We start from the raw sequence: 115,343 nt of genomic DNA, 5'->3' as shown, positions 1-115,343 counted from the left end.
AACAAAAGTTTTTGCTCCACTCATTTATTGAATGGAGCTTTTTTTTCTTTTGGGCTTTCAAAGCTCATCAAAATATTCATTTCCCCACGTTTCTTCTGCTAATTTCAGTAAATTTGCAAAATCTTGGAAAGAAGGTGCTGTTTGTTCATCTTCAATTTTTACTTGGGCTGTAATCAATTTTTGTCTAAGTGTTTCATACCATTGAAGCAGTGATAATGAGAGCGGCGTTCTTGCCCGTTTGCCTAGCCAATACAGCCCTTGAAACGGAATGGAGATCGCAAAAATAGCGGTTAAAACCGAATTGGCTAAAATTGATTGTGTAGGGTCGGCGAAAAAATATTGCCATACTAATGCAAAACAGGCAAAAGCAGGCATCACTTTCGATGAAAATTTTACTAAACGAATGATGTGATAATCAGGCATAAAATTCGCTAATTTTTTCTGATTAGGCAGGGTGTTTAAATAGCGTTGCCCTGCTTCAAATAGGCTTAACATAGTTTTTCTCTTTCAATCTTTTCTTTTATTGTAGCTAACTTGCTAAAATCTACAATAGCTTAATGCAGTTTGGGCTAACACTTGCTATACTTTACAACAAAATGTTTACAACTTATTTGAAGGATATTTTATGCCAATTAAATTTGTGGATTTATTCCAACAAAGTTGGAATTTTATGCGTAATCAGCAATCTTTTACGCTGTTTGCGATAATGATTATTGTGGTAGTGCAGCTAGCATTTATTTTATTATTGCCAGCTTCGCCGGAAATGGCAGCAGATCAGCGGCTACAACAAATTCAAATTGATAGCTCAAAATTATTATCTATTTTAATGCCAACAGTTTTATTAGGAATCGCTAATTTATTTTTAACTGTATTGATGATTTTAAACATTCAATCTATTAATAATGGCAATTACCAGCACTTTTTCCAAAATGCAAGTGGAGCACTAAAACACTTTTTACCTGTTTTAATGTTGCAGTTTATTATGGTAATGCCACTTTCACTCGGGGCTTCTTTTGCGATGGCATCACCTGAAACCGTGATTATTGCTCTGCCTGTGTTAGCGATTGGTTTTTATTTTTTCATTAAGTTATCGCTTGTGATTTATGCTTATTTATTGGAGAAACCACAGAAAACTTTATCAGAAAGTATTAAATTTACCTTCCAATTATCACGTGGAAAAATGCTACCGTTAATTTTATTCTGTGTGATTTCTTATTTATTACCGGGTATGCTATCTCGATTACTTACGGTTTTTGGCAATGATATTGTAGGTGCAGTAATTACTGTTATTTTTAGTGCGGTAATTAATATATTTATGGCAATTTTTAGCTTCCGCTTTTACCAAGTTTATCGCCAAATGTCAGCGAGTTAATGGAGATGAAATGAAACAGTTACTTGAATTTATTCCGCTGATTCTGTTTTTTGTTGTCTATAAAATGGACGGCATTCAAATGGCGTCTATCGTACTAGTGATTGCGACCATTGCACAAATGATCGCCTTAAAAGTGTTTTACGGCAAAGTTGAAAAACAGCAAGTGATTATGGGCGGAGCGGTGGTCTTTTTTGGTTTGCTCAGTGCTTATTTTAATGAAGTGAAATATTTACAGTGGAAAGTTACCATCGTTTATTCGCTTTTTGCTATCGTGTTATTAGTGAGCCAGTTTGTATTTAAAGCTCCGCTAATTAAAAAATTACTCGGTAAGGAAATTAATTTGCCTGATCAAGTGTGGAATAAAATCAACTTCGGTTGGGCTATTTTCTTTATTATTTGTATGTTGCTTAATATTTATATTAGCCAATATTTATCCGAAGATGCTTGGGTTGATTTTAAGTCCTTCGGTATTATCGGTTTAACATTGGTTGCAACGGTTATAACGGGTTTTGTACTTTATCCTTACCTAAAAGAGGCTGAAAAACAGGAAAAACAAGATGAAAAATAAACCTTACGAAAAAGATCCTGAAGGGAAACTGATTTTAAGAACGCTTGCAATGCCATCAGACACCAATGCTAATGGCGATATTTTTGGTGGTTGGATTATGTCCCAGATGGACTTAGGCGGTGCAATTTTAGCGAAAGAACTCGCAAAAGGTAGAGTTGTTACCGTAACGGTAGATAAAATGATCTTCCATAGACCAATTTCTGTCGGTGATGTGGTGTGTTGTTATGGCAAACTGATGCACATTGGTCGTTCTTCGATGCAAGTGAAAGTTGAAGTGTTTATCAAGCAGGTTTATGAAGGCACGCGTGAACGTTTTCTGGTAACAGAAGCGTTATTTACCTATGTTGCTACTGATAAAGAAGGTAGACCTCGTGCTGTACCAAGAGAGAATAATCCGGAATTAGATGAAGCCTTATCATTAATTACCCAAAATACCGAACAAGGAGAATAGTATGTATTACGTAATTTTTGCTCAAGATAATCCGAACACGCTGGAAAAACGTTTAGAAGTTCGCCCTGCACATTTAGCTCGCTTAGAAAAATTGCAGGCTGAAGAGCGTTTATTAATTGCCGGTCCTAATCCAACGGAAGACGGCACTGGCATAACAGGTTCAACAGTCATTGCTGAATTTAACTCGCTTGAAGAAGCTCAACAATGGGCAAACCAAGATCCTTATGTTGATGCTGGCGTATATGGCGATGTGATTGTTAAGCCGTTTAAGAGAGTGTTTTAATTTTTTCTCCCCTCTTTAGAAAAGAGGGGCAGGGGGAGATTTGATTACGATGTTAAAATTTCCTATGAGCGTAAAATTACCTCTGCCAAATCTCCCCTAACCCCTCTTTGCTAAAGAGGGGAATGGTTCGAGTGTAAAATACCTATCTATTCCCAATTTGAGCCTAAATTTATGCTTACCACCCTAATCTCCCAATCTCAATTCACTTTGCCTGCTGATTTGCAAAATTCTGAGCAAATTCAACCGCTTGTTGTAGCAATGGCGATGTCGAATTTGGTTACACAAACTTTGCAAAAACAGCCTGATTTGTTTGCTGAATGGAAAAACAATCTTCCTACAACTAATGAATGCGGCAATTACCTTTCTCGTTTAAATGAGCTTCTGGTAACAGCAGAAAATGAAGAACAACTTAGCCGAGAACTACGACTATTCCGCCATCGGGAATTATCTCGTTTGAGTTTTCTGCAATCAAACAAACTCGCTACGGTTGAATTTGTGTTTCAACGTTTATCAGACTTAGCAGAAAGCCTAATTTTAGCTGCAAGAGATTGGCTATTCAAAAGATGCTGTGAAGAATACGGAACACCAATGAATAGCTTAGGTGAGCAGCAAGAACTACTGATTTTGGGAATGGGAAAACTCGGTGGAGGAGAACTAAATTTTTCTTCTGATATCGACCTTATCTTTACTTACCCTGATGCCGGCGAAACAGTGGGTGGACGTAAGCCGATTGAAAACAGCAAATTTTTTACCCGACTCGGTCAGCGTTTAATTAAAGCTCTTGATGATATTACCGCTGATGGTTTTGTGTATCGTACTGATATGCGGCTTCGCCCTTTTGGCGACAGTGGTGCGTTAGTATTCAGTTTTGCCGCAATGGAGGATTACTACCAAGAGCAAGGGCGTGATTGGGAACGTTATGCGATGATTAAAGCCAAAATTTTGGGTGAAGAGAGCCAAAACATCAATCATCGCTACTTAAAACAGATGCTACGTCCTTTTGTTTACCGCCGTTATTTAGATTTTTCGGCGATCCAATCTCTGCGTGAAATGAAGCAGAAAATCAGCCGTGAAGTAGTTCGCCGTAACTTAGCGGATAACATCAAACTTGGTGCAGGCGGCATTCGGGAAGTAGAATTTATTGTACAAACCTTCCAAATGATTCGTGGTGGGCGAGATAAAATTTTACAGGAACGTAGTCTATTAAAAGTCCTTCCTCGCTTGAGTGATTTGAATTTATTAACGCAAGCACAGGTAGAAAAACTGCATAATGCCTACACTTTTTACCGCCAAGTAGAGAATGTGCTACAAGCGATTGATGACAAACAAACACAAACTTTACCAACAGATCCTGAGGATCGAGCTCGCCTTATCTTTGCTTGCCAATGCTATTGGCAGCAAGAATTAAATAGCGAAACGGTTATTTTTATAGAACATCAATTTAATGATTGGGCGGGATTTTTAGCGGTGTTAAATGGTTATCAAAATGAGGTTCGCCATATTTTTAATGAATTGATTGGCGAGGAAGAAAGTGAAGATGAAGCCAGTCCATTAAATGAAAAATTAGCCGAATGGAAAGATATTCTAAATTACACTATCTCATTAGAAGATTTATCCGCCGTATTAAAAAATTACCCCCAAGTTGCAGAAAGCGATTATGAGACAATTTTCCACCATTTCTCCACAACTTTCCAAGATTGGGTAAAACGCCCGATTGGAGTAAGAGGGCGAGAGGTTCTTCGCAATTTAATGCCTAAAATCGCAGATAGTATTTTTGAGCGTGAAGATTATTTATTGCTTCTACCTCGTTTGCTCAATATTGTAGATAAAATCACTACACGAACAACCTATCTTGAATTGATGGTTGAACGAGAGCAGATCTTGCCACAGCTTTTAACGCTTTGTAGCAAATCAGTGATGATTGCCGAGCAAATTGCTCGTTACCCAATGTTGCTTGATGAGCTGATGAGATACAATGGTTTAACCGAAGTGCTAGAGCTTGAGCAATATCAATCAGCCTTGCAGGATTATTTAATCCGTATTCCTGAAGAAGATGAAGAGACTCTGATTGATGGTTTGCGCCAGTTCAAACAAACGCAAATTTTACGTATAGCTGCCTCCGATATTTTAGGCGTGCTGCCAGTAATGAAGATCAGCGATCATCTTACTTACTTAGCGGAAGCTATTATCAATGCAGTAGTACATATGGCGTGGAAGCAAGTCAGCCAGCGTTTCGGCACACCTGAGCATTTAGAGTCAGATGAAAAAGGCTTTGCGGTTATTGGTTACGGAAAATTAGGTGGGATTGAACTAGGCTACAATTCCGATCTCGACTTGGTTTTCTTGCATAACGCCCCAGAGAACAGCCAAACGATTGGTGGTAAAAAAGAGATTTCAAGCCATCAATTTTACTTAAAATTGGCTCAAAAAATTAACTCAATTTTTAATCTTAATACCAGTGCAGGTGTGTTATATGAGGTGGATATGCGACTTCGCCCATCAGGCGAGGCTGGGCTTTTGGTCAGCACCTTTAATGCCTATGAACATTACCAAAAAAATGAAGCCTGGACTTGGGAAACCCAAGCCCTTGTGCGAGCAAGATGTGTGTTTGGCGCAGAGCATTTAAGGCAAGAGTTTGAACGCATTCGCCAATCTACTTTGGCGTTACCTCGTACAAGCGGTCAATTACGTCAAGAAATTTGCGAAATGCGAGAAAAAATGTACCAACATCTTAGCTCGCACTCACAAGATCAATTTAATATCAAAACCGATCAAGGCGGCATTACCGATATTGAATTTATTGCTCAATATTTGGTGCTGGCTCATAGCAATGAAAATCCACAGATGGCGGTATGGTCTGATAATGTGCGGATTTTCGATAGTGCAGTTGAATGTGGGATTTTAAGTTTACCAGAGAGTGAACAACTCAAACATTGCTATACTTCGCTCCGTAATAAAATCCATCATTTAAACCTACTTCGCAAAGAAAGCATGGTTGAAGCAACGGAATTTGTAAAAGAGAGAGAGTTTGTGAGAAGAATGTGGCAATCATTATTAAACTAAATGGTAAAATTTTTCCAAAAAACAACCGCTTGTTAAGCTATAATAGCCGTCAAAGAGGAGAATATGTATGGAATATCAATTTACGCATAGTATTCACGGTGTTGTGGCCAAATGTTCAATGGATCACGAGGCATTTGCCCGTTGGTTGAATACTGAAATTACAGGTAATCCAAAAGAGTTGGAAGCCATTTTTGCTGAAATTGAAAAGTGCAGAGCGGCTTTTCCAAATCATTACGAATGCGTATTTGAAGGGCGTGAATACAGTATTTATTTTGATTATGATGAAGTAATGGCAAAAGCAAATAACCTAGATGCTGCCTTCGATGAAGAAGAAATGGAAGAAGGTTTTCAATTTTATAATGAAGAGAGCATCGCATTTTGTGGTTTAGATGATTTTGAAAAATTCCTCAAAGCCTATCAGCATTTTATGCAAACTTACCATTAATTGAAATCAACGCTATTAAGGCAAGGCAATTCCTTGTAGAATAGCGGTTTATTAAAAATTTTAGATTAAAGAATTATGAGTCGTACGAAAAAAACACGCCGCATTACTGATATTATGCCGGCAAGAAAAACAGATAAGTCAAAGCAACCAACCCCTAAATTAGGTGGTGGTAAAAATCGTAAATTAACTCGTTATGAGTTAGATGCTCAAGCTCGTGAGGAAAAGCGTAAACGCAAACATAAAGGTTTACCGACCGGTTCTCGTAATGCTGATCCGGCAGAGCAGAAAAAAGCGGTTGAGAAAGAAGTAAAAGATCCACGCATCGGTAGCCGTAAAAAAGTGCCGTTGATGGTGGAGTTTGTGAATCAACCGGAGAAAGGCCGCACAATTAAGCCTGTTCCGGTTGAGCTGGTTAAACCAACGCTTTCACCAGAGCAAGAGTTAGAGCAGTTGGAAAATAACGAATGTTTGAACCAGTTGCTTGATGATTTGGAAGCCGGCAAAACGCTTTCAGCGGAAGATCAGAAATTTATGAATGAATGCCTAGACCGCATTGATGAGTTAATGACGGAGCTTGGTATTGAATTTGAAGACGACGATGCAGACGCCGGCGATGCGTTATTGCGTCAGTTTGAAACTATGGACATTAACAAATTCCGTTAATAGGCTGCTGAGAATGATGCTAAAAATATTCCTTATCGTGCTAGCGGTCTTAATTTTGGTCTCTTTAGCCGGTTACGCCGGCTATTTGATGTTGAAATTACGTCAGCAAAAAAAGCGTGAACAAGCGTTAATTGAGGAAGCAAAAGAGGCTCAAAAAGCACGTTATTTACGCATTTTAGACAGTCTTGATGTGATTGCTCGGGCGATGATTTCAGAGCAGTGCGATTTATCGGAAGGCGTGTTGCGTTTAAAACCGTTGTTAGATGTTCTCGGCAAAAAATTAAGCCACTACACGGCAATGTGGGAGCTGTATCAGGTGGTGGAAAATATGCCGATTTTAGAGGAACGCAAACAGCTAAAACGCAATGAGCGGATGAAACTTGATTTAGAGCGTGAAGCGAAAGAAGTCGAATTGAGCGAGCAAATTAAGTTGGAGTGTCAGCAACTATTACAAGATATTGAAGAGATCAAAAAGGCTATCTAATGTCAGAAATTATTTGGGATCTTGCCCTGATTCAAAAATATAACCATTCGGGCCCTCGTTACACCTCTTACCCAACGGCGTTGGAGTTTAACGAAAACTACACCAATGACGATTTTATTGCGGCGGCTGCTCGTTATCCTGAGCGTCCGCTTTCGCTTTATGTGCATATTCCGTTTTGCCATAAACTTTGCTATTTCTGCGGCTGCAACAAGGTGATTACTCGCCATCGCCATAAAGTTGAAATCTATTTAGATTATTTAGAACGTGAAATTAAAAGTCGAGCACCGTTGTTTAAAAATCGTTTGGTGACGCAAATTCACTGGGGCGGCGGTACACCAACGTATTTAGACGAAGATCAATCTGCTCGTTTAATGCAAATGCTACGCAGCCATTTTGATGTGAGCGAAGAGGCTGAAATCAGTATTGAGATGGATCCTCGTGAAATTGAGCTGGATATGCTTGATCACCTGCGTGCGATTGGCTTTAACCGCATCAGTATGGGTATTCAAGACTTCGACAAAGAGGTGCAAAAGCTAGTAAACCGTGAGCAAGACGAAGAATTTATTTTTGCCTTGATGAAGCGAGCGAAAGAGCTAGGTTTTGTCTCTACTAACGTGGATTTAATTTATGGCTTGCCGAAGCAAAATGTGGAGAGTTTTATGTACACCCTTGAGCGTGTGGTGGAACTCAACCCGGATCGTATGAGCGTATTTAACTACGCCCATTTGCCAAGCCGATTTGCCGCTCAGGTGAAGATCAAAGAAGATATGTTACCGGCTCCGGAAACCAAACTCACTATCTTACAAAAATCTATCGAATTTTTAGGTGAAAACGGCTATAAATTTATCGGAATGGATCACTTCGCCAAACCGGATGATGAACTAGCCGTCGCCCAAGAAAAAGGCATTTTGCACCGCAATTTCCAAGGTTACACTACCCAAGAAGAGTGTGATTTATTGGGAATGGGGGTGTCGGCAATCAGCCTGTTGGGCGACACTTACGCTCAAAACCAAAAAGATCTGCAAAAATATTATGCAGACGTGGAAGAACGTGGCATTGCCTTGCACAAAGGTATTGCACTGACGCAAGATGACTGCATTCGCCGTGATGTAATCAAAGCCTTAATTTGTAACTTCAAATTGGATTTTGCTACCATCGAGCAGCAATATGGCATTGATTTCAACAGCTACTTTGCGGAAGATTTAACTTTCCTCAAACCGTTGGCAGAAGACGGTTTATTAACGATTAACGAAAACGGCATTGTGGTTTCGCCACGAGGACGTTTGTTAATTCGTAACATTTGCTTATGTTTTGATGTGTATTCAAGACAGTTAGCGAGAAGACAGCAGTTTTCCCGTATTATTTAACGCACAAGCGGTGGTTTTTGAGGGATTTTTTGCAAAATATCGAAACGCAAATATCGAAGTGAAGACGTTGAAACGTAGGGGCGAATAGCAATTCGCCCCTACAATACAAAAATGTAAAAAATCACACAAATTTAACCGCTTGCCCCATTTAGAAAGGAAAAATGATGAAACAGCGTTATAGCTTACTCTCTCTTGCAGTGATGGCTGCCTGCTATAGCAATTATGCAGCGGCTGATTTAAAACAGCAGTGCTTGCTCGGCGTGCCTCAATTCCAAGGTGAAGTGGTAGAAGGCGATCAGCTGAGAATGCCGGTGACTATTGAGTCGGACAGTGCGGTAATCAATCAGCCTCGAGATGCAACTTACACCGGTGATGTGAGCATTAAGCAAGGCAATCGTTCGATTGTGGCGGATCAGGTTAGAGTAGAGCAAGATGGCGAAAATGCCCGAATGGCGTATTTGCAGGGCAATTTTAACTACCAAGACAACTTAATTCAGGCGACCGGTTCTGATGCGACCATTAATCTGCTTTCAAAAGATGCCAGCCTCAGCAATGCCAATTATCAATTAGTCGGCAGACAAGGGCGGGGCACGGCAGAGCAGGGCGAGTTTGGAAATAGCAAACGCACGCTGAAAAATGCCAGTTTTACTTCGTGCTTGCCAGACGATAATTCTTGGTCGATTGAAGCCAACGAGATGATCCAGCACGTGGACGAAGAGTATGCGGAAATGTGGCACGCTCGCTTTAAAGTGTTGGGAATGCCGGTATTTTATTCGCCGTATTTACAATTCCCGATTGGCGATCGCCGCCGTACCGGTTTGCTCATTCCAAGTTTTGAGCGTTCCAGCAAAAACGGTTGGACGTATTCGCAGCCGTTTTATTGGAATATCGCCCCGAATATGGATGCAACCATTACGCCAACCTACTATTCACGTCGTGGTTGGCAGATTAGTCCTGAGTTTCGTTATTTGACTAAAATCGGGCAAGGTTTGGTGGCAACTGAGTATATGGCGAAAGACCGTTTAACCGACTATCAGCCAGAAAATGATGATCGTAAACGTTATTTGCTTCACTGGCGTCATGCCGTGAGTTTCTTAACCGACTGGCGTTTTTATGTGGATTACACCAAAGTGAGCGACAGACGTTACTTCTCCGATTTTGATTCGGCATATGGTTCGAGCACGGACGGTTACGCTACACAAAACTTTAAATTAGGTTACTATCAACCAAATTACAATATTTCGATTTCAGGTAAAAAATTCCAAACCTTCGATGAATTGGATATCGGACCTTATCGTGTACTCCCACAAATTGACTTTAATTACTACAAAAACGATTTAATTAAAGGTGGCGATTTCAAATTCTTCGCTCAAGCCGCTCGTTTTGAAAATGACAGTAAACTAATGCCAAAAGCGTGGCGTTTCCACGCTGAGCCAACGTTAAACTTCCCACTGGCAAATCGCTACGGTAGTTTAAATTTGGAAACGAAGTTGTATGCAACTCATTATCAACAAACTAAGGGTAGTGAAAGCACAGAAGAGATCAAGAAAAGTGTAAGTCGAGTATTACCTCAAATTAAGTTAGATTTCAAAACGGTTTTAGAATCGGATAAACAACTATTCTCTGGTTTTAATCAAACGATTGAGCCAAGATTGCAATATATTTATCGTCCATACAAAAACCAAAGTGATATTGGTTCTAAACGCCAGAAAAGTGTAAGTTTGGGCTATGATTCGGCCTTATTACAAAATGACTATTTCTCACTATTTAATGACCGTCGTTATAGTGGTTTAGACCGAATTTCTTCGGCAAATTTAATCACAGCCGGTGGAACAACCCGCTTCTTTAATAATGAAACGGGTGAAGAGGTATTCAACTTTAGTTTAGGTCAAACCTATTATTTAAGCCCATCAAAAATTGATGATACATCGGATAATAGCACTGCTAAACGTTCTTCTTCGTGGGCGGCAGAATCTAACTGGAAATTCCACAAAAAATGGAATTGGCACGGTAGCTATCAATATGACACTCGCTTAAATCAAACTTCTTTAGCGAATATGTCATTGCAGTATAAACCACAATTAGATAAATTGGTTCAGTTAAACTACCGTTACGCAAGTAAAGACTATATTAATCAGAACTTGAACACAAACAAGTATGGACAGTCAATTAAGCAGATTGGTGCAGTATTAGGCTGGGAATTAACAGATAAAGTATCGATAATGACGAGTTATTATCATGATATTGCTTTGAAGAAACCGGTTGAAGGGCAGCTTTCTCTGAATTACAACACTTGTTGTTGGGCTGCAAATGTCTATGTGGCACGCCGTTTAGTTTCTACGCCAGTTGGTTCGCCTGATACGATTAATGATTTCTACTACGATAATAAATTCGGGATTAACTTTGAGCTACGCTTTGGTACAAGTTATAGCAACGGCGTATCGAGAATGTTAAAACGAGGAATACTTCCTTATACCGAACCCTATGGTATCAATTAGAAATTAAAAGTAGCTTAAGCCCCCTATATACAAATGCTTAAGCTACTTTTTATTTTAGATTTGAATATTTTTACTTTATCCGCTCAAAGCCTTGTTCTAAATCAGCAATTAAATCCTCAACTGCTTCTAAACCAACATGAATACGAATTAATGTGCCAGTTAGTTTACGCTCAATGGCTGGGCGAATTCGAGCGATTTCCTCGGGTTGGTTAGCAAGAATAAGGGATTCAAATCCTCCCCAAGAGTATGCCATTGAAAATAGCTCAAAATGTTCTAAGAAATTAGCTAATTTTTCTTGCGAGAGTTTTTCGCAAAGCTCAAACGAAAATAGACCGCTTGATCCAGTAAAATCGCGTTTGAAAAATTCATTACCTGGGCAACTTTCAAGAGCAGGGTGATAAACTGCTTTTACTTCAGGGCGTTGAGCTAACCAATTTGCGATTGCAATACTGCTTGCTTCGTGTTGGCTCAAGCGAATACCTAAAGTGCGTAAGCCACGAGCGGTGGTATAGGCAGAATCGGCATCAATCATTTGTCCCATTAAGTAAGAACCTTCACGCAATCTATCCCAACAACGGGTGTTAGACACAGCTGTACCAATCATTACGTCAGAGTGTCCGACTAAGTATTTTGTGCCAGCTTGAATCGAAATATCAATGCCATATTCTAAGGCAGGAAATAGTACGCCTGCAGACCAAGTATTGTCGATCATAATTACTATTTCAGGGTTCACTTCTCGAGCCGCTTTGACTAAAGCAGGAATATCAGGTACTTCCATTGTAAGCGAACTTGGCGATTCTAAAAAAAGTATTTTAGTATTAGATTGAACAACGTCTTTTAAGCCTTCTCCGACCATTGGATCATAATAAGTTGTTGAAACGCCCATACGTTTGAGTACCACGTTACAGAAATCTTGTGTCGGCTCATAAGCCGCCCCTGTCATTAAAACATGATCTCCTTGTTCCACAAAAGCTAAGATGGAATTTGTCACTGCTGCTGCTCCGCAAGGGTAGAGGTAGCAACCTGTTCCACCTTCTAATTCACACATTGCTTCTTGTAGTGAAAAATGAGTGAGCGTGCCACGTCGTCCATAAAATAAAGCTCCTTTATAGCGGTTTTGGGTAGCGTATTTTTTTTCTTCTAATGTCTCAAAAACTAAGGATGAAGCACGCTGAATAACAGGATTTACCGCTCCTTGTGTATAGAGTTTTTTACGCCCTGTATGAACAAGTTTGGTAGCAAGATTTTTATGGTTAGACATTTTTTCTCCTAAATAAATAAGCGGTAAGATTTTATAAGTTTTTTGCAAAATCTTACCGCTTGTAATCCGTATTAACGGAAAATAAAACTGTTTTTTTGTCGGCTACGTTTAAATTGGCTGATTAAAACAATCACAGCAAAAATTAGATAAACTGCAAAGGTGAAAATTAACCATTGTGCCATTGAAAAACCAAACATTTCCCATTGGCTTTGGCTACAATTTACTGCACCAGGTGAAAACACTTCCGGTAGCCATTTATCAAGCGGTAATGTTTGCGGGAAATCAACTTTAAACTCGCATTGATTCCAAGGCGAAGGATTAACTTGATAATCGTGATGTTTAAGTGCCAATGTTAAGCCTTTAAAGGCACTCCCCAGCCAAATTAAAATTGCCAACCAGCGAAGAACACTGTAGCGGTTGCCAATAAAACCTAAAATACTTGCAAATAAAATACCAAATAAAGCAACACGTTCATAAATACACATTACGCAGGGTACTAAGCCCATTCCGTGTTGAAAGTATAGAGCGACACCTTCTAGCACAATACAGCTTAATACCAGAAAAAACCACGCACTACGAGAGAGTGATAGATTTTTAAAATAATGGAGCATAATGATTCCTTATATTTATGAAATTCTTTCATTCTACCTTATTTGGTATAGCTTATCTATATTAGATTAGCGTGTAACAATCCAGCCCCAATTTAGCATCAATTCAGTCATTGGTGGCAGTAAAAATTCTAATGCGAAGAAACCAACAATAGAGAGTACAATAGTGTAAGGTAATGCCATATAAACCATTCTACCGTAAGAGAGCTTGATTAACGGAGCGAATGAAGATGTTAATAGGAACAAGAAAGCAGCTTGCCCGTTCGGTGTTGCAACAGAAGGCAAGTTTGTTCCTGTGTTGATAGCAACTGCGAGTAGATCAAATTGAGATCGTTCTACAATTCCTGACGTCAATGCTGTTTTGGCTTCATTAATATAAACTGTACCTACAAATACATTATCGGAAATCATTGATAATAAACCGTTGAAGATATAGAACAATGAAAGTTGAGAATGTGGTTCAGCAGATAATACAAATGAAATAATCGGTTCGAATAATTTCAAATCAATAATGACGGCCACGATAGAGAAAAATACAATGAGTAATGCAGTAAATGGCATAGATTCTTGGAATGCTTTACCTAAGGCATGTTCATCGGTAATACCACAGAATGCAGTACAGATGATAATGATGGTTAAACCGATAATACCTACATCAGCCAGATGTAATGCCAAACCAATAACTAACCAAATACCTGCAATGGCTTGTACGATCATTTTTAACTTATCTTGTTTAGTCATTTTTTGCTCTTTTAGTTGATTATAACGAGCAAGCACAACCCATACACGGCGAGGCAGTCTATCGCCATAACCGAATAATTTGTACTTTTCAACAATAAAACAAGTTGCAATACCGCAAATTAACACAGGCAAGCTAACAGGTAAAACGCGTAATAAGAATTCAATAAATCCCCATTCAGCTTGTGAGGCAATAATTAAGTTTTGCGGCTCACCTACCATTGTCATTACACCACCAAGAGCAGAACCAATCCCAGCGTGCATTAATAAACTTCTTAAAAAACCACGAAATTGTTCTAAAATTTCTTTACGAGTGAGAATTTTATCATCATTGGTGATATCAGTTGAATCTTCAAAACTATTCCCTGATGCAACTTTGTGGTATACCCCGTAAAATCCTGTTCCTACACTAATAATAACTGCAATAACTGTTAATGCATCAAGGAAAGCAGATAAGAATGCAGCACTTAGGCAGAAAGCAAGGGAAAGAATTTTTTTAGAATGGATAGCAACGAGAAGTTTGGTAAAAATATAAAGCAGGAGTTGCTTCATAAAATAGATCCCAGCCACCATAAACATCAGAAGTAAAATAACATCAAAATTTGCAATAATTTCGTGTTTAATATGATGGGGGCTAGTCATTCCGATAACCACAGCCTCGATGGCAAGCAAGCCCCCCGGCTGCAAAGGATAACATTTCAACGCCATTGCCAAGGTAAAAATAAATTCGGCAACTAGAAACCAACCTGCTACGAAAGGACTAATAAAGAAGTAAACAAGAGGATTAATAATTAAAAATGCCAAAATACAGAGTTTGTACCATTCAGGGCTTTTCCCTAAGAAACTTTTAAAAAGAGCATCAATATTACTCATAAAAAACCTCAAAATTGAAAATGATATTGCAATTGTAATATAGTTTAGATTAAAGGATAATAGGATAACTCATTTTTTATTTACAATAATTGATCATAAATAAAAACAGTGTATTTAAACATAATATTTTAATTTTATTAGGGGGAGCTAATGGAAAACAACGGCATTTTAAAAGCACAAAGCCCAGCAGCATTAGCGGAAGAATATATAGTAAAAAGCATTTGGAATAATTACTTCCCTGCGGGATCTGATCTTCCCGCTGAACGCGAACTGGCTGAGCGTATTGGTGTTACTAGAACAACATTAAGGGAAGTGCTACAACGTTTAGCTCGTGAAGGCTGGTTAAGCATTCAGCACGGCAAGCCTACTAGGGTAAATGATATTTGGGAAACAGCAGGACCGAATATCATCAGCACCATTATTAAACTGGATAAAAACTATTTGTCCGTTGTGATTTCAAACGTAGTTTCACTCAGAACTCGTATGGCAGAGGCTTATATTCCTGAGGCCGTCAGACTTGCTCCTGAAGAAAGTGCTAAACTTTTTGACGAATTAGATAATTTAGAAAATACTGCAACAGCTTATGCAGAATTTGATTATAAATTGTTCAGAAAGTTTACCTTTTTAGCAAATAAACCTGTTTATGCCTTGATTTTGAACAGCTTCAAATCTATGTATCATCAAGTGGCAAAAATATTTTTTAATGATCTGAATAACCGTCAATTAACCTTAAATTTTTACCACACGCTATTGGCAGCCTGTATTGCAAAAGATAGCGAAAAAGCGACCGCTTGTATGGAGAAGCACCGCCAATCGAGTGGTGAAATTTGGAAGAAATTATCCGCAAATATTCCCGAAAGTTTCGGCGAACTTTAAGAAGGTAACGCTTTGAACGAAATTATTTTTAGTTTAGAACCTCAGGACAACGCACGTCTGCAATCGCTTTGCGGTGCGTTTGACGAGCATTTAGCTCTTATCGAAAAAAGTTTCAACTTAGTTATTTCCCGTCAAGGGTTTAACTTTACCATTCAATCCGCAGACGAAAACCATTACTCTGCCAGTCTTATTCAAAATAGTGTAAAGCTAATCAAGCAGCTCTATAACGAAACTGCACCGATTAAAGGCAAAATCAAAGAGTTAGATTTAGAAGATGTACATCTAGCTATTCAAGAAAGCCGAATGTTATTGCAAAATCAGTGGCAAGCTGGCACACAAGGCGATATTGCAATCAAAACTAAACGAGGTGTAATTAAGCCTCGAGGAGAGCATCAACAAGCTTACCTTCGCAATATTTTAAGCCACGATATCAGTTTTGGTGTTGGACCGGCAGGTACAGGAAAAACCTTTTTAGCGGTAGCAGCTGCGGTGGAATCACTTGAGCGACAAGAGATCCGCAGAATTTTGCTAACCCGCCCGGCGGTTGAGGCAGGGGAGAAGCTTGGCTTTTTACCTGGTGATTTAGGACAGAAAATTGAACCTTATTTACGTCCATTATATGACGCTCTTTTTGAAATGCTTGGTTTTGAAAAGGCCCAAAAATTGATGGAGCGTGGTGTAATTGAAATTGCTCCACTTGCCTACATGCGTGGGCGAACATTAAATGATGCGTTTATCATTTTAGATGAAAGCCAAAACACCACAACAGAACAGATGAAAATGTTCTTAACCCGCATTGGTTTTAACTCTAAAGCCGTGATTACGGGTGATGTTACCCAAGTGGATTTGCCACGCCACCAAAAATCGGGCTTAAAGCACGCAATGGAAGTGCTAAAAGATGTACCTGAACTTAGCTTCAACTTTTTCGACAGTAAAGATATTGTCCGCCACCCCGTGGTAGCCAAAATTGTTCAAGCCTATGATGCTTGGGAGGCGATTGATGAAGAAAGACGAGAGCAGAAAAAACTGGAAAAACTCGCCTTAGAGCAAGAAAAAATTCTAGCTCAGGCTGAATTGTTATGATGACAAGCGGTCAAATTTTCCTAAAATTTTGCAAATTGCAAAAAATCGAGAAAATCTGACCGCTTGTTTAGCCTTAAACGTCACAAAAAAGCGGGAATTGAACTCCCGCTTTTTGTTTTTATCACTGAATTATAAAATCTCTTTCGCTGTTGCAACTACGTTTTCAACAGTAAAGCCGAATAGTTTGAATAATTGGTCCGCTGGAGCTGATTCACCGAAACTATTCATACCAACCACTTTGCCTTCAAAGCCAACGTATTTATACCAGAAGTCTGCAATTTGTGCTTCGATTGCAACACGTTTTGTTACTGAACGTGGTAATACAGACTCGCGGTATGCTTCATCTTGTTTATCAAACACATTGGTGCTTGGCATTGAAACAACACGAACTTTAACACCTTCGCCGTCTAATACATCTGCGGCCTTCATTGCTAAATCGACTTCAGAACCTGTCGCAATTAAGATTAAGTCTGGGCAAGTACCTTTTTCACAGCAATCACGCAAGATATAACCACCACGAGCCACATTTGCTAATTGTTCTGCAGTACGAGCTTGTTGAGCTAAGTTTTGGCGAGTGAAGATCAACGCTGTTGGGCCTTCTTTACGTTCAACTGCTGCTTTCCACGCTATCGCAGATTCTACTTGGTCTGCCGGTCTCCATGTTTCTAGGTTTGGAATTAAGCGTAATGAAGCAGTTTGTTCTACAGGTTGGTGTGTAGGACCATCTTCGCCTAAACCGATTGAGTCGTGAGTGTAAACGAATAATACACGTTGTTTCATTAATGCCGCCATGCGCACCGCATTGTGAGCATATTCATAGAACATTAAGAACGTTGCACCGTAAGGAATGAAACCGCCGTGTAAGGCAATACCGTTCATAATTGCAGACATACCAAACTCACGCACACCGTAGTTGATGTAGTTACCATCTACATTATGATCTGCACGAATTGGTTTTGAGCCAGACCATAAAGTTAAATTAGAACCTGCAAGGTCTGCTGAACCACCTAAAAATTCAGGTAATGATGGGGCATAAGCTTCAATCGCATTTTGAGATGCTTTACGGCTTGCAATATTTGCTGGGTTTGCTTGCAGCTTCTCAATAAATGCTTTGCTTTCTGCTTCCCAGTTTGCCGGTAAATCACCTGCCATACGGCGTTTAAATTCTGCTGCTAATTCAGGGTAAGCAGCTTCATAAGCGGCAAATTTTGCATTCCAATCTTTTTCTGCGAGTGTGCCTTTCGCTTTTGCATCCCACTCTGAATAGATTTCCGCTGGAATTTCAAATGGTGCATATTCCCAGTTAAGAGCTTGGCGAGTTAAGGTGATTTCATCATTACCTAATGGTGCGCCATGGCAATCGTGAGAAGCTGATTTATTTGGTGAGCCGTAACCAATAATTGTTTTACAGATGATTAGGGTAGGGCGTTCAGTTTCAGCTTGTGCATTTTCAATCGCAAATTTAATTTGTTCTGCATTGTGCCCATCAACATTACGGATTACTTGCCAACCGTAAGCTTCAAAGCGTTGTGCTGTATCATCAGTAAACCAACCATCAACGTGACCATCAATAGAAATATTGTTGTCATCATAGAACGCAATTAATTTACCTAAACCTAATGTCCCGGCTAACGAGCAAGCTTCGTGAGAAATACCTTCCATTAAGCAACCATCACCTAAAAATGCATAGGTGTAGTGATCAACAATGTTATGACCTTCACGGTTAAATTGTGCGGCAAGTGTTTTTTCTGCAATTGCCATACCTACAGCGTTAGTAATGCCTTGACCTAAAGGACCTGTTGTGGTCTCAACGCCCGGTGCATAGCCATATTCTGGGTGTCCAGGCGTTTTAGAATGTAATTGACGGAATTGCTTTAAATCTTCGATAGAAAGATCGTAGCCAGTTAAATGTAACAAGCTATAAATTAACATTGAGCCGTGCCCATTTGACAGAACAAAACGGTCACGATCTGCCCATTTCGGATTGGTTGGGTTGTGTTTTAGAAAATCACGCCATAAAACTTCAGCGATGTCCGCCATACCCATAGGGGCACCCGGGTGACCTGAATTCGCTTTTTGTACCGCATCCATACTTAAAAAACGGATTGCATTCGCAAGGACTTTACGTTCTGCCATTGTTTTACTCCTAGTGAAAAATGTTGTATATAGAAGAAAGTGTAAGGCTTTCGATTCTACACTATTTTCTAAAAAAAACTCAAAAAATCTCAATTAAAAATGTGATCTATTTCACAAAAATTTGATTATTATTTGATTTTTTGTGATTCATTTTGATTTTAAATGAGTTTTTACTTAATAAATTCTGTGAAATGCCTAAGAAAGTATTTTGTAGTTGATCTTGATACTAAATTTCTTTAGAATACGCACTCTTTTTAGGCGTTGGGCAGCTGCTCAACATTTTATTAATCACATATGGTACTTGTTCGGAATAGCCCCAAAATGGAAGGCTCGGCAAGTGGCGATATGGTCTCGTTAGAGGTTCTCTATAATGAAACAAGGTATTCACCCAGAATATAAAGAAATTACGGCAACTTGTTCTTGCGGTAATGTCGTAAAAACTCGCTCAACAGTGGGTAAAGATTTAAACTTAGACGTGTGTGGTAACTGCCACCCATTCTATACTGGTAAACAACGTGTTGTTGATACCGGTGGCCGTGTAGAACGTTTCAACAAACGTTTCAGCATTCCAAGCTCAAAATAATTTAATTATTGCAAACTCCGCAAATGCGGGGTTTTGTTTTTTTAGATTACAAGCGGTTTATTTTTCTGAAAGTTTTGCAAATTGGCTATTTAACCATTTTGCAGCTTCTACTAGAGGAAAATCTGATGTGTTATTATTATTTTCCGTCCATTTATTTGACACGACCATAAAAGTTTCAGTCCCTTTTTTAGGTTTAGGGTACCAGCGTGCGATATTAGCTGTATGGTTAGCATAGAAGGAGAGTAGTCTTTTGCCTAAGGCGCAAGAAATATGTACTCCCCCACCATCAACTGCAATGACAAGATCAGCCGAATTAACTAATGCACAATAACCTAAAATATCGTTTTGGGGAGCTAAACTGACTTGAAAAGGAACTTCAAGTTTAGCTAAATATTCTTCACTGTTTGTTGTATTAGTCAATACACAACTAATATTTTCCCAATATTCACTATCAATCATGGATAATAAAGTAGACAGTTCTTCGGTTGGAATTTCTCGCATGCTGCCTTGCGGATTGAGTAGTAACTTGATTTTTGATTGATGCCATACTGCTTCAACGCTATCGTACTTTTCGTATGGTATGTCTAAATTATAATTAATTTGATTTTTTTCTAAAAAAGAAGAAAAAACAGAGTAATTTAAATAATCAGCAAAATGAATTTGATTTGGGAATTCGGTAGTGAAATCATAATTTTTTACAGAGTCTAAATTGTAAACCTGCTTTTGCTTTTTTCCAAAGTTAATAATAAATTTAGGGTTTAAGATTTTATCTAAAACAATACTTTTGGTTGTGAAGGTAGGCTGGAAATCTAAATAAAGATCCCATTTATTACGTTGTGATAAATAAGTAGAAGCTTTATCTTCAAAAATAAAATCCACTACACTAGCCTGAGAAAAAAGTTGCTGATTACGCTTTGTAACTAAAACAGCAATTTGGACATTAGGAAGAGCCCGCTTAATCTGTTCTAAGTGTGAAATATGGACTACCGCATCGCCAATAGCATCTCCAATAGGTTTAAGTAAAACGGATTCAATTTTAGTAAAATCGAAGGCTTTTTTATCTTTTTTTGTACCAAAAAGTTTTATAACTAAAGATTTCATCTCTATAATAAGGCTAATTGTAAGTAATGATGATTATAGTATGTAAAAATGAGTATTAAAGCAACGTTAAGAAAAGTAAGATTAGCACTTGGGAAAGTCATTTTAGATAGAAAAAATACTAGCCGAGTATTACAGCAACTCCCTCAAAAAATTCTATTCCTTCGTCACGATGGAAAAATTGGTGATTATATTGTCAGTTCCTTTGTTTTTCGTGAAATTAAAAAGCACTCCCCACATACAAAAATAGGAGTTGTTTGTTCGCGGAAAAATCACTATTTATTTGAGAATAATCCTTACATCGATAGTCTTTATTTTGTTAAGACTAAAAGTATTCCTGATTATATTCGTTGTGGTCGAGAATTAGCCAAAGAGCAATATGATGTTGTGATTGATCCAACAGTAACTTTACGCAATCGTGATTTATTATTCCTGCGAATGATTTCTGCTAAACACTATGTAGGTTATCAGAAGCAAGACTATCATTTATTTGATTTAAATGTGGCTGATAGAAAGCAGCATTTCTCTGAAATTTACCGAGATGCTTTATCTTTGGTTGGATTTGGTAACATTAATACCAATTACGATGTTCCATTAAATCAAGTTAGTCAGCAATCTGTAACAGATTATTTATCTGAGCATCAGATAAATAATTACATTGCTTTAAACCTTTTTGGTGCTGGTTCGGCAAGGAAATTTAGTGATGAGCAGATAAGTAACTTATTAAATTACTTAACACAAAATAGCCATAAGCCTATCATACTACTCACTTTTCCTGAAGTTACAGAAAAATTAGCTAATTTAGCAAAACGGTATAAGCATGTCTTTGTATATGAAAAAACAAAAACAGTTTTTGACTCAATTGAGCTAATTCGTTTTGCTGATTTATTAATCTCCCCTGATACTTCAACAGTGCATATTGCAGCAGGGCTTCATAAAAAAATCATTGCGTTTTATAGTAGTGATGAACAAAATTTTATACATTGGCATCCTAATAATCAGGAAAAAACGCATATTCTTCACTTTAAAAAGAGTGTAAATGAACTAAATTTTGCTGATATTAACCCCGAATGGCTAAAATAATATGGAATTCCAAAGCCTAAAACTGTTTCTGGATATTGTCCAAACTCGAAGTTTTATTCGTAGTGCGGAAAAAAATTATATGACGGCTTCAACCCTTACTCGCCATATTCAGCGTATGGAAGAAGAAGTGGGGCGGCCGCTATTTTTGCGGGATAATAGACAGGTTCATCTTACTGAAGTAGGGGAAAAGTTCTTAGAATTTGCTCAGCAAGGTTGGGCACAATGGCTGCAACTTCAACGCCAAATTGCGCCTACTCAAGGCGAACTAGAAGGCGAATTGAAAGTGTTTTGTTCTGTGACGGCTTCTTATAGCCATTTACCGCTGATACTATCACGCTTTAGGCAAAAATATCCGAAAGTGGATATTAAACTCACTACAGGCGATCCCGCACAAGCCCTACAGGAAATACAATCATTTTCGGCAGATATTTCTATTGCAGGAAAACCAGAACTTTTGCCTAATAATGTGCTGTTTCACTACATTGATGATATAAATTTATCTATCATAGCTCCTCGTGTAGCTTGTCAAGCTACTCAATTTTTACAGCAATCTCCTATTGATTGGAAAAATGTGCCTTTTATTTTGCCGGTAAATGGTCCTGTTAGAAAACGTATAGATCGCTGGTTTAAAGAGCAAAAGATTAAAGAACCTAGAATTTATGCAACAGTGAGCGGGCACGAGGCGATATTGCCGATGGTAGCGATGGGATTTGGAGTTGCTTTATTGCCTGATGTTGTCATCAAACATAGCCCAATGAATAACCAAGTTTCATATTTAAATTTGCTGTCACCAATTACCCCTTTTGAGCTGGGTGTTTGTGTTCAGCAAAAACGTTTACAAGAACCAGTTATTAAGGCATTTTGGGAGTTATTATCTATTTCAGAATAAAACAAGCGGTTATTTTTTTACTAGAATTTGCAAAATTCTCTTCCAAAATAACCGCTTGTATTTAGTTAAGTTAAGCGTTTGCCAAAATAACAGCACGTTTTGGAGCAGGGTAGCCTTCAATGGTTTTGCTGTGATCGTTTGGATCTAAGAAATCCACCAAACTTTCATTTTCCAACCAGTCAGTTTTGCGTTGCTCTTCCTGCGTTGTGATGGCTTCATCCACACAACGCACGTTTTTAAAGCCGACTTTCTCCAGCCAGTTAATCAGAGCAGGAACAGACGGAATAAAATAGACATTCTTCATTTTAGCGTAGCGATCTGCAGGGACTAACACATCATTGACATCACCATCAATCACTAAGGTTTCTAGTACCAGCTCGCCCCCTTTGACTAATTGAGCCTTGAGTTGAGAAAGGTGATCGAGTGGTGATTTACGGTGATACAGCACGCCCATTGAAAAGACGGTATTAAAAGCTGCAAGAGGTTGCATTTGCTCAATACCCAAAGGGATTAGATTTGCACGGCGGTCATTGCCGAGCAGTTTTCTTACTGCTTCAAACTGGCAGAGAAACAGCTCGGTAGGGTCGATCCCCACTACTATTTTTGCCCCTTCGCCTACCATTCGCCACATATGATAGCCGCTGCCACAGCCAACATCTAAAATGGTTTTTCCTTCAAGCGGAGATAAGTGAGGTAACACACGATCCCATTTAAAATCAGAACGCCATTCGGTATCAATATGGATACCGTGCAAGTGGTATGGACCTTTACGCCACGGCATTAGTTGTTTTAAGTGATGGGTAATTTGTTTGATTTCGCCCTCAGAAAGCGGAGCTGTTGGAATGGATTCCACCTTATCTTTTAGGTTAATACAAGCGGTCGAATTTGGTAAAAAATCTGCAACTTTTGCCCATTTGACATAATCAGCGTGTGTGGTTTTTTCCCATTGTTTTAATTGCAGCGGTAAGGTTTCAAGCCAAGCAGAAAGGGAAGTTGTAGCAATTTGTTGATAAAAGGGACGGAAGTCGATCATATATTCAGGGATTTTAATAATAAAATATTGAATTTTGTAAGGGCGAATCTAAGTATCCGCCCCACAAATTAAATTGGATTATCTCGCAATCGGATTAACTTTTGCTTTCTGTACTTTGCGGTAAGCGTTGAGTAATTTCTGATGAGCGATCATATTTTCAAGCGTTTCGTCAGAAGCGGTTAAACCGTGGAACGGATTACCGCCTTGCACCGCATTCCATGCAAATTCTACCGCTTCTTCGCCGTACATTTTCTCGAATACAGAACGGTATTGAGTCGGCTCACGGTTTTCATCAAGGAATAACTCAATGGTACTGATTAAACAGCGGTAGTAGTTGTTGCGTTCTGCGGTGAACACGCTTGCGTTCATATTTGCCGTCCAGTTCGCCCAATCTAATGCTTGCTCTAAGTTGCCGAGAGCTAAGTGAAGCATCGATTTCAACTCACCGATACGCAAGGTTTGCATTGCTGAGCCTTTTTCTGCTACTACGCCGATAAATTCACGTACACGAGTTAAATCATCAATGCTTTGCTCGTCTAATTCATCAAGCAATTCTTGATAAGTTTCCGCATCGTGGTGGAAGTGTGGCAGATCCAACAAGATTTCACGCCAATCTAAGCCCATATTGTTGTTAGCGTAGATGAGATCATCGCTTGGGTAAATGTTCGACATTCCCGGGGCTAAAATACGACACGCATACACACCTAAATGCTCATAATCCATAATATAAACCGGCTGATTGTGCTTGTTGAAAATCGCCATCATATTGCTAAATTCTTGCTCGGTTGTACCGGAGAAATCCCAATGCACGAACGGATAATCCGCATCACGTTTGAAAAGATCCCAAGAAATCAGACCGCTTGAGTCGATAAAGTGGGTTTCCATATTGGCGTGATCTGCCACATCTTCATTGTTGAAAGATGGCGGAGCAAACACATCTAAATCTTTGAGGCTACGACCTTGCAGAAGCTCGGTAACGGTACGCTCGAACGCCACTTGGAAGTTCGGATGAGCACCGAAAGAGGCAAAGCAAGTGCCGTTTTGCGGGTTGAGCAAAATCACACAAATCACTGGGAATTCGCCGCCTAATGAGGCATCGTAGCAAAGAATCGGGAAGCCCTCTTGCTCTAATTTTTCGATAGACGCCTTAATGGTTGGATAGCGATCAATCACTTCTTGCGGAATTTCAGGCAAGCTGATTGCTTCAGTGATAATGCGATGTTTCACGAAACGCTCGAACACTTCGGATAATCCTTGCACACGAGCTTCATTTTTGGTGTTACCTGCCGACATACCGTTTGACACGAACAAGTTGGCGATAATGCTTTGTGGAATATAAACGGTTTCGTTGTCTGATTGACGAACGTAAGGTAAAGTGACGATTCCACGATCATAGTTTCCTGATTGCAAATCAACCAATAATTCAGGGGTAAGTTCGCCATTCGGATCGAAATATTCCCAAAGGAAATCGTCCATCATTTCCGGTGGAGGCACATCTTCATCTTCAATCGGGAACCATTTTTCGGTTGGGTAATGCACAAAATCGCCGTTCGCAATTTCTTGACCTAAATAAAAATCTGCCCAGAAATAGTTGGTTGATAAACGCTCGAAATACTCACCTAATGCAGAAGCAAGCGCTGCTTTTTTGCTTGCGCCTTTACCATTTGAGAAACACTGCGGACAATCCGCATCACGAATATGCACCGACCACACATTCGGTACAGGATTTAACCAAGACGCTTCTTCAATGTTAAAACCTAAGGTTTTTAATTTATGCTGAAAGGTCGCAATGCTGTCTTCAAGTGCAGCATCTTTACCGGTAATAAAAGTTTGTTCTGACATTATAATACCTTTAATTTGTCGTAAAAATGGCAACATTCTAGCAAAAATCCCCATAGATAAGTAAATTTTTTGTGAAATTTCTGCTGAAAGAACAGAGTTCACAACTTAGAAAAAATGATTACAAGCGGTCAAATTTTACTTGAATTTTGCAAGTGAAATTTGTGTTTGATTTAGATTAAGAAAATATTATCTAGGATATATACAGAATAAAAGGTTAGAGGTAGTATTGCTGTGTTAGGAAGGAAATATTGAAGGTATAAAATGGAAGAACATACTATTCAGTCTTTTTATGCCCATTCGGGGAAGCTTTCAGATCATTCAGATTGGCAAACTTTACTCAGCCACGCCAATAATGTTGGCTTGCTTGCCGCCGAATTTGCTGCGCCGTTTGCTTCACAAGAAATTGCTCGCTGCACGGGGCTATTGCACGATTTGGGCAAATATAGTGAACGTTATCAAAAGCGTTTACATGGCGGAGAACGGGTAAATCACTCTACTGCCGGTGCAAAAATTGCAGTGGAACGTTGGGGGCCTCTGGGCAAAATGATGGCGTTTTGCATTGCAGGACACCACGCTGGGTTAGCAAATGGTTCTGGAGAAGGGAAAAATCGTTCTACACTCACACAACGTTTGCAAGAGCAATTTGGCTATGGTCATAAAGATCTACCGGTACTTGACGCTATTTGGCAGCAAGAACTTAATTTGCCTGAAAAATTGCCCTTACCTCCGTTAAAGCCTTCTAAAAACGAACTTTTCTTTTCTTACGCCTTTTTTATCCGAATGCTCTATTCTTGCCTTGTCGATGCGGATTTTCTTGATACGGAAGCTTTTTATGCCAATCTCGAAAAAAGACCGCTTGAACGAGGAAATTACCCCAATTTAACCGCACTCCATCAGCAATTTAATCAATTTATTGCACAGTTTAGGGAGCGAATTGCCATTCAAACACCTAATACGCAGGAAGCACAACGTAAAGCGGAAGTAAACCGCTTGCGGAGTGAAATTTTGGATTATGCCGTATCTCAAGCCAAACAGGAAACAGGCTTGTTTTCTCTGACTGTGCCAACGGGCGGTGGAAAAACCTTTACTTCAATGGCGTTTGCCCTTGAGCACGCCAAACAGCACGATCTTCGCCGAATTATTTATGTGATTCCGTTTACCAGCATTATTGAACAAAATGCTGCGGAATTTCGTAAAGCTTTTGGCGAGCTGGGAGAAGAGGCTGTATTGGAGCATCACAGCACTTTTGATCACGATAGCCTACTTGATAAATCAAGCCGAGATAAGCTGAAACTAGCATCGGAAAATTGGGATGCGCCGATTGTCGTCACCACAGCCGTACAATTCTTTGAAAGTTTGTTTGCCGACCGTTCTTCACGTTGCCGCAAATTGCACAACATCGCCGGCAGCGTGATTATTTTGGACGAAGCCCAAATGCTACCGTTGAATTTATTACGCCCAATTATGGCTGCGATTGATGAATTAGCTCGCAATTTCCAATGTTCTGTTGTGTTATGTACTGCTACACAACCGGCAATTCACCAAGCAAATGGTTTCTATAAAGGGTTTGAAAATGTGCGAGAAATTGCCCCTAATCCAACCGCACTTTTTGAAAAATTGAAACGTACTACGGTAAAACATATCGGTATTCAAACGGACGCAGAGCTGCAAAGCAAACTCACAGATAACTCACAAATGCTGATAATCGTGAATAACCGCCGTCACGCCCGAGCCTTGTATGATTCAGCGAAACATTTAGATGGGACTTATCACCTCACCACACTAATGTGTGCCAAACACCGCTCGCAAACATTAGAGGAAATCCGCCTTCGTTTAAAACAAAACTTGCCATGTCGAGTGATTGCAACTTCTTTAATTGAAGCTGGTGTTGATGTCGATTTCCCACTGGTTATGCGAGCTGAAGCGGGGCTAGATTCTGTTGCTCAAGCGGCTGGGCGTTGCAACCGAGAGGGAAAACGTTTATCTGTAGAAAGCAATGTTTGGGTTTTCCAACCTGAAGAACAGTGGAAAGCACCACCAGAGTTAGGCTTACTTTCTGGCTGTATGCGGTCAACGGTGCACATTCATGCAGAAGATCTGCTAACACCAGAGGCAATCAATCACTATTTCCAAGCAGTATATGAAGCGAAAGGAAAAGAGCTGGATAAACCCAATATTTTAAAGGCGTGTCACGATGCAGGGCAAAGCCTCAATTTCCCATTCCAAAAAATAGCTGAAGATTTCCGAATGATCACAAGCCACTTAATTCCAATGATTATCCCTTTCGACCAAGAAGCCGAAAACCTTATTGACCGCTTACGCTATGCGGATCAAGTAGGCAGTATTTTAAGAAAACTCCAGCCTTACACTGTGCAAGTACCGGAAAAAGCATTAGCCGAACTTTATCACGCAGGTAGAGTTGAAGCTATTAATGAAACCAACTTCGGTAAACAATTTTACTGCTTAATTGGAATGGATTTGTATGATGAAGTGGCGGGGTTGAGTTGGGGGAATGTGGAGTTTTTGAGAATAGAAGCACTAGTTTTATAGTCAAATATCATTTTATCTATTATTAGAGGTCTAGTTATGGAACGTTCGCGTCTTGTGCGTATGCACATTCAAAATATTGGTTGTATTGGTAATGAAGGTTTAACAGTCGAGTTAGATAATATTGTCTGCCTTGTCGGTGCTAACAATGCAGGTAAAACAACAGTATTACGAGCATATGAATTAGCTGTTCAACAAGAGAAATTGAAGCCTGAAGATTTAAATCACCATGCAAATGGAGAAAAAGCGATGGTTGAGCTATGGATTCATATTCCCCAAAATGCAGGAAATATTGATGAAAAATGGAAAGAAGAAAAAGATGGCTTGTTGTTAGTAAGATCGAAATGGGAATGGCCTGCTGAAGGTGGAAAGCCAATTAGAAGAACATGGGATCCAGAAACACATTGTTATGCTGATGATGGTAAAGCAGCTGGATTAGATACTGTTTTTAATAGTAGATTACCAAAACCTTTTCGTATAGGTTCTTTAGATAATCCTCAAGAAGAACATCAAAAACTATTAGAATTGGTGCTAGAACCAATTCTTAGTAAATATAAAGGAATCATGGAAGACTCAGAGTCTGAGTTAAGTAAAAAACTCCAAGAACTTAAGGGGTTAGCTAATCAACCAATATTAGAACTAAATAAAGATATTGAAGAAGTTCAAAATAAAATTAACTTATCATATAACAAGATTTTTAGTAATTCTAATATTCGCCTTGATATTGCTATAGGAGATATAGGATTCGACCCTAAAAAATCTTTACTATCAGGTTCAAGAATTAATGTTGCTGAAGCCAATAGTTTAGCTAGATGGGATCAACAAGGTACAGGATCACAAAGAGCACTATTTTGGTCAATCCTACAAGTAAGATCTGAGCTAGCAAAAAATTTAGATATACAAAAAAATATTATAGCTGATAAAGAAAAGTTACAAAAATTAGAAGATAAACAGACTCTAACGGCAAAAGATAAAAAAGAGATTGACAAACTAAAAGAAAAACTTTCTCAAGCTAGTACAAGTGACCTCTTTTTGCCAGGTTATATGCTTTTAATTGATGAACCGGAAACAGCTTTGCATCCTTCGGCGGTACGAGCAGCGAAAGAGCATTTATATAATCTAGCAGAAGAAGCAGGGTGGCAAGTTATGCTTAGTACACACCATCCAGCATTTGTAGATCCACTAAAAGATCATACAACAATTGTTCGTCTTCATCGTAAGAGACAACATAATACACCTAATATTTATAAATCAGATTCAGCTGGATTTAGCGATATAGAATTAGAAAATCTAAAAGCATTACTTGCTTTTGATTCAAATGTTTCTGAGATTTTTTTTGGAGATAAAGTTATTCTTGTTGAAGGGGATACCGAATTTGCAGCTTTTACTGAAGTAATGAATATACAAAAAGATGCATATCCGATAGAACAGCAACCTTTAATTTTACGTGCTAGGGGAAAGGCAACAATTGCTATTCTAGCTAAAATCTTAACTCAATTTAAGATAAATTTTTCTGTGTTGCATGATATTGATTCTCCGAGAACAGAAAAAGGGGATAGGGTAAATCCAGCATATTCAATAAATAAAAATATTAAACAAGCTGTTGAAACAGCTCGTGAAAAAGGTCTATCTATTAGCTATCGTTGCTCGTGTCCGAACTTTGAAGAACATCACAAAATGGTATTACCAAGTAAGGATAAGCCTTTTGCGAGTTGGAAGGCTATCCGAGAAAATAAATCTATCCAAAATAGTGTAGAAGCGATTTTAAGAGATTTAATATCTGACCATACCACTGATCTCGGTATATTAGAACAAGATGGAACAAACTATGAAGCCATATTAAAAAACTGGATTCAAGAAAATAATAAATCAGAAGAACTTAGATATAAATTTGAACCATAAAAGGAGCATACTATGCCAAACAAAATCAAACTCTATATTTGGGGCGATTATGCTTGTTTTACCCGTCCTGAAATGAAGGTAGAACGGGTGTCTTATGATGTGATTACTCCGTCTGCAGCTCGGGGGATTTTGGCTGCGGTGCATTGGAAGCCGGCGATGCGATGGGTGATTGATAAAATTTATGTCTTAAAACCGATTCAGTTTGAGTCTGTTCGCCGTAATGAGTTAGGCAGCAAAATTTCTGCCACTAAAATCAGTGGGGCAATGAAACGTAAAACAGTGGCGGATTTATATACTGTGATTGAAGACGACCGCCAACAACGTGCTGCTACTGTGCTGAAAAATGTCGGTTATGTGATCGAAGCTCACGCAGTGCTGACCAAAATGGCAGGTGAAGCGGAAACCGTTACCAAGCATATTGAAATGTTTAAACGCCGTGCGAAAAAGGGGCAATGTTTCCAACAGCCTTGTATGGGTGTACGTGAATTTGCTGCAAATTTTGCCTTAATTGACGATGACGAGCCGTTACCTGAGTGTTTTTTGGCAGAAAATGAGCAAGAGCGGGATTTAGGCTGGATGTTGCACGACATTGATTTTGAGCACGGTAATCAACCTCGTTTCTTCCGTGCGGAAATGAAAAATGGCGTGATTGATGTGCCACCATTTTATGCAGAGGAGGTGAAATCATGATTCTCTCCGCTTTAACCCGCTATTATTACCGTCTTGCAGCACAAGAAGATCGTTCAACAGGCGAAGCCAAAGTACCGTCCTATGGTTTTAGTGAAGAAAAAATCGGTTGGGTACTAGAATTGGATTCAAAGGGAAATTTGGTAAATGTCATTCCAAATTTAACCGCTGACAAGAAACCAAAACCTAAATTGATGAGCGTGCCTCGCCCTGAAAAACGTACGTCTGGCATTAAGCCTAATTTTCTGTGGGATAAAACCGCTTATGTGCTAGGTGTGGAAAGCAATCAAGATAAAGCCACCGCCAAAGATCAACCTATCAATTTCGCCGAGAAAACCTTTGAGGCATTTAAACAGTACCATTTGGATTTGCTTGCAGATTCCAATGATGAAGGTTTAATGGCGATAAGAAATTTCCTGCAACAATGGCAACCCACACATTTTGCCGAATCAATCTGCCCAAGCGAAATGCTTGATGCGAATGTCGTGTTTAAATTAGTCGGCACAAGCGGTTATATTCATCAGCGAGAAGCCGCTCAAACCCTTTGGGGGCGTTTGCTGGTTAGCGAAGAGAGCGAACAAGGACTATGTTTAATCAGTGGCGAAATTGCCCCGATTGCACGTCTCCACCCTGCAATTAAAGGTGTTTATGGCGGGCAAAGTGCGGGCGGTTCAATCATCTCTTTTAATAAAGAATCTTTCACCTCATTTGGCAAGGAACAAGGTAGTAATGCCCCTGTTTCTGAACAAGCCGCCTTTGCCTATACCACAGCGTTAAATTATTTGTTACGCACCGAGAAACATCGTTTAACTATTGGCGATGCGAGTACCGTCTTTTGGGCGGAAGCAGATAATACCACCCAAGCAGAAGCTGCCGAAGGGTTCTTTGCTGCCCTAATGACCCCACCTGATGACGATCAAGAAAACCAAAAAATCTTTGATGAATTGCAAAAAATCAGCAAAGGACGACCGCTTGCAGAAATTTCCCCAGAATTATCTGAAAACACCCGTTTTTATGTGTTGGGGCTTGCTCCGAATGCGGCTCGCATTTCTGTTCGTTTTTGGCTGGATACTACCTTTGGGCAACTGGCAAAAAATCTTAGTGAACATTGGCAAGATCTAGCTCTTGAACCTTGTGCATGGAAAACGCCTCCCTCTATTTGGCAACTGTTATTACAAACCGCTTCATTGGGTAAAAGTGAGAATATTTCCCCTGTTTTGGCGGGCGAAATGGTTCGGGCGGTGATTAGCGGTCATTTATATCCAATGAGCTTGCTTTCTCAGCTGGTGACTCGAATCCGAGCAGACGGCGATATTAACGGCTTACGAGTGGCGTTGATGAAAGCGGTCTTACAACGAAAGTTTAGAAAAGGTTTTATTAAAGAAGGAGTTCCTATGAGCTTAAATAAAGAAAGCGATAACCAAGCTTACTTGCTCGGCAGGTTATTTGCCGTATTAGAAAGAATCCAAACCCAAGCGTTAGGTGAATTAAATGCTGGCATTGCCGACCGCTACTATGGTTCAGCATCTGCCGTGCCGTTTTCAGTATTCCCTCGCTTATTAAGCGGTGCAAAACACCATTTATCTCGCTTGAGAAAAGATAAGGGCGGAATAGCGGTTAATCTGGATAAGGATTTAGGTGAGATTATTGCTAACTTGCCGGAAAATTTCCCTCGCCATTTAAGTATCGATGAACAAGGGCGTTTTGCGATTGGTTATTACCACCAAAAACAAAGCTATTTTGCACCAAAAGAAACAACCGAATCTATTGAAAACTAAGGAAACACTATGTCTATTAAAAACCGCTATGAATTTGTTTTTTTCTTTGATGTCACCAACGGCAATCCGAATGGTGACCCGGACGCAGGCAATATGCCACGCCTTGATCCTGAAACCAGTAAAGGCTTAGTCACCGATGTTTGCCTAAAACGCAAAATCCGCAATTTTATTGAAATGAGCTATGAAAACGAGGCAGGTTACGAAATCTATGTTAAAGAAAAAAGTGTTCTGAACTTACAAAACAAACGTGCTTATGAAGCATTAGGGATTGAATCGGAAGCGAAAAAATTACCAAAAGATGAAGCTAAAGCCCGAGAAATTACCGCGTGGATGTGTAAAAACTTTTTCGATATTCGCACCTTTGGGGCGGTAATGACTACCGAAGTAAACAGCGGACAGGTGCGAGGCCCTGTACAACTAGCATTCGCCCAGTCTATCGATCCGATTATTCCGCTGGAAGTGTCGATTACTCGAATGGCAGTAACCAACGAAAAAGATCTTGAAAAAGAACGCACTATGGGGCGTAAATACATTGTACCTTATGCACTTTATCGTGTTCACGGCTTTATCTCTGCCAAACTTGCTGAAAAAACAGGATTCTCTGATGAAGACGTGCAAAAACTTTGGCAAGCATTACAACTCATGTTTGAACACGACCGTTCTGCCGCTCGAGGCGAAATGGCAGCTCGCAAATTAGTTGTGTTTAAACACGACAGCGAATTAGGCAACCAACCTGCTCACAAACTGTTTGATTCGGTAAAAGTTGAGCGAATCAACGGCGAAAAAGACACACCAGCGAAAGGCTATGATGACTACCGTATCAGCGTACAAGCTGAAGGTTTAAATGGCGTAACCGTTGAAGAATTACTGTAATGGGCGATTTGCAAAATTCTGTGGAAATTTCACCGCTTGTTCAGCCCCAATTTGGCAATGACAAGCGGTTGATTTCACTTTCCGCTTTGCAACACTACGCCTTCTGCCCACGACAATGTGCGTTGATCCACAACGAACAGGAGTGGGCAGAAAATTATCTCACCGCACAAGGTCAAGCGTTGCACGAGCGGGTGGATAGTGGTGAGCCAGAAACCCGAAAAGGTATTCGCTTTGAGCGAACGGTTCACGTTGCAGCGGAAAAATTAGGCATAAGTGGCATTTTAGATTTGGTCGAGCGAGATCTAAAAACAGGCGAGCTAAAACCAGTTGAATACAAACGTGGCAAGCCCAAACTTGAACCAATTGATGAAATCCAACTCTGTGCCCAAGCCTTATGTTTGGAAGAAATGACCAGGCAAACCATTAACGAGGGTGCGTTATGGTATATGCAAACTCGCCACCGTTTGCCGATCATTTTCTCCAGCGAGTTACGCACCAAAACGCTTGCCGCCATTGCCGACGTGCGATCACTTTTAAACAGCGGAACAACCCCTCCTCCCGAATACAGCAAACGCTGCAAAGCCTGTTCACTGATTGAACTCTGCCAACCGAAGTTGTTGGAAAGAGATAGATCGATGAAGTATATGATAGGGATGTTTGGAGAATAATCTTAGTATTTTATTAAAATTACGAGGGAATTATATGCCTATTACTGATTGTCGTGGTGAAGATAACCGTGTACAACTTGTTCATGATTTTGAAATTTTACCTTTAGCTCATGTCAGATTATTGAATGGGCAGACAAGAGAAAGTTGTGCTGGGCCAACTTTAGACAGGGAGTACTATGTTTTTAGTTACCAAAACTATGTAAATAGCGCAGATGCAGGCACCTTTGTTTGCGGGATAACTGTTGCTCATGATTTTATCAATTTGATACAACAACGAAATCCGGAGGTACATCGGTTACCTTTATTTGACCCATTAGCAGGTTTTGCTCAAGTTGAAAAGATTAATAATGCAGATAGATCTGGGGTTGGAAGAAGGGAGCGACTAGTACCAAATTGGAATCCAGTGGCTAGAGAACTTTATGAGGCAATAAGTATAATTTGTCTTATTTGGAATTTAAACAATATTGGAGGTGCTTTGGAACATGTTTTGTTAAACTTAGTTACAAATCCTATGCAAGTACCGAGAGACTCAGATATACGTAGTATAAATACTATTATTTCTAATCATTTTTTTATTATTGAAAATAATAAACAAAGAACTAGTTTAGCATTATGCTTTCAGTCTTTTATGAGAAATAACGGAATAGCCAATCCTCCTCTGGTACAGTTTCCAAACTTAACAGCTCATTTTAATAATCAAGTTGTTAATCCCTGGAATTCAATACCTTATTTTGATTAGTAATATTTATTTAGAATAAGGCATTAATAATGCGCAAACTCCAAAACACCCTCTATATCACAACCCAAGGCAGTTACTTACACAAAGAACGTGAAACCTTGGTCATAGAACAGGATCGTAAAAAAGTGGCTCAGTTGCCGGTGCATTCGATTGGGCATATTTTCTGCTTTGGCAATGTACTGGTGTCGCCGTTTTTGCTGGGGTTTTGCGGTGAAAATAATGTGAATGTCGCCTTTTTTAGTGAAAATGGGCGATTTTTAGCCCGCTTGCAAGGGCGGCAAAGTGGGAATGTTCTGCTCCGCAGGGCGCAATATAAACGCTCGGAAGAAAATCCGGTGCCGATTGCCAAAAATATTATCGCGGCAAAAATTCAAGCCTCCAAACGGGTATTACAGCGGCGGCTGCGAAATCACGGTGATTGTGAGCCGGTTTCGCAAGCGGTAACCGCGTTGAATATCAGCCTAAAACAGTTGCAAAAAGCGGAGAATTTGGAGCTAATTCGTGGCATTGAAGGCGAAGCTGCCTCCCGCTATTTCGGCGTTTTTCAACATTTGTTAAGCGAAAATATCGAATTTCGCTTTGATGGCCGCAACCGCCGACCGCCACGAGATGGCGTGAATGCCTTGCTCTCTTTCCTTTACAGTGTTTTGGGTAAAGATATTAGCGGAGCGTTGCAAGGCGTGGGGCTCGATCCGCAAGTCGGCTTTTTGCATGCCGACCGCCCTGGGCGAGATAGTCTTGCACAAGATATTTTGGAGGAGTTTCGTGCGTGGTGGGTGGATCAAATGGTGCTGTCGCTTATCAACCGAGGGCAGATTAAACCGAGCGATTTCATTCATGAAAGTAGTGGTGCGGTAACGCTCAAGCCCGAGGCGCGCAAGCTGATTTTTCAAACCTTACAAGCGAAAAAGCAAGAAAAAATTATCCACCCGTTTTTGGAAGAAGAGGTTGAAATCGGCTTGTTGCCTTATATTCAATCAATGTTGCTCGCCCGTCATTTGCGTGGCGATCTTGCAGAATATCCACCGTTTTTAATGCGATAATGTTGCAAAAAACGCTAGAAAATGAACCGCTTGTATAAGGAGCAAGGCTATGATGATGTTGATTACCTACGATATTTCTTTCGATGATCCCGAAGGGCAGAAACGCCTTCGCCACATTGCCAAACATTGCCTTGACTACGGCGTGCGAGCCCAATATTCCGTGTTCGAATGCGATGTCACCCCCGACCAGTGGATCAAGCTCAAACAAAAACTGCTGGCGACTTATAACCCTGAGCTTGACAGCCTCCGCTTTTATCATCTCGGTAGTAAATGGCGTAACAAAGTGGAACACCACGGAGCGAAAAAAGCGGTGGATTTGTTCAAAGATACGCTGATTTTGTAATATTTGGTGCATCGCTAACCTGTTGTTATCACCAAAACAGGGGGAGGTTAGCGATCATAAAAGTTCTTTAACAATCAATAAGTTATAAAAAGTATTGGCTCAATTCGAATTGTGCTATACTAAAAACACTCCCTATACAGGCGTTTAGCGAAAAGGCGCTAACAAAGCCTTGCAGCACAATGCTTTTCATATAGGGAGCGGCCACCTCCGCGTGGCTGTGAGTTGAAACCCTGAAATGGGGTGGTTTGTGTTGCCATATGGTGCGGCCACCTCCGCGTGGCTGTGAGTTGAAACGACTAATCATTGCGTTATTTTCGAAAATGCGGAAAGCGGCCACCTCCGCGTGGCTGTGAGTTGAAACAACCCCCTTTTTCTCTATCTGTTAAAGACATAAAAAGCGGTTACCTTCACGTAGCCATAAGTTGAAATCTTGGCATTCAGATATAATTTCTTAGACATTTTGTAGCTATTTTCATGTCACGATAATTGGAAATATAAATAAAGGTGCATTGCTGCACCTTTATTACTATTATTGAACCGTTGCTTTAGTACGCGACTTTTTCACTTTGATTTCCGCTTTCGGCAATACTTCAATTCCCATCGGTGGGTTTTCAAGAGCAATTGCAAGCACTTCATCAATCGTCTCTACGGCGTGAATACGTAATGCTGCTTTGGCATTTTCCGGAATTTCCTCCAAGTCTTTTTCATTCTCTTTTGGAATAATAACCGTTGTAATACCACCTCGGTGGGCTGCAAGTAATTTCTCTTTTAAGCCGCCGATTGGCAATACTTTTCCACGTAGGCTGATTTCGCCTGTCATCGCTACTTCTTTACGAACAGGGTTACCTGTTAGGCTCGAAATTAAAGCCGTACACATTGCGATACCCGCACTAGGGCCATCTTTTGGTGTTGCTCCATCGGGTACGTGAACGTGGATATCACGTTTTTCATGGAAGTCTGCCGCAATACCCAATTTATCTGCACGAGAACGAACCACAACCATTGCCGCTTGGATAGATTCTTTCATCACATCGCCTAATGAACCTGTGTAAGAGAATTTACCTTTACCCGCCACAGAGGCAGTTTCAATGGTGAGTAAATCACCACCTACTTCTGTCCATGCTAAACCTGTTACTTCCCCAATGCGGTTTTGGCTATCCATTTTGCCGTAGTCAAAACGTTTTACGCCCAAGTAGTCTTCGATATTACTTTCAGTAACCTTAATCGATTTCAATTTTTTGTCTAGCACTAAGGCTTTTACTGCTTTACGACAGATTTTAGCAATTTCACGCTCAAGCCCACGCACGCCTGCTTCACGGGTGTAGTAGCGGATAATGCTTAAAATCGCACTATCTTCAACGGTGAGTTCGCCTTCTTTTAGTCCGTTATTTTCTTGCTGTTTAGCTAGTAAATGATCACGAGCGATGTGCATTTTTTCATCTTCGGTATAACCCGAAAGACGAATCACCTCCATACGATCTAACAACGCTGGCGGAATGTTCATCGAGTTTGAAGTTGCCACAAACATCACATCAGATAAATCGTAATCGACTTCTAAATAGTGGTCGTTAAAGGCTTTATTTTGCTCTGGGTCTAACACTTCAAGCAATGCTGAGGCAGGGTCACCACGCATATCTTGAGCCATTTTGTCGATTTCATCTAACAAGAACAGCGGATTACGCACGCCAACTTTAGCCATTTTCATCATTAGAGAACCTGGCATTGCACCGATATAAGTACGGCGATGACCACGAATTTCTGCTTCATCACGCACACCACCTAATGCCATACGTACATATTTACGCCCTGTTGCATTGGCAATAGATTGTCCTAGTGAAGTTTTACCCACACCCGGAGGGCCAACCAAGCAGAGGATTGGACCTTTCAATTTATTTAAACGACTTTGTACCGCAAGGTATTCCACAATACGATCTTTCACTCGCTCTAAACCGTAGTGGTCTTTATCTAGAACTTCCTGTGCTTTAGCTAAATCTTTCTTTACGGCTGATTTTTTATGCCAAGGCATTTGTAAAATCCAGTCGATATAAGTACGCACAACCGTTGCTTCAGAAGAACTTTGCGGCATTGCTTTAAGTTTTCTAAATTCGCCATCGAGTTTGTCTTTGACGTCTGTTGGCAGTTTAGCCGCATCAATTTTCTCTTTGAGCTTATCTAATTCACTTTGTTCAACATCATCGTTATTGCCTAACTCTTTCTGAATCGCTTTAATCTGCTCATTGAGGTAGTAATCACGTTGGTTTTTCTCCATCTGCTGTTTTACACGGTTACGGATACGAGTTTCTGTTTCAAGGGTATCCATTTCCGTTGCCATTGCAATTAATAAGGCTTCAAAACGAGCGATGAGATTTGGTTGCTCTAACAATTCCTGTTTTTTCTTGACAGGGGCAATTAAGTTAGACGCAATCGTATCTGCTAAGCGATCTTCAAGCGTAATTTTTTGCAGTTTAGGAATAATTTCCGCTGGAATTTTTTTATTATTTTTAACGTAATTTTCAAATTCGGTTAAGGTTGTTTTTGCAATGGTTTTTAATTCTTCATTTTCTTCATCATATTCAGAATAAATAGGCTGAATTGCCGCCCAGAAGCCGTTTTCATCATCGTGAATTTGCTCAATTTTGGCACGAGTTTGCCCCTCAACTAGCACTTTTACTGTACCATCTGGCAAGTTTAACATTTGAATGATGTTAGCGGTTACGCCAACAGAATACATATCGTCTTTACTTGGATCTTCTTTATTCGGGTCTTGTTGAGTAACTAAAAACAGTTGTTTATTCGAATCCATCGCCGAACGTAGGGCTTGAATTGATTTTTCACGACCTACAAATAACGGCATAACCATATAAGGGAACACCACCACATCACGCAATGGAAGTAGTGGTAATTCAATTGCTTTCTTTTTTCTTGGTGCCATAAATTTGCTCTCTCTATCTAAAATATCGTTATCCCATTATGAGGACGAATTTGGGAAAAACAAGGGAAAATTTGATTTATATTAAAAAAACTCAACAGCCTTAAACAGTAGATGATGACGATTTAATCAATCGTTAAAACCCGATCAATTTGCTCAATTTCTTGCTTGACATAAACTTAGAATGCGAGCAGAATTCCTACCAATTTTAATCTTCAGGGCAGGGTGAAATTCCCGATCGGCGGTAAAGTCCGCGAGCGAAACGAAAAAGGTTTGGCAGGAACCGGTGAAACTCCGGTACCGACAGTATAGTCTGGATGGAAGAAGAGGTTATAATATGAAAGCACCGTGCAAGCGGTAGTTTTTCGTTCCTTTTTTGCAAGCCTTGAGATCGTAAGATTTCAAGGCTTCGTTATTTTCAATTACAACTGGAATTGCAAAGTTTTACTAAAATTCCACCGCTTGTATTGAAAATAACCCTTTCATCACGCCCCCCATTTATCAAAATTTGTATGACAGACGCTAAATATATGGCTTATGCCATTGAACTTGCCAAGAAAGCAAAAGGTTGGACAAATCCGAACCCTTTAGTAGGTTGTGTAATTGTAAAAGATGGCGAAATTGTCGCTGAAGGTTACCACGAAAAATACGGAGAATGGCACGCTGAACGTAATGCGATTTTACGCTCCGAGCAGGATTTGGTAGGAGCTACTGCTTACGTTACGCTTGAGCCTTGCTGCCATTATGGACGAACGCCGCCTTGTTCTAATTTATTGATTGAGCGAGGAATTAAGAAAGTGTTCATCGGCTCTCGTGATCCAAATCCACTTGTTTCAGGTAAAGGAGCAGAGCAGCTTAGAGCTTCAGGGGTAGAGGTCGTTACAGATTTTATGCGTGCCGAATGTGATGAACTCAACCCGATTTTTTTCCATTACATTCAAACCAAACGTCCTTATGTATTGCTTAAATATGCAATGACAGCAGACGGGAAAATAGCCACAAGTACAGGTGAATCAAAATGGATTACGGGCGAACAAGCTCGTGCAAAAGTACAGGAAACCCGCCATCAATACAGCTCAATTATGGTCGGTGTTGAAACAGTATTGGCTGATGATCCAATGCTCAATAGCCGAATGCCGAATGCCAAGCAGCCCGTGAGAATTGTTTGTGATAGTCAGTTAAGAACGCCACTAGATTGCAAATTAGTGCAAACGGCAAAAGAGTATCGCACCGTTATTGCAACATTAAATGATGACACGAAAGCCCACGAAGCCTATCAACAATTTGGTGTGGAAATTGTTGTAACAAAAGCGGATAACAAGCGGGTAGATTTGCTCGATCTTTTGCAAAAACTGGGCGAAATGCAAATTGACAGTTTGTTGATTGAAGGTGGTTCCAGCTTGAATTTCAGTGCGTTAAAAGCCGGATTAGTAAACCGAGTGCATTGCTACATCGCCCCGAAATTAATCGGCGGCATAGATGCCAAAACCCCGATTGGCGGCGAGGGGATTGGCAAATTGGCACAAGCGGTCAAATTACACCTGAAATCAACCGAGTTAATCGGTGAAGATATTTTGTTGGATTATGAAGTGAAGTAAGGAATAGCAATGTTCACAGGTATTATCGAAGAAGTCGGGCAAATTGCTCATATTCAAAAACAGGGCGAATTTGCCGTGGTGACGGTGAAAGCAAAAAAAGTGCTAACAGACGTACATTTGGGTGATAGTATTGCGGTAAACGGTGTTTGTTTAACGGTAACTTCTTTTACGAAAGAGCAATTTACCGCAGATGTGATGTCGGAAACCCTAAAACGCACCTCACTTGGCGAGTTGGGCATTAACAGCCCGGTCAATTTAGAACGAGCAATGGCGGCGAATGGACGTTTCGGCGGACATATCGTGTCAGGTCATATTGATGGTACGGGTACGGTGGCGGAAATTACCCCAGCGGATAATTCCACTTGGTATCGTATTAAAACGTCGCCGAAATTAATGCGTTACATTATTGAAAAAGGCTCGATCACCATTGACGGCATTAGCCTGACGGTGGTGGATTGCGATGCAGAGTCATTTCGTGTGTCGATTATCCCGCATACCATCAAAGAAACCAATTTAGGGTCGAAAAAAATCGGCAGTCTAGTGAATTTGGAAAACGACATTGTCGGCAAATATATCGAACAGTTTTTATTGAAAAAAGAACCGGAAAATTCGCCAAGCAAATTGACGGTAGATTTTCTCAAAAATGCAGGATTTTAAGGAAAGTAAATGTTTAAATTTTCAACGGTGGAAGAGGCAATCCAAGCGATTGCAGCAGGTAAAATTATTTTGGTGAGCGATGATGCCGACCGTGAAAACGAGGGCGATTTCATTTGTGCGGCTGAATTTGCAACCCCTGAAAATATTAATTTTATGGCGAAATATGGGAAAGGGTTAATTTGTACACCGATTTCTACTGAAATTGCAGAGCGATTAGATTTTCATCCGATGGTTGTTGTGAATAAAGATAATCATCAAACGGCATTTACCGTGTCTATTGATCATATTGAAACCGGCACAGGCATTTCGGCTTTTGAGCGTTCTCTCACTTGTATGAAAATATTAGATGAGAACGCAAAAGCAGAAGATTTCCGTCGTCCGGGGCACGTTTTCCCTTTAGTCGCTAAAGACGGTGGTGTGCTGGTGCGTAACGGGCATACCGAAGCGACAGTTGATTTAGCTCGTTTGGCTGGTTTAAAAGCAGCTGGTTTATGCTGTGAAATTATGGCGGAAGATGGCACAATGATGCAGATGCCGGAGCTACAGGCCTTCGCTCAAAAGCACAATATGCCGTTCATCACGATTCAGCAATTACAAGAATATCGCAGAAAGCACGACAGCTTAGTTGATGAAGTTTCTGTTGTGAAAATGCCGACCAAGTTCGGGGAGTTTAAAGCCCATAGCTTTGTGGAAACTATTTCAGGCAAAGAGCACGTTGCGTTAGTGAAAGGTGAAATCGGCGATGGCGAACAGGTGCTATGCCGCATTCATTCCGAATGTTTAACCGGCGATGCGTTCGGCTCACAACGTTGCGACTGCGGACAGCAATTTGCTGCGGCGATGAACCAAGTGGAAGCAGAGGGCAGAGGCGTTGTGCTTTATTTACGCCAAGAGGGGCGTGGCATCGGCTTAATCAACAAGCTGCGTGCTTATGAATTGCAAGACAGAGGAATGGATACCGTTGAAGCTAATTTGGCACTAGGCTTTAAAGATGATGAGCGTGAATATTACATTGCGGCTCAAATGTTTGAAAAGCTAGGGGTGAAATCTATTCGCTTGCTCACTAATAACCCTGCAAAAATTGAAGGACTTATTGAGCAAGGTTTAAATGTGGTCGCTCGTGAGCCAATTATGGTTGAACCAAATGAACACGATTTAGAATACCTCAAAGTTAAACAGCACAAAATGCGGCATATGTTTAATTTTTAATGAGATTCTCTGATACAAGGGTAATTTGCAAACATTTAGTGAAAAATGACCGCTTGTAGTGCTTAATTCAAATATCAAATTTATTTTTAAAGAAGGAAAATAAAAATGGCAACATTTCAAGGTAACTATGTAGCAACAGGCTTAAAATTCGGCATCGTGGCAACAAATTGGCACAAAATCTTTATTGATCAACTACTCAATGGTGCAACTGACAAATTACTTCGCCACGGCGTAGAAGCAGAAAACATCGACACCGTTTGGGTGCCGGGAGCATTAGAAATCTCAATTGCAGCAAAAAAAATGGCACAAAGTGGGAAATATGATGCGATTATCTGTTTAGGTGCGGTGGTGCGTGGAGCAACCAGCCATTATGATGTGGTGGTAAATGAATCAGCAAAAGGCATTAGTAGTTCTGCATTAGAAACCGGTGTGCCGATTATCAATGGTATTTTAACCGTAGAAAACCTAGAGCAGGCGATTGAGCGTTCAGGCACTAAAGCCGGTAATAAAGGCGAAGAGTGTGCAATGGTTGCTATCGAAATGGCTAACCTATTAAAAATGTTAGGCTAACAAAGTAAAAAGTCCCCTTAGAACGAAAATGCTAAGGGGATTTTTTTATCTTCTTCTAATCGAGAAGCTAATTATTAAACAGATTAAACTCAATCCATAAATCAGCCAAGAGCCCAATTGTTTGAAAGGCGTATCGCCTTTGGTTGGCTTGATGGTAGCGGTCAGCACCTCTGTGGTAAATTGAGGCAGTTGCTGAATAACTTTTCCATTTGCATCCACAATAGCGGTGATCCCGGTATTTGCTGCTCGTACAAGTGGTTTGCCAAGTTCTAACGCTCGCATTCTTGCCATTTGGAAATGTTGCCACGGACCAATACTTGAGCCAAACCACGCATCATTAGTAATGGTTAAGAGATAATCCGCATTTTGACTTTTTTGGTTTTGTTGCACCTGATCGCCAAAAATAATTTCATAGCAAATTGCCAGATTAAAACGGTTGTTTTTTGCCATCATTGGGCTTTGAATAAAGCTACCTTGCGAAAGATTAATAGGTAAAATAAAGACCTCTCGCATCCAATCTAATACTGAGCCAAAGGGCACATATTCGCCAAATGGCACTAGATGATGTTTGTTATAACGCTCGCTAGCGTGTAAATCATAAGGCTCATTTTTCCCTAACAGCACGGCACTATTAAACAATTCCTCTTTCTCATTTTCATAGAGCGTGCCGATAATAATCTCACTACCAGTTTGGCGAGAGAGATTATCTAAAGCATTTAAAATGCCGCCAATTTGATTCTCCAGAGCGGGGATTGCCGATTCAGGCAAAATAATCACATCCGTTTTACCTAAATGTGGAAGAATAAGTTGCTCGTAGGTTTTTACACTAAAATTGAAATGCTGAGGATCCCATTTCATTTTCTGCTCAATATTTCCTTGTACAAGGCTTACTACAAGCGGTTGTTTTTCTTCATCAATTTGCACAAAGTTAAGTAAGCGGGTTGCAAAACTTAACGAAAAAATGACCGCTAGTAAGGCGAGTGATTTAAGAGGTTTGCTTTCTTGCTTCAGCAGTTTGACTAAATAGCCACTCGCTACTACTACAAAGAAAGTTAATCCTTCCGCCCCTAAAATTGGGGCGATGCCAGCAAAAGGACTATCAATTAAGCTATAACCAAATTGTAGCCAAGGGAAACCTGTAAATACCACACCGCGCAAGTATTCGGTAAAGGTGAAGATTGCGGCTAAAGCAAACGGATTATTCAGCTTGAATTGGTGTGAGAGAACGCTAAACAGCAAATTATAAATGGCTAAATAACAAGCTAATAGAAAAACAGCAACATAGCTGACAACCACAGGCACGCCACCGAATTGAGTCATACTGACTGATACCCAGTTCACGCCTGTACAGAAATAACCGATAGACCAAGCGAATGTTGCCCACAATGCGGTTTTTCTCTGTTCAAGTATTGCAGCCCAAATTAAGCCAGCACAGGAGATAAAGGCAAGAAGCCAAATATCAAACGGGGAGTAAGAGAAAGTACCGATTGCTCCAAGCAAAAGAGCAACGATACAAGCGGTTATAATTGGCGGATTTTTTGCAAAATTCATAGTTATCACTAAAAAAGAGAGGCACGCCTAAACGTGCCTTTGGGATAATAAAAAATTTATTCTTCTTCGCTTTGCGAATATTGTTCCATTTTTTCTAATTGTTCATCAGAAAGGGTTACTCGCAATTGAATTAATCGGCGGCTATTGGCAGAAGTTACTTTAAATCCAAGGCCTTCTAACTCAATTTGCTCATCTCGTTTAGGGAAATAGCCGAAGGCTTTCATTACAAGTCCACCGATAGTATCTACCTCTTCATCATTGAAATTGGTCGCAAAAAATTCGTTAAATTTTTTAATATCAGTAAGCGGTAATACCGCATAAGTGTGTCTTGAAAGCTGGCGGATTGGTTTGACTTCTTCCTCATCGAATTCATCATCAATCTCGCCCACGATTTGTTCAAGAATATCTTCAATTGTAACTAAACCGGATACAGCACCAAATTCATCAACTACGACTGCCATATGAAAACGCTCAGAGCGGAATTCTTTTAACATACGGTCTAGTCGCTTACTTTCTGGCACGATAACCGCAGGGCGGATAATTTCTTGCAAATTAAAGGGCTCAGAATCGGAACGCAGATATTTGAGCAAATCTTTTGAATGTAGAATGCCCTCAATGGTATCTTTCTCACCGCGAATAACAGGAAAACGTGAGTGAGCGGATTCCACAATCACATCAATGAAGGTTTCTAAAGGCTCATTCGCATCAATAAAGACAATTTGGGCGCGGGGAATCATAATATCTCGCACGCGTAATTCGGAGATTTCCATTACTCCTTCAATCATCTCTTTGGTGTCGCTATCAATTAATTCATTTTCGACCGAATCTCGAATTACTTCGACTAAATCTTCACGATTTTTAGGCTCATTTTGAAAAAGGTTACCAAATAACGTGTGTAAAATGGATTTTTTTTCTGATTTTTCTGCTGTATTTACACTTATATTGGCACTTTGCTGTTCATCACTCATAGTTTGTTCCAGTTAAATAAATTACGCTTATAATAAGCAAATTCAGTAACAAATCAAATAAAACATTGCTATTTTTACTCAAATTAGCATAGGATAGGCGAAATCTTTTTGTTTCTTAAATAATTTTAGGAGTTTGAAATGAAATTAACCAAAATGGCATTAACAGCTGCGGCGTTAGTTGTAAGTTCTATGAGTGTAGCTGGAACATTAAGTTCCTCGAATATGGTTGAAATCTTAGCCTTTGACGGACAGCGTGTAAAAAAAGGAACAACTTCGGTGCAAATCAGCGATAATAAAACTCACCAAGTTGTTATTGAAATTGGTGGTACAGTTGAAGGTAGTTTCTTCACTTCAGATCAAATCATTTTGACTTTCCAAGGTACTACAGAAAATGCAACAATTGAACCTCCAAGACTGAAGTCAAAATTAGATGTTCGCTCATTTCAAGATAACCAAAGAGTTACTATTAAGAGCGAATCTGGTAATGTAATTGCGCATAAGCAAGACTTCTTAAAAGGTGAGGGCTTTTTAGCGAAAACGCGTGTAGAAGAAAACTTATCTAAGTACAATCTAGGTAAGAATCCTGCTTCAGTTGAGCAATTTGCAAATGCAGCGTTTGAAGCAAAAGGTCAAATTATTGTGGATACCAATAAAGTATCTGAGTCTGAACTTCAGCTTTTATTCCAAAAAGCAGATCCAAAAACGCAGAAACGTTTCTTAGATTGGGCGAAGAAAAATACCAAATAATATTTGAATAAATAGATTGCCTCTAAAGTAACACTTTAGAGGCATTTTTATGGGGAAATCGTTTATATTGTATATTCATTTCTGATTTGCAAAAAAATTACAAAAAATGACCGCTTTCTAACGTATAATAACCACGATTTTTAAGAGGTGAATATGAATTTAAGATGGCAAGAATATCCCCATAATGCAAGTAAACTGTTTAAACTATCACTGCCGATTTTTATCTCCCAGCTTTCTGCATCGGGTATGGGGCTAGCAGATATTGTAATGGCAGGTTTAGTGAGTGATGATGATGTATCTGCAATTGCGGTGAGTAACTCTATCTACTTTCCGCTTTTTCTTTTTGTTCTAGGATTACTCAATGCTATTACGCCCACTGTGTCTTATTTAAATGGTTCGGGGAACCGCCATTTAATTGCTCACCAAATCAGGCAGGGCGTTTGGCTGGTATTAGCTACTTCTGTGCCGCTGATTGCTATTTTCCTGAACAGTCATCTGATTTTAGATTTAATGGAAACCCCTGCTGAATTTTCGTTGAAATCGCAACAATATTTAGCCGTGATGGCGGTAGGGTTGATACCAGCCTTGCTCTCAATTAATTTGCGTTGTATGAATGACGGCTTGTCTAACCCGAAACCCGCAATGCGAATTACCTTTTTCGGTTTATTGCTCAATATTCCGCTGAACTATATTTTCATTTTCGGTAAATTTGGTTTACCGGAAATGGGAGCGGTCGGCTGTGGCGTGGCAACGGTAATGGTGAACTGGATAATGTTTTTGATGATGTTGCACTATTGCTACACCAATCCGGCACAAAAAGATATTCGCCTGTTTGAGAAATGGATCGAAGCTCCAAGCGGTCAAATTTTGCTAAAACTTTGCAAATTAGGCTTACCGATTGCGTTTGCGATTTTCACCGAAGTGATGCTATTTTCTACGTCATCGCTTTTTCTTTCACCACTTGGTTCACAAGTGGTGGCAAGCCATCAAGCCGCCCTGCAAACCAGCTCGCTGTTTTTTATGATTCCAATGTCATTTGGTATTGCAACTACTATTATGGTTGGGCAAACGTTAGGTGAGAAAAATGTGGAAGGGGCGAAAATATTAAGTTATCACGCTTTAATTACAGCAACAATTTTAGCGATTATTGCTGCGATCATCATTATTGTACTAAAAGATCTGATTCCATTTGCTTTTACGAGTAATCCAATTTCGATTGCAATCACGGCAAATTTACTGATTTTTGCAGCAGTTTACCAAATTCCAGACGCAATTCAGGCTGTAGTAAATGGTATTTTACGTGGTTATAAGCATACTCAACCAATTTTATATGTAACGCTATTTTGTTATTGGATTATCAGTATTCCACTCGGCTATACATTAGCCCGAACAGATTGGATTGTTCAACCAATGGCTGCTCAAGGATTTTGGTTAGTATTCTGTATCGGGTTAAGTTTAGCAGGAGGATTGTTGCTCTGGCAGATGAGGCAAATTCAATCTGTACCAGCAGAACAATTAATCGCAAAATTAGAACGAATTAAGTAGTGAGAACTCTGCCATTATTTTGTATGGCAGAGATTATTGGCTTTATAAAATATCAATGATTGTCTATGAATAATCTAAATCCCATCACATTACCTTTAAACAAATCAGTCTTAATTGAAGCCTCTGCAGGCACGGGGAAGACATTTACCATTGCCAATATTTACCTGCGTTTATTGCTCGGTGTCGGCTGCTTGCCACTTACTGTTGAACAAATTCTGGTGGTTACATTTACCAAAGCGGCAACGGAAGAGTTGAAAAATCGTATCCGAAAAAATATTCAGCAATGTGCCGATTTTTTAAAAGATAAAGTGAATGGAGAATGCATTGAAGGAAAATCTTACGCTAATAATCTTGAATTTTTAGAGCAGCTTTATCCGCATATCCATCACATTCACGAAGCATTATTACGTTTGAGCATTGCCGAACGTGAAATTGACACTGCCAGTGTGTTTACCATTCACAGTTTCTGCCAAAAAATGTTAGTGCAGTTTGCCTTCGAATCAGGCGTGCGATTTGATCTTGATTTACAGCCGAACCAATCTGATTTACTGAAAAAATTAAGCGAAGATGTATGGCGAGAGCAGTTTTATCCGCAAGGGGTAAAAGAAAGTGAAATTATTTCAGCTGAATTAACTACACCGGAAAGGGCGTTAAATGCGGTAAGAAATTATTTAGCAAGTGAGTTGCCCGAGCCGAAAGCGTTTCTAGCTCAAGATTTTACGGAACAGTTGGCACAATATAAGCGATTTATTGATGAAGTGAAATCTTACTGGAAAGCCAATGGTGAAGCGTTAGTGGAAGCCATTAGGCACGATCTCAAAAATAAAACGACGTTACACGGTGGTTGGTATCGCTCTGCTACTTTTGAAACGGGTGTTATTGTGATGAACCAATGGGTAAATTCGTCAAATCGTGATTTGCCAGACGAGTTCTATCTGTTTACTGCGGAGAAAATAGCCACAGGTACGAAGAAAAGTTGTGAGCCAATGGATTTACCTCAACTTGCAAAAAATCAGGATTTTTTGACCGCTTATCAGCAGCAATTTGAAAATAGCTTAAAAGCGATTTTACTCTATCAATTTTTAATCGGCTTAAAAACCAAGCTGGCAGAATATAAACAATCTCACCCGGAGCGTGGTTTTGATGATTTACTCACAATGCTTAATCAAGCGTTGAAAAATCCGCAAACAGGTAAGGCGTTAGCCCAAAAAATTCGCTCTATTTACCCCTTTGCGATGATCGATGAGTTCCAAGATACCGATCTAACCCAATATGAAATTTTCAGCCAAATTTTTATGGAAGGGCAGAGCGATAACGGCTTTATTATGATCGGTGATCCGAAACAGTCGATCTACAAATTTCGTGGAGCAGATATTTTCACTTATTTGAGAGCGGCAAAGCAGGCTGACGAGCAATTTACGCTTGGCAAAAACTGGCGTTCTTTGCCTGAAGTCGTGCAAGCGGTCAATAATTTGTTTTATTTTGCAAATAAGGATAAATCGCCATTTCTTTATGATGACATCGGTTTTCATCCTGTTGAAGCAGATGATCGCAAAGGCAAATTAATTAGCGAGCAAGGGCATTTTGTTTGTTACACCAGAGATAAAACCAATCTCGATGGAGTAGCAGAAATTTGTGCATACCAAATCCATCAACAACTTAAGGCAATGAATGAGGGGAAATTCGGGATTGAGAAAAATGGCGAGTTCAACCCTTTTGAGCCAAAGGATATTACCATTCTAGTGCGAAAAGGCTCACAAGCGAAACGCATTAAAAAAGCCCTAGCCAAGAGAAATATTAAATCCGTTTATTTAGCGGAATCGGCTTCTGTATTTGGTTCTGAAATTGCAACTGAACTTTGTTGGATTTTGCAAGCCGGGCTTAATCCTTACAATTATAAAGCGTTATTATCCGCCTTAGGTTCAACCCTTTGGGGGCTAAGTGCGGCAGAAATTTATCGCTACAAAGAAAATGAAATGTTGTGGGATTTAAAGGTCAATCAGTTTGTGGAATACAGCACCATTTGGAAAGAGCAAGGCATTTTGCCGATGTTGCATAAAATCTATTTGGAGCAAGGTATTATTGAACGATTAAAAGGTTTGCCAAATGCAGATCGTTTGATTACAGATTTGCTCCATTTAACCGAAATTCTGCAAGAAACATCGCAAGCGTTAGAGTCAGAAGCGGAACTAGTGCGTTGGTATGAAAAGCAAATTAGCTCACCCGATTTTAATGATGAACAGCAGCTTCGCCTTGAAAGTGAAGAAGAGTTGATTAAAATTGTTACCATTCACGGCTCGAAAGGATTGCAATATCCGATTGTTTGGTTGCCGTTTGCTGCAGAAAAAAGCGAGGGCGATACAAAGGTTAATTTAGGCTTGTATCGTAATCAAAAAGGTGATCTGGATTGGTATTTAGGTGAAGAAGAGGTAAAAGAGCAAATTCAAAATGAAGCCTATGCGGAAGATCTCCGTCTGTTTTATGTGGCATTAACCCGTGCGGAATCTCAGCTCAATTTAGTGTTACCTAAAATGATTTCAGGCTGGAGCCCGTTACATTATTTATTGGCAGAAGGTGAATTACCGAAAGATAACGTGAGTGTTGCAGACTATTTTGAGAAAAAGCAGATTTCAGCCGATATTATTGAAGTAGTAGAGCATTTACCTTTTAGCCGTTGGGAAAGTGGTAAAACGGAGGAAAGTTATCAAGCCAAAACCTTTAGTGGCAATATTCGGGTAGTGGGGCAGATTACGAGTTTTACTTCACTTTATGCACAACACGAGCGTTTTAGTGAAGGTAAAGCAGAAAGAGTGATAGATTTAGCCCAAGACAGAGATGTCCATATTGAACTCATTGAGCCGGATTACACGATGGAAACTGATGCTTTTTCACCATTCCAATTTCCGCACGGCATTAAAGTTGGTACTGTGTTGCACAGTTTTTTTGAGCATTGCCGATTTGGTGAACAAATTGATAAAGAAAGTGTGGCGAAAGTATGCGAACAATTAGGTTTAAGTGAAGAATGGATCGAGCCAACATTAGGCTGGTTTGAGCGTATTCTTGCTACTCCTCTGTCGGAAGCAAATTTCTGTTTAAAAGAGATCGATGAAACTAAACGGTTAAATGAATGGCAATTCTATTTACGCTTAAAAAATGATAAAGCTCTGCACCAATTAAATGCGTTATTAAAACAACATAGCCCTTTAGCAAAAAATTTGCCTGAACTGCAATTACCGCAATTAGAAGGCTTTGTGCGTGGCTTTGTGGATTGTATTGTGCAGATGAATGGAAAATTCTATCTTATTGACTACAAATCGAATTTCTTAGGTTATTTGCCACAAAATTATTCCACAGAAAATATTCAGCGAGAAATGGGCAGACAGCGTTATGATTTACAATATTTGCTTTATACTCTTGCCGTGCACCGTTATCTAACTGTTCGTCTAAGTGAAAATTACGATTATGAGCGTGATTTTGGCGGCGTTGCGTATCTTTTCTTACGGGCTATGAATGGAGAGAGTGCAAGCGGTGTTTATTTTGACAAACCAAGCAAATTGCTAATTGAAGAAATGGATAGGTTGTTTGGGTAGATAGAGTAGGGGCAAATTGCAATTTGCCCCTACAAATGATTAGCCCGCTTGCTCATACCAAATCTTGTTAATATAAAGCAACACTTTTCCCATAGGTGTTTCTACCCGAATTTCATCGTCTACCTGTTTGCCGATTAACGCACGGGCGACCGGAGAGTCTATCGAAATCCAGTTTTTTGCCGGGTCAAATTCATCACAACCAACAATGCGATATTGTTTCGCCTCACCTTCTTCATTTTCGAGCTCAATCCAAGCACCAAAAAAGACTTTGCCTTCTTGTTTCGGGTGATAATCGACAATTTGTAACACCTCTAGCCGTTTAGAGAGAAAACGCACACGGCGATCGATTTCACGCAAGCGGCGTTTGCCATAAATGTATTCGGCATTTTCGCTGCGGTCGCCCAGTGCCGCTGCATCAGAAACCGCTTGAGTTACTTTCGGGCGTTCGTCTTTCCATAAAAATTTTAGTTCTTGATCGAGAGCTTGCCAACCTGAGCGAGTAATATAATTTGATTTAGCCATAATTATTCAATTGTTTGTGGGACAAATTGCAATTTGCCCTACGAAGCCTGTTATTTTGAGAGTAACAAATTTGCGATTGTTTTGATACCAAGCCCTGTTGCACCCGCCGCCCATAAATCGCTTGCGGTTTTGCGGAATGTAGCAGAAGCATCAATGTGCAACCAATTTTGTTGATAATTTTCCACAAAATAGGATAAAAATGCTGTTGCCGTACTTGCCCCCGCCCCAACGGGTACAGAACCGATATTAGCAATATCAGCGAATGAAGAAGAAATTTGCCCTCGGTGGAGTTCTTCAAACGGTAAACGCCAGAACGGTTCGTTTTCGTCTTTTGCCGAACTGAATAGAGCGTTTGTTAGGTTATCGTCCATTGAAAGCACGGAATGGTAGTCGTTCCCCACCGCCACTTTTGCTGCTCCGGTGAGCGTTGCCGCATCAATAATAAATTGCGGGTTTTGTTGGCAAGCATCAATTAATCCATCGGCTAATACCAAACGCCCTTCCGCATCAGTATTGAGCACTTCAACAGTAACGCCGTTGCGGTAAGTGATAATATCCCCCAACTTGAATGCATTGTGGCTGACCATATTTTCCGCACAGCAGAGGTAAAGTTTTACACGCTTGTTTAAACCACGACTAATAGCAAAGGCTAAAGCCCCGCTGACTAAAGCGGCTCCGCCCATATCAGTACGCATCGTACTCATTCCATCACTTGGTTTTAAGCTATAGCCACCAGTATCAAAGGTAATCCCTTTACCGACTAAGCAAGCAAGCACAGGGGCATTTTCATCACCTGTTGGATTAAAGTCTAATTTTAACAAAGCAGGGGGATTGATTGAGCCTTTACCGACCGCCCAAATGCCGTGATAGCCTTGTTCTTTTAATTCTTCGCCTCGAATGATTTCATAAGAAACTGTGTTTGGTTTTGCAATATTTTGGATAAATTCGACCGCTTGTTGAGCCAATTTTTCAGGGGTTAAGCTCTCAGATGGCTCGTTGATTAATTCACACACGAAAGTAGCACATTTTACTCGGTTATCAAATTCCGCTTGTTGTTCGCCTAAATTAGGGTATTCCACCGAGCCTTGATTTTTAACTGAATTGAAACCTTGATGGAACGCCCAACATTCTTCTAAATTCCAGCCATCGCCAGCTAATGCCACATTCAAAATACCTTGATTTTTAATTTTACGAGCGGCTTTTTGAACGGTGGCTAAATCATTTTTTGGGTTGTGAACGATAAAGCCTGCATCATTAACAGAAAGTAGAGCATTTTTTCCCCAAATTTCAGGGGCAGCTTGTTGGGAAAGTGTAATTTTCATTGCTGTCATTGTTCGTTCCTTATTGTTTTAGTATGAGTTGAAAGCGTGGTTATCCTAACAAACTTTTGCAAAGTTTTATAGAAAAATGACCGCTTGTAATCGGATAAAAGATTTACAAGCGGTCGTTGTTTAGTGATTTTTTACAAATAGTCGAGCAGATTATTTACCGTCCCACGCATTGATTGCATTGTGGCGGATTTTTACCCGGCTTTCTGCATTGCCTTTGTAGTAGTTTTTATCTAAACCACCTTCCCAGTCGCCGTAGTTCGGGTTTGGTAATACAATAAATTTTTTACCGAACAATTTGCTGTTTTCAGCCACAAATGCACGGCGTTCTGCGTTTGATTTACGGTAGGTTGCATCGCCAAAATCGTTTAGGTTATCGCCCACATAAAGCACGATTTCATAGCCTTGTTTTTCGATCTCTTCAAAGCGAGGCGTTTTGTTTGATTTGTCTTTTTTCAAGAATAAGGTTTTTTCACTTACGCCAGTAAAGCCGAGTTTGTTCATATCATCGATAGTGCCTGCTTTTTCGCCGTCATCTTTACGGTTTGAAACATAGAATACCGTGCCTTTGTTGCTGTTTACATAGTTGTTAAACTCAACAGCCCCTGCAATAGCTCCTGTTTGGCGTGCATTTACCCAACGAGTCCAGCTCTCACTATCAAAGGCTTTATGATTTTTCACTTGCCAGCCAGCGTAAGGGCTGTTATCTACCATTGTTTCATCTAAATCAACCACAACGGCTTTTTTCTTGCCTTTTTTCACTTTTGCCTGATCAAAAGCCATTTTTGCCGTGTTAAATGCTTGGTGAGCTAGAGCTTGGTATTCACCGGATTGTTGCACCCAGTTCACGCCTAAAGTTGCTTGCTCTTGCAATACCATTTGATGATGTTCATCACTATTTGAGTGAGTGTGAGTACAAGCGGTTAGAACAAATAAAGCGGTGAGGCTCATTGCGGAAAGTTTTAAGTGTTTCATAAAGATATCCTTAATTTTTTTGTTGATAAGCAAAACAATTATACCTAAAAAGAGGCATTCATTACTATAGTTTTATGCAACTATTCATTTTTACTCAAAACTAAGTTAGGCTATTAACCTTTTATAACAATATAGAGGCAATATGCAAACATTATTAAAATTTACGCAATTTGTTAGCAAAACTTTCGCTATTTGGGTGGTGGTTTTCGCTTTCATTGCGGCACAATTCCCTGAAACTTTTAAACAATTTGTTCCTTGGATTCCATATCTTTTAGGTATCGTAATGCTTGGAATGGGCTTAACTTTAACATTCAAAGATTTTGCTGAAGTTACAAAAAATCCAAAATCAGTGATTATCGGTGTTATCGCTCAATTCGCGGTAATGCCAAGTGTTGCTTATGGATTGGTAAAAACATTTAATTTACCGCCTGATTTAGCCATTGGTGTAATTTTAGTGGGCTGTTGTCCGGGTGGAACATCGTCAAATGTGATGACTTATTTAGCTCGTGGTAACACGGCTTTATCGGTGGCTTGCACAACTATTTCAACCTTATTAGCACCTGTTTTAACTCCTGCTATTTTCTACTTATTTGCCAGCCAGTGGTTAGAAATTAATGCAACAGCGATGTTTATTTCTGTGCTACAAATGGTGTTGTTGCCTATTTTTGTTGGCGTCGTTATTCGTACTATCTTCAAGCAGAAAGTAGAACAGTTCAGCCAAACAATGCCGTTAATTTCGGTCATTGCGATTGTATTAATTGTAACGGCGGTGGTTTCAGTGAGCCGTGATCGCATTATTGAATCCGGTTTATTAATTTTTGCAGTGGTTGCTTTACACAACGGTTTAGGTTATTTAATCGGTTATTTAGCGAGCCGCTTATTTAAACTGCCTATTGCAGACAGCAAAGCAGTAGCAATTGAAGTAGGTATGCAGAACTCAGGTTTAGGAGCAGCACTTGCCGCATTACACTTTAAAGCGAATCCTGTGATTGCTGTGCCAAGTGCAGTATTTAGCTTCTGGCACAATATTTCAGGTCCTATCTTGGCGATGATTTTTGCGAAGATGAAAAACGATAATGAGAAATAAACATTCGTTTTAATATAGAAACAGGCAAGCGGTTAAATTTTTCTTATTTTTTGCAAAATATGAGGGAAATTTAACCGCTTGTTATTTAGAAAGGATTTAGAGAATTCTTGGTCCTCGTGTTGTGCTTATTTTTTCTCCATCCGCTCTTTGCGTAACAATAACCTGATCGCCTTCATTTAATCCTGCTACTACTTCGGTATTTTGCGTGTCAGAAATGCCAATTTGGATTGTTTTTTCCAGTGATTGCCCGTTCTCGAGCACCAACACATAATTCTCTTTTCCACGTTTTTTTATCACATTAGTTGGTACAACTAACACTTGTTCCCGTTTATCAATGGTGATTTGAGCTTGCGTTGTCATTCCAATACGTAGGCTGCTGTCGGCATTATCAATCGAAACATTTGCGTAGTAATAAACTGCTTCAGTATTGCCTGATTGTTCGGTGTAATTGTTATCGGTAAGTGTTGTGAGTGCAGGATCAACAGAATCAATAGTTGCCGAATATTCTCGATTAGGTTCAGCAAGAGTAGAAAATTTAACCTGTTGTCCAACTTTCACTAGAGCAATATCGCCTTCTGAAATTTCAAGTTTAATTAGCATTTTAGATAAATCTGCAACTTGCACAATGGTGGGCGAGGTTTGGTTAGAATTTACCGTTTGTCCAACAGAAACAGGCACAGAGACAATCACACCGTCCATTGGCGAGATGATTTGCGTGTAATTTAAATTAGTTTGGGCATCGTTCACCGAGATTTCTGCGGATTTTAACTGTGCTTTGATGTTATCAACTGTTGCTTTAGCTGAGGCAAGCGTATTTTTAGCCGTTTCGACATCCGCCAACGCTGCACTATTGGCTCGATATAATTTAGTTAATCGGTTATAATTTGATTGAGCAACTTCGAGGGCAACTTGTGCAGAGGTAAGCTGTGCTTTGTATGAAGCGAGTTGAGCTTGAGCGGTGTTTAACGTGTTGCTTTGATTGCTTGAGTCAATGTCTGCAATCAAATCGCCTTGTTTAACGGTTTGCCCGAGTTCAACATAGAGTTTTTGGATTTTACCCGACACCTGAGCCCCAACTTCTGTGCGTTTGCTCGCTCGTACTGACCCTGTGGCAAGCACATTTTTATTGATTTCGGCACGGCTAACCGCTTCAGTAATATAATGAACTTGTTGCTCATTATTTTGCTGATTATAGTAAAAATATCCGCCTATTCCGACAGCGGCAATTAGCACAAGTGTGGCTAATGTTTTACGTTTCATACTCTTCCTTTGTGATGTATTGTGCTACAAGCGGTTGTTTTCTGAAAAAATTTTGCAATTTAGATGATACCAAATGTGGCTCGAATATAACTGGCAACCGCTTCGTCTTTATTGTATCCAATCACCTCATTATTAGGTAATGCAGCTTTTAAGCGAGGATCGGCATTTGCCATTAGACAGCCTTTGCCCACTAAGTTCAACATTTCTACATCATTCATACCGTCGCCAAAGGCGATACAATCTGTTAGCGTATATCCACGCAGTTTCACTAGCTCTTCCAACGCATTCGCTTTACAAACTCCCTTTGCCATTACTTCAAGGCAGAGTAGTGCGGAATAGGTCATTTGCACACGGTCGCCATAGGTTTCTCGAATATAATTTTCAATCGGAATCAAGGCTTCTGCTGTTTTGCCAATGAAAAAGACTTTTTCAGTTTCTTTACCATGATGGTAAGAAAAATTGACTACTTGATAGCCAAAACCGGATTCTTGGTGGAAATGCTTTAGTTGTGGAATCTCTTTATTGATAAACCATTCATCGCCTTGGTAGCTATTTAGACAAATATTTTTATCGTCAAATTCAATATTCATTAATTCAACAGCGATATCCTCCGGCAAATAATGACTGACAATTTTTTCGCCGTCTAAATTATTGGCTCTTGCTCCATTTGATGTAACCAACATTGCATTTTTAGCATTCACTTTGCTGATAATGTGGGAAACATCGGGGTAATTTCTGCCAGTGGCAAAAAAGATATCTACGCCTTTTTGTGATAATTTTTCTAATGTATCAATCGTAAAATTTCCAATTTTATGATTTGCATTTAACAGAGTGCCGTCAAGATCGGAAATAATAGCTCGAAATGGTAAAGTCATTGTGTATCCTCAGCAGTAAAATAATTCAAGAGGCTATCAAATTTGAGTTGAAACTTCAAAGAGAATAGTCATTTTAAAATATTTTTTAATTTTATAAAAAAATTTGTTAAAAGCTAAAATATTATATTTATTTACGATATTGATTAATTGTTTTAGATTAAAAATGTAAGCTAGATTTTTAATCTAAATAACCTTTTGTTTTTGAAATAAAATGCTGAGCAGACATTCTAATAACCGAGTGAAAACGGTTGCTTAAAGAGAAAAATGCTATTGACATTGGCTTGGATAAAGCTAATATACACTTAGTTACTGAATAACAATGCAAACATAAACACATAACACAACATGGACAAATTTACCTTACTCCGATTATCTCTGTTATCGCATTTTGTGCGAGGATAAAGATTGGTTGGAAAAAGTAAATGGACTATCCACATTTTTGCCCGCACTTAAAAATGCGGGCTTTTTTTCTCCCAATAAAATGAAGGTTTTATTATGAGCAACAATAACATTATTATTTTTGATACAACATTGCGTGATGGTGAACAATCTCTAAAAGCGAGTTTAACGGTAAAAGAAAAATTACAAATAGCACTCGCATTGGAACGTTTAGGTGTTGATGTAATGGAAGTCGGTTTCCCTGTTTCTTCCGCAGGTGATTTTGATTCGGTGCAAACTATTGCACGTCATATCAAAAACAGTCGTGTGGCAGCTCTTTCCCGTGCGGTAGCGAAAGATATTGATGCGGCTTATGAAGCCTTAAAAGTTGCTGAAGCCTTCCGTATTCATACCTTTATTGCTAGTTCAGCGTTACACGTTGAAGCAAAATTAAAGCGTTCATTTGATGATGTGGTGGAAATGGCAGTGGCAGCAGTAAAACGTGCCAGAGGCTACACCGATGATGTAGAATTTTCGTGCGAAGATGCAGGACGTACCGGCATTGATAACATCTGTCGCATTGTAGAAGCAGCAATTAACGCCGGTGCAACTACGGTGAACATTCCGGATACTGTCGGTTTCTGTTTGCCGAATGAGTACGGCAACATTATCCATCAAGTGATGAACCGAGTGCCGAATATCGATAAAGCAATCGTTTCTGTACATTGTCATAACGATTTAGGAATGGCGACCGCCAACTCATTAACTGCGGTGCAGAATGGAGCAAGACAGATAGAATGTACCATCAACGGTATCGGCGAGCGTGCAGGGAATACGGCATTGGAAGAAGTGGTGATGGCGATCAAAACCCGCCAAGAGTTTATGGGCGTAGATACTCGCATCAATACCCAAGAAATTCACCGTGTCAGCCAAATGGTGAGCCAGCTTTGCAATATGCCGATTCAGCCGAACAAAGCGATCGTGGGCAGCAATGCGTTTGCTCACTCATCGGGCATTCACCAAGACGGTATGCTGAAAAACAAAAATACCTACGAAATTATGTCGCCGGAAACCATTGGCTTGAAGAAAGAGAAGCTTAATTTGACTGCTCGTTCAGGTCGTGCAGCAGTTAAAGGACATATGGCGGATATGGGCTATACCGAAGCGGATTATGATTTAGATAAACTCTATGAAGCTTTCCTAGAGCTTGCTGATAAAAAAGGACAAGTTTTTGATTATGATTTAGAAGCTCTTGCTTTTATTGATATGCAACAAGGCGAAGAAAACAGATTAAAACTGGATGTGATTACGACCCAGCTGATTAGCGGTTTGCCGGCATCTGCATTTGTGCAGGTAGAACTAGACGGTGTTCGTCAAAGTGCAACTTCGCAAGGCGGTAATGGTCCGGTTGAAGCAACTTACAATGCAATTATGAACATTGTGGGTATGGAGCTTAAAATGTCGCACTATAACTTAACCGCAAAAGGCGAAGGAGCAGAAGCTTTAGGGCAGGTGGATATTGTGGTGGAATATGAAGGCAGGAAATTCCATGGTGTTGGTTTAGCAACCGATATTGTCGAAAGTTCAGCACGAGCATTAATTCACGCAATTAATGCAATTTATCGTTCACAGAAAGTGGCAGATATCAAAGCGAAGAAATAATAAATTAGAGGCAAATTACAATTTGCTCTTTTCAATGCGATACAAGCGGTCAGATTTTTTGAAATTTTTGCAAAATTTCGATAAAATCCGACCGCTTTCTTACTTTATTTTATTGTCTTACTAAAGAAAGTAAAAAATTGGACAAATTTTTTAAAATTTTTGAACTTTTGTCAAAATGCACACACTAAAGGAGTGTGCAATGGATGTGACACATTTACATTTAGGAGAGTCCTCAGTTGAGCGAACAAATCACCGACCAAGAATTAGTCGAAAAAGCACAAAAAGGTGATAAAAAAGCATTTAATTTACTTGTTGTACGTTATCAAAACAGAGTAGCTGGTTTGCTTACTCGCTATGTTGCAAGAGATGATATTCCAGACATTGTGCAAGAATCTTTTATTAAAGCCTATCGTTCTTTAGAGTCTTTCCGCGGGGAAAGTGCTTTTTATACATGGCTTTATCGAATAGCAGTTAATACTGCCAAGAATCATTTAACCTCTTTGGGGAGAAGACCTCCTAAAGAAGATATTTTAGCAGAAGATGCTGAAAGTTATGATGTGGGTGTTCAGCTTCGTGAAAGTGATACACCTGAAAACTTAGTATTATCTGAAGAGCTAAAGCGTGTTGTATTCGATACAATCGAAAATTTACCAGATGAGCTTAAAACTGCAATTCGATTAAGAGAATTAGAGGGGTTAAGTTATGAGGAAATTGCAGAAGTAATGGAATGCCCGGTTGGAACAGTACGCTCTCGTATTTTTCGTGCAAGAGAAGCTATTGATGCAAAAATCAACCCTCTTGTACAGTAGTTGAATTACATATTATTTAAGAAGATTTAAAATCATTGGAGCCAATTATGCAACAACGCATTACTCAACAAAATGAACGCCTTTCAGCTTATATGGACGGACAAGATGTTGATAACGGATTTGTAGAAACCTTAACAAGTAGTCCTGAATTACAGCAAAAATGGGCGAGTTATCACGCTATTCGTAGTGTGATGCAAGGAGATGAAATTATTCTAGGGAGTGATTTTTCTGCAAAAATGGCCGCGTTAATAGAGCAGGAAGAAATCGAATCTCAAGCAAATGTAGAACAGTCTAAGGGGATATTACTGAAACTTAAGCGTTGGGGTACTCCAATTATGCAGGCGGGTATTGCTGCATCAGTCTGTTTAGTTGCTGTTTTAGGTGTAAATTCTTTCAACTCTAATGAAGAAGTTGCTCAAGCACAGCCAGCATTGCAAACTTTGCCTTTCAGCAATTCTGTTGAAGCAGTAAGTTATAATACTCCAGCAAAAGATCAACCAACTGCAGAACAGTTAGAAATTCAGCAACGTAAAATTAATGCGTTATTAGAAAACCATGAGTTACAACGCCGTATGAATAATGTGAATGTAACATTATCAGAAGAAGAGAAGCAAAAAGCGCAAACGTCTTCAAATACAGAAAAGCAGTAAAGCATACATAAATAATATAGTAAGAAAAATAAAAAAAGCCACATTATTCTTTGAATTATGTGGCTTTTTGTATGTAAATGTAGCGAAAAAATTAGAAATGGCCAACAGATAGCGAAATACAAAAAAAATTTGATAGAATAGTGAAATTGATATTAGCTTGAGAATAAATATGTTTATAAGAAAATATTTGTTATTTGTGTTTGTTTTTACATTTTCTGCTTTAGGTTGGGCAGATAATACTGTGCAAACACCTCTTGCTTACCTGACCTCAATGACAAAAGCATATAAACAATCAACTTATGAGTTGCTTTATATATTAAAGCAAGGCACAAATTCAGAATCTTTCCGTTTCCGGCATGCCTTTATGAATGATAAAGAATATGCGCAATTATTGAATTTAGATCATAACAGAGAAGAAATTATCCTGAAAAATCAGAAAGTGAGTTATTTAGGTAATAATTTTCGTCCTTTTAGTTTAAATAGCCCACACATCTTAGATAATCTCCCTAGTGTACTGTATACCGATTTCAATAAATTGAAAGGTTATTCTTTTTTAGATGCAGGCAGGGATAGAGTTGCTGATAGAGTTGCTAGAGTTATTCGCATTATTCCAAATGATATATTACATTATGCTTATACACTTTGGATTGATGAAGAAAGCCGTTTATTGCTGAAAAGCCAAGTCAAGGATGTAGATAATATCGTTTTAGAAGAGTTTAGTGTATTACAACTTTATCAATCTAAAGAATTGGAAATGATTGCAAATGCTATAGATTCGTTAATGTTGCCAGCATTAACATCTATTGAAAAATCACAATTAGAGTCATTGAATGACTGGCATCCTAATTGGATTCCAGCAGGGTTTCAGCTTATTGAAAATCAGACCACGAGTGGTGAAAATTATCAATTTGAAAGTGAATATGTTGATAGTCGCTTATATAGTGATGGTTTATCAACATTCACTATTTATGCAATGCCAAGTCAAGGTGTAAATTTTGATGAATATGCTTGGCAACAAGGTAAATTAACCATTTTAAATCAAACACTCAATGATAAAGATATTGTCATTATTGGCGATATTCCATTGAAATCTGCTCAACAAATAATGAAGCATATTCATTTTACAGAGGCGGCTCAGAAATGATAATAGAAGAAGCAACTGTTGTTGAATATCGTGATGGTATTGCTATTGTGCAATGCTATGCAAAAAATAGTTGTGGTGGTTGTGCGGCTCAATCGGCTTGTGGTACAAAAGCTTTATCAGCGCTTGCTGGAGAAAAAATAGCACCCCGCTTTCAGATTAATGTTAATGAAGATCTTCAAGTTGGTGATCGCATTAAATTAGGATTAGCAGAGAATACTTTATTAAAAAGTGTGTTTTTGATTTATGGCATTCCACTGTTTGTATTAGTAATAACAGCGGTTGGATTTTCACAATTTTTTGCAAATGAATTAATCGTTTTCTGCATAATGCTGCTTTTTACAGGGATAAGTTTCTGGGCTGTAAGAAAACTGATAGAAAAACACAGCAAGCAAGCAAATTTTTCACCTATCTTTTTAGATAAGGTTTAGGAGACTAGAATGGAAAAAATATGGTTTAATAATTACCCTCCCTATTCGCCAAAAACAATTGAAACAAACCAATATGATTCATTAGTTGAAATGTTTGAAGCTGCTATTAAGCGCCATCCAGATATTCCAGCTTATATTAATATGGGGCAGATTCTTACTTTCCGTAAATTAGAAGAGAGAAGTAGGGCATTTGCAGCCTATTTACAAAATGAATTACGTTTGAAAAAGGGTGATCGCATAGCATTGATGATGCCTAACTTACTACAGTACCCGATAGCGTTATTTGGCGCATTGCGTGCAGGATTAGTAATTGTTAATGTGAACCCTCTTTATACTCCACGAGAATTAGAACACCAGCTAAATGATAGTGGAGCAAAAGCGATAGTTATTATTTCAAACTTTGCAGCAACATTAGAAAAGATTGTATTTAATACGAATATTAAACATGTGATTTTAACTCGAATGGGCGATCAGCTTTCATTTGGTAAGCGAACATTAGTTAATTTCGTGGTGAAATATATTAAGAAGTTAGTGCCTAAATATAAGTTACCGCACGCGGTGAGTTTTAGGGAAGCATTGAGTATTGGTAAGCAAAGACAATATGTAAAACCGAATATTATAAATAGTGATCTTGCCTTTTTACAATATACCGGTGGAACAACGGGTGTAGCAAAAGGGGCGATGCTTACTCACCAAAACTTAATTGCGAATATGATGCAAGCGAAGTGGATTGTTGAGCCCCTATTAGGGAATACGACGAATATGATTGGACTTGTTCCATTACCTTTGTATCACGTATTGGCACTTTCATTAAATTGCTTACTCTTTATTGAATTAGGTTTAACAGGTTTATTAATCACTAATCCACGTGATATTCCTGGTTTTATTAAAGAGTTAAAGAAATATAGAGTTTCTGTTATTACAGGCGTGAATACACTATTTAATGCTTTGCTCAATAATGACAGCTTTAAAGAGGTTGACTTTTCTAAATTGAAATTGAGTGTAGGAGGAGGTGCTGCGATTCAGTCAAGTGTAGCAAAGCGCTGGCATGACTTAACTGGCATTCATATTATTGAAGGTTATGGTATGACAGAATGTTCTCCACTTATTTCTGCAACACGCAGTGATTCGGTAGAGTATTCAGGTTCTATAGGTGTACCTGTGCCAAATACCGATATTCGGATTGTTGATGATGAAGGTAATGATGTGCCATTAGGCGAAAGAGGGGAACTTTTAGTAAAAGGCCCTCAAGTAATGCAAGGCTACTGGAACCGCCCTGAAGACACCGCCGAAGTGCTAAAAGACGGCTGGATGGCAACCGGTGACATCGTGATTATGGGCGAAGATCTGAACCTCCGCATTGTCGATCGCAAAAAAGATATGATCATCGTTTCGGGCTTTAACGTTTATCCAACTGAAATTGAAGAGGTGATTTCGCAAAACCCGAAAGTCGACGAAGTAGTAGCAATCGGCATTCCGAGCGAGGCCTCCGGAGAAAGTATTAAGATTTTTGTAACGAAGAAAGACGAAAGTCTTACTCGTGAAGAGCTGCGTAGCTACTGCCGCCAATTCTTAACCGGCTACAAAATTCCTCGTGATATTGAGTTTCGTGATGAATTGCCGAAAAGTAATGTTGGCAAAATTCTTCGCCGTGTATTAAGAGATGAAGAGCTGGCAAAATCGCCTGGCAAGAATAGTTAAATTTAAGCTAATTAAGGAGCTAAAAATGAAAATTGTTGAAGTAAAACACCCGCTTGTAAAACATAAATTAGGTTTAATGCGCGAAGCTGAAATTAGCACTAAAGATTTCCGTGAATTAGCGAATGAAATTGGTAGCTTATTAACTTACGAAGCAACCAAAGATCTTGAAATTGAGACCGTTGAAATTAATGGTTGGAGTGGTAATAAAATTCCTGTAGAGCGCATTAAAGGTAAAAAAGTTACTGTTGTACCAATTTTACGTGCAGGTTTAGGAATGATGGATGGCGTATTAGAGCACATCCCTAGTGCTCGAATTAGCGTGGTGGGAATTTATCGTGATGAAGAAACGCTAAAACCTGTTCCGTATTTCTCAAAATTAGCTAATGACGTAGCTGAACGTTTAGCTATTATCACTGACCCAATGTTAGCAACTGGCGGTTCAATGGTTGCAACTATTGATCTACTGAAAAAAGCAGGCTGCAAACATGTCAAAGTATTGGTATTAGTTGCTGCGCCAGAAGGGATTAAAGTGCTAGAAGAGGCTCATCCAGATGTAGAACTCTACACTGCATCAATTGATAGCCACTTAAACGAAAAAGGCTATATTATCCCTGGCCTAGGTGACGCCGGTGATAAGATTTTCGGCACGAAATAGTTTTTTAAATTTCTATATAAAATAAATACAAGCGGTCATATTTTGTAAATTTTTTACCAAATATGACCGCTTGCTGTTTTACTTTTTAATAATCTTCATCAACCAATTCTTCTGATGTATCAATCGCTGGTGGATTTTCATATAACCAGTTAGCCAAACGAACGTAATCGGCAATGGTGAGATTCTCTGCACGAGCAGTTAAATCAATGCCTAATGCTTCTAACTGTTCTGCTCTAAAGAGAGTAGAGAGGGCATTGCGTAATGTTTTGCGACGTTGGTTAAAGGCTTGTGTGGTTACACGGTTGAGCCAATAAACATCTTTAGCGGGATACGGCAGTTGATTGTAAGGCATTAAGCGTACAACGGCTGAATCCACTTTCGGTGCAGGTTTAAATGCCGTCGGCGGTACTTCAAGCACAGGAATTACTTGACAGTAATATTGAGCCATAATGGTTAAACGCCCGTACGCTTTGCTGTTTGGTGCGGCACATAAACGTTTTACCACTTCTTTTTGCAGCATAAAGTGCATATCTTTAATTAGATCGTGGAACGTTAATAAGTGGAAAATTAATGGCGTAGAGATGTTGTAGGGCAAGTTACCGAACACACGAACAGAATCTTCTCCTAAATTGAGGCTTTCAAAATATTCACGGAAATTAAAACGTAACGCATCTTGCTCAATAACAGTTAATTTTTGACTTAAAAATGGGTGATGGCGTAAACGTTCAGCCAAATCACGGTCAATTTCCACTACAGTGAGTTTATCAACTAACTCTGCAACAGGTTCTGTTAATGCCGCTAAACCCGGACCAATTTCTAATAAAAATTCGTCTTTTTTCGGGTTAATTGCTGACACAATACCGTGAATGACATTCATATCGTGTAAAAAGTTTTGCCCGAAACGTTTACGAGCGGTATGACCTAAATGTTTTTTTGAATTTTGTGAACTCATTATTATCCTTTTTGAAATAAGAAAAGAACCCCGCTAGGCGAGGTTCTTGTTATTTTTTAATTATTGACCAACGTATTGGATATTTGCGGTTTTTCTTAATGCTTTAATCCAATCTTTTGACGCTTCTTCTGCTTGCTTATTAACAAGTTGCTGGTAAGCTCGTTGGTGGTAAGCATCTTCGGTTCTATCGCCATCACGAATATCAGTTACTTTTAGAATGTGCCAACCAAATTGTGATTTAAATGGTGCAGAAATTTGATTTGTTTTTATCTTAGAGGCTACTTTTGCGAAGGCAGGATCATAGATTTCTAAGAAGTTAAAGCCTAAATCACCACCGTCTGCACCTGACGCATAATCCATAGAGTTTGCTTTTGCTGCTTCTTCAAATGTTGTTTTACCAGAATTAATATCAGCAATTAAGTTGTTTAATTTCGCTTTCGCTTGAGCGTCGTTTAAAATTGGGTTCGTTTTTAACAAAATATGACTCACACGATGTTCTTTGCCAACTACCGTTTTTAATTTACCCGCTGCTTTATCTTTCGCCATTAATTCTTTTGCTAATGCTTGAACTTGTTGTGGAGCAACTTGAATGGTTTTTCCAATGCTGATATGGCGAACTTGTTCCATTGCCATTTGCTGTGCAATGTTGCGTTTAAATTGTTCTAAAGTAATGCCTTGATAATCTAACGCATCTAATAATTGACCGTAGGTAATACCATTTTGGATAGCCACATTTTCAACCGCTTGGTTTACTGCTGCCGGGCTGATTTTTACATTAGCCTCTTTCATTGCTTGTTGTACAAGCATATCGTCAATGACTTGATCGACGGCTGCACGATGAGAGGCTTCTGTTACTTTTTTCTTGCCAAGCATACGCTGAACTTGGCTTTGCATTACAGGGGTATCATTCACTAACGCAACTACACGTTCTTCAAAAGCGTGAGCAGTTTGGGTAAGACTTATTGTTGCAATCGCAACAGCAAACAATGATTTTACTAATTTCATTTTTATAACAATCCTAATGGAGATAATAAGTAATCTTTTCCTTAGAGATAAGTTTATCGAAAAGGTTCACTTAAATTAAGTACTTTCTTTATCCGTTGCAGGAACTAAGACCACTTGATTGATGCCGTCATAAGAGAAGGTTTTTACCTGAATTTGCTCATTTTTTGCAGTAGGGATATTTTTTCCTACATAATCAGCTCGAATTGGCAATTCTCGATGACCACGATCTACTAAAATAACCAATTCAATTCTGGCAGCTCTGCCAAAATCAAGCAATGCATCTAAGGCGGCACGAATAGTTCTACCCGTAAACAGTACATCATCAACTAAAATCACTTTTTTATTGTTAAGGTTGAGTTGATTTTCCGCTCCCGAAAACACAGGATCTTGATAGATTAAATCTAAATCATCACGATAGAACGTAATATCTAACGCCATATTTGGTAATTGAATTTTGACTAAATCTTCAATTCGCTTTTGAATAAGCTCTGCAATTTCAGCACCACGACGTTTAATGCCAACAATAACAACATCTTGTAAATCCCCATGCTTTTCAATAATTTGGTGAGAAATACGAGAAATAATCCGCTGAAATTGCTCAGTATCAATAATGATTTTTTCCATACTTTATAATGATTGAATTTTTTTAATCACATTAGTTGTAGAGCAACCATTTTCAAAGTTTAATACTCGCACATCGCCACCGTTTGCCCATACTTCTTGGCTACCAGCAATGTCTTCAGGCTTGTAGTCGCCCCCTTTTACCAACAAATCAGGCAGAATCTCACCGATTAAACGTTGTGGCGTGTCTTCATCAAACGGCACAACCCAATCGACCGAAGCCAAGCCTGCAAGCACTGCCATTCGTGCATCTAAATCATTAATTGGGCGAGATTCACCTTTTAAGCGTTTAACTGAGTTATCTGTATTAACCGCTACAATTAAACGATCACCTAATTTACGAGCATTTTCTAAATAGGAAACGTGCCCTGGGTGGAGAATATCAAAGCAGCCGTTGGTCATCACGATTTTCTCACCACGTTTTTTTGCTTCAAGCACAATCGCTTTCAGCTCATCTTCAGACACCATGCCAAAACCTGTTGTCGCACGTTGATGAATCGCATTTTCAAGTTCAATAGAACTAACAGTTGATGTCCCCAATTTGCCGACCACCACACCTGCGGCTGCATTTGCCAAGTAGCACGCCTCTTCGTAAGAACGACCGTCTGCGATGGCGGTTGCCAGTACGCTAATAACAGTATCACCAGCCCCAGTCACATCATAAACTTCTTTCGCTTGAGTGGGTAAATGGTAGGGCTCCTGATTTGGGCGAAGCAACGTCATTCCTTTTTCAGAACGAGTCACAAGCAATGCAGAAAGCTCAAAATCGGCAATCATTTTTAAGCCTTTCGCCACGATTTCATCGTCATCTTTACAATGCCCAACCACGGCTTCAAACTCCGACATATTTGGGGTAAGTAAGGTTGCACCACGATAACGCTCGAAATCTGTTCCTTTCGGATCAATTAACACAGGTACATTAGCCTTGCGTGCAATCTGGATCATCTGCTGCACTGATTCAAGCGTGCCCTTACCGTAATCCGATAAGATTAACGCTCCGTAAGCGGTAATTTCTTGCGAAAGTTTTGCAAGTAGGGCAGTTGAATCAACATTTTGAAAACCTTCCTCAAAATCTAAACGTAATAATTGCTGATGACGAGATAAAATCCGCAATTTCGTAATAGTTGGATGTGAATCAATTGCCACACAATGATTTTGGATATTATGTGAATTAAGTAACGTATCTAAAGCACGTCCGGCATCATCTTGACCAATTAAACCGTGAAGGGCAACTGGCACACCAAGGCTCGCAATATTCATTGCTACGTTTGCAGCACCACCTGCACGCTCTTCAATATCTTGAACTTTCACCACTGGCACAGGGGCTTCCGGCGAAATACGATTTGTTGCACCAAACCAATAACGGTCTAACATTACATCGCCTAGTACTAATACTTTAGCATTATTAAATTTTGGAGAGTATTGCATCATCATATAGAAATCCTTTGATATTTCACCCTCGCCCTTTGTGAGAGATATACAGAAATTTACTTCGTGCAGAAGTAAATTTCAGGGAGAGGGGAAAGTGCAAAATTTTCACAAAAAATAACCGCTTGCCTCTCTCTGAAAAATGTTTCTGTACGAAACATTTTTCGGTCTCTCTCCCAAAGGGCGAGAGAGCATAATTTATTTCTTACTTTTCTTAATAAACTTCATCAAACGTTTACGTTTACGCAGTTGGTTTGGTGTCAGTTTATTTTTCTTGCCCGCAAATGGGTTATTTCCTTCTTGGAACAAAATACGAATTGGCGAGCCGATAATTTTCAAACTCTTACGGAAGTAATTGCTTAAATAGCGTTTGTAAGAATCCGCTAATTTTTCTACCTGATTGCCGTGAATTACAATAATCGGCGGATTATAACCACCCGGGTGAGCATATTTTAATTTCACTCGGCGACCGTTTACCAATGGAGGTTGGTGTTCATCTGCCGCCATACGCAAAATACGAGTCAGCATTGAGGTTGAGGTTTTTTGGGTGGCACAAGCATAGGCTTCTTTCACCGAATCAAACAGATTACCCACACCGGAACCGTGTAATGCTGAAATAAAATGCACTCGGGCAAAATCAATAAAATCTAGGCGGCGATCTAATTCTGATTTCACTTGCTCTTTAATATCGTGTGATAAACCGTCCCATTTATTCACCACAATCACGAGCGAGCGACCGGCATTTAAAATAAAGCCAAGCAACGATAAATCTTGGTCGGAAATCCCTTCACGAGCATCAATCGTTAAAAGCACCACGTTGGCATCTTGAATAGCTTGTAAAGTTTTGATGACCGAGAATTTTTCCACCGCTAAATTCACTTTGCCACGTTTACGCACACCGGCGGTGTCGATAATCGTATATTGCTGCCTGTCACGCTCCATTGGAATATAAATCGAGTCACGAGTTGTGCCTGGCATATCGTAAACCACCACACGCTCTTCGCCTAAAATGCGGTTGGTGAGGGTTGATTTGCCAACGTTTGGACGACCTACAATCGCAATTTTGATATTTTTATCTTCAATCGACTCTTCGCTTTCTTCTTCCAACGCTTCGTCTAATAATGCGGTATCTTCTTCGTTATCAAAGTCGAAGTCGGTTTCCCACTCGTCATCTTCTTCATTTGCGGAATTTTCATCATTTTCGACCGCTTGATCCGCATTTAACTGCTCGCCAAGTGGTGCTAAAACCTGCTCAATAAGCTGCGTAACGCCACGCCCTTGAGCTGCAGCAATCTGTTCCACTTCGCCTAAGCCAAGCTGATAAAATTCCGCACAGTGAGAGTCAGCATCAATGCCGTCTGTTTTGTTCGCTACCACGACAGTCGTTTTTTCACGCTGGCGTAAATATTGCGCGATGCCAACGTCCGCAGGCAATAAGCCGGCACGAGCATCAACTAAGAAAAGCACGACATCGGCTTCTTCAATCGCAAGGAGCGATTGCTCCGCCATTTTTTCTTCCACACCTTCTTCTGTGCCGTCAATACCGCTGGTGTCGATTACGATGAAATCATAGCCACCAATATTTGCATGCCCGTATTTGCGGTCACGAGTTAATCCGGGAAAGTCCGCCACTAACGCATCACGGGTGCGGGTTAAGCGGTTAAATAACGTGGATTTTCCAACGTTTGGTCTGCCAACTAGGGCAACAACAGGAGTCATTTTTTGTCCTCAAAATTCAATAATTTGCAACAATTTGCAAAAATGCTGACATTATAGCGTAAATTTGAAATAAGAGGAAATGGAGAGAGGCGCGTGCAAGCGGTCATTTTCGCCGCTTTTTTGCAAAAGTATTTGAGCTAAAGTTATTCTTCTAACTTTAACGCTTTAGAGAAACTCTGCAACCCGAGTGAATTGCCCGATTTCGCCATTGATTGCAACGCTTGGGTTGGGGCGTGTAAAAGCTGGTTGGTGAGCTTGTAGCTTAATTCATTCAGCACTTTTTCGCTGTCTTGCCCTTGGCTGATAGCTTGCAGGGCTTTTTCGAGAAGCTCTTGGCGGATCTGCTCGGCATCTTGGCGGTAGCGTTTGATTAAATCGCTAGATTGTTGTTGTTTCAGCCATTCAAAGAAAGCCTTGCTCTCTTCTTTCACGATTTCTGCGGCTTGTTTTGCCGCTTCTTCACGCTGAGCCATATTGCGTTGAATGATGTTTTGTAAATCGTCCACGCTATAAGCATAAACGCCGTCTAGCTCGCCGGCTTTTTCGTCAATATCACGAGGCACGGCAATATCAATCAACAACAGAGGGTCGAACTGGCGTTGCTTTTGAGCAATTTGCACCATCTCTTTGCTGATTAAAGTATCTGGGCTACCGGTGGAGCTAATTACCACATCCGCTTGGTTTAAGCCAAGTTGCAAGGCACTGAGCGAGAGAATTTGCATCGGAGCATTGAGCTTTTCCGCCAGCATTTCCGCCCGTATGTGGGTGCGGTTCGCCACCATAATATTTTCCGCACCGTGTTGAATTAAATAACGAGCTACTAATTCAATGGTTTCGCCCGCACCAACAAGCAAGAAGCGTAATTTACCGAAATTATCGAAAATTTGGCGAGCTAAACCACAAGCAGCGTAGGCAACAGAAACTGCTTGGCTACCAATTTCAGTTTCGGAACGCACTCTTTTTGCCGTAGCAAAGGTGCGTTGGAACAAGCGTGAGAGCTTAGTGGACATCGTTTTTTGATGTTGCTGATAAAACTCTTCGCTAAATTGATATGCCTGTTTCACCTGCCCGAGAATTTGTGGCTCGCCCAAAATAAGAGAATCTAAACCGCTCGCCACTTTCATTAAATGGTTGGCAGCCTCTAAATTTTGTTTGAAATATAAACATTCACGTAGCTCATTTTCATCAAGTTGGTGAATTTGAGCAAACCATTGGAAGCATTGTTCACGCCACTCCATATTCTCAGGGTTAGTTTCTTGAGGGGAAATGTGCGGTTGGTGGAAATAAAGTTCGGTACGGTTGCAGGTAGAGAGAATGACCACGCTTTCAGCCAAACCGTTCGCTTGAATTTGCTCAAGGGCAAGTTCACGTTTGCTATCCACAAACGCCACTTTCTCCCGCAAGCTTACAGACGCGGTTTTATGGTTAATTCCTAAGGCTAAAATTGTCATTGTTTCCCACAGAAAAGATAAAATTTAAAAATAAAAACATGAGTATTTTAATCAAGAGCGTGAAGTCGTGCAAATGATTGTGTTAATAGGTTTGATTTATCACAAGGTAGCTACCTCTTAAGGATTAATTTAAGTTCTAAGCTCTATACTAAATTTTTATAAAAAGGGTAAATTTTTTCTGAAATTAGACGTATAATTACGCTCCATATCAAGCGATAACAAGCGGTCTGATTTTGACGAAAATTTACAAGGAGGCTTTATGGTAGCAATTCGTTATTCCCACCAACTTGATCCAAATAATTTTGAATTAGCAAGCTGGTGTACGAGCCTGAATATGTCTCCTGTAACTAGTGAACGTATTCAACATGCTTGGGATTACGCTCAAGAAACGCTCGATGCCGATTACAGTTTGATGTGGTATGGCATTGAGATGGTTGAGGTGCTACACGGCTTGAATATGGATGATAACAGTCTGGTTGCGGCGCTTTTATTCCCACTTGTGAAACATAACATTATTGATCTTGTTCAATTAAAAGAAGATTTCAATAATCACATCAAAAACCTCGTGAAAGGCGTGCTGGAAATGGAAAATATTCGCCAGCTTTCTGCTCATAATGTGTCTGATTTACAAATCGATAATATCCGCCGTATGTTGCTGGCAATGGTTGATGATTTCCGCTGTGTGGTTATCAAACTTGCCGAACGAATTGCTTATTTGCGTGATGGCAGCCATCACACGGAGGAAGATACGGTATTAGCTGCTAAAGAATGTTCCCACGTTTATGCTCCACTTGCCAACCGCTTAGGCATTGGACAGCTAAAATGGGAATTGGAAGATTATTGCTTCCGTATTTTACATCCCGTTTCTTACACTCAAATTGCGAAGTTTGATTTAGGTGAACGCCGAGTGGATCGTGAACATTATATTGCAAATTTTGTAGCAGATTTGACCGCTTGTTTAGCTGGTGAAATTGATAATGTGCAGGTTTATGGTCGCCCAAAACATATCTACAGCATTTGGAAAAAAATGCAGAAAAAGCGTTTAAAATTCAACCAACTTTTTGATGTGCGAGCAGTGAGAGTGATTGTACCAACTTTAGAAGATTGCTATACCGCATTAGGTATTATCCACACTAAATATACACACTTGCCGGAACATTTTGATGATTATATTGCTAACCCAAAACCTAACGGTTATCAATCATTACATACTGTTGTATTAGGCGAAGGTGATAAAACCATTGAGGTGCAAATCCGTACCCAACAAATGCACGATGATGCAGAGCTTGGTGTGGCAGCGCACTGGAAATACAAAGAAGGAGCAACTGCAGGACGTTCAGGCTACGAAGAAAAAATTGTGTGGTTACGAAAATTACTTGAGTGGCAAAACGATCTTGCTGATTCTAGTGATATGGTGGCAGAAATGCGGACACAAATTTTTGATGACCGCGTTTATGTCTTTACGCCACGAGGCGAAGTGATTGATCTACCACAAAAAGCAACACCGCTGGACTTCGCATACGCCATTCATAGCGAAATCGGTCACCGTTGTATCGGGGCAAAAGTGGCTGGTCGAATTGTGCCATTTACTTATCATTTACAGATGGGAGATCAGGTCGAAATTATCACGCAAAAAGAACCAAATCCAAGCCGAGATTGGCTTAATCCAAATGCAGGGTTCGTTAATACCAGTAAAGCTCGCTCCAAAATTATTGCGTGGTTTAAGAAATTAGATCGTGAAAAGAATATTCCAATTGGCAAAGAAGCCCTTGAAGCTGAAATGGAAAAATTTGGTTTCACACTCAGACAAATCGAAGAGTACGCATTGCCTCGCTATAACTTGAAGCAATTTGATGACCTATACGCCGGCATTGGTGGTGGTGATATCCGTCTGCATCAGTTAATGCACTATTTACAATCAAAGTTAATTAAACCAACGGCTGAACAAGAAGATGAGGCGGTACTAAAACAGGTCAATAAAAACAACAATCAGCCAAAACCAAGCAAAGGTTATGTGGTTGTTGAGGGGGTGGGGAATTTAATGCACTCCATTGCTCGTTGTTGCCAGCCGATCCCGGGCGATGAAATTTTAGGCTATATTACGCAAGGGCGAGGTATTTCTATTCATCGTGCGGATTGTGAGCAATTACACGAATTGTTGAATGCAAATCCGGAACGTGTGGTGGAAGCTGATTGGGGTGAAGGTTATGTTTCAGGCTTGAGTTTGACTATTCGTGTGATTGCAAATGATAGAAATGGTTTATTACGAGATGTGAGTGCGATTATGGCGAATGAAAAAGTAAACGTGTTAGGCGTTTCGAGCCGAACGGATGTGAAACGAAGCCTTGCAACTATTGATATGGAAATTCAGCTCAATAATGTTGCGATTTTAACTAAATTATTAGCTAGAGTATCGCAGTTAGATGATGTGATTGAGGCAAAACGACTTTCAAGTTAAATACAAGCGATTGTTTTTGATAAAAAATTTGCAAATAACGTGAAAATCAGTAGGGCAAATTGCAATTTTCCCCTACACGAGATGTTAGGAATTAAATCTAAAAATGAAAAAATTAGTGATTTTAGGTTCAACAGGTTCAATCGGTAAAAGCACATTATCGGTAGTTGAGCATAATAAAGAACAGTACGAAATTTTTGCCTTAGTAGGCGGAAAAAATGAGGCATTAATGATTGAACAATGCCAACAATACAAGCCAACTTTTGCGGCAATGGACGATGAAAAAGCAGCTCAAGAACTGAAAATAGCATTAGCAAATTTAGGCATAAAAACCGAAGTATTAGCAGGACAGAAAGCGATTTGTAATCTTTGTGCTCACGCTGATGTGGATATGGTAATGGCAGCAATTGTGGGGGCGGCAGGCTTATTACCAACGCTTTCTGCGGTGAAAGCAGGCAAGAGAGTGCTACTGGCGAACAAAGAATCTCTTGTTACTTGCGGACAGATTTTTATTGACGAAGCCCGCAAATCCGGAGCGGCACTTTTGCCGGTGGATAGCGAACATAATGCGATTTTTCAATCGCTACCGCCTGAAGCTCAAGAGAAAGTGGGCTTTTGCCCGCTTGCAGAGTTAGGCGTAAGCAAAATTATTTTAACAGGGTCAGGCGGTCCGTTCCGTACTAAGCCATTAAATGAATTTGATGCGATTACACCTGCTCAAGCTGTTGCTCACCCAAATTGGTCGATGGGTAAAAAGATCTCGGTCGATTCTGCCACAATGATGAATAAAGGTTTGGAGTACATTGAAGCTCGTTGGTTGTTTAATGCAACGGCAGACGAGATGGAAATTATTATTCACCCACAATCCATTATTCACTCGATGGTGCGATATATTGACGGCTCGGTAATCGCCCAAATGGGCAATCCGGATATGTGTACCCCGATTGCTCACACAATGGCTTACCCGAACCGCATTAATGCCGGCGTGCCACCGCTCGATTTCTTTAAGCTCAAAGAGCTGACTTTTATTGAGCCTGATTTTGCTCGTTATCCGAACTTAAAATTAGCGATTGAGGCTTTTGCCGAAGGGCAATATGCAACTACAGCGATGAATGCGGCAAATGAAGTTGCCGTTGAGGCATTTTTAAATGGGCAAATCCGTTTTACCGATATTGTAAATGTAAATCGAACAGTGGTGGAAAATATTGCGCCAATTCAAGTGAAAGAAATTGCTGATGTATTACATATTGATAAGCTTGCCAGAGAATTAGCAAAACAAGCAGTTATTCAACTCTAATAAGCAAAATGCCTACAAATTTGTAGGCATTTTTTTATAGCTTAGCTTTACATTTTAGTTTGCTTTTTTACTGATAGTTACCCCTGTAAATCCAAAAATTAAGGTGAGGATTAAACAGATATAACAGAAGAACGCATAAGGTAAATAGTCTAACACTGGTACATTGAGTACGCTACTGATAAACACACCACACACACTCCAAGGCACTAATGGGTTGATTACCGTACCTGCATCTTCAATAGTGCGAGATAAATTTTTAAGCTCTAAACCTAAGCGCTCGTAAGTTGAACGGAAGGTATTTCCTGATAATAATAAACTTAAATATTGCTCGCCTATTAATACATTAATTCCAACTGCGGTACTGGCAACCACTAAAGTAACACGCCCCGTGTTGGTTAAAAAGCCACTAATACCTTTTAGCAGGGCAGGTAAAATACCTAGAATTTGCAATAAACCGCCTAAACTTAAGGCTAATAGCACAATAGTAATGGTAAAGAACATACTATTAATTCCTCCACGAGAAACTAATGATGCTACTTCGCCTAAATCTACACCTTCAACGGGTTTATAGCCAGTAAAGAAATAATTGCCTAGTTGTTCAAGTGTTGGCGAACTATGAGTATAGGTAATAATCAGAGAGAGCATTACCGTAGTAACAATAATATAAATGGAATTAACACGCTTAATTGCCATTAAAATTAAGGTAACAAAAGGTAACAAAGAGTAGCCGTGTATTAATCCTGTTTCTTGTAAGTTAGTTTTTAAACTCTCAATATTTGCTAAATTTTGTGCATCAGCAGGTTCGGTTAAAAACCAAAGGATAAGAGCTGTTAAAATCCAGGCTGGAATAGTAGTATAAAGCATATTGCGGATATGGGCGAACATATCAATCCCTACAACAGAAGCAGCAATAGTTGTTGTGTCTGAAAGTGGAGACGTTTTGTCGCCAAAGAATGCCCCTGATACAACGGCACCCGCTACAATTGCAGGGTTTGCCCCAAATGCTGAAGCCATGCCAATAAAGGCAACGCCGATAGTTGCAGTCGTAGTTAAACTACTGCCTAAGGCGATACCTACCACAGAACTTAAGGCAAAAGCAGAGATGTAAAATAATTCAGGTGAAATCACACTTAAACCATAATACATTAAAGTAGGGATCGCACCAGACATCATCAATGCGGAAACTAATAATCCGATAAAAAAGAACAAATAAACTGCACCAATACCTGACATTAGACCATTTGCCATACCTTCTTGCATATTTTTAAATGGAATTTTATTGACTAATCCGAAAAGTAGCAGAATGACAATGACTGCTAAAATCGAAATTTGCGGCACCCAGCCAAGCCCAATCATGGTAAAACCCAAGATAAAAACCGTTAAAAGCGAAAGTATAACCGCTGTCATCGGTTTTAATTTAAGTAGGTAGTTATTCATTTATACTCCTATATTTATTATTCTTTATGAAAGTGAGCTATTATAGACTAATTTTTATCATCTAAGTAGTGCGCCCCTAAACTCTTCTCATTGAGCATATTTTTTACTACTAACTGAGCGGTTTTTAAGGCGTTGTAAACCTCAATGCCTTGAAATTCAGCGTGATAAATCGGGTCGAACTGCTGTTCTAACTTCTCCAAGTCTCTTAAGAGCGAGGTCAGATTCGCTTTGGTGCGATATACATTGGCATACAACGCCATTTTTTCCCGAATGATGGAAAGCAGTTGGCTTGCGGTGAGAGTGAGATCAGCATTCGGATTTTTAAGCTGATTTAATGCCTTTTCAGCCGCTGCAAGCGGTGAAATTTCGCTGTTTTTTTGCAAATCGGGTGCTTGTAGCGAGCGTGTAATTTCCGCTACCGCACGTTTGGTAAACACCAAACCGCCGCCGACTGAATTGCCGCCCATTCGGTTCGCCCCCTCAATACAGTGGGAAATTTCGCCAATCGCAAACAAGCCTTTCACCGCACTTTCTCCCCACTCATTAATCTGAATACCGCCGTTGCAGCTATGGGCAAAAGGCTTAATCGCAATTCTATCTTTGACTAAATTAATCCCCACTTCATTTTTCAGCCAATTTAGGTAGACGGTGTAAAACTCTTCTTTATCTTCATAAAGTGCCTGGCTATATTTCAGGAAAATCCCTTTTTCGCTCGGGTTTTCCAGCAGATGTTTCATCATCACCAAATCAAATTCCACGCACTCGAAATCCAAGCTGAAAGGGGCGTAATGGCTGCGTTCCCGCATCATTTTGGCAAATTCTGTTTTGCTCAAATGGGGAAACAGATTATTGCCGTTGGCGTCAGTGATTTCGGTCACATATTTCAGTGTGTGTTCACCAAACAGCACCTTATATTTCGGCTCAACGAAGGCAGGGATAAACTGAATAAACGCCAAATTGACCAGCGTTGCTCCGGCTCGTTCGGCAACGGAATGGAGCGAGCCGATCACATCGGCAGGGTAGAGGTTGTCTTTATACAGTCCGGCAATGCCGCCGCTGGCTAAAATAATATGTTGTGTTTTGCAAAAAATATAAGAAATTTCACCGCTTGTATTGAGCGAAAACACCGCCCCTTGCACTTGGTTATTCTCCACCACGATGTGCAGCAGCGTGGCGTTTTCATAATGGGGGATTTGTTGTTGCTCCAAAATCGCTTTGGCTCGAAGGGCTGCGGTTCGCCAATCTTTAATCAGATAAATCGGGCGAGCGTATTTCGCAAAGCAAGCCGGGCGGTTGTCGTTACGTTTCCAAGGCTCAAAGCCGATACGGTTGAGTAACTCAATCGCTTGCGGAGAATCTTCGATATAGGCTTGCACAACGTGTGGGTTGGTTTTGCCTTTGCCGATATGTTCAATATCTTTATGAAAAAGGGCGTGATCGTTTTCATTGCCAGTGACTTGTATACCAAGGGTTGCTTTCAACGGAAAATAGCTCGCCCCTGAGCCAATGGTAGATTTGCTGATTAAGAGGGCATTAATGCCTTTGCTGTGGGCTTCAACAGTCGCAGAAAGCCCGGCAATGCCGGAGCCGACAATTAATAAATCAGTTTCTATTGTTTGGGTGATTTTAATCATATTAAAATAAAGCTTCTTTGTTTCTCATATATAACAAGGGGTATGGATTGCCTTGTTCATCTAATTCAGTCCGTTTATAAACTTCAAAGCCCATATATTCATAAAATCCTTTAGCCTGGGGATTTTGCTCATTAACTGTAAGAGAATTTATTGAATAATGATCAATGCCATATTGCAATAATTGTTTTCCAATGCCTTTCCCGCTCATCGAAGTTGCAATGAATAACATTTCAAGCCTTGTGTCATCAATACCCATAAAACCAACAATATCGCTTTCTATATTTTCGGCAATGATTAAAATGGGAATATTTTTGATAGCTTGAGGTACATATTGCTTAATATTCTTTATTTCATCATCAGATAAAAATAAATGTGTTTCTCGAACAGAATTTTCCCATAACTTCAATAATTCTTCTATTAATGATGGTGTTCTGGTGTTTATATCAATCACTCTTAGGTTATACATAATTTTTTATTTGCCCCATATAAAAAACAAGCGGTAAAATTTCTCGAAAATTTTACCGCTTGTTGTTAATTTTTGGTAGGGGCAAATTGCAATTTTCCCCTACGCTATAATGGCGTTATAACAATGATGGAGCTGCTTCAATCAATGTGCGGGTGTATTCTTTGCTTGGATTTTCGAATACTTGTCTCGCATCGCCCATTTCAACAATTTGTCCGCCGTTCATTACCACAATGCGGTCTGACACTTGGTGAACGGTTTGTAAATCATGCGAAATAAACACCATTGCTAAGTTTAGCTCTTTTTTCAAGTCTGCCAACAAGTTAAGCACTTGAGCACGTACTGATACGTCAAGGGCAGAGGTCGGTTCGTCTGCGACAATCAGCTTCGGATTTAACGCTAATGCACGAGCAATCGCCACACGTTGTTTTTGACCGCCCGATAAACGGGTTGGCTCAACAAGGGCTGCCGAACGAGGTAAGCCCACACGAGATAGCAGGTCATACACACGTTTTTCACGCTCTTGCGGTTGCAAGATATTGTGAATGTCCATCGGGTCTTTCAAAATATCTAACACCCGCATACGAGGGTTGAGAGCGGTTGCCGGATCTTGGAAAATCACCGACACTTGGCTACCGAAATATTTGCGAGCTTGTGGGCTGCCGTATTTCATCTCCAAGCCGTTGAATTTCACCACGCCTGAAGTCGGTTTTTGAAGCCCGATCATCACGCTGGCGAGGGTCGATTTACCACAACCGGATTGCCCTACTAAGCCCACGGTTTCACCGGCGTGAATTGCTAGGCTCACGTCATTTACCGCCGTGAATTTTTTCGGGTTGAATAAAGTACCATCACGAGAAGCAAATTGGACAACGATATTAGATAATTCAATGATCGGTTGTTCTTTCACAAATTTCATACTCATAGTGTTGCCCTCCTTATGCTTTTTTATCTTCTAAGTGTGATGCCCAGAAGTGTTGTGGGTGATCACCGGTTGGTACAAGTTTCAACTGCTGTTCAGGGTTTGCGTCAGGTCGCAATGAACGGCTGGCAAAACGGTCGCCCTTCGCAAAATCAAACGGTGAAGGCACGCTGCCCGGAATTTGATATAAGCGTTCTGCACGAAGCTCGGTTGAAAGCACGGAGCCTAATAAACCACGGGTATATTCGTGAGTTGGGTTTGCCAACAATGGCGTTGTTGGAGCGGTTTCCACCACTTGACCGGCATACATTACCGTGATGTGGTGAGCGATTTGAGCAACTAAGGCTAAATCGTGGCTTACGAATACCATTGCGAAACCGAGTTTTTCACGCAATTCGTTGAGCAATTTGATCACTTCCGCTTGAACGGTTACGTCTAATGCGGTGGTTGGTTCGTCCGCAATTAAGAGTTTCGGTTCACGAGCAAGAGCCATCGCAATTAACACACGCTGACGCTGACCGCCTGAAAGTTCGTGCGGATAACGGTTGAGTGTTTTTTCCGGATCTAATTTCACCCATTGCAATAGGGTTTCTGCTGTCTGTTTACCACCACGGCTGATTAATTGAGCCATTTGGTCTTTAATACGCATTGATGGATTTAACGCACTTAACGCATCTTGGTAGATCATTGAGATTTCGTGACCACGCAAGTCGTTGAGTTTTTCGGTTTTCAATAAATCGTATTGATTGCCGGCACGGTCGGTAAACAGAATTTCACCGGTAATTTTTGCCGTTTTTGGCAATAAGCCCATAATCGAGAATGTGGTGATGGATTTACCACAACCTGATTCACCCACCAATCCCATTGTTTCACCTTCGTGCACTGTGAAGCTGATGTTATCAACCAACGGAGTTTCGCCATAACGATTTGGGAAACGGATAGATAAGTTTTTCACTTGCAAAATCGGTTTTGCATTTGGGTTTAATTGCATACGGTCTGTACGGCTGGTTTCTTTCTCGTTTAATTTGAGTAAGTAACGTTTTAATGCCAAGGTTTCAGACATCGCTTCTTGCACATCAGTTGCAAGCGGTTTTGCCACATCTTCTTTGCTTTGGGTGGTACGTTTGAGTTTCGGGTTTACTAACGCATCGGTTAAGCCTTCTGCCAGAATGTTTAACGCTAACACGGTTAATAAAATCATAATCCCAGCAAAGGTTGTTGCCCACCAGAAGCCACTTAATACTAAGTTACGACCTTCAGATAAGATGTTACCCCAAGATGGGAACGGAGGTTGTACACCTGCCCCTAAGAATGAAAGCGATGCTTCAAATACGATGGCATCTGCTACCATTACGGTTGCGAATACTAAAACCGGAGCCGCAGTATTACGCACAACGTGTTTTAAGAGAATGTAAGTACGGCTACCACCGATAACACGCTCGGCACGCACATAGTCTTCTTCCCATTGAGCCACCACGTTTGCACGCACAACACGGGCAAGTTGAGGGGTGTAAACCACCGCAATGGTGACGATAATTACCGGAACAGAGTTACCGAAAGTGGCAAGTAATACAGCAGCTAATGCGATGCCCGGGAATGCCATTAGGATATCCATAAAACGCATAATCACTTCGTTGCCGAATTTATCTGCGGTGGCGGCGGTTGCCCCTAATATACTACCGAAGATAATCGCACAACCTACCGCACCTAAACCGATGAAGAGAGAGGTTCTTGCCCCCCATACCATACGGGAGAAAATATCACGACCTAAGCGGTCTGTACCGAATAAATATTCACCACTTGGTGCTTGTACCGGGCGAATGGTTTGTAGCGGATCATACGGAGCAACCCAAGGGGCAAACACCGCCACGAGAGCAACAAATAAAATAAAGAGTAAGGCGATTTTTGAACTGGTTGATAAGGCTCTAAATCTTGCACCGCCTGAAGCAAGTCGAGCAGCTAATCCTTGGCGAAACATATTATAAACTCCGAATTTTTGGATTAATGAGCAAGTAGAGAATATCAACGATGATATTCACCAATACGAAGGTAAATGCAATGGTTAGCACCACACCTTGAACAAGGTTTAAGTCGTGGTTTACGATACCGTTGAAAATTAATTTACCCATTCCCGGTAAGTCGAAGATTTGCTCGATAACCACCGCACCGCCTAATAAGTACCCCACACGCAAACCTAACACGGTGACCGGGGTGATTAACGCATTGCGTAATACGTTGTGGCGGATAACCGTTGAATAAGGCACGCCGTTACCGATAGCGGTACGCACATAATCTTTGTCCATTTCTTCTACCATTGTGGTACGGACCACACGGATTAATGACGCACAAACCGGCACGGCAAGCGCTAGAGAAGGGAGAATCATCGAACTGACATATCCTTGAGGGTCTTCACTAAACGGCACAAAACCACCTGATGGCAACCAATCTAATTTTAGTGAGAAGTATTGGATTAATAAGATACCTAACCAGAACGATGGTGTTGCAACTGCTGCAACAGAGATGAAACGAATCACTTGATCCACCCACGTATCACGGTAAAGAGCCGCTGTCACCCCTAAAGTGAAAGAAACGATTGCCGCTAAAAATACCCCGATAAAGGTCAGTTGTAGGGTGAGTGGGAAAGCTTTGGCGATCATATCCACAATAGGTTGTTCAGGCGGTGTCGTCATACCGAAATCAAGCACGAACAAATTGCCTAAAAAGCGAAGGTATTGCACGATTAATGGATCGTTTAAACCATGCTGTTCACGGTAAATTTCTTTTGCCGCTTCACTTGCACTTTCACCAAGGGCGACAGTAGCCGGATCCCCGGGAGTAAATTGTAAAACAATAAATACAAGGGCGGTTACGCCTAAGATCATTACCGGCAACGCCATCAAGCGACGCCATAATAATCGGAGTATAATTTCCATTTTCTTCTCCTTGAGTGTAGTTACACTCCAAAATTAAACCTAATTTTTCCTACAAAGTGAATATGTTCAAACCGTAGAATTATAAATGAAAATATAGCTAGAGATGATAAGAATTTGAATGATATAAAACGAAAGATTACATCTTTTTTATTTTTATCTATACAAGCGGTAAATTTTTGGAGAAATTTTACCGCTTGTATTTATTTAGTGCTTATTATTTAGCACGACCAACGCCAATGAATGACATACCCGTTGTTGGTAATGGTTGGAAGCCAGTTAATGCTTTATCGTTCCACGCGGTTGGTAATTTACGATGGATAATCGGATAAAGTGGAACATGCTCAGCAATAATATTAATTGCTTTTTCCCAAGCCGCTTTTGAGGCAGATGGATCTTTCGCTGCTTCATCAAGTAATTTTTGAAGCTCTGCATATTCTGCTGTATCAGACCAACGGAAGCGACGTTTCGGCCATACATCACCACGATACCACCAGCTTAATAATAAGTCTAAGTCGTTACCGAATACAGATGGATCACCCGGCGCAATAACTACTTCAAATGCACCTTTATCAACATGAGCGCCATATAACGCACCAGATTGTAAGTGTTTAAGTGATACCTTCACGCCTTTTAATGCGTTCCAAGATTCAAGAATTAATGGTGCACACTCTTTTACCCAAGAGTGGTCTGTTGCTAACAATTCGAATTTCAACTCAGTTACGCCAGCTTCTGCTAATAATGCTTCTGCTTTTGCTTTGTCGAAATCGTATTGTGACGCGGCTTTAACATAGTCTGGGTGAGTGTCTTGCACATAAGAGGTTGCAGCTTTCGCATTGCCTAAGAATACCACATCAATTAATTTTTGCGTGTCTAAACCATAGTGTAACGCTTGGCGAACTTTCGGGTTGTTAAACGGTGCTTTTTCGCAGTTAAACATTAAGAATAATAAGCCGAATGATTGTACTGATTCTACTGTACCTTTACGTTTTAAGCGTTCTGCATCTAAGTAAGGTACAGACTCAATCGCTTGCACACGCCCCGACTCTTGAGCGGTTACACGAGCCGCATCGTCAGATAATAAGAACCACGTCATTTTTTCTACTTGTGCAGGGTATTGACCTTTATAATCTGCAAATGCTTCAAATACGATACGGTCATCTTTGGTTGCTGATACAAATCTGTATGGGCCAGTACCTACTGGGTTTGCATCAAACGCAGCTTGACCAGCTTCTACTAATGCTTTTGGCACGATTTTAACGATAGTTAAACGCTCTTTGAATAACGCAAACGGATATTTTAATTTGAACTCAACCACTTTTTCGTCCACTTTCTTCACGCTGTCGATAAACGGAATGAATTGTGCGAAAAGTGACGCTTTAGCAGGGTCTAAAACACGCTCGAACGAGTAAACCACGTCTTCAGTGGTAACGGGGTTACCGTTGTGGAATTTTGCACCGTCACGTAAGGTAATGCGATAAGTCACATCATCTACTTTTTCAGGCTCAGCCGCTGCTAATGCTAAGTATGGCTGACGAGTGGCTGGGTGTAAGTCCACGAGGCCTTCAAAAATATGGAGGTTTGCCGCCATTGATGATGCACCACTTGAGGTGAGGGGATCAAATCCGGTTGATATGGGATAGGCAATACCGGCTTCAATAGTTGAACCAGCTGTGGGAGCTGCAAATGCTCTAGGGGTGAATGTGCCTAATGTACCGCTAAATGCGAAACCAGCACCTACGCCAGCCATTAATTTCATAAAACCACGACGTGATTCACTGTGTTCAAAATGTTTTGTCATTTTAAAGCTCCTTGGATTTGTAGTGAAGGGCAGTATATTTTATGTTGAAGTGAATTTATCAAAAAATACACTTGTTTTGAATTAAAACTATCATAGCATTAATGAAAATAGGGTAAAGTGAGAATTACCGAATTTGTGATCTAGTTCACGAAAATCTTTACTTTTCACATTGCTTGCTTTTCGCTATTATTCGCCCATCATAAATTTATGACGAAGAACAAATTGTGACACTCACTTTACCTCCTTTAAGCCTTTATATCCATATTCCGTGGTGTATGCAGAAATGCCCTTATTGTGATTTCAACTCCCACGCTCAAAAAGGGTTAATTCCTGAACAAGAATATATCGAACACCTACTTGCAGATTTATCTCAAGATTTAACCGCTTACCAAGTGGCAATCGGTGATCGTAAATTACACTCGATTTTTATTGGCGGCGGTACTCCGAGCCTGTTTTCCGCCGAGGGCATTTCCTACTTGCTTAAAGAAGTGGAAAAGAGAATTCCTTTTGAATCGAATATTGAAATTACGTTGGAGGCAAACCCGGGAACGGCGGAAGCAGAACGATTTATCGGTTATGCTCAAGGTGGGGTTAATCGTATTTCGATGGGCATTCAAAGTTTCGAGCCGGAAAAATTGCTCAAACTCGGGCGGATTCACGATGCCAATGAAGCCAAACAAGCGGTCATTTTTGCCCAAAATGCTGCAAAATTTGGGCTGAACAGTTTTAATATTGATTTAATGCACGGTTTACCAAATCAATCGGTAAAACAAGCGTTAAGTGATTTAGAACAAGGGATTGCTCTTAATCCGCCGCATTTATCGTGGTATCAGCTCACTATTGAGCCAAATACAATGTTCTATTATCGTAAGCCAACTTTGCCGGATGATGACGAATTATGGGAAATTTTCGAGCAAGGACATCAGCTTTTAACGGCTGCCGGCTATGAACAGTACGAAACTTCTGCCTACGCCAAAAAAGGCTACCAATGCCACCACAATCTTAACTACTGGCGGTTTGGCGATTACTTAGCGATTGGCTGTGGGGCTCACGGTAAAATTTCTTACCCGACCGGCGAAATTTACCGCTTTAGTAAAACCAAACACCCGAAAGGCTATATGCGAGGCGAATACCGATACAGTCAGAATTTGATCGAGCTAGACGATCGCCCATTCGAATTCTTTATGAACCGTTTCCGCTTGCTTGAAGCCACACCAAAACAAGAATTTGAATGGTTTACTGGGTTAGATAGCGAAATTGTTCGCCCAACAATGGATTGGGCATTAAGCCAAAATTATATTTCTGAAACCGCAACCCATTGGCAAATTACCCAACACGGCAAATTGTTTTTAAACGAATTGTTGGAAGGATTTTTAGAATAATTTGCAAAAAAATTTTAAGATTTGACCGCTTGTAGTACAATACAAGCGGTTATTTTTTATGGAAAAATTACAAATGAATATCTTAAAAGCAGGCGATAAAGCCCCTCAATTTACCCTTCAAAATCAGGCTGATGAGCCAGTTTCTCTTTCTCAATTTGCGGGTAAAAAAGTGCTAGTTTATTTCTACCCGAAAGCCTTAACTCCGGGCTGTACCACACAAGCGTGCGGATTGCGTGATAGCAAATCAGAACTTGATGAACTCAATGTTGTGGTACTTGGCATCAGCCCTGATTTACCGAAAAAGTTAGCTCAATTTGTTGAAAAGAAAGAGCTTAATTTCACTTTGTTATCCGACCCAGATCACCAAGTGGCAGAGGCTTTCGGCGTATGGGGCGAGAAGAAATTCTTAGGCAAAACCTATGATGGCATTCATCGCATCAGCTTTTTAGTGAATGAACAAGGCGTGATCGAATACGTTTTTGATAAATTCAAAACAAGTGAACATCACCAAATGGTGGTCGATTTTATTAAAGGATCAAATTGATGGCTAAGAAAGCGATTTTTCTTGACCGTGATGGCACCATTAATATCGATCATGGTTATGTGCATAAAATTGATGATTTCCAGTTCATCGAGGGCGTTGGCAAGGCGTTAAAACAATTTCAAGATAAAGGCTATTTGCTTGTGCTAGTCACTAATCAATCTGGCATTGCTCGTGGTTATTTCAGCGAAGATCAATTTATGCAACTTACTGAATGGATGGATTGGTCGCTCGATGAAGATTACGGCGTAGTGCTTGATGGCATTTACTATTGCCCACATCATCCTGAAGGCAAAGGCGAGTACCGAGAAGATTGCGATTGCCGCAAACCCAAAGCAGGAATGCTTGAGCAAGCAATTAAAGATCTGAATATCAATCCGGCTCAATCCTATATGGTAGGCGATAAATTGGAAGACTTACTAGCAGCCGAAAATGCCGGCGTGAAAACCAAAGTATTGGTAAGAACAGGTAAAGTTGTTACCGCAGAAGGCGAAGCAAAAGCAGATTTAGTGCTAGATAGCCTTGTGGATTTAGTTAGATACATTAAATAAGAAATAAAATGAACTACAACGATAAATCTCTTGATGCCCTAAAATTGGGGCAAAAAACTGAATACAAAAGCGAATATGATTCTTCACTTTTACAGCCTGTACCCCGCAAATTAAACCGTGATGGGTTAGGAATTGCACAATCTCAGCCGTTTACTCAAGGGGCTGATGTGTGGACGTGTTACGAGCTCTCGTGGCTGAATAAAAACGGTTTGCCACAGGTGGCGATTGCTGATGTTGCTATTGATTTCAAAAGCGAAAATTTAATTGAATCAAAAAGTTTCAAGCTCTATTTAAACAGCTTTAACCAAACTAAATTTAGCTCAATTGAAGAAGTTGAACAGACGATCCAACGAGATCTAGAAAATTGTGCAAGCGGTCAAGTTTCGGTAAAAATTTACAAACTATCGCATTATACGAAACAGCTGATTGTGGACTTTGAAGGCGAATGCATTGATGAACAAGATATTCAAATCGACAGCTACGCATTTTCAACTCACTATTTAGAAAACGTAGCAGAAGATGAGATGGTAGAAGAAACCTTAGTCAGCCATTTGCTCAAATCTAACTGCTTAATTACTTCCCAGCCCGATTGGGGCAGCGTGCAAATTCGCTACAAAGGCAAAAAGTTAAACCGCGAAAAACTGCTACGTTATTTGGTTTCATTCCGTGAGCATAACGAATTCCACGAACAATGTGTGGAACGCATTTTCTGCGATTTAATGCAATTCGCTCAGCCTGAAAAATTGACCGTTTATGCACGCTACACCAGACGAGGTGGGTTGGATATTAATCCGTTTAGATCAAATTTTGAGGAAGTGCCGGAAAATTTACGGATGGCAAGACAGTGATTTTATTGTCCCGTCTGAACCGCCTGAGCGTATTTGAATTGCTAGGCAAATTTACTCTGAGCGAAGCGAATGTAAATTTGTCGTTAAGCCAATTCAAATTAAGTGAAGAAAAGCGGTGAAGTTCGGGTCGCCTTTCTTTTGGTTACTTTTCTTTGGCGAAGCAAAGAAAAGTAACGAGTAAAGCAGATGTTTAATTTTATGATGAATGAGTATAGCCCAAGTTACTATATCGGCGTAATGTCCGGCACGAGCCTTGATGGCGTAGATATTGCTTTAATGGATTTTGCAAAAAATCCGCCCAAAATGATCGCTTGTGATTTCTTTCCAATGCCGGAGGAATTACGTTCGGATATTTCTGCGTTGCTTAAAACGGGAGAAACCAATCTCCAAAAGCTGGGGGAAATCGACCACCGTTTAGGCTTGCTTTATGCACAAACCATTAATGCGTTTTTAGCGAAAAATCAGCTAACAGCAGAACATATTCAAGCCATTGGTTGCCACGGGCAAACGGTTTGGCATTCTCCGGATTCCGTTTATCCATTTACAACACAAATTGGTGATATGAATTTAGTTGCAGCCAAAACAGGCATCACCACCATTGCCGATTTTCGTCGTAAAGATATGGCAGTTGGAGGGCAGGGGGCACCGCTTGTGCCGGCTTTTCATCAAGCAATTTTTAGTGATGCTAATCGTTTAACGGTGGTACTAAACATTGGTGGTATTAGTAACATTTCAGTGCTAAAACCGAATAGCCCAACTATTGGCTATGATGTGGGAGCTGGTAATACCTTGATGGATAGCTGGATTGAGCAACATCAAGGCAAAAGATACGACAAAAACGGCGAGTGGGCGAGAAGTGGAGAAGTGAATGACGAGTTATTAGCTTCATTATTAGACGAGCCATTTTTTGCTAAAGCACCGCCTAAAAGTACAGGTCGAGAGCTGTTTAATTTAACTTGGCTTGCAAAAAAATTAGAAAATTTCACCGCTTGTAAACCTGAAGATGTGCAACGCACCTTAGCAGAATTTACCGCAAAAAGCATCGCCAATGAATTAATCGCACTTCAAACTGAATTGCCTTGCCTTCTGTTAGTATGTGGTGGAGGGGCAAGAAATCCGTTGCTAATGGAACGCTTAGCCGATTTACTGCCAAACTGGAACGTTACAACCACAACCGAGTTTGGTTTAGATATTGATTATGTCGAAGCCGCTGCATTTGCTTGGCTGGCTTATCAACGAATGCATAGTTTACCAAGTAATATGCCTAGCGTTACAGGGGCAAAAAAAGCGGTAAGTTTAGGGGTGATTTACCCAGCGGAATAAAGGAAAATGACAGAAAAGAATTTACTTACTGCTCTTGGGCAGATGATTACCGAGCAACGTAATCCCAATTCAATGAACATTGATAGTTTATTGGCATTAGAAATTGTACAGATTATCAATAATGAAGACAAGCAAGTGCCTATTGCAGTAGAAAAATGTTTGCCGCAAATTGCTTTAGCAGTAGAAAAAATCGTGGTTACCTTTCAGCAAGGTGGACGATTAGTTTATGTGGGAGCCGGAACGAGCGGGCGTTTAGGTGTACTAGATGCTTCAGAATGTCCTCCAACCTATGGTGTCAAACCTGAAATGGTCGTGGGCTTAATTGCCGGTGGTGAGAGGGCTTTACGTTTCCCGATCGAAGGTGCTGAAGATAACCGAGAGCAAGGCAAACTAGACTTACAAGCGGTCAATTTTAGTGAAAAAGATGTATTAGTCGGCATTGCAGCTAGTGGCAGAACGCCTTATGTATTAGGAGCAATGGATTACGCTAATTCAGTAGGAGCAACGACGGTTTCAATTGCCAGTAACCCAAATTCGGTAATGGCACAAATAGCTGATATCGCGATTGACACGGTTGTTGGGGCAGAGGTACTTACAGGCTCAAGCCGTATGAAATCAGGCACGGCGCAAAAACTCGTGCTGAATATGCTAACAACGGCTTCAATGATTTTAATCGGCAAATGCTACCAAAACTTAATGGTGGATGTGCAAGCCACTAATGAAAAGTTAAAAGCCCGTGCAATTCGAATTGTGATGCAAGCCACAGAGTGTGAAAAGGAAGTCGCTGAAAATACGCTAAAATTAGCCGAAAATAACGCAAAATTAGCAATTATGATGATTTTAGGCAATTTAGATAAGCCAACAGCTGAAAGTTTATTAGCTCAAAATCAAGGAAGATTACAAAAGGCGTTAAAAGTATAAGATTTTGTAGGGCGGAGCGATGTGTCCGCCCGAAAATATTTTAGATAAATAAATGACGATATTTTACTAACTCTTCTTTCGTCAAACTAAACACCCCCAGTCCACCGTTTTCAAATTCTAACCAGTTAAACGGCACGCTTGGGAACTGCTCAATTAAATGCACCATACTGTTTCCTACTTCACACACTAACACACCGTTGTCATTTAGGTAATCTGCCGCTTGTGCCAAAATTCGTTTAGTTAAATCTAAACCGTCAGCTCCTGAACCTAACGCTAATTCAGGTTCGTGGTGAAATTCTTCCGGCATATCACCTAAGTCTTCGGCATCCACATAAGGCGGATTAGTTACAATCAAATCATATTTATCTTGCGGAATATCGTTAAATAAATCTGAGCTGATCGGGAAAACTCGATGCGAAACTTGGTGGCGTTCAATATTAATTTGAGCTACATCTAACGCATCAAGTGAAAGATCGACTGCATCAACTTCTGCTTCAGGGAAACGCTCTGCACAGGCAATCGCAATGCAACCGCTGCCGGTGCACATATCTAAAATGCGATGTGGCTCGTTTTTGATAATGCCTTTAAAGCCCTTTTTAATCAGCTCGCCGATTGGGGAGCGTGGCACAATCACACGTTCGTCCACATAATATTCACTGCCGCAGAACCAAGCTGAGTGAGTTAAATAAGCCACAGGTTTACGAGAGCCTAAACGCTCGCAAATTAAGTGGATAACACGTTCTTTTTCCGCTCGTGTTAATCGGGAAGAGTAAAGTGCTTCCGGCACATCAAAAGGCAGATAAAGCCCGGCTAATACTAATTGTTGGGCTTCGTCCCAGGCATTGTCATAACCGTGCCCGTAGTAAAGATCGGAAGCATTGAAATAGCTATACGCCCAACGCATCATATCTTGAATGGTGGCTAAATCATTCACAACGGGCAGGGCTGCAATTTCATCAAGAAGTTCGATATTATATTTAAACATTTTTAGTGCCTTTTGCATAATTATAGAATTGTTGTTTTATACCATATTTTGCTTTGTGTTAGAATGTAAAAATTATAGAGAAGGAAAAGATTATGTCAGAGAATATGTTAGAAGACGAATTTGCATTATTTAGAGAAGCGGCTAAAGGCACGAAAAAAATAACACAAAATACTTATGTACCCAAATCAGAACCTCGTAAAAAACTACAGGAATTACGAGAGTTAAAAGAAAAAGCGGATATTGAGTTCTATTTTTCTGATGAATACGAGCCTTTGCTCAAAGAAGAAAATGAAAAAGTGAAATATCTGCGTGAAGATGTTGATCCTTATATTTTAAAGCAACTCAGACGGGGCGATTTTCAGCCGGAACTGTTTCTGGATCTGCACGGTTTGACCAGAGAAAAAGCGAAAAAAGAGTTGGCAGCTTTAATTTTGGCTTGTGAGAGAGAAAACGTGTTTTGTGCCAGTATTATGACAGGCTTTGGCACTCGCACGCTGAAAGACCAAATTCCTCGTTGGCTTGTACAACACCCGAAAATTATGGCATTACACCAAGCTCCAAAAGAATGGGGTGGTGATGCTGCGATTTTAATTTTAGTTGAGCAGCCGGAAAACCCGGAAAAAATGTTTGGGCGTTAAAATGAGGATAATTGCAAATTTTGAGTAGAAAAAGACCGCTTGTTATTGTTTTGTAAGGGGAACCAATGTCAGAACAAACTTTTCAACAACTTACGGCATTATTAGATTCACATCAAGCCCGCTATCGGATAGTGGAACATTCTTCTGCGGGGAAATCGGAAGAAGTGGCAAAAATTCGTGGTACAGAAATAGGGCAAGGAGCAAAGGCGTTAGTCTGCAAAGTAAAAGGAAATGGCATAAAACAGGCAGTATTAGCAATATTACCGGCGGATTACCAAGCAGATTTAAGCAAAATTGCCGAGCATCTCGGGGGGCTTCGAGCCTCACTTGCCAGCCCGGCGGAAGTGGCAGAATTAACCGACTGTGTATTTGGAGCAATTCCGCCGTTTAGTTTCCATTCCGATTTGTTGTTGGTGGCTGAGCCAAGCTTATTTGAGCGTTACGATGAATTAGCCTTTAATGCCGGCACGTTAGAACGTTCTATTATTCTGAATACGGTAGATTATCAACGTATCGTCAATCCAACTTTAGTGAAGTTTGCGAAAGATTAAGTTAGGGAGCAAAAAAATCGACAATTTTGCCGATAGCAACGTCCATTAATTTGGGATTAGAAAAGGCGTGATCAGCCCCTTCAATCGGAATTAGCTCAATCACATTATTATCGGCAAATTGTTGTGAAACACTTAACGGCACCATTTCATCATCTGTGCCGTGCAGAATTAAAATCTGCTCGGCATAATCCAAATAATCGTTTTGGGTAATATCGCTTGCGGCTAACGCATCAAAAAATTCGTGGCTGATTTTCATTTTACGCTCAAATCCCCACAAAATTTCCTTACCTTTTGCTAATTTCTGGCGTTCTTCTTCGCTCATTCGATTCATCAATGAATGATAAATTTGTATAGCTGGGGCTCTTAGGGTGATTTTACGAAATGGATTTCTGTGCTCGGCAATATATTTTAATGCTAAATAACCACCAAAACTTGTGCCGTAAGCATAGATATTTTTCGCATTCAGCGTGTTTTTGGCGTAATCGATCACAATTTGCAAATAGGTTTGGCATTCAGCAACGGAAAGTTTTTTGCGGGCATCGGCTCCGTGGCAAGGGAAATCAAAGGCAATCGCTGCATAGCCTTTATATTTTGAGGTTAAACGCTCGCCAAATTTAGTGTTCGATTTTAAATCTTTTGAAGACCCAAAACCGTGCAAAATGAGTACCACATTTTCAATATTGTGAAGATCTTTTTCATAAAAGAGCTTACAGCGGATGCTAAAACCTTGTTCGTTAATATCAAAGAGTTTTTCCATATCTATTTACTTTTATTCTGCTTGTATAAGGAGTATTTTAGCATTTTTCCTTTACAAGCGGTCGGATCTCTCTACTTTTTTGCAAATTTTTAGCAAAATTTAACCGCTTGCTACTAGCGAAAATTTAATCCTATTAATAGAATACAGCCTTCATTTTTAAAAGGAGAAAGCTAAAAATGTTACAACTTATCTTCGCTATTTTATGTAGTGTTACGGTGGGGGTATTAATTAAATACGCCCGCCAAAAAGGCATTAGGATCGATCAAAGCATCGCGGTAAACTATATTGTAACTACAACAATGACATTCCTATTACTCAAGCCTGATTTTCAAGGTCAATCTATTACCGAAATTATGGCGACTAATCCGTCTGCTTATATTTTTGTGATTTTAAGTATTACACTGCCAACTATTTTCTTAGTGCAAGCAAAAGCATTAGAGTTTGCAGGGATTATCCGCACTGATGCGGCACAACGTTTGTCATTATTTCTACCAATTCTGGCAGCATTCACCATTTTTGGCGAGCAAGTTACGAATAATAAATTAATTGCTCTGTTCTTGGCGTTTGTGGCGTTGGGCTGCTTGCTTTGGAAAGGCAATCAAGGAATGGAAAAAGGCGGTAAAATTGCGATTATCAGCCTTTTCCTTGTTTGGGTAGGTTATGGCGTAAATGATATTTTATTCAAACAGATCGCCAAATCCGGCTCGGCATTCCCCGTTACTCTAGCCATTGCCTTTATTGGAGCGGGTTGTTTTATGTTTATCTACTTACTGCTAAAACGCACCCAATGGCACGTACCAAGCGTGTTAGTCGGTTTACTGTTAGGTGTGTTGAATTTCGGTAATATTTTGTTCTACATTCAAGCTCACCAAGCAATGAAAGATGATCCAACCCTCGTTTTCACCGGAATGAACTTAGGGGTTATCTGCTTAGGTACATTCGTTGGAGCATTCTTCTTTAAAGAGAAAATCCATAAAGTGAACTATTTAGGAGTGGTTATTGCGATTGTGGCTATTATTTGTTTATTTTATTGGCGTTAAGGTTTAATTTTGGGGCGAACATTAGTTCGCCCTTAATTTTCTCCCAAAATAGTGTAAAATTTTGAACAAATTTGACCGCTTGTAAGTCTTATAGGCACCTATTTCAAAAAGGGAAAAAGAATGAAACTAAAAGCCTTGCCTGTATTTATTATCTCTAGCATTTTTGTGTCTCAAACCTTTGCAAATACCACAGAAAAACTATTAGAACCTACCCCTTTCTTTAACAAAACCGACTCAGGTTACGATTTAACGTTTAATGATCAAAACGCTCGTTCTGTTGAAGCAGAAGTAAATGGCGAGAAAATCCAATTTCGTGCTTTTGAACGAATTGTTTATGTGAGCAATCCTGTTGCTCCTGAATACCAAACACTCAATCTTTATGTGCCTGAAGCTTATTATAATGAAGGTGAGAACAATGGTTATAAAATGAATACTGCACCGATTTTCTTGCCAAATTCGGTAGGTGGTTATATGCCGGCTAAGGCAGCGAGTTTTGAAACCAAAGGACGTGATGGTTCCCCAAGTGCGATTTTGGCAGCTCTTTCAAAAGGCTATGTGGTAGCAAGTGTCGGAGCTCGTGGGCGTACGTTACAAAAAGACGGAAAATTTATCGGCAAAGCTCCGGCTGCCATTATCGATTTAAAATCAGCAGTGCGATATTTACACGCTAATGATGAAAAAATGCCGGGTGATGCCAATAAAATTATCGCAAACGGTACCAGTGCGGGAGGAGCATTATCTGCCTTGTTAGGGGCTTCAGCCGATCATTTTGATTATGAGCCTTATTTCAATGAAATTGGAGCATTAAAAGCGAGTGATAAAATCTTTGCTGTTTCGGCTTATGCACCTATTACTAATCTTGAAAATGCAGATATAGCATATGAGTGGCAATTTAACGGTGTAAATGAATTTAGCCGTATTGATATGAGTAAATTAAATTCAGCGGAATTTAATGACCGCTCAAAACCGATGCCTAAAATTGAAGGTACATTGAGTGAGGCAGAAATTAAGCTATCTAATGAGCTTGCTGAGCGTTTTCCCACTTATTTAAATAGTTTGCACCTGCAAGATGAAAACGGAAATGCCTTAATGCTTGATCCAAAAGGCAATGGTTCTTTTAAAGATTATTTAGCAAATGTTATTAAGCATTCTGCAAATAAAGCCTATGGTCAATTAGCGGAAAATAGTGAGGAACAAAAATCCTTTCAAGAAATTAGTTGGTTATCTTTTGAAAAGGGTAAAATCAGCAATGTAGATTGGTTTGGCTATGTATTTTCAGATAAACGAATGAAATCACCACCTGCGTTTGATGCGTTGAATGCGACTTCCGGCGAAAATAATTTATTTGGTACATATATGGAAAACAATCGCCATTTCACGCTTTATAGTGCAGAACGTTCATCAAATCAGGATATTAATTTAGCTGATCCGCAAATTGTGAAGCGAATGAACCCAATGTATTATGTAGATAATCCAAATGCCGCAGAACATTGGCGAATTCGAGTAGGGACAGCAGATCGCGATACCTCCCTCGCCATTTCAGCTATTCTAGCGATTAAACTACAAATGGCAGGTAAAAACGTGAACTATGAAACCCCGTGGGGAGTGCCACATTCAGGCGATTATGACTTAGAAGAGCTATTCCAATGGGTTGATAAAATCGCAAAAGGCAAAAAGTAAAAAATAGCGTAGAATAAGCAGATCGAAAGATCTGCTTTTTTATGGATTGAAGATTATGCAAGTAAAAAAATTTAGTCAAAAATATGTAAATTGGGTATTAAGATTAGGGCGATTAAGAGCCTCTTTACTCGGTTTTTTTGTGGTCGCCATTTCCGCAATTTTAATTCAAAGTGGATTAACTTATCTATTTATAGGCAGAGTAGTTGTGGTGGATATCTTACGTTCCATCGCATTTGGCTTAATTTCTGCTCCTTTTGTACTCTATTTTTTTACACTTTTAGTCGAAAAGTTGGAGCGTTCTCGTTTACGCTTAGAAAAAGCAGTAAAAGATCTGGAAGAGCTTCGAGAGCAAGATGCTTATCTCCACGCTAAATTAGAGAAAAATAACCGAGATAAAACGATCTTAATGGCAACTATCAGCCACGAATTACGCACACCGCTGAATGGCATTATCGGTTTAAGCCAAATTTTGCTTGATGAGCAACAGAGTGAAAAACAACAAGAATATCTTAAAACTATTAATATGAGTGCAACAGCGTTGGCTCATATTTTTGGCGATATTATCGACTTAGAAAAAATTGACAGTAGCCGCATTGAGTTGTTTAGAAAAGAGGTTGAATTTGAGCAATTAATTCAAGATATCGCCAATTTCGGCAACTTTATGGCGGGAAATAAAAATATTGATTTTAAATTAAAATATCCACCTAATTTACCTAAATATATTTATACAGACTACGCCCGTCTAAGCCAAATTTTATGGAATTTAATCAGTAATGCCGTGAAGTTTACCTCAACAAGCGGTCAAATTTTGCTGGAAATTTGCCAATTAGAGAAAGAGCAATTCAGCTTTAGCGTGGCGGACTCGGGCATTGGTATTCCTGAAAAAGAACAACGCAAAATTTTTGATATGTTTTACCAAGCCGAAAACTCAAAAGAGAAAAAAGCACAGGGGAGTGGTATTGGCTTATCAGTTTCCAAGCGTATTGCGAAATTAATGGGCGGCGATTTAACGGTAAAAAGCCAAGAAAATCAAGGTTCAACCTTTACCCTAACTATTCACGCAGAAAGTACGGAAACTAAGCCTGAATTAGATATTCAAAAGCACGGATTAAAAGTACTTTTAGTTGAAGATATTGAGATGAATGTGGTAGTGGCTCAAGCAATGTTAGAAAAAGTGGGCTGTGAGGTTGATGTCGCAATGACAGGAGAAGAAGCTTTTAAATGCTTTGAGCAAAATAGCTATGACTTAATTTTGTTAGATATTCAATTGCCAGATACTACAGGTTTTGATATTGCACAAACATTAAGAAACCGTTATGAAAACGAGGAAATTGATTATTTACCGCTACTTATCGCTTTAACGGCGAATGTCATTCAAAATCAAAAAGATTATCAAGCACAAGGTATGGACGATGTACTTCGTAAGCCGCTCTCTTTAGAAGCCTTATTGAATTGCCTAAATCACTATTTTGATAATGACTTTTTGCAAAAAAATGAAGAAAAACAACCGATTGTAGATAATAATTCTGAGGGTTTAGCCTATAACATCACAATGTTAAATGAATTGGTTGAGGTAATGGGGAAAGCGAATGTTCTTGCTAATATGGATTTATTTGCTGAGTTAATGCCAGCTTATTTGGAAAATTTACAGCGTTATTTAACTGATTGGCAAATCACAAATTCTGCTGAAAGCCGTAAATTAACGGCGGACGAAGCTCATAAAATCAAAGGGGCATTGGCATCGGTTGGGTTACATCAACTACAACAAATTGCTCAACTTGCTCAATCAGATAATGGTGAGCAGTGGGAGCAAAATATTGCACAATGGGTAAGTGTGATTTATTCCGAATGGCAGACTGATTTACAATTAGCTAAGGAATATGTAGAGATGCACTGAGTGCGTCCTATGCTACCATTTCTTTATTTTGGGATTCACAAACTCAATCCCTTTATCTTGATAGGCTATTCCTTCCAACGTTAGCAGAAAACGTTTATTTGGCAACCCGCCACCAAAACCGGTTAATGCCTGATTTTTACCGAGCACCCGATGGCAGGGAATAAGAATAGAAATAGGATTACGCCCAACCGCTCCGCCTACCGCACGCATAGCACTTGGCTTGCCTAATTTTTTTGCAATTTCACCGTAGGTTGTGGTTTCGCCGTAAGGAATTTCACGCAAAATTTTCCAAACAGACTGTTGAAATTCCGTACCTTGTGGAGCAAGAAAATCTAACTGCTGAAAAGGGATTTTTTCCCCTGCAAAATAGCGGTCTAAAATCTCTTTTGTTTTGCAAAAAATTTCTAAAATTGCACCACTTGCGGGGGGTACTTTGGTAAATGACTCAACAGAAGTTGTGCGTTGTTCTTGTTCAAATTCAATATAAATTAACCCTTCGTTTTGGGCGAGTAAAAGTAATCTACCCACAGGGCTTTGGTAATAATCGTAGTAAATTTGAGATTTCATTTTTAATCCAATAAAAAAGAGGTGTAATTTAGTTTACACCTCTTTTTGCATTAATTCATTAAATTAGAATTTATAGTTTACGTTTAAGCCGTAAAGGTTAGCTCGTGATTTAACATTAAATACGGCACTACCTTCTTTAAAGCTATTTTTTGAACCTCTAAGGTGAGCATAGCCTAAATCAGCAGAAAGGTTCGGAGTGAAACGGTAAGTTGCACCAACTGTGTACCAAGTACGATCTGTATCAGGAATTGAAATAGATGGACTTCTTACACTTGCTGTTTCATCATACGCAATACCTGTACGTAAGGTTAATGCTTCGTTTACATCATAAGAGAAACCTAATGCAACACGCGAAGAATCATTGTAATTTTCTTCTTTATGAAGAAGGACATTGCCTGATTCGCCATAAGCGGTTAAGGCTTTGAATTTTTCCCATTCTGTACGTTTGTAGCTATATTGCATTGCTAACTTGTCGGTTAATTTGTGATAACCTGAAATTTCCCAGTAAGCTGGAAGATGTAATGTTAAACGACCCGGGATCTCGTGTCCGCTGGTTGCTTGGCTCATTTTTGCTTGTTCTGCAATGATTGGATTGGCTAACAAAGGATTAAATGCCGTTGGGAAGGCATTGGAGTAATGACCTTTAAATTTCACATTTACTGCTGAGTGATAAGCAACACCTAAACGGTTTCTTTCATTGATTTCATACATTAAACCTGCGTTCCAACCTAGACTCCATTTATCACCTTTAACACGAGCAAGTTCAATATTATTCTGCATTTGTTTAAGCGAAGCTGCTGCCATAGGGGCTGCCGCTTGTAGCATAGGACTTTGAGATAATAATTTACCGCCCATGCCTAAATGACGAATAAATTCTGCTTCGGAGTAAAGCACATTTAAGCCTGCGCCAGCACTGAAACCATAGCCTAAATTATAAGCACCGCTTAAATTAAAATTGATTACTTTTAATTCGGTATTGCCGCCGTACATACCGGCATTGAAATCAGGATCGAAGTGTGACTTCATACCATAGTTTACGTTCATTCCACCACCAATGACGAAACGATCATTGATTGGAGAAACAATGTATAAATTTGGAACTACTGCTGTAGGAATAATATTTTTTTGTGAAGCCTTGAATACGCCACCGAGAGAGCCATCAACATCAACATCAGGATTTACAACAACTCCACCCGCAGAAAGCTCAGTTTGTTTGAATAATGTCATTAATGCAGGGTTGGTTGCCACAACAGAAGCGTTATCTGCTACAGCAGCATCACCTGCATAAGCTCTACCCAAGCCGGATGTTGAAACTTCAGCTAATTGGAAGGCCGCCGCCTGAGCAGCGTTTGCTGAACAAAGTGTAACTAATGATGCAAGTAATGTTTTTGAAAAAATTTTCATAATAAGTCTCTTAAATAATATGAAAAAGAATTAGTTATCAATAATAAATTGGGGATTGTTAAAAAGTATAACGGACCGATTTTAGAGAGCAAGGCGTATGCTATCAATCACTTTTTACAAAATTTCAACTGTTCCGATCAGTTAATATAAATAGTAATGAAGTTATATTGTTTAGAAATAAGTTTATTCTTTGGTATTTGGAGTTATTTTTTCGTATAATATTTTTACTTTTTTTAATATATAAAACCTTTCACACTAATTAGTACTAAATGATTGACTAAATTGGTAGGTTATATCAAAATTTACACATTATCCTAGAGACTTTTTTCTAGGTAAAACTATGAGGATATTTTATGAAACTTACCTCAAAAGGGCGTTATGCAGTAACAGCTATTATAGATATTGCCTTACACGGTAAATCAGAGCCTGTAAGTTTAGCGGATATTTCAGATCGCCAAGCGATCTCCCTTTCTTATTTAGAGCAGCTTTTCGCACAGCTTCGTCGAGATGGTATTGTGCAGAGCGTTCGAGGTCCGGGGGGCGGTTATCAATTAGGTAAAGACCCAGAAGAAATTAGCGTAGGAATGATTATTTCTGCGGTTAATGAAAATATTGATGTTACTAAATGTAAGGGTAGCGGTAACTGCCGTAAAGATTCTCAATGTTTAACGCATTCTTTGTGGGAGCGATTAGAAGATCAAATTGAGCAGTTTTTAGGGACAATTTCAGTGGCAGATTTAGCCGCAGAACATGCAGATCACGATTGTGAAAAAGCTCATTGTCACGAACGCCCTCATCATCACTAATTGCAAAATTTTTAATAAAAACAACCGCTTGTGAGTTGTTTTAACTAGGAGTAACAATGAAATTACCAATTTATTTGGACTATGCGGCAACCACGCCAATGGACGAACGTGTTGCGAAAAAAATGATGGAATATATGACCAAAGACGGTATCTTTGGTAACCCTGCTTCTCGCTCGCACAAATTTGGTTGGGAAGCGGAAGAAGCGGTTGATGTGGCTCGTAACCAAATCGCAGACTTAATCGGTGCCGACAGCCGTGAAATCGTATTCACTTCAGGTGCAACAGAATCTGACAACCTTGCAATCAAAGGTGCTGCACACTTCTACCAAACAAAAGGTAAACACATCATCACAGTTAAAACTGAACACAAAGCGGTATTAGATACTTGCCGTCAGTTAGAGCGTGAAGGTTTTGAAGTGACTTACTTAGATCCTGAAGAAGATGGTATCTTAGATTTAGCAAAATTTGAAGCTGCGATTCGTCCGGATACCATTTTAGTGTCAGTAATGCATGTAAACAATGAGATGGGTGTTATCCAACCAATCAAAGAGATCGGTGCAATCTGCCGTGCGAAGAAAATCATTTTCCACGTAGATGCAACCCAATCTGTAGGTAAAATCGAAGTAAACGTACAAGACTTAAATGTAGATTTAATGTCTTTCTCAAGCCACAAATTATACGGACCAAAAGGTATCGGCGGTTTATACGTTTGCCGTAAACCACGTGTTCGCTTAGAAGCGATCATTCACGGTGGTGGTCACGAGCGTGGTATGCGTTCAGGTACATTACCTGTTCACCAAATCGTAGGTATGGGCGAAGCGTATCGCATTGCTAAAGAAGAAATGGCAAGCGAAATGGCTCGTTTAACCGTATTACGTGACCGTTTATACAACGGCTTCAAAGATATCGAAGAAGTGTATGTAAACGGCTCAATGGAAGAAGGCAAACGTGTAGGTTCAAACTTAAACATCAGCTTTAACTTCGTTGAAGGTGAATCATTAATGATGTCATTGCGTGATATCGCCGTATCATCAGGTTCAGCTTGTACTTCTGCAAGTTTAGAGCCATCTTACGTATTACGTGCTATCGGCCGTGATGATGAATTAGCTCACAGCTCAATTCGTTTCACATTAGGTCGTTGGACAACGGAAGAAGAAATCGATCACACTATCGAAATCGTGAAAAAAGCGATTGTGAAATTACGTGAACTTTCTCCACTTTGGGAAATGTTTAAAGACGGTGTGGATCTAAGCAAAATCGAATGGAACCATCATTAATTAATAAATTAAATTGGAAGGAATACAAAAATGGCATATAGCGAAAAAGTAATCGATCATTACGAAAACCCACGCAACGTAGGTACATTCGATAAAGAAGCTGCAGACATCGGTACAGGTATGGTGGGCGCTCCGGCGTGTGGCGACATTTTACGTTTACAAATCAAAGTAAACGATCAAGGTATCATCGAAGATGCACGCTTTAAAGCGTATGGTTGTGGTTCTGCAATCGCATCAAGCTCATTAATCACTGAGTGGGTAAAAGGTAAATCTTTAGATGAAGCGGGTGCAATTAAAAACAGCGACATCGCAGAAGAGTTAGAATTACCACCAGTAAAAGTTCACTGTTCAATTCTTGCAGAAGATGCGATTAAAGCAGCAATCGCAGACTATAAAGAAAAACAAGCGAAGTAATATGATACAATGAATGCAAGCGGTCGATTTTTGCAAAAAATTTGCAAAATTTCACCGCTTGCATTTGCTATTTCTATCTTGATTTAATCCATTCACATAAGGACAGCTATGAGTATTACCTTAACAGAAGCCGCCGCAAACCGAGTTCGTACATTTTTAGAAAACCGTGGAAAGGGCATTGGCTTAAGGCTCGGCGTGAAAACATCAGGTTGTTCGGGGTTAGCCTATGTACTGGAATTTGTTGATGTATTAAATGAAGACGATCACGTATTTGAGCAACACGGGGTAAAAGTGATTGTGGACGAAAAAAGCCTCACTTATCTTAACGGTACGCAATTAGACTTTGTGAAAGAAGGCTTAAACGAAGGCTTTAAATATACCAACCCAAATGTCAAAAATGAATGTGGTTGTGGCGAAAGTTTTAGTGTGTAAGGAGAATAGATGAGTAACCCATTTACGCTTTTTGATTTGCCTGTTCAATTCCAACTTGATAACGCCCAGCTTTCTGAGCGTTATCTTGCTTTACAAAAACAGCTTCATCCGGATAATTTTGCCAGCCGTTCAAGTGCGGAACAACTTGAAGCGGTGCAAAAATCCGCAGATGTGAACGATGCACTAAATATCCTTAAAGATCCCATTTTACGAGCGGAAGCGATTATTGAAATCTACACAGGCGAAGCGAAAAATCTCGAAGAAAAAAGTATGCGAGATGTGGATTTCTTAATGCAACAGCTTGAATGGCACGAAAAGCTCGAAACCATTGAATATCGTAAAGATGAAACTGAGTTAACCGCTTTTTTAAAACAGATTAAAACAGAACAAAAAGTGGTATTACAACAGCTTGAAACAGAATTAAATGCAGAACAATGGCAAAAAGCCAATGCCCTAACCGATAAATTACGCTATTTCAAAAAGTTGATTATTCAAATTGAGAAAGTAGAAGAAAAATTGTTTGAAATGTAAATACAAGCGGTCTAATTTTATTAGGATTTTGCAAATGAAAAGTTTAGAAGAATTATTAGATAAACAATCCGCTTGGTTAATTTTAAGAGACTGGTTTACCCAAGCAAAAAACCATTACCAGATTTTGGCAAGTTATTCTGAAGATGCTGGCACGGCATTAGTCGGAATGCAGCTTTCTACTCGCTCTCCGCTTGGAGCAATGCTTTATGAAACAGGTGGAGTATTAATTGATCACGGTTGGTTACGCATTTTAGGCTCGGGTAATGAGAAATTACCTCGTGGCTTATTCGATTGGAACTTTGGTAAAACATTTAAACAATCGGGCGAGCAGCCAAGCCATTTATTAATCGCTGATGATGCGATTGGTGGTTATTTTGCCATTAATGCAGGTGGAATTGGCTCAGATATCGGCAAAGTGTATTACCATCACCCGAAAACGCATAAATGGGAAAATTTAAATTTCGGCTATTCTGAGTTTTTAGGCTGGGCGTTAGCGGGCGATTTAAACGATTTTTACAACGCATTACGCTGGGAAAATTGGCAAGCTGATGTGGAAAAATTACAAGGTCATCAAATTTTAGACTTAAACAGCAAAATTGCTGTGCCGCTTGAACGTCATTACCAAGGTGTATTCGCACCTGAAAATATGGGATATTCGGTGGCTTAAATATTTACTCACTTCCCACAAGGGGACAGAGCAATAGAATTTAGAGAGATAAAAATATAATGGCATTATTACAAATTTCTGAACCGGGTCAAACAGCTGCACCACATCAACATAGATTAGCTGTGGGAATTGATTTAGGCACGACAAATTCTTTAGTAGCGACTGTTCGTAGTGGGCAGGCTCAGGTGTTGCTTGATGAAAAAGAGAGAGCATTAGTGCCGTCTGTGGTGCATTATGCTGAAATGGAGAAAACTGTTGGGGTGGAAGCCTTTGAAAAGGCAGCATTAGATCCGCAAAACACCGTGATTTCAGCAAAGCGTTTGATTGGGCGTTCGTTGGTGGATGTGCAAAATCGTTACCAAAATTTACCTTATCAATTCACCGAAACGGAAAATGGTTTACCACTTATTCAAACAGCACAAGGTAACAAAAGCCCAATCGAGGTGTCGGCGGATATTTTAAGCCATTTAGCACAATTTGCAGAAAAGCGTTTAGGTGGCGAATTATCAGGCGTGGTAATTACCGTGCCGGCGTATTTTGATGACGCTCAACGCCAAAGCACCAAAGATGCGGCACGTCTTGCAGGTTTAAATGTATTACGTTTATTAAACGAACCAACTGCAGCAGCGATTGCTTACGGTTTAGATAGCGGACAAGAAGGCCTGATTGCAGTTTACGACTTAGGTGGTGGTACTTTCGATCTGTCTATTTTGCGTTTACGTAAAGGAGTGTTTGAAGTATTGGCAACCGCTGGTGATACTGCTCTTGGTGGCGATGATTTCGACCATTTATTAGCGGATTGGATTGCCGAACAAGCCAATCACAAACCACAAACTGCGAGCGAGCAGCGTGAGTTACTTACCCTTGCCACTCAAACCAAAGTGGCATTATCACAAGCGGTCGAAATTGAAGTAAATTTTGCAAATTGGATAGGCAGCGTGAGCCGTTCGCAATTTAATGAGTTAATTCAACCGCTTGTAAGACGTTCTTTAATGACTTGCCGCCGTGCGTTAAAAGATGCCGGTGTGGAAGCCGAAGAAGTACGAGAAGTGGTAATGGTGGGCGGTTCAACTCGCGTGCCGTTTGTGCGTGAGCAAGTGGGCGAATTTTTCGGCAAAACACCATTAACCTCAATTGATCCTGATAAAGTGGTTGCCATTGGTGCGGCGGTGCAGGCGGATATTTTAGTCGGCAATAAACCTGATGCAGATATGCTGTTGCTAGACGTTGTGCCGCTTTCGCTCGGTATTGAAACAATGGGCGGATTGGTGGAAAAAATTATTCCACGCAATACCACGATTCCTGTTGCTCGAGCCCAAGAATTTACCACCGGCAAAGACGGACAAACCGCAATGACAATCCACGTGCTACAAGGCGAGCGTGAGTTGGTGGAAGATTGTCGTTCGCTCGGCAAAATCAGCTTACGTGGCATTCCGGCAATGGCGGCAGGTGTGGCACAGGTGCGAGTGACTTATCAAGTTGATGCTGACGGTTTACTAAATGTTACGGCGATGGAAAAATCCACCAAAGTGCAAGCTTCCATTCAAATTAAGCCATCTTACGGCTTAACCGATGAAGAGGTCACGCAGATGATTAAATCCTCAATGACGAATGCGAAAGAGGATATGGAAGCTCGCCAGCTTGTTGAGCAACGTGTTGAGGCTGATCGTGTGATTGACAGCGTGGTCACAGCGTTGAAAGAAGACGGAGCGGAAGTTTTAAGCGTGGAAGAGTTTCAGGCGATTGAAGCGGAATTAGCCCGATTAATCGAACTAAAAGCCGGTTCTGACCGCTTAGCTATTCAGCAAGGTATTAAAGATTTAGACTTAGCCACGCAAGAATTTGCCGCTCGTCGTATGAATCTATCTATTCAAAAAGCGTTGGCAGGGAAAAAAATGGACGACCTAGCATAAGGAGTTTTTATGTCTAACTATGTAAAAACTGAACTCTCAGAGCAGTTTAGAACCGTTGCAGTGGAATTTGATTTAGAAGATAACCGTATTTTTGAATTGGGCGAGCGAATTAATTCTGAATATGGCGTCGCTTATATGAACGGCTATAATTGGGCGGCATTTTTAAGAGCTTATCTCAGTATTTATCGACCAAGCCTATTGGAGTTATTAGAGGAAGATCCTGAAGCAGGGTGCTATTATGTAACTTATCCGCTTTCGGAGAAAAGCAAAGAAAAAGCGAGAGAATTAAAAAATATTATTGTCTATTTGGTTGAAAATGAAGACGAAATTTTAAACTTCATCGGTGAGCATATAGATAATATTGAATGGGATTAATTAAAGGAAAATTAAGATGCCAAAAATTGTATTTCTTCCACACGAAGAGTTCTGCCCAGAGGGTATGGTTGTTGAAGCTAAAGCTGGGGATAATTTATTAGAGGTTGCACACGATGCCGGTGTTGAAATCCATCACGCTTGCGACTGTTCTTGTGCTTGTACCACTTGCCACGTGGTTATTCGTGAGGGTTTTGATTCGTTAAACGACACAACAGACCAAGAGGAAGATATGTTAGACAAGGCTTGGGGCTTAGAAATGGACAGCCGTTTAAGCTGCCAATGTATCGTCGGCGAGGAAGACCTTGTTGTTGAAATTCCAAAATATAACTTAAACCACGCAAATGAGGCAGCACACTAATGAAATGGACAGATACCCGAATGATCGCAGAAAATCTGTATGATATGAATCCAGATTTAGATCCAACCACCGTACGTTTTACTGATATGCATAAATGGATTTGTGAAATGGAAGATTTCGATGACGATCCGGAAGCATCAAACGAACATATTCTCGAAGCGATTTTAACCATTTGGTTAGAAGAGTACGAATAAAAAGGAACTTAAAGTATTAAGTTTAAGTTTTAATAGTAAATAAAAACCAGTGTATATGAAGGTGATTACGCCTTAAAAGCTTTTTAGATAAAAAGCATATAGGAAATAGTTGGTAAAAAGCACATAAAACCGCTCTTTTGCCAATATTTCCTAAAATACTTACCCCTATAAATATGTAGGCTGTAATAAAACATTTATCCTCAAACCAAAATTAAATGCTGAATTAATTTGGTATGATTATTCTGTTTGAGTAATAAACTCAACAATAATTAGCAGATAAATATCATAGTTCTCTCTGTACAATACACCAATATTGGGTAACCTTAAATCGTTATTAAATACTCCTCCCCAAAAATAAGAAATAAGCATTAAGTATATAGAGAATTTAAAATAATTATTAAGGCTTTTTTTTAAAAATTCAAAAAATGTATTTTTTAAAAATACATTATTGATAAATAAAACATAAACCTTTCTCAAGGTAAATAATTTTAATATTCTTTCAATCTCAAAATAATATTAGGAGACATTTATTTGACATTGATAAATACTTGCGCTTTTTAATAGTAAAGGTTTACCTACAATCAGAATTAATTTATGAATACCTTTTGGTAAATTAGATAATTGAATTCGATTACGCTTCACTTTTCCAGAATCACGTTTACCATTTTCTAACTCTAATTGCCATACTGCTTGGATTTTTAGTGTACGGTCAGCTAAAAAAAGAGGAATGTAAACTGGAGAATTTAAAGAAAAATGTATTTGTTCAGGAATAATTTTTCGAGAGTTTTTGGGTTGGGATAGTTTCTTTAAATTCGACATGGTGTTTCTCGATTAAATAAAACAGGTTAGTCTAAATTAAAAATAAAGTGCTAGAATAAATAAAAAACTAGCACTTCATTATTTTTTATATTACTTAATTACACCACATGCCATACGAGCACCGCCACCGCCAAGTGGAGCAGGGTGATCTGAGTGGTTATCGCCACCAGCGTGAATCATTAATGAACGGCCTTTAATTTCATCTAATTTTTTCAAGCGCGGCGCTAATACAGGGTTTGTTGATGTACCATCGTGTAAAACCGTTAATGCTGGTAAATCGCCTAAATGAGCATCATCAGACCACGGGAAGCCGTGATGTTCTGCTTTGCTAGGATTCCAGTGTCCACCAGCAGCTAAACCTGCTGTGAGTTTTCCATCTTTTTCTTTTGCATCACAGCTTGGATTCTCGTGAATATGGAAACCGTGCAAGCCTTCTGTCAAATCTTTTAAATTTGGGGTAAATACTAAGCCGTATTTAGATTCAGTAATTTCTATTGTACCAACATCTTTATTGCCTTTTTCTACATCTAGTTGTTGAACTTGAACAACAATTTTTGCTGGTTCTGTGGCTGCTGCTGAAAAGCTGAATAAAGAACCTAATGCGATTGCTAGTGCTGTTTTCATTTTCATAAGACTTCCTTTTTCATAGATAAGCCGTGATTGGCACTTTATTTTAACCATAGTGGTTAAATTTTGTCAAAATTTTGTAAATCAATAAAAAACATTGATTTTTCAATAAAAATCTTGTATTTATTCATAATTATTCATAACAATTATTTTAGGAGCAAACATAATGCAAAATGTAGGTTTTATTGGTTGGCGTGGAATGGTGGGATCTGTTTTAATGGATCGTATGGTGGAAGAAAATAACTTCGCCAACATCAACCCGATTTTCTTCACCACTTCACAAGCGGGTCAAAAAGCCCCGGTTTTTGCAGGCAAAGATGCTGGCGAGTTAAAAAACGCTTTTGATATCGAAGAGTTAAAAAAATTAGACATCATCGTGACCTGCCAAGGTGGTGATTACACCAACGAAGTCTATCCAAAATTAAAAGAAAGTGGCTGGAACGGCTACTGGATTGATGCAGCCTCAGCACTTCGTATGAAAGATGATGCAATTATCGTGTTAGACCCTGTAAACCAACACGTGATTTCAGAAGGCTTAAAAAACGGTATTAAAACTTTCGTAGGCGGAAACTGTACCGTTAGCTTAATGTTAATGGCAATCGGCGGCTTATTCGAAAAAGATTTAGTGGAATGGGTCTCTGTTGCAACCTACCAAGCAGCTTCAGGTGCTGGTGCGAAAAATATGCGTGAATTGCTCTCACAAATGGGCGAATTGCGTGATTCTGTACAAGCTGAATTAGCAAATCCAGCCTCTTCAATTTTAGAGGTTGAACGCAAAGTTACCGCAAAAATGCGTGCAGATGATTTCCCAACCGAAAACTTCGGAGCAGCATTAGGTGGCAGCTTAATTCCTTGGATCGACAAATTACTTCCGGAAACCGGACAAACCAAAGAAGAATGGAAAGGCTACGCTGAAACCAACAAAATCTTAGGTTTAAGCGAAAATCCAATCCCGGTTGATGGTTTATGTGTGCGTATCGGTGCATTGCGTTGCCACAGCCAAGCGTTCACTATCAAGCTCAAAAAAGATATCCCATTAGCAGAAATCGAGCAAATTATCGCTGCTCACAACGAATGGGTGAAAGTGATTCCAAACGACAAAGAAACTACATTGCGTGAATTAACTCCGGCAAAAGTCACCGGCACATTAAGCGTACCGGTAGGTCGTTTACGCAAATTAGCGATGGGTGGTGAATACTTAGCGGCATTCACCGTGGGCGACCAATTATTATGGGGTGCAGCAGAGCCGGTTCGCCGTATTTTGGTGCAATTAACTAAATAATTTGTTTTTATAGCGCTTACAAGCGGTCAGATTTTGTAAATTTTTTGCAGAATTTGACCGCTTGTTTGTTATAATTCTTTTCATCTTTTTTCACTTTTAGATGAATAAATTATGAAACCCATTTTCCTCGAAATTCGCCATTTACGAACACTGATTGCCTTAAAAGAGAGCGGTAGTGTGTCACTGGCGGCGAAACGTGTACATTTAACCCAATCCGCCCTTTCCCATCAAATTAAACTGCTTGAAGATCAATACGATCTCACCTTGTTTGAACGTAAAAGCTCTCCTATTCGCTTTACTCAAGCAGGGGAACGTTTAATTCGTCTTGCTTACAATATTTTGCCACAAGTGATCGAAGCGGAGCTTGATTTGGCTCGGGTAAAACAAGGTGAGGTGGGCGAAGTACGTGTAGCGGTGGAGTGCCATACTTGTTTCGACTGGTTAATGCCTGCAATGGATACCTTTCGCCAGCATTGGCCATTAGTGGAGTTGGATATTGTGTCGGGCTTCCATACGGATACAGTAGGCTTATTATTAAGTCATAGGGCAGATTTGGCGATTGTGTCGGAAGTTGAGGATAATTCAAGCATTATTTGTAAGCCTCTCTTTTCTTATGAAATGGTGGGAATTTGTTCGAAAGATCACCCACTTTCAGCAAAAGAAGTGTGGGAAGCAGAAGATTTCAAAGATGAAACCCTCATTACATATCCTGTGCCAGATGATATGCTTGACTTACTGCGTAAAGTGCTAAACCCTGCGGGGATTAAAGTAACTCGCCGTAATAGTGAATTAACAATTGCTATTATTCAGCTTGTAGCAAGCCGTCGAGGGGTGGCAGCTTTGCCTTATTGGGCAGTTAAACCTTATTTGGACAGAGGCTATGTAGTTGCACGCAAAATTACGCAACAAGGTTTATATAGCAATCTCTATGGAGCAGTTCGTGAAACAGACTCCACTCTTGCCTACTTAGATGATTTTCACAATACCGTTAAAGATCAAAGTTTTGCCACTTTACCTGGTTTACTGGTATTGGAGTAATATAGTCTAATATTTAGAATTATATAAAAAATAAAAACACAGCAAAATGCTGTGTTCTATAAAATTCAGTAATTCGCTTTTCTATTTTTTTCGTTTGAATAAGAAAGAAATAACGGTAAGAACCAAAAAGACGAAAAATAGGATTTTTGCAATTTCAGTTGCACTTCCAGCTATGCCGCCAAAACCAAAGAATGCTGCCACGATGGCGATGATAAAAAATACTACAGCATAATGTAACATAGTAATCTCCTTATGTATGTTTTTGATTAATGCACTTTGAATGTAACACAGCTAAATAACCGTTGCAAGCGGTAGTATTTAATTAAAATTTTTAAATTAATCCTGATTAATTCGGCTAGAAACAGCACTTTGTTGATTTTTATATTTTGCATCTTTACGAGCATTGTATGGTTTTTCAGCATTTCCACTTAATATTTCAAAACTTAATGCACCAATTGCCATATTAGGGCGCAAGGCAAGAGGCAATTTCCCTGCATTGAAAAATTCTAAGACAATTTTCCCTTCCCAACCTGGGTCAATTCGATGAGCAGTAACGTGAACCATCAAACCAAGCCTTGCGAGTGAGGAGCGCCCATCTAACCAGCCGACAATATTGGAAGGTAAGCTGACTGATTCAAGCGTAGTAGCAAGAGCAAGATCGCCAGGATGTAGGAAAAAGGCTTCGTTATCGCTAATAATAATTTCATCACTCATCACTTTATTTAGTTGAGCTGCAACTTCCTCACGTGGGCCACTCAAATCAATGTAAGGCGTTTTATGCTCACGGAAAACACGAAATGAATTACCTAAACGCACATCTGCGGTTGCTCCAGAAATTTTGTCATTAGAAGGACGAGGGGTAATGCTTATGATACCTTCATCTAAGTAACGTTTAATATCGGTGTCGCATAAACGCATATTTCGCTCCTATTTGAGTAACTGTTTGATTTGGGCTTTGAGAATATCAATAGCAATACGGTTTTTTCCGCCTTTTGGTACGATAATGTCCGCATATTGTTTTGATGGTTCAATAAATTGTAAAAACATTGGGCGGACCGTTTTACGATATTGAGTAATAACGGATTCCATTGAGCGCCCACGTTCAACCATATCGCGTTGTAAACGGCGGATAAAACAGATATCTAATGGGGCATCAACAAAAATAGACACATTCAGCTCATTACGAATATTTTCATCAGTCAAAAGTAAAATACCTTCTAAAATAATGATTTTTTTCGGCTCGAAGTGTTTAGTTGTGGTTTTACGATTGTGCTCGGTGTAATCGTATTCTGGAATTTCAATCGCTTTACCTTGTTTTAGTTGACGTAGGTGATTAACGAGTAAATGGTGATCCATTGAATTAGGGTGATCGTAGTTGGTTTTGATGCGTTCTTCCATTGTTAAATGGGATTGATCTCGATAATAAGCATCTTCAGAAATAATGCCGATATTATCCGTTCCTAATTCATTTTTCAGCTCTTTATAAATAGTTGAGGCAATCAGACTTTTTCCTGATGCAGAAGCCCCAGCAATAGCAATAACAACACAAGATGGTTGTTGGATAGTATCGTTCATAAAATTTTCCTATTCAGCTTAAATGTATTACGTGAATTATACCGAATTTTTGCAAAATTTTCTGTATAATCGACCGCCTGTAATTGATTTCGAGGAAAAAATGAGTACTTTTATTCAAGGATTTATTGTTTGTTTTGGATTGATTGTCTCTATCGGGGCACAAAATGCCTTTTTACTCAAGCAGGGGATTTTAAAACAACACGTTTTTTGGATTGCTCTTGTTTGCTTTTTAGGCGATGTATTTTTAATGACTATTGGTGTATTAGGGCTAGGTACTCTTATTTCGGAATTACCTATTCTCAGCTTAATTATTTCGCTCTTAGGGGCTATTTTTTTATTCACTTATGGCAGCCGATCATTTATTAGCATATTTAAAAGCGGAGATTATCTTGTTGCAGGTGGGGAAAATGCTAAAAGCCTAAAAAAAGCTTTAATGGTTACCTTTGCGATTACATTCTTAAATCCTCACGTCTATATTGATACCATTGTGATTGTAGGAAGTATTGGTGGAAAATTGGACTTTGACGGTAAAATGCTGTTTTTAGCTGGTGCGTTGGTCTGCTCATTCCTCTGGTTCTTTGGTGTAGGCTATGGAGCTGGTTTACTTTCCCCTTATTTTGCGAAACGCAGAACTTGGCAAATTTTAGATGCAATTACAGGCTTGATTATGTATTTTATTGCTTTTAGTTTGCTGATTTATGCTTACCGATTGATACAGCAAATTTTCTAACAGCCAAAATTTTTCATTGCTGAATAGGGCTATTTTTTGATATATTAACAGCAATGTTCGCACTATTGAATGTGCGTGATTTAACTCATTTTTTATTTTGACGGATTTTTTTATGTTTAAAAAATTTTTAGGATTATTTTCAAACGATCTTTCAATCGATCTCGGAACAGCGAACACATTAGTATATGTTAAAGGTCAAGGTATTGTATTAGATGAACCTTCAGTGGTTGCTGTTCGTCAAGATAGAATGGGATCGTTAAAAAGTATTGCTGCGGTAGGTTCTCACGCTAAATTGATGTTAGGCCGCACACCTAAAAGCATAATGGCTATTCGTCCTATGAAAGATGGAGTAATCGCTGATTTTTTTGTAACTGAAAAAATGTTACAACATTTTATTAAACAAGTACATAGTAACAACTTTATGCGCCCAAGCCCACGTGTGTTAGTTTGTGTACCTGCAGGTGCAACGCAAGTAGAACGTCGTGCAATTAAAGAATCAGCTATTGGTGCCGGTGCTCGAGAAGTTTACTTAATTGAAGAACCGATGGCGGCTGCAATTGGTGCAGGTTTACCTGTTCACGAAGCTATGGGTTCAATGGTGATTGATATTGGTGGTGGTACAACAGAAGTTGCGGTGCTTTCTTTAAATGGTATTGTTTATTCAACTTCCGTTCGTATCGGTGGTGACAAATTAGATGAAGCTATTATTGCTTATGTTCGCCGTCATTTCGGTTCTGCAATCGGTGAAGCAACTGCTGAGAGAATTAAGCAAGAGATTGCTACAGCTAAGATAGAATCTGAAGATGACGTTAAAACAATAGAAGTTCATGGTCATAACTTATCAGAAGGTGCACCGCGTACTTTTGAATTAAATTCAAGACATGTATTGGAAGCTATTGAACAACCTCTAAATGGTATTGTTGAAGCTGTTAAATCAGTACTAGAGCAATGTCCTCCAGAATTAGCGGCTGATATTTTTGAACGAGGTATGGTTCTCACTGGTGGTGGGGCATTATTACATAACTTAGATCGTCTACTGTCTGATTCAACCGGTGTTCAAGTGGTCGTTGCAGAAGATCCATTAACTTGTGTAGCACGTGGTGGCGGTAAAGCATTAGAAATGATAGATATGCATGGTGGTGATGTGTTTAGCATTGATGAGTAATCATTTCTTTAAAAAAGATATTGATGTGAGAGTTGGCAATGGATTTGAGTCTATTGTCAATTTTCATTATATGTTCCCAATAAATTTCATATTGTATATCTCTGATGAAACCAATTTTTGCTAAGTCCCCTTCTCTAGGAATGCGTTTGATTATTGCTGTTATACTTTCAATTTTATTGATTGTGTCTGATGGCCGTAGTTCATTGATGATCCAAGTGCGTAATATGTTAGAAACAGCGGTAAGCGGGCTATATTATTTCGCAAATACACCTCGATCTATATTGGATGGAGTAAGTGGTAATTTTATTGATAATAATAAATTACAGCTTGAAAATAATTTATTGAAAGAACAACTTAGAGAAAAAAGTGCAGATCTTTTGTTACTTGATCAGTTAAAAGTAGAAAATCAGCGCTTACGTTTGTTACTCAGTTCTCCTCTTCGCCAAGATGAATACAAGAAAATTGCAGAAGTATTAGCAGCTGAAATGGATGCCTATCGCCAGCAAGTTGTGATTAATCAAGGAAGAATGGACGGAGCCTTTGTAGGGCAGCCTATTATTGATGAACGGGGCGTGGTAGGGCAAGTTATTTCAGTAGGTGAAAAATCTAGCCGAATTTTACTTCTTACAGATGTTACTCATGCTATCCCTGTACAGGTATTACGAAATGATGTTCGTGGTATTGTTAATGGAACAGGAGTTAATAATGAATTAGTTGTTGATAATCTTCCTCGTTCCGTTGATGTTGTAAAGGGAGATGTTTTGGTTACGTCTGGTTTAGGAGGACGTTTCCCAGAAGGTTATCCTGTTGCTATTGTTGAAACTGTAGAAAATGATACAAAAAGTCAGTTTGCTAGGATTGTTGCACGACCACTAGCTTCATTTGACCGTTTACGTTATCTACTATTACTTTGGCCCACAGCGGAAGAGAAAAATTACAGTCAAAGTCTATCGCCTGAACAAGTGCGTGAAATTGTAGAAGAAAGACGAAATAGCGTAAATCCGTTTGACCGATTGAAACAAATGTCGAATAAGAAAGCAGAAGTTCAATTAGAGACTAAAGAAGAGCAGATTGATACAGAAGAAATAAATGAAAACCCTGCTTCACAACCTGATGTGGAAGTGGAAGAGCATCATATAGAACAAGGAGCGGAATAATGAGGACAAACCTAATTTTTCAAATTCTGGTTATTCTTGCGATTTTTGTGATTGCTTTTGTGTTAGAA

Annotated in this window: 106 protein-coding genes and 1 riboswitch (1 of these 107 only partly in view); of the genes, 68 read left to right on the top strand and 38 right to left on the bottom strand. The window is 39.7% G+C overall.

The features are described from left to right. Positions 1-57: 57 nt before the first annotated feature. Complete coding sequence (gene yfbV / locus A6B40_RS03050) at positions 58-495, bottom strand: terminus macrodomain insulation protein YfbV (RefSeq protein WP_025217664.1); 438 nt, start codon at positions 493-495, stop codon at positions 58-60. Between the two features lie 130 nt (positions 496-625). Between yfbV and A6B40_RS03045 the strand changes: the two genes are divergently transcribed. The 10 genes from A6B40_RS03045 (at position 626) to lptD (ending at position 11,194) form a co-directional block, all read left to right on the top strand. Next, on the top strand, positions 626-1,372 hold the full coding sequence (locus tag A6B40_RS03045; RefSeq protein WP_176671526.1) for an ABC transporter permease: 747 nt from the start codon (positions 626-628) through the stop codon (positions 1,370-1,372). Between the two features lie 10 nt (positions 1,373-1,382). Further along, complete coding sequence (locus A6B40_RS03040; protein ID WP_112111177.1) at positions 1,383-1,940, top strand: septation protein A; 558 nt, start codon at positions 1,383-1,385, stop codon at positions 1,938-1,940. After that, the gene (gene yciA, locus A6B40_RS03035) at positions 1,930-2,391 is read left to right on the top strand and encodes an acyl-CoA thioester hydrolase YciA (protein WP_025247954.1); all 462 of its coding nucleotides are present in this window, start codon (positions 1,930-1,932) and stop codon (positions 2,389-2,391) included. The genes A6B40_RS03040 and yciA overlap by 11 nt, the downstream gene beginning before the upstream one ends. 1 nt (position 2,392) lies before the next feature. Further along, complete coding sequence (locus A6B40_RS03030; RefSeq protein WP_025342405.1) at positions 2,393-2,674, top strand: YciI family protein; 282 nt, start codon at positions 2,393-2,395, stop codon at positions 2,672-2,674. A gap of 171 nt (positions 2,675-2,845) precedes the next feature. Then, complete coding sequence (glnE, locus tag A6B40_RS03025) at positions 2,846-5,737, top strand: bifunctional [glutamate--ammonia ligase]-adenylyl-L-tyrosine phosphorylase/[glutamate--ammonia-ligase] adenylyltransferase (RefSeq protein WP_176671525.1); 2,892 nt, start codon at positions 2,846-2,848, stop codon at positions 5,735-5,737. 67 nt (positions 5,738-5,804) lie between these two features. Beyond that, positions 5,805-6,182: a YacL family protein gene (locus tag A6B40_RS03020; protein WP_138317116.1), complete on the top strand. Its 378-nt coding sequence runs from the start codon at positions 5,805-5,807 to the stop codon at positions 6,180-6,182. Positions 6,183-6,257: 75 nt separating this feature from the next. Beyond that, positions 6,258-6,845: a Der GTPase-activating protein YihI gene (gene yihI / locus A6B40_RS03015; protein ID WP_176671524.1), complete on the top strand. Its 588-nt coding sequence runs from the start codon at positions 6,258-6,260 to the stop codon at positions 6,843-6,845. 16 nt (positions 6,846-6,861) lie between these two features. Then, positions 6,862-7,329, top strand: coding sequence for a DUF2489 domain-containing protein (locus A6B40_RS03010; RefSeq protein WP_025217656.1), 468 nt, complete (start codon positions 6,862-6,864; stop codon positions 7,327-7,329). Beyond that, positions 7,329-8,696: an oxygen-independent coproporphyrinogen III oxidase gene (gene hemN / locus A6B40_RS03005; RefSeq protein ID WP_176671523.1), complete on the top strand. Its 1,368-nt coding sequence runs from the start codon at positions 7,329-7,331 to the stop codon at positions 8,694-8,696. Before A6B40_RS03010 ends, hemN begins: the two co-directional genes overlap by 1 nt. A 164-nt stretch (positions 8,697-8,860) precedes the next feature. Further along, complete coding sequence (lptD, locus tag A6B40_RS03000; protein WP_176672310.1) at positions 8,861-11,194, top strand: LPS assembly protein LptD; 2,334 nt, start codon at positions 8,861-8,863, stop codon at positions 11,192-11,194. Positions 11,195-11,264: 70 nt separating this feature from the next. Here lptD and metC read toward each other — a convergent pair whose 3' ends face one another. The 3 genes from metC to nhaB all read right to left on the bottom strand — a co-directional run bounded on the left by metC (position 11,265) and on the right by nhaB (position 14,674). Then, positions 11,265-12,455: a cystathionine beta-lyase gene (gene metC, locus A6B40_RS02995; RefSeq protein WP_176671522.1), complete on the bottom strand. Its 1,191-nt coding sequence runs from the start codon at positions 12,453-12,455 to the stop codon at positions 11,265-11,267. Between the two features lie 71 nt (positions 12,456-12,526). Then, positions 12,527-13,066, bottom strand: a complete 540-nt coding sequence (gene dsbB / locus A6B40_RS02990; RefSeq protein WP_176671521.1) for a disulfide bond formation protein DsbB — start codon at positions 13,064-13,066, stop codon at positions 12,527-12,529. A 66-nt stretch (positions 13,067-13,132) separates the two neighbouring features. Beyond that, positions 13,133-14,674, bottom strand: coding sequence for a sodium/proton antiporter NhaB (gene nhaB, locus A6B40_RS02985; RefSeq protein ID WP_025247944.1), 1,542 nt, complete (start codon positions 14,672-14,674; stop codon positions 13,133-13,135). 150 nt (positions 14,675-14,824) lie between these two features. Between nhaB and fadR the strand changes: the two genes are divergently transcribed. After that, positions 14,825-15,550 (top strand): fatty acid metabolism transcriptional regulator FadR, encoded by a 726-nt coding sequence (fadR, locus tag A6B40_RS02980; protein ID WP_176671520.1) that lies wholly within the window; start codon positions 14,825-14,827, stop codon positions 15,548-15,550. Positions 15,551-15,562: 12 nt separating this feature from the next. Continuing rightward, complete coding sequence (locus A6B40_RS02975) at positions 15,563-16,633, top strand: PhoH family protein (RefSeq protein WP_176671519.1); 1,071 nt, start codon at positions 15,563-15,565, stop codon at positions 16,631-16,633. A 129-nt stretch (positions 16,634-16,762) separates the two neighbouring features. Here A6B40_RS02975 and tkt read toward each other — a convergent pair whose 3' ends face one another. After that, positions 16,763-18,769, bottom strand: a complete 2,007-nt coding sequence (gene tkt / locus A6B40_RS02970; RefSeq protein ID WP_025342413.1) for a transketolase — start codon at positions 18,767-18,769, stop codon at positions 16,763-16,765. 370 nt (positions 18,770-19,139) lie between these two features. On the opposite strand from tkt, the gene rpmE reads away from it, so the two are divergent. Then, entirely contained in the window at positions 19,140-19,352 is a 213-nt protein-coding gene (rpmE, locus tag A6B40_RS02965) for a 50S ribosomal protein L31 (RefSeq protein WP_006249284.1), read from the top strand. A gap of 57 nt (positions 19,353-19,409) precedes the next feature. Here rpmE and A6B40_RS02960 read toward each other — a convergent pair whose 3' ends face one another. Continuing rightward, complete coding sequence (locus A6B40_RS02960) at positions 19,410-20,453, bottom strand: glycosyltransferase family 9 protein (protein ID WP_176671518.1); 1,044 nt, start codon at positions 20,451-20,453, stop codon at positions 19,410-19,412. Between the two features lie 48 nt (positions 20,454-20,501). Between A6B40_RS02960 and A6B40_RS02955 the strand changes: the two genes are divergently transcribed. Together A6B40_RS02955 and ilvY are read left to right on the top strand one after the other, a co-directional pair. Then, entirely contained in the window at positions 20,502-21,533 is a 1,032-nt protein-coding gene (locus A6B40_RS02955; RefSeq protein WP_176671517.1) for a glycosyltransferase family 9 protein, read from the top strand. A 1-nt stretch (position 21,534) separates the two neighbouring features. Then, positions 21,535-22,422, top strand: coding sequence for an HTH-type transcriptional activator IlvY (ilvY, locus tag A6B40_RS02950; RefSeq protein WP_176671516.1), 888 nt, complete (start codon positions 21,535-21,537; stop codon positions 22,420-22,422). A gap of 70 nt (positions 22,423-22,492) precedes the next feature. Here ilvY and cmoB read toward each other — a convergent pair whose 3' ends face one another. After that, entirely contained in the window at positions 22,493-23,455 is a 963-nt protein-coding gene (gene cmoB / locus A6B40_RS02945) for a tRNA 5-methoxyuridine(34)/uridine 5-oxyacetic acid(34) synthase CmoB (RefSeq protein ID WP_176671515.1), read from the bottom strand. Positions 23,456-23,533: 78 nt separating this feature from the next. Further along, a complete protein-coding gene (ycaO, locus tag A6B40_RS02940; protein WP_176671514.1) occupies positions 23,534-25,297 on the bottom strand; it encodes a 30S ribosomal protein S12 methylthiotransferase accessory factor YcaO in 1,764 nt (587 codons plus the stop codon). A 261-nt stretch (positions 25,298-25,558) separates the two neighbouring features. Here ycaO and cas3 point away from each other — a divergent pair, with 261 nt between their 5' ends. Genes cas3 through cas2 form a run of 9 tightly spaced genes read left to right on the top strand, consistent with a single transcriptional unit; the run spans position 25,559 to position 35,877 of the window. After that, positions 25,559-27,847 (top strand): CRISPR-associated helicase Cas3', encoded by a 2,289-nt coding sequence (cas3, locus tag A6B40_RS02935; RefSeq protein ID WP_176671513.1) that lies wholly within the window; start codon positions 25,559-25,561, stop codon positions 27,845-27,847. Between the two features lie 36 nt (positions 27,848-27,883). Further along, positions 27,884-29,746, top strand: a complete 1,863-nt coding sequence (locus A6B40_RS02930) for an ATP-dependent nuclease (RefSeq protein WP_176671512.1) — start codon at positions 27,884-27,886, stop codon at positions 29,744-29,746. A gap of 12 nt (positions 29,747-29,758) precedes the next feature. Then, positions 29,759-30,436: a type I-C CRISPR-associated protein Cas5c gene (cas5c, locus tag A6B40_RS02925; protein ID WP_176671511.1), complete on the top strand. Its 678-nt coding sequence runs from the start codon at positions 29,759-29,761 to the stop codon at positions 30,434-30,436. Then, positions 30,433-32,211 carry a type I-C CRISPR-associated protein Cas8c/Csd1 gene (cas8c, locus tag A6B40_RS02920; RefSeq protein WP_176671510.1) on the top strand — a complete coding sequence of 593 codons (1,779 nt, stop codon included), beginning with the start codon at positions 30,433-30,435 and terminating at the stop codon, positions 32,209-32,211. The genes cas5c and cas8c overlap by 4 nt, the downstream gene beginning before the upstream one ends. A 9-nt stretch (positions 32,212-32,220) precedes the next feature. Then, positions 32,221-33,084 carry a type I-C CRISPR-associated protein Cas7/Csd2 gene (gene cas7c / locus A6B40_RS02915; RefSeq protein ID WP_176671509.1) on the top strand — a complete coding sequence of 288 codons (864 nt, stop codon included), beginning with the start codon at positions 32,221-32,223 and terminating at the stop codon, positions 33,082-33,084. Then, on the top strand, positions 33,084-33,752 hold the full coding sequence (gene cas4 / locus A6B40_RS02910; RefSeq protein WP_176671508.1) for a CRISPR-associated protein Cas4: 669 nt from the start codon (positions 33,084-33,086) through the stop codon (positions 33,750-33,752). The genes cas7c and cas4 overlap by 1 nt, the downstream gene beginning before the upstream one ends. A 34-nt stretch (positions 33,753-33,786) precedes the next feature. Then, positions 33,787-34,491, top strand: coding sequence for a hypothetical protein (locus tag A6B40_RS02905; protein ID WP_176671507.1), 705 nt, complete (start codon positions 33,787-33,789; stop codon positions 34,489-34,491). 29 nt (positions 34,492-34,520) lie between these two features. After that, positions 34,521-35,534, top strand: coding sequence for a type I-C CRISPR-associated endonuclease Cas1c (gene cas1c / locus A6B40_RS02900; protein WP_176671506.1), 1,014 nt, complete (start codon positions 34,521-34,523; stop codon positions 35,532-35,534). Positions 35,535-35,583: 49 nt separating this feature from the next. Next, a complete protein-coding gene (cas2, locus tag A6B40_RS02895; protein ID WP_176671505.1) occupies positions 35,584-35,877 on the top strand; it encodes a CRISPR-associated endonuclease Cas2 in 294 nt (97 codons plus the stop codon). Positions 35,878-36,406: 529 nt separating this feature from the next. On the opposite strand, the gene lon is transcribed toward cas2, so the two are convergent. Next, the gene (gene lon, locus A6B40_RS02890; RefSeq protein WP_176671504.1) at positions 36,407-38,809 is read right to left on the bottom strand and encodes an endopeptidase La; all 2,403 of its coding nucleotides are present in this window, start codon (positions 38,807-38,809) and stop codon (positions 36,407-36,409) included. A 204-nt stretch (positions 38,810-39,013) separates the two neighbouring features. Continuing rightward, positions 39,014-39,139, top strand: a riboswitch (FMN riboswitch). 179 nt (positions 39,140-39,318) lie between these two features. On the opposite strand from lon, the gene ribD reads away from it, so the two are divergent. From ribD to ribH, 4 genes are all read left to right on the top strand, one after another. Beyond that, entirely contained in the window at positions 39,319-40,404 is a 1,086-nt protein-coding gene (gene ribD, locus A6B40_RS02885) for a bifunctional diaminohydroxyphosphoribosylaminopyrimidine deaminase/5-amino-6-(5-phosphoribosylamino)uracil reductase RibD (RefSeq protein ID WP_176671503.1), read from the top strand. 9 nt (positions 40,405-40,413) lie between these two features. Next, positions 40,414-41,061: a riboflavin synthase gene (gene ribE, locus A6B40_RS02880; RefSeq protein ID WP_176671502.1), complete on the top strand. Its 648-nt coding sequence runs from the start codon at positions 40,414-40,416 to the stop codon at positions 41,059-41,061. Between the two features lie 9 nt (positions 41,062-41,070). Then, entirely contained in the window at positions 41,071-42,270 is a 1,200-nt protein-coding gene (locus A6B40_RS02875; protein WP_176671501.1) for a bifunctional 3,4-dihydroxy-2-butanone-4-phosphate synthase/GTP cyclohydrolase II, read from the top strand. Positions 42,271-42,375: 105 nt separating this feature from the next. Further along, positions 42,376-42,840: a 6,7-dimethyl-8-ribityllumazine synthase gene (gene ribH / locus A6B40_RS02870; RefSeq protein WP_176671500.1), complete on the top strand. Its 465-nt coding sequence runs from the start codon at positions 42,376-42,378 to the stop codon at positions 42,838-42,840. 45 nt (positions 42,841-42,885) lie between these two features. Here the strand turns inward: ribH and lnt are convergent, their stop codons facing one another. Next, positions 42,886-44,391 carry an apolipoprotein N-acyltransferase gene (gene lnt / locus A6B40_RS02865; protein WP_176671499.1) on the bottom strand — a complete coding sequence of 502 codons (1,506 nt, stop codon included), beginning with the start codon at positions 44,389-44,391 and terminating at the stop codon, positions 42,886-42,888. Positions 44,392-44,447: 56 nt separating this feature from the next. Further along, positions 44,448-45,359, bottom strand: coding sequence for a CNNM family magnesium/cobalt transport protein CorC (gene corC / locus A6B40_RS02860; protein ID WP_176671498.1), 912 nt, complete (start codon positions 45,357-45,359; stop codon positions 44,448-44,450). Positions 45,360-45,497: 138 nt separating this feature from the next. Between corC and A6B40_RS02855 the strand changes: the two genes are divergently transcribed. The 3 genes from A6B40_RS02855 (at position 45,498) to recB (ending at position 51,241) form a co-directional block, all read left to right on the top strand. Beyond that, positions 45,498-46,106 (top strand): DUF2057 family protein, encoded by a 609-nt coding sequence (locus tag A6B40_RS02855; protein WP_176671497.1) that lies wholly within the window; start codon positions 45,498-45,500, stop codon positions 46,104-46,106. A gap of 153 nt (positions 46,107-46,259) precedes the next feature. After that, complete coding sequence (locus A6B40_RS02850) at positions 46,260-47,651, top strand: MATE family efflux transporter (protein WP_176671496.1); 1,392 nt, start codon at positions 46,260-46,262, stop codon at positions 47,649-47,651. Between the two features lie 65 nt (positions 47,652-47,716). Continuing rightward, complete coding sequence (recB, locus tag A6B40_RS02845) at positions 47,717-51,241, top strand: exodeoxyribonuclease V subunit beta (protein ID WP_176671495.1); 3,525 nt, start codon at positions 47,717-47,719, stop codon at positions 51,239-51,241. Positions 51,242-51,280: 39 nt separating this feature from the next. Here recB and greB read toward each other — a convergent pair whose 3' ends face one another. The 3 genes from greB to A6B40_RS02830 form a co-directional block, all read right to left on the bottom strand. Then, entirely contained in the window at positions 51,281-51,763 is a 483-nt protein-coding gene (greB, locus tag A6B40_RS02840) for a transcription elongation factor GreB (RefSeq protein WP_025217620.1), read from the bottom strand. A gap of 50 nt (positions 51,764-51,813) precedes the next feature. Next, positions 51,814-53,094: an aminopeptidase PepB gene (pepB, locus tag A6B40_RS02835; protein WP_176671494.1), complete on the bottom strand. Its 1,281-nt coding sequence runs from the start codon at positions 53,092-53,094 to the stop codon at positions 51,814-51,816. A gap of 150 nt (positions 53,095-53,244) precedes the next feature. After that, a complete protein-coding gene (locus A6B40_RS02830; protein ID WP_025247920.1) occupies positions 53,245-54,066 on the bottom strand; it encodes a 5'-nucleotidase, lipoprotein e(P4) family in 822 nt (273 codons plus the stop codon). Between the two features lie 142 nt (positions 54,067-54,208). On the opposite strand from A6B40_RS02830, the gene A6B40_RS02825 reads away from it, so the two are divergent. Beyond that, positions 54,209-55,153: a bile acid:sodium symporter family protein gene (locus A6B40_RS02825; RefSeq protein ID WP_176671493.1), complete on the top strand. Its 945-nt coding sequence runs from the start codon at positions 54,209-54,211 to the stop codon at positions 55,151-55,153. A gap of 96 nt (positions 55,154-55,249) precedes the next feature. On the opposite strand, the gene A6B40_RS02820 is transcribed toward A6B40_RS02825, so the two are convergent. Together A6B40_RS02820 and A6B40_RS02815 are read right to left on the bottom strand one after the other, a co-directional pair. Then, the gene (locus A6B40_RS02820) at positions 55,250-56,413 is read right to left on the bottom strand and encodes an efflux RND transporter periplasmic adaptor subunit (protein WP_025247919.1); all 1,164 of its coding nucleotides are present in this window, start codon (positions 56,411-56,413) and stop codon (positions 55,250-55,252) included. Between the two features lie 59 nt (positions 56,414-56,472). Next, on the bottom strand, positions 56,473-57,288 hold the full coding sequence (locus tag A6B40_RS02815; RefSeq protein ID WP_176671492.1) for a Cof-type HAD-IIB family hydrolase: 816 nt from the start codon (positions 57,286-57,288) through the stop codon (positions 56,473-56,475). A gap of 495 nt (positions 57,289-57,783) precedes the next feature. Between A6B40_RS02815 and leuA the strand changes: the two genes are divergently transcribed. From leuA to upp, 7 genes are all read left to right on the top strand, one after another. Continuing rightward, positions 57,784-59,328 carry a 2-isopropylmalate synthase gene (gene leuA / locus A6B40_RS02810; RefSeq protein WP_025342435.1) on the top strand — a complete coding sequence of 515 codons (1,545 nt, stop codon included), beginning with the start codon at positions 57,784-57,786 and terminating at the stop codon, positions 59,326-59,328. A 236-nt stretch (positions 59,329-59,564) separates the two neighbouring features. Then, the gene (rpoE, locus tag A6B40_RS02805) at positions 59,565-60,137 is read left to right on the top strand and encodes an RNA polymerase sigma factor RpoE (protein ID WP_025217613.1); all 573 of its coding nucleotides are present in this window, start codon (positions 59,565-59,567) and stop codon (positions 60,135-60,137) included. A gap of 47 nt (positions 60,138-60,184) precedes the next feature. Then, entirely contained in the window at positions 60,185-60,787 is a 603-nt protein-coding gene (locus A6B40_RS02800; protein ID WP_176671491.1) for a sigma-E factor negative regulatory protein, read from the top strand. A 169-nt stretch (positions 60,788-60,956) separates the two neighbouring features. Then, positions 60,957-61,931, top strand: coding sequence for a MucB/RseB C-terminal domain-containing protein (locus A6B40_RS02795; protein ID WP_038643183.1), 975 nt, complete (start codon positions 60,957-60,959; stop codon positions 61,929-61,931). After that, positions 61,928-62,359, top strand: a complete 432-nt coding sequence (locus A6B40_RS02790; protein WP_025342436.1) for a SoxR reducing system RseC family protein — start codon at positions 61,928-61,930, stop codon at positions 62,357-62,359. The genes A6B40_RS02795 and A6B40_RS02790 overlap by 4 nt, the downstream gene beginning before the upstream one ends. A 9-nt stretch (positions 62,360-62,368) precedes the next feature. Then, positions 62,369-64,060, top strand: coding sequence for a long-chain-fatty-acid--CoA ligase FadD (fadD, locus tag A6B40_RS02785; protein WP_138317090.1), 1,692 nt, complete (start codon positions 62,369-62,371; stop codon positions 64,058-64,060). A gap of 25 nt (positions 64,061-64,085) precedes the next feature. Continuing rightward, entirely contained in the window at positions 64,086-64,715 is a 630-nt protein-coding gene (gene upp / locus A6B40_RS02780) for a uracil phosphoribosyltransferase (protein WP_176671490.1), read from the top strand. A gap of 85 nt (positions 64,716-64,800) precedes the next feature. On the opposite strand, the gene rsmA is transcribed toward upp, so the two are convergent. The 6 genes from rsmA to hemA all read right to left on the bottom strand — a co-directional run bounded on the left by rsmA (position 64,801) and on the right by hemA (position 71,891). Next, positions 64,801-65,667: a 16S rRNA (adenine(1518)-N(6)/adenine(1519)-N(6))-dimethyltransferase RsmA gene (gene rsmA, locus A6B40_RS02775; RefSeq protein WP_025342438.1), complete on the bottom strand. Its 867-nt coding sequence runs from the start codon at positions 65,665-65,667 to the stop codon at positions 64,801-64,803. Between the two features lie 60 nt (positions 65,668-65,727). Then, on the bottom strand, positions 65,728-66,672 hold the full coding sequence (locus A6B40_RS02770; RefSeq protein ID WP_176671489.1) for a peptidylprolyl isomerase: 945 nt from the start codon (positions 66,670-66,672) through the stop codon (positions 65,728-65,730). 75 nt (positions 66,673-66,747) lie between these two features. Then, positions 66,748-67,296, bottom strand: a complete 549-nt coding sequence (pyrR, locus tag A6B40_RS02765; protein WP_176671488.1) for a bifunctional pyr operon transcriptional regulator/uracil phosphoribosyltransferase PyrR — start codon at positions 67,294-67,296, stop codon at positions 66,748-66,750. 3 nt (positions 67,297-67,299) lie between these two features. Continuing rightward, on the bottom strand, positions 67,300-68,727 hold the full coding sequence (gene hldE / locus A6B40_RS02760) for a bifunctional D-glycero-beta-D-manno-heptose-7-phosphate kinase/D-glycero-beta-D-manno-heptose 1-phosphate adenylyltransferase HldE (RefSeq protein ID WP_176671487.1): 1,428 nt from the start codon (positions 68,725-68,727) through the stop codon (positions 67,300-67,302). Between the two features lie 192 nt (positions 68,728-68,919). Then, positions 68,920-70,440, bottom strand: a complete 1,521-nt coding sequence (der, locus tag A6B40_RS02755) for a ribosome biogenesis GTPase Der (RefSeq protein ID WP_176671486.1) — start codon at positions 70,438-70,440, stop codon at positions 68,920-68,922. A gap of 143 nt (positions 70,441-70,583) precedes the next feature. Continuing rightward, positions 70,584-71,891 (bottom strand): glutamyl-tRNA reductase, encoded by a 1,308-nt coding sequence (gene hemA, locus A6B40_RS02750; protein ID WP_176671485.1) that lies wholly within the window; start codon positions 71,889-71,891, stop codon positions 70,584-70,586. Between the two features lie 259 nt (positions 71,892-72,150). Between hemA and relA the strand changes: the two genes are divergently transcribed. Then, positions 72,151-74,349, top strand: coding sequence for a GTP diphosphokinase (gene relA / locus A6B40_RS02745; protein WP_176671484.1), 2,199 nt, complete (start codon positions 72,151-72,153; stop codon positions 74,347-74,349). Between the two features lie 103 nt (positions 74,350-74,452). Beyond that, positions 74,453-75,643, top strand: a complete 1,191-nt coding sequence (gene ispC, locus A6B40_RS02740; RefSeq protein ID WP_176671483.1) for a 1-deoxy-D-xylulose-5-phosphate reductoisomerase — start codon at positions 74,453-74,455, stop codon at positions 75,641-75,643. Positions 75,644-75,697: 54 nt separating this feature from the next. Here ispC and nhaC read toward each other — a convergent pair whose 3' ends face one another. From nhaC to A6B40_RS02705, 7 genes are all read right to left on the bottom strand, one after another. Continuing rightward, positions 75,698-77,080 (bottom strand): Na+/H+ antiporter NhaC, encoded by a 1,383-nt coding sequence (nhaC, locus tag A6B40_RS02735; RefSeq protein WP_176671482.1) that lies wholly within the window; start codon positions 77,078-77,080, stop codon positions 75,698-75,700. Between the two features lie 47 nt (positions 77,081-77,127). Further along, positions 77,128-78,714: an FAD-binding protein gene (locus A6B40_RS02730; RefSeq protein WP_176671481.1), complete on the bottom strand. Its 1,587-nt coding sequence runs from the start codon at positions 78,712-78,714 to the stop codon at positions 77,128-77,130. Position 78,715: 1 nt separating this feature from the next. Then, positions 78,716-79,180 (bottom strand): GNAT family N-acetyltransferase, encoded by a 465-nt coding sequence (locus A6B40_RS02725; RefSeq protein WP_176671480.1) that lies wholly within the window; start codon positions 79,178-79,180, stop codon positions 78,716-78,718. Between the two features lie 115 nt (positions 79,181-79,295). Next, a complete protein-coding gene (locus A6B40_RS02720) occupies positions 79,296-80,102 on the bottom strand; it encodes an ABC transporter ATP-binding protein (RefSeq protein WP_025247905.1) in 807 nt (268 codons plus the stop codon). Positions 80,103-80,115: 13 nt separating this feature from the next. Continuing rightward, entirely contained in the window at positions 80,116-82,077 is a 1,962-nt protein-coding gene (locus A6B40_RS02715; protein WP_176671479.1) for a dipeptide/oligopeptide/nickel ABC transporter permease/ATP-binding protein, read from the bottom strand. 1 nt (position 82,078) lies between these two features. Further along, entirely contained in the window at positions 82,079-83,032 is a 954-nt protein-coding gene (locus tag A6B40_RS02710; RefSeq protein WP_176671478.1) for an ABC transporter permease, read from the bottom strand. 214 nt (positions 83,033-83,246) lie between these two features. Next, a complete protein-coding gene (locus A6B40_RS02705) occupies positions 83,247-84,830 on the bottom strand; it encodes an ABC transporter substrate-binding protein (protein ID WP_025217595.1) in 1,584 nt (527 codons plus the stop codon). 224 nt (positions 84,831-85,054) lie between these two features. On the opposite strand from A6B40_RS02705, the gene hemW reads away from it, so the two are divergent. The 6 genes from hemW (at position 85,055) to murQ (ending at position 90,396) form a co-directional block, all read left to right on the top strand. Further along, a complete protein-coding gene (gene hemW, locus A6B40_RS02700) occupies positions 85,055-86,212 on the top strand; it encodes a radical SAM family heme chaperone HemW (RefSeq protein ID WP_176671477.1) in 1,158 nt (385 codons plus the stop codon). A 73-nt stretch (positions 86,213-86,285) separates the two neighbouring features. Continuing rightward, a complete protein-coding gene (gene bcp / locus A6B40_RS02695) occupies positions 86,286-86,756 on the top strand; it encodes a thioredoxin-dependent thiol peroxidase (protein WP_176672309.1) in 471 nt (156 codons plus the stop codon). Beyond that, a complete protein-coding gene (gmhB, locus tag A6B40_RS02690; protein WP_176671476.1) occupies positions 86,756-87,304 on the top strand; it encodes a D-glycero-beta-D-manno-heptose 1,7-bisphosphate 7-phosphatase in 549 nt (182 codons plus the stop codon). Before bcp ends, gmhB begins: the two co-directional genes overlap by 1 nt. Positions 87,305-87,312: 8 nt before the next feature. Further along, positions 87,313-88,152: an NADPH-dependent 7-cyano-7-deazaguanine reductase QueF gene (gene queF / locus A6B40_RS02685; RefSeq protein ID WP_176671475.1), complete on the top strand. Its 840-nt coding sequence runs from the start codon at positions 87,313-87,315 to the stop codon at positions 88,150-88,152. Between the two features lie 186 nt (positions 88,153-88,338). After that, on the top strand, positions 88,339-89,475 hold the full coding sequence (locus A6B40_RS02680; RefSeq protein ID WP_176671474.1) for an anhydro-N-acetylmuramic acid kinase: 1,137 nt from the start codon (positions 88,339-88,341) through the stop codon (positions 89,473-89,475). Between the two features lie 6 nt (positions 89,476-89,481). After that, positions 89,482-90,396, top strand: coding sequence for an N-acetylmuramic acid 6-phosphate etherase (gene murQ / locus A6B40_RS02675; protein WP_025247897.1), 915 nt, complete (start codon positions 89,482-89,484; stop codon positions 90,394-90,396). Between the two features lie 40 nt (positions 90,397-90,436). On the opposite strand, the gene prmB is transcribed toward murQ, so the two are convergent. Beyond that, positions 90,437-91,381 (bottom strand): 50S ribosomal protein L3 N(5)-glutamine methyltransferase, encoded by a 945-nt coding sequence (gene prmB, locus A6B40_RS02670; protein WP_025247896.1) that lies wholly within the window; start codon positions 91,379-91,381, stop codon positions 90,437-90,439. 104 nt (positions 91,382-91,485) lie between these two features. On the opposite strand from prmB, the gene smrB reads away from it, so the two are divergent. Beyond that, a complete protein-coding gene (smrB, locus tag A6B40_RS02665; RefSeq protein WP_025236230.1) occupies positions 91,486-92,019 on the top strand; it encodes an endonuclease SmrB in 534 nt (177 codons plus the stop codon). Positions 92,020-92,084: 65 nt separating this feature from the next. After that, positions 92,085-92,570, top strand: a complete 486-nt coding sequence (locus tag A6B40_RS02660; protein ID WP_176671473.1) for a YbaK/prolyl-tRNA synthetase associated domain-containing protein — start codon at positions 92,085-92,087, stop codon at positions 92,568-92,570. Between the two features lies 1 nt (position 92,571). Here A6B40_RS02660 and A6B40_RS02655 read toward each other — a convergent pair whose 3' ends face one another. After that, positions 92,572-93,327: an alpha/beta hydrolase family protein gene (locus A6B40_RS02655; RefSeq protein ID WP_176671472.1), complete on the bottom strand. Its 756-nt coding sequence runs from the start codon at positions 93,325-93,327 to the stop codon at positions 92,572-92,574. 176 nt (positions 93,328-93,503) lie between these two features. Between A6B40_RS02655 and A6B40_RS02650 the strand changes: the two genes are divergently transcribed. The 3 genes from A6B40_RS02650 (at position 93,504) to A6B40_RS02640 (ending at position 97,944) form a co-directional block, all read left to right on the top strand. Continuing rightward, entirely contained in the window at positions 93,504-94,367 is an 864-nt protein-coding gene (locus A6B40_RS02650; protein ID WP_176671471.1) for an EamA family transporter, read from the top strand. A gap of 120 nt (positions 94,368-94,487) precedes the next feature. Continuing rightward, the gene (locus tag A6B40_RS10100) at positions 94,488-96,047 is read left to right on the top strand and encodes a subtype B tannase (RefSeq protein WP_218064531.1); all 1,560 of its coding nucleotides are present in this window, start codon (positions 94,488-94,490) and stop codon (positions 96,045-96,047) included. 55 nt (positions 96,048-96,102) lie between these two features. After that, a complete protein-coding gene (locus tag A6B40_RS02640; RefSeq protein WP_176671470.1) occupies positions 96,103-97,944 on the top strand; it encodes an ATP-binding protein in 1,842 nt (613 codons plus the stop codon). 12 nt (positions 97,945-97,956) lie between these two features. On the opposite strand, the gene A6B40_RS02635 is transcribed toward A6B40_RS02640, so the two are convergent. Together A6B40_RS02635 and A6B40_RS02630 are read right to left on the bottom strand one after the other, a co-directional pair. Beyond that, on the bottom strand, positions 97,957-98,511 hold the full coding sequence (locus A6B40_RS02635) for a methylated-DNA--[protein]-cysteine S-methyltransferase (protein ID WP_176671469.1): 555 nt from the start codon (positions 98,509-98,511) through the stop codon (positions 97,957-97,959). A 63-nt stretch (positions 98,512-98,574) separates the two neighbouring features. Then, the gene (locus A6B40_RS02630; protein ID WP_176671468.1) at positions 98,575-99,915 is read right to left on the bottom strand and encodes an outer membrane protein transport protein; all 1,341 of its coding nucleotides are present in this window, start codon (positions 99,913-99,915) and stop codon (positions 98,575-98,577) included. 353 nt (positions 99,916-100,268) lie between these two features. Between A6B40_RS02630 and iscR the strand changes: the two genes are divergently transcribed. The 10 genes from iscR to iscX all read left to right on the top strand — a co-directional run bounded on the left by iscR (position 100,269) and on the right by iscX (position 106,882). Then, complete coding sequence (gene iscR / locus A6B40_RS02625; protein ID WP_025217577.1) at positions 100,269-100,721, top strand: Fe-S cluster assembly transcriptional regulator IscR; 453 nt, start codon at positions 100,269-100,271, stop codon at positions 100,719-100,721. A 56-nt stretch (positions 100,722-100,777) separates the two neighbouring features. After that, positions 100,778-101,998: an IscS subfamily cysteine desulfurase gene (locus A6B40_RS02620; RefSeq protein ID WP_176671467.1), complete on the top strand. Its 1,221-nt coding sequence runs from the start codon at positions 100,778-100,780 to the stop codon at positions 101,996-101,998. Positions 101,999-102,028: 30 nt separating this feature from the next. Then, a complete protein-coding gene (gene iscU, locus A6B40_RS02615) occupies positions 102,029-102,412 on the top strand; it encodes a Fe-S cluster assembly scaffold IscU (protein ID WP_025217575.1) in 384 nt (127 codons plus the stop codon). A 108-nt stretch (positions 102,413-102,520) separates the two neighbouring features. Then, positions 102,521-102,844, top strand: coding sequence for an iron-sulfur cluster assembly protein IscA (gene iscA, locus A6B40_RS02610; RefSeq protein ID WP_025217574.1), 324 nt, complete (start codon positions 102,521-102,523; stop codon positions 102,842-102,844). Positions 102,845-102,853: 9 nt separating this feature from the next. Continuing rightward, a complete protein-coding gene (hscB, locus tag A6B40_RS02605; protein ID WP_176671466.1) occupies positions 102,854-103,375 on the top strand; it encodes a Fe-S protein assembly co-chaperone HscB in 522 nt (173 codons plus the stop codon). A 34-nt stretch (positions 103,376-103,409) separates the two neighbouring features. After that, on the top strand, positions 103,410-104,042 hold the full coding sequence (locus A6B40_RS02600) for a DUF2625 family protein (protein WP_176671465.1): 633 nt from the start codon (positions 103,410-103,412) through the stop codon (positions 104,040-104,042). 59 nt (positions 104,043-104,101) lie between these two features. Further along, positions 104,102-105,955 (top strand): Fe-S protein assembly chaperone HscA, encoded by a 1,854-nt coding sequence (gene hscA / locus A6B40_RS02595; RefSeq protein WP_176671464.1) that lies wholly within the window; start codon positions 104,102-104,104, stop codon positions 105,953-105,955. A gap of 9 nt (positions 105,956-105,964) precedes the next feature. Further along, positions 105,965-106,330, top strand: coding sequence for an Imm51 family immunity protein (locus A6B40_RS02590; protein ID WP_025217570.1), 366 nt, complete (start codon positions 105,965-105,967; stop codon positions 106,328-106,330). Positions 106,331-106,346: 16 nt separating this feature from the next. After that, positions 106,347-106,688 (top strand): ISC system 2Fe-2S type ferredoxin, encoded by a 342-nt coding sequence (fdx, locus tag A6B40_RS02585; RefSeq protein ID WP_025217569.1) that lies wholly within the window; start codon positions 106,347-106,349, stop codon positions 106,686-106,688. Then, positions 106,688-106,882, top strand: a complete 195-nt coding sequence (iscX, locus tag A6B40_RS02580; RefSeq protein ID WP_006248391.1) for a Fe-S cluster assembly protein IscX — start codon at positions 106,688-106,690, stop codon at positions 106,880-106,882. The genes fdx and iscX overlap by 1 nt, the downstream gene beginning before the upstream one ends. Before the next feature lie 516 nt (positions 106,883-107,398). On the opposite strand, the gene A6B40_RS02575 is transcribed toward iscX, so the two are convergent. Together A6B40_RS02575 and sodC are read right to left on the bottom strand one after the other, a co-directional pair. Continuing rightward, positions 107,399-107,701 carry a hypothetical protein gene (locus A6B40_RS02575; RefSeq protein ID WP_025217568.1) on the bottom strand — a complete coding sequence of 101 codons (303 nt, stop codon included), beginning with the start codon at positions 107,699-107,701 and terminating at the stop codon, positions 107,399-107,401. A 90-nt stretch (positions 107,702-107,791) separates the two neighbouring features. Then, positions 107,792-108,331: a superoxide dismutase family protein gene (gene sodC / locus A6B40_RS02570; protein ID WP_176671463.1), complete on the bottom strand. Its 540-nt coding sequence runs from the start codon at positions 108,329-108,331 to the stop codon at positions 107,792-107,794. A gap of 163 nt (positions 108,332-108,494) precedes the next feature. Between sodC and asd the strand changes: the two genes are divergently transcribed. After that, the gene (gene asd / locus A6B40_RS02565) at positions 108,495-109,610 is read left to right on the top strand and encodes an aspartate-semialdehyde dehydrogenase (RefSeq protein ID WP_176671462.1); all 1,116 of its coding nucleotides are present in this window, start codon (positions 108,495-108,497) and stop codon (positions 109,608-109,610) included. 111 nt (positions 109,611-109,721) lie between these two features. After that, positions 109,722-110,648 (top strand): LysR family transcriptional regulator, encoded by a 927-nt coding sequence (locus tag A6B40_RS02560; RefSeq protein WP_176671461.1) that lies wholly within the window; start codon positions 109,722-109,724, stop codon positions 110,646-110,648. 81 nt (positions 110,649-110,729) lie between these two features. On the opposite strand, the gene A6B40_RS02555 is transcribed toward A6B40_RS02560, so the two are convergent. The 3 genes from A6B40_RS02555 to udk form a co-directional block, all read right to left on the bottom strand. Continuing rightward, positions 110,730-110,888 carry a DUF1328 domain-containing protein gene (locus A6B40_RS02555; RefSeq protein WP_025217564.1) on the bottom strand — a complete coding sequence of 53 codons (159 nt, stop codon included), beginning with the start codon at positions 110,886-110,888 and terminating at the stop codon, positions 110,730-110,732. 96 nt (positions 110,889-110,984) lie between these two features. After that, positions 110,985-111,566, bottom strand: coding sequence for a dCTP deaminase (gene dcd, locus A6B40_RS02550; protein ID WP_025247879.1), 582 nt, complete (start codon positions 111,564-111,566; stop codon positions 110,985-110,987). Positions 111,567-111,575: 9 nt separating this feature from the next. Then, positions 111,576-112,223 (bottom strand): uridine kinase, encoded by a 648-nt coding sequence (udk, locus tag A6B40_RS02545; RefSeq protein ID WP_025217562.1) that lies wholly within the window; start codon positions 112,221-112,223, stop codon positions 111,576-111,578. A gap of 100 nt (positions 112,224-112,323) precedes the next feature. Here udk and A6B40_RS02540 point away from each other — a divergent pair, with 100 nt between their 5' ends. The 4 genes from A6B40_RS02540 to mreD all read left to right on the top strand — a co-directional run. Beyond that, the gene (locus A6B40_RS02540; RefSeq protein WP_138317075.1) at positions 112,324-112,953 is read left to right on the top strand and encodes a LysE/ArgO family amino acid transporter; all 630 of its coding nucleotides are present in this window, start codon (positions 112,324-112,326) and stop codon (positions 112,951-112,953) included. A 112-nt stretch (positions 112,954-113,065) separates the two neighbouring features. After that, positions 113,066-114,118 carry a rod shape-determining protein gene (locus tag A6B40_RS02535; RefSeq protein ID WP_025217560.1) on the top strand — a complete coding sequence of 351 codons (1,053 nt, stop codon included), beginning with the start codon at positions 113,066-113,068 and terminating at the stop codon, positions 114,116-114,118. Between the two features lie 104 nt (positions 114,119-114,222). Next, entirely contained in the window at positions 114,223-115,275 is a 1,053-nt protein-coding gene (gene mreC / locus A6B40_RS02530; protein ID WP_025217559.1) for a rod shape-determining protein MreC, read from the top strand. Then, positions 115,275-115,343: the 5' end (the start) of a rod shape-determining protein MreD gene (mreD, locus tag A6B40_RS02525; protein WP_176671460.1), read on the top strand. Its footprint extends 420 nt past the window's final position; 69 of the gene's 489 nt are visible here — the first part of the coding sequence; the start codon lies at positions 115,275-115,277; its stop codon lies beyond the right edge, outside the window. Before mreC ends, mreD begins: the two co-directional genes overlap by 1 nt.

This window comes from Mannheimia varigena (assembly GCF_013377235.1).
GTDB lineage: Bacteria > Pseudomonadota > Gammaproteobacteria > Enterobacterales > Pasteurellaceae > Mannheimia > Mannheimia varigena.
This window is presented reverse-complemented; position numbering and strand designations above follow the sequence as displayed.

What these genes read in the sequence shown, in the direction of transcription:
- yfbV (WP_025217664.1), bottom strand. Translation starts at nt 495, where the DNA reads ATGTTAAGCCTATTTGAAGCAGGGCAACGCTATTTAAACACCCTGCCT.
- A6B40_RS03045 (WP_176671526.1), top strand. Translation starts at nt 626, where the DNA reads ATGCCAATTAAATTTGTGGATTTATTCCAACAAAGTTGGAATTTTATG.
- A6B40_RS03040 (WP_112111177.1), top strand. Translation starts at nt 1,383, where the DNA reads ATGAAACAGTTACTTGAATTTATTCCGCTGATTCTGTTTTTTGTTGTC.
- yciA (WP_025247954.1), top strand. Translation starts at nt 1,930, where the DNA reads ATGAAAAATAAACCTTACGAAAAAGATCCTGAAGGGAAACTGATTTTA.
- A6B40_RS03030 (WP_025342405.1), top strand. Translation starts at nt 2,393, where the DNA reads ATGTATTACGTAATTTTTGCTCAAGATAATCCGAACACGCTGGAAAAA.
- glnE (WP_176671525.1), top strand. Translation starts at nt 2,846, where the DNA reads ATGCTTACCACCCTAATCTCCCAATCTCAATTCACTTTGCCTGCTGAT.
- A6B40_RS03020 (WP_138317116.1), top strand. Translation starts at nt 5,805, where the DNA reads ATGGAATATCAATTTACGCATAGTATTCACGGTGTTGTGGCCAAATGT.
- yihI (WP_176671524.1), top strand. Translation starts at nt 6,258, where the DNA reads ATGAGTCGTACGAAAAAAACACGCCGCATTACTGATATTATGCCGGCA.
- A6B40_RS03010 (WP_025217656.1), top strand. Translation starts at nt 6,862, where the DNA reads ATGCTAAAAATATTCCTTATCGTGCTAGCGGTCTTAATTTTGGTCTCT.
- hemN (WP_176671523.1), top strand. Translation starts at nt 7,329, where the DNA reads ATGTCAGAAATTATTTGGGATCTTGCCCTGATTCAAAAATATAACCAT.
- lptD (WP_176672310.1), top strand. Translation starts at nt 8,861, where the DNA reads ATGAAACAGCGTTATAGCTTACTCTCTCTTGCAGTGATGGCTGCCTGC.
- metC (WP_176671522.1), bottom strand. Translation starts at nt 12,455, where the DNA reads ATGTCTAACCATAAAAATCTTGCTACCAAACTTGTTCATACAGGGCGT.
- dsbB (WP_176671521.1), bottom strand. Translation starts at nt 13,066, where the DNA reads ATGCTCCATTATTTTAAAAATCTATCACTCTCTCGTAGTGCGTGGTTT.
- nhaB (WP_025247944.1), bottom strand. Translation starts at nt 14,674, where the DNA reads ATGAGTAATATTGATGCTCTTTTTAAAAGTTTCTTAGGGAAAAGCCCT.
- fadR (WP_176671520.1), top strand. Translation starts at nt 14,825, where the DNA reads ATGGAAAACAACGGCATTTTAAAAGCACAAAGCCCAGCAGCATTAGCG.
- tkt (WP_025342413.1), bottom strand. Translation starts at nt 18,769, where the DNA reads ATGGCAGAACGTAAAGTCCTTGCGAATGCAATCCGTTTTTTAAGTATG.
- rpmE (WP_006249284.1), top strand. Translation starts at nt 19,140, where the DNA reads ATGAAACAAGGTATTCACCCAGAATATAAAGAAATTACGGCAACTTGT.
- A6B40_RS02960 (WP_176671518.1), bottom strand. Translation starts at nt 20,453, where the DNA reads ATGAAATCTTTAGTTATAAAACTTTTTGGTACAAAAAAAGATAAAAAA.
- A6B40_RS02955 (WP_176671517.1), top strand. Translation starts at nt 20,502, where the DNA reads ATGAGTATTAAAGCAACGTTAAGAAAAGTAAGATTAGCACTTGGGAAA.
- ilvY (WP_176671516.1), top strand. Translation starts at nt 21,535, where the DNA reads ATGGAATTCCAAAGCCTAAAACTGTTTCTGGATATTGTCCAAACTCGA.
- cmoB (WP_176671515.1), bottom strand. Translation starts at nt 23,455, where the DNA reads ATGATCGACTTCCGTCCCTTTTATCAACAAATTGCTACAACTTCCCTT.
- ycaO (WP_176671514.1), bottom strand. Translation starts at nt 25,297, where the DNA reads ATGTCAGAACAAACTTTTATTACCGGTAAAGATGCTGCACTTGAAGAC.
- cas3 (WP_176671513.1), top strand. Translation starts at nt 25,559, where the DNA reads ATGGAAGAACATACTATTCAGTCTTTTTATGCCCATTCGGGGAAGCTT.
- A6B40_RS02930 (WP_176671512.1), top strand. Translation starts at nt 27,884, where the DNA reads ATGGAACGTTCGCGTCTTGTGCGTATGCACATTCAAAATATTGGTTGT.
- cas5c (WP_176671511.1), top strand. Translation starts at nt 29,759, where the DNA reads ATGCCAAACAAAATCAAACTCTATATTTGGGGCGATTATGCTTGTTTT.
- cas8c (WP_176671510.1), top strand. Translation starts at nt 30,433, where the DNA reads ATGATTCTCTCCGCTTTAACCCGCTATTATTACCGTCTTGCAGCACAA.
- cas7c (WP_176671509.1), top strand. Translation starts at nt 32,221, where the DNA reads ATGTCTATTAAAAACCGCTATGAATTTGTTTTTTTCTTTGATGTCACC.
- cas4 (WP_176671508.1), top strand. Translation starts at nt 33,084, where the DNA reads ATGGGCGATTTGCAAAATTCTGTGGAAATTTCACCGCTTGTTCAGCCC.
- A6B40_RS02905 (WP_176671507.1), top strand. Translation starts at nt 33,787, where the DNA reads ATGCCTATTACTGATTGTCGTGGTGAAGATAACCGTGTACAACTTGTT.
- cas1c (WP_176671506.1), top strand. Translation starts at nt 34,521, where the DNA reads ATGCGCAAACTCCAAAACACCCTCTATATCACAACCCAAGGCAGTTAC.
- cas2 (WP_176671505.1), top strand. Translation starts at nt 35,584, where the DNA reads ATGATGATGTTGATTACCTACGATATTTCTTTCGATGATCCCGAAGGG.
- lon (WP_176671504.1), bottom strand. Translation starts at nt 38,809, where the DNA reads ATGGCACCAAGAAAAAAGAAAGCAATTGAATTACCACTACTTCCATTG.
- ribD (WP_176671503.1), top strand. Translation starts at nt 39,319, where the DNA reads ATGACAGACGCTAAATATATGGCTTATGCCATTGAACTTGCCAAGAAA.
- ribE (WP_176671502.1), top strand. Translation starts at nt 40,414, where the DNA reads ATGTTCACAGGTATTATCGAAGAAGTCGGGCAAATTGCTCATATTCAA.
- A6B40_RS02875 (WP_176671501.1), top strand. Translation starts at nt 41,071, where the DNA reads ATGTTTAAATTTTCAACGGTGGAAGAGGCAATCCAAGCGATTGCAGCA.
- ribH (WP_176671500.1), top strand. Translation starts at nt 42,376, where the DNA reads ATGGCAACATTTCAAGGTAACTATGTAGCAACAGGCTTAAAATTCGGC.
- lnt (WP_176671499.1), bottom strand. Translation starts at nt 44,391, where the DNA reads ATGAATTTTGCAAAAAATCCGCCAATTATAACCGCTTGTATCGTTGCT.
- corC (WP_176671498.1), bottom strand. Translation starts at nt 45,359, where the DNA reads ATGAGTGATGAACAGCAAAGTGCCAATATAAGTGTAAATACAGCAGAA.
- A6B40_RS02855 (WP_176671497.1), top strand. Translation starts at nt 45,498, where the DNA reads ATGAAATTAACCAAAATGGCATTAACAGCTGCGGCGTTAGTTGTAAGT.
- A6B40_RS02850 (WP_176671496.1), top strand. Translation starts at nt 46,260, where the DNA reads ATGAATTTAAGATGGCAAGAATATCCCCATAATGCAAGTAAACTGTTT.
- recB (WP_176671495.1), top strand. Translation starts at nt 47,717, where the DNA reads ATGAATAATCTAAATCCCATCACATTACCTTTAAACAAATCAGTCTTA.
- greB (WP_025217620.1), bottom strand. Translation starts at nt 51,763, where the DNA reads ATGGCTAAATCAAATTATATTACTCGCTCAGGTTGGCAAGCTCTCGAT.
- pepB (WP_176671494.1), bottom strand. Translation starts at nt 53,094, where the DNA reads ATGACAGCAATGAAAATTACACTTTCCCAACAAGCTGCCCCTGAAATT.
- A6B40_RS02830 (WP_025247920.1), bottom strand. Translation starts at nt 54,066, where the DNA reads ATGAAACACTTAAAACTTTCCGCAATGAGCCTCACCGCTTTATTTGTT.
- A6B40_RS02825 (WP_176671493.1), top strand. Translation starts at nt 54,209, where the DNA reads ATGCAAACATTATTAAAATTTACGCAATTTGTTAGCAAAACTTTCGCT.
- A6B40_RS02820 (WP_025247919.1), bottom strand. Translation starts at nt 56,413, where the DNA reads ATGAAACGTAAAACATTAGCCACACTTGTGCTAATTGCCGCTGTCGGA.
- A6B40_RS02815 (WP_176671492.1), bottom strand. Translation starts at nt 57,288, where the DNA reads ATGACTTTACCATTTCGAGCTATTATTTCCGATCTTGACGGCACTCTG.
- leuA (WP_025342435.1), top strand. Translation starts at nt 57,784, where the DNA reads ATGAGCAACAATAACATTATTATTTTTGATACAACATTGCGTGATGGT.
- A6B40_RS02800 (WP_176671491.1), top strand. Translation starts at nt 60,185, where the DNA reads ATGCAACAACGCATTACTCAACAAAATGAACGCCTTTCAGCTTATATG.
- A6B40_RS02795 (WP_038643183.1), top strand. Translation starts at nt 60,957, where the DNA reads ATGTTTATAAGAAAATATTTGTTATTTGTGTTTGTTTTTACATTTTCT.
- A6B40_RS02790 (WP_025342436.1), top strand. Translation starts at nt 61,928, where the DNA reads ATGATAATAGAAGAAGCAACTGTTGTTGAATATCGTGATGGTATTGCT.
- fadD (WP_138317090.1), top strand. Translation starts at nt 62,369, where the DNA reads ATGGAAAAAATATGGTTTAATAATTACCCTCCCTATTCGCCAAAAACA.
- upp (WP_176671490.1), top strand. Translation starts at nt 64,086, where the DNA reads ATGAAAATTGTTGAAGTAAAACACCCGCTTGTAAAACATAAATTAGGT.
- rsmA (WP_025342438.1), bottom strand. Translation starts at nt 65,667, where the DNA reads ATGAGTTCACAAAATTCAAAAAAACATTTAGGTCATACCGCTCGTAAA.
- A6B40_RS02770 (WP_176671489.1), bottom strand. Translation starts at nt 66,672, where the DNA reads ATGAAATTAGTAAAATCATTGTTTGCTGTTGCGATTGCAACAATAAGT.
- pyrR (WP_176671488.1), bottom strand. Translation starts at nt 67,296, where the DNA reads ATGGAAAAAATCATTATTGATACTGAGCAATTTCAGCGGATTATTTCT.
- hldE (WP_176671487.1), bottom strand. Translation starts at nt 68,727, where the DNA reads ATGATGATGCAATACTCTCCAAAATTTAATAATGCTAAAGTATTAGTA.
- der (WP_176671486.1), bottom strand. Translation starts at nt 70,440, where the DNA reads ATGACTCCTGTTGTTGCCCTAGTTGGCAGACCAAACGTTGGAAAATCC.
- hemA (WP_176671485.1), bottom strand. Translation starts at nt 71,891, where the DNA reads ATGACAATTTTAGCCTTAGGAATTAACCATAAAACCGCGTCTGTAAGC.
- relA (WP_176671484.1), top strand. Translation starts at nt 72,151, where the DNA reads ATGGTAGCAATTCGTTATTCCCACCAACTTGATCCAAATAATTTTGAA.
- ispC (WP_176671483.1), top strand. Translation starts at nt 74,453, where the DNA reads ATGAAAAAATTAGTGATTTTAGGTTCAACAGGTTCAATCGGTAAAAGC.
- nhaC (WP_176671482.1), bottom strand. Translation starts at nt 77,080, where the DNA reads ATGAATAACTACCTACTTAAATTAAAACCGATGACAGCGGTTATACTT.
- A6B40_RS02730 (WP_176671481.1), bottom strand. Translation starts at nt 78,714, where the DNA reads ATGATTAAAATCACCCAAACAATAGAAACTGATTTATTAATTGTCGGC.
- A6B40_RS02725 (WP_176671480.1), bottom strand. Translation starts at nt 79,180, where the DNA reads ATGTATAACCTAAGAGTGATTGATATAAACACCAGAACACCATCATTA.
- A6B40_RS02720 (WP_025247905.1), bottom strand. Translation starts at nt 80,102, where the DNA reads ATGAGTATGAAATTTGTGAAAGAACAACCGATCATTGAATTATCTAAT.
- A6B40_RS02715 (WP_176671479.1), bottom strand. Translation starts at nt 82,077, where the DNA reads ATGTTTCGCCAAGGATTAGCTGCTCGACTTGCTTCAGGCGGTGCAAGA.
- A6B40_RS02710 (WP_176671478.1), bottom strand. Translation starts at nt 83,032, where the DNA reads ATGGAAATTATACTCCGATTATTATGGCGTCGCTTGATGGCGTTGCCG.
- A6B40_RS02705 (WP_025217595.1), bottom strand. Translation starts at nt 84,830, where the DNA reads ATGACAAAACATTTTGAACACAGTGAATCACGTCGTGGTTTTATGAAA.
- bcp (WP_176672309.1), top strand. Translation starts at nt 86,286, where the DNA reads ATGAATATCTTAAAAGCAGGCGATAAAGCCCCTCAATTTACCCTTCAA.
- gmhB (WP_176671476.1), top strand. Translation starts at nt 86,756, where the DNA reads ATGGCTAAGAAAGCGATTTTTCTTGACCGTGATGGCACCATTAATATC.
- queF (WP_176671475.1), top strand. Translation starts at nt 87,313, where the DNA reads ATGAACTACAACGATAAATCTCTTGATGCCCTAAAATTGGGGCAAAAA.
- A6B40_RS02680 (WP_176671474.1), top strand. Translation starts at nt 88,339, where the DNA reads ATGTTTAATTTTATGATGAATGAGTATAGCCCAAGTTACTATATCGGC.
- murQ (WP_025247897.1), top strand. Translation starts at nt 89,482, where the DNA reads ATGACAGAAAAGAATTTACTTACTGCTCTTGGGCAGATGATTACCGAG.
- prmB (WP_025247896.1), bottom strand. Translation starts at nt 91,381, where the DNA reads ATGTTTAAATATAATATCGAACTTCTTGATGAAATTGCAGCCCTGCCC.
- smrB (WP_025236230.1), top strand. Translation starts at nt 91,486, where the DNA reads ATGTTAGAAGACGAATTTGCATTATTTAGAGAAGCGGCTAAAGGCACG.
- A6B40_RS02660 (WP_176671473.1), top strand. Translation starts at nt 92,085, where the DNA reads ATGTCAGAACAAACTTTTCAACAACTTACGGCATTATTAGATTCACAT.
- A6B40_RS02655 (WP_176671472.1), bottom strand. Translation starts at nt 93,327, where the DNA reads ATGGAAAAACTCTTTGATATTAACGAACAAGGTTTTAGCATCCGCTGT.
- A6B40_RS02650 (WP_176671471.1), top strand. Translation starts at nt 93,504, where the DNA reads ATGTTACAACTTATCTTCGCTATTTTATGTAGTGTTACGGTGGGGGTA.
- A6B40_RS10100 (WP_218064531.1), top strand. Translation starts at nt 94,488, where the DNA reads ATGAAACTAAAAGCCTTGCCTGTATTTATTATCTCTAGCATTTTTGTG.
- A6B40_RS02640 (WP_176671470.1), top strand. Translation starts at nt 96,103, where the DNA reads ATGCAAGTAAAAAAATTTAGTCAAAAATATGTAAATTGGGTATTAAGA.
- A6B40_RS02635 (WP_176671469.1), bottom strand. Translation starts at nt 98,511, where the DNA reads ATGAAATCTCAAATTTACTACGATTATTACCAAAGCCCTGTGGGTAGA.
- A6B40_RS02630 (WP_176671468.1), bottom strand. Translation starts at nt 99,915, where the DNA reads ATGAAAATTTTTTCAAAAACATTACTTGCATCATTAGTTACACTTTGT.
- iscR (WP_025217577.1), top strand. Translation starts at nt 100,269, where the DNA reads ATGAAACTTACCTCAAAAGGGCGTTATGCAGTAACAGCTATTATAGAT.
- A6B40_RS02620 (WP_176671467.1), top strand. Translation starts at nt 100,778, where the DNA reads ATGAAATTACCAATTTATTTGGACTATGCGGCAACCACGCCAATGGAC.
- iscU (WP_025217575.1), top strand. Translation starts at nt 102,029, where the DNA reads ATGGCATATAGCGAAAAAGTAATCGATCATTACGAAAACCCACGCAAC.
- iscA (WP_025217574.1), top strand. Translation starts at nt 102,521, where the DNA reads ATGAGTATTACCTTAACAGAAGCCGCCGCAAACCGAGTTCGTACATTT.
- hscB (WP_176671466.1), top strand. Translation starts at nt 102,854, where the DNA reads ATGAGTAACCCATTTACGCTTTTTGATTTGCCTGTTCAATTCCAACTT.
- A6B40_RS02600 (WP_176671465.1), top strand. Translation starts at nt 103,410, where the DNA reads ATGAAAAGTTTAGAAGAATTATTAGATAAACAATCCGCTTGGTTAATT.
- hscA (WP_176671464.1), top strand. Translation starts at nt 104,102, where the DNA reads ATGGCATTATTACAAATTTCTGAACCGGGTCAAACAGCTGCACCACAT.
- A6B40_RS02590 (WP_025217570.1), top strand. Translation starts at nt 105,965, where the DNA reads ATGTCTAACTATGTAAAAACTGAACTCTCAGAGCAGTTTAGAACCGTT.
- fdx (WP_025217569.1), top strand. Translation starts at nt 106,347, where the DNA reads ATGCCAAAAATTGTATTTCTTCCACACGAAGAGTTCTGCCCAGAGGGT.
- iscX (WP_006248391.1), top strand. Translation starts at nt 106,688, where the DNA reads ATGAAATGGACAGATACCCGAATGATCGCAGAAAATCTGTATGATATG.
- A6B40_RS02575 (WP_025217568.1), bottom strand. Translation starts at nt 107,701, where the DNA reads ATGTCGAATTTAAAGAAACTATCCCAACCCAAAAACTCTCGAAAAATT.
- sodC (WP_176671463.1), bottom strand. Translation starts at nt 108,331, where the DNA reads ATGAAAATGAAAACAGCACTAGCAATCGCATTAGGTTCTTTATTCAGC.
- asd (WP_176671462.1), top strand. Translation starts at nt 108,495, where the DNA reads ATGCAAAATGTAGGTTTTATTGGTTGGCGTGGAATGGTGGGATCTGTT.
- A6B40_RS02560 (WP_176671461.1), top strand. Translation starts at nt 109,722, where the DNA reads ATGAAACCCATTTTCCTCGAAATTCGCCATTTACGAACACTGATTGCC.
- A6B40_RS02555 (WP_025217564.1), bottom strand. Translation starts at nt 110,888, where the DNA reads ATGTTACATTATGCTGTAGTATTTTTTATCATCGCCATCGTGGCAGCA.
- dcd (WP_025247879.1), bottom strand. Translation starts at nt 111,566, where the DNA reads ATGCGTTTATGCGACACCGATATTAAACGTTACTTAGATGAAGGTATC.
- udk (WP_025217562.1), bottom strand. Translation starts at nt 112,223, where the DNA reads ATGAACGATACTATCCAACAACCATCTTGTGTTGTTATTGCTATTGCT.
- A6B40_RS02540 (WP_138317075.1), top strand. Translation starts at nt 112,324, where the DNA reads ATGAGTACTTTTATTCAAGGATTTATTGTTTGTTTTGGATTGATTGTC.
- A6B40_RS02535 (WP_025217560.1), top strand. Translation starts at nt 113,066, where the DNA reads ATGTTTAAAAAATTTTTAGGATTATTTTCAAACGATCTTTCAATCGAT.
- mreC (WP_025217559.1), top strand. Translation starts at nt 114,223, where the DNA reads ATGAAACCAATTTTTGCTAAGTCCCCTTCTCTAGGAATGCGTTTGATT.